Source organism: Mycolicibacterium iranicum (assembly GCF_014190915.1).
GTDB lineage: Bacteria > Actinomycetota > Actinomycetes > Mycobacteriales > Mycobacteriaceae > Mycobacterium > Mycobacterium iranicum_B.
On sequence record NZ_JACHVU010000002.1, the window covers coordinates 225,117 to 340,459 of the forward strand.

Below are 115,343 nucleotides of genomic sequence, written 5' to 3' on the forward strand. Positions count from 1 at the left end.
GCGCACGCGGGGTCGTCGTCGACTCGGCGGTTCAGTCCGCCTCCAAGGACAAGGTCGTGGTGCTGCTGTTCGTCGACCAGTCGGTGACCAACACCGCCGTCCCCGATCCCCGCATCGACCGCAGCCGCGTCAAGATGACCATGGAGGACATCGACGGTCGTTGGCGTGCAAGCAAAGTGGAACTGCCCTGACCATGCGGTCCTTGCGAGCGGGCGCGTTCACCGCAGCACTGACAGCCGTCGCGGCGATGGTGACTATCCCCGCGGCATCGGCGTCGGTGACGTCCTTCTGCGAAGGTCTCGGCGGGAGCTGGGACGGGCAGTACTGCCGCACCGCTGTCCGATCCGAGCGGAACGCGCTGCGCGACATTAAAGTTGCGTTGCCAAGCGAATTCGTCGACGACGCCGCGGCCGGACCCGTGGTGCGCGAGTATCTCAGCACGCTGGTGAACAACTGGAAGACCGCCGGAGTGACGATGGCCGCCGACAGCTTCGGCGAAGGCAACTACCAGATCTTCCGCCGTGGCTCGGTCGCCAGTCTCGTCTACCACGAGACCTACCACGCTGACGGACCCGACTTCAACAACGCCTACCGCACATTCACTTTCGACATGGCCAGCGGGAGAAGGCTGCATCTGGTAGACCTGCTCAAGCCGGGCGCCGACCTCGCCGCGATCCCGCCGCTGGCCCACCCGTTCATCGTCCGCGCACTCGATGCGGCGCCACCGCCCCACCAGCCGGGAAGCTACCCGTTCATCGCCGACCGGTGGACCCCCGACAAGGTCTATTCAGGTGGATACAAGGCGTGGGCACTGACCGCCGACGAACTCCTGATCTACATGCCGGACTATCCGGTGGGTAGGGACAGCCCCACCAACTTCACCCCCGGCATCATGCAGTGGTCGATGGACGGCGGCACGGTCCAGGCCCGCATCCCGCTGACGGCGCTGGCGTCGGTGCTACGCCCCGAATTCGGCGGCGCCTGACCATGTCCGGTCCGCGCAGGATGACGGCGACGCTACTGGCCGCCCTGGCGATGGTGGTCGCGCCGGCCGGTTGGGCCCAGCCCCCGACCCCGACACTGCCGGTGTTCACCCCCTATCCGTCGAACTGGGTGCCGAACTACACGGTGTTCCCGTACAACCTGTGGCAGAACAGGGTCACCCCTCAGCAGATCAGCGCGCAGCGCGACGCCTGCCAGTGGTTCACTGCGCAGTACGATCCGTTGATGACCCAGGTCTACGGATTTCAGCGCTACCTGGGCGATCAGCACGACAACTGGTCTGCACCGGGGGTGACCGAGGCGGGCGAGGTCGTGGCAGCCAATCTCGAGCAGTCCGCCGCGTTCCTCGAACCCCGCGCGCACACGCTGTTCATCGTCAACTACCCCGACCAGAGCGAGTATTCGCCGCTCTTCCACGGTGATTCGATCTATCGGCTCTGGTACCAGTTCACCCAGATCAACGACAAGATCGCGCGGAGGCTGCCCGCCGGCCAGATCAACGCGAACATCGCCACGGCCAACGTCTACGGCCGCGCGATCCGCGATTCGGGAGTCTGCCACGGCGCGTAGTCCATCCGGTGTCGATACCCCATTGACATGATGGAACAAATGGTTAGTCTTTGTGTCAACGACAACGTCGGAGGCGCCATGGTCGCGATCGCCGGGAACTCCCCGCACACCGTCAGTTCGAATGTCCGACCGAAGGTGATCGACGAGTTCCGCAGGCATTCGGGCAGCGTGCTCGGCGGCCTGTTCGGCGCCGCGGCCTTCGACGAGGTGGCGCTGGTACCCGTGGCCGCCGCGGTCGGCAAGACCGGGCGATTCGCCGCGAACTTCGCGGATCGCGGTGTACGCAGTGGCTTTTCCGCTCTGTTGGCCATCTGGGGCGATGCGGCGGACAAGGCCGCGGAGGGGGAGCGCCTCAAGACGATGCACCGCGACGTTCGCGGGCGGGGCACCGGTGACTTCGCCGATGTGCGCTACAGCGCGCTGGACCCGCGGCTGTGGAACTGGATCGCGGTCAGCGGACTGTTCGTCGTGCTGAACTCGTTCACACCGTGCACGGGCGTCACGCTGACCGACGACGAGCGGGAGGTGGCCTATCAGCAACTCCTGGAGAGCTTCGGGGCGCTCGAGCTTCCCGGCAAGAGCGCGAAACTGCCCGCCACCTACGCCGAGGCGGTGGCGTACTACGACGACATGGTGGCCTCCGAACTCGCGTCGAACCCGTTCCTGCGCACGGCGACTCGGAACCTGACGAAGCTCCCGCTCCCGACGCTGGTGCTGCCACCCTTACTCAGGACGGCCCTGACGCCCGGGTGGATCGCACTGCGCCCCCTGGCCGGACGCGTCCTGACGGTGTGCTCGTTCGGCATCCTGCATCCCGGTGTGCGTGAGCTGACCGGCTTCCGCTGGGAGCCACGGCACGACCGCGAGTTCGCGCTGTACTGCCGCCTGCTGCAGCTGGCATGGCGCACACTGCCCGACAAAGTTCTGTTGATCCCGTTGGCGCGCAATCGGATCGAGTATGAGAAGCTTGTCAGGATGCATCGGTCCGTCGCTCTCGACTCGTTCGCGCCCCCGGTGGGCCGCTGCCCCGCGGGCTGACCGTCATGCGACGCTCCCGCAACACCGACAGCCCTACCGAGCAGGAATCGGCGATTCTCAAGGCTGCCGCCGAGGAGGTCTCGCTGGTGGGTGTGGGCCGGTTGAGCATGGATGTCGTGGCACGTCAGGCCGGCGTCAGCCGCAGCACGCTGTACCGGCGGTTTCCGAGCCGCGATGCGTTGATCACCGAGCTGGGCCGCCAGACCTTCGAGTTCGCGATGGCACGCCTGCAGACAGTGGCCATCGATTCCGGTCCGAGACAGGCCGCCGTCGCCGCGTTCCGCGAGGGTGTCCGGCTGCTGACCGGCGAACCGGTGATGCGCCGGTTCCTGCAGCTCGACGGCGAGTTCGCGGCGACCACCGAGATGGTGAACGAGGCCCGGTTGTTCCTCGTCAGCGCCGCGACGGCGATGGCGAAGGCCCTGCGGGCGGCCGGCGCGACGATGCCGGACGACGAACTCCTGGCCGTCGCGGAACTGCACATCCGGCTGGCGGCCTCGCTCGTACAGGTCGATACCGACACTCTCGACGTCGATGACGACGATGCCGTCGCACGCTACGCAGAAACGTACCTCGCGCCTCTGGTCAAGTGATGAACCAGGGTTCACTTAGGACCGGAAAGGCGATGAATTGCCATGACCTAGTGTGAAACTGTGACTCACTTATCCGGGATTGGGCAATTCAGGTCAGCGACGAACGCCGACGTGGCACGCTTCTGACCATGGTTGATCTGCCCGAACCCCGATTCCTCGACGAGCGGCTCGCCCACTGGGCCGAGACCACCCCCGACGCCGAGGCGATGGACTACCTCGACCGATCCTGGACCTGGGCGCAATGGAATGACCGCGTGCGCCGGTTGGCCGGCGCGCTGAGCGAGCGCGGTGTGGCGCGCGGTGACGTCGTGGCGTTCCTCGACAAGAACCACCCCGCCTGCGTCGAGATGACGTTCGCCGCCGCATCCCTCGGCGCGGCCACCGCGATCATCAACTTCCGGCTGGCGGCCGACGAACTCGATTACGTGCTCAACGATTCCGGGGCGAAACTGCTCATCGTCGGCGACGAGTTCTCGGCGTCGATCGACAAGATCCGCGACAAGCTGACCGCCGTCGAGCATGTCGTCGTGGTCAAGCCCGAAGGTGACGACGAGTACGAGGCCATGCTGGAGGCCGCTTCGCCCGTCGGCCGCTCCGACGACGTCGAACCCGGGGACGTCTGCATCATCATGTACTCGTCGGGCACGACCGGGCGCCCCAAGGGTGTCGAACTGACCCAGACCAACATCATCGCCCACACCGTGAACGCCCACGAGGGCTTCGAGTTCGACGAGGGCGACAAGAACATGGTCTCGATGCCGCTGTTCCATGTCGGCGGATCGTCCTACGTGCAGTTCGGGATTCACGACGGGTTCCCGAGCGTCATGACCCGCGATGTCGACGGCATGACACTGGCCGGCGCGATCCTCAAGGGCGCGAACCGAACCTTCCTGGTGCCCGCGGTGCTGGCGAAGGTCCTCGACGCCGGCGAGGACGCGGTGAAGCTCTTCGGATCGCTCAAGACGTTCGCCTACGGCGCGTCGCCGATGCCGTTGCCGCTGCTGCGGTCGGCGTTGGAGGCCTGGCCGAACACCGATTTCATGCAGGCCTACGGCCTGACCGAACTGTGCGGCGTGATCAGCCACCTGCTGCCCGAGGCCCATCGCGACCCCGGCCGGGAGGAGCGGTTGTCCAGCGCCGGCACGCTCGTGCCCAACGCCGAGGTCCGCGTCGTCGACCCGGACACCCTCGAGGACGTACCGACCGGCGAGCAGGGCGAACTCTGGTTCCGCTCACCGCAATTGATGAAGGGCTACCACAACAAGCCGGACGCCACGGCCGAGGCGATCACCGAGGACGGGTGGTTCCGCACGGGCGACGTGGGCCGCGTCGACGACGGCGGCTACATCTTCGTCGAGGACCGGCTCAAGGACATGATCATCTCGGGAGGCGAGAACATCTACTCCATCGAGGTGGAGCGGGTGCTGGCCGAACACGATGCCGTCGTCGAGGTCGCGGTGATCGGCGTGCCCGACGACAAGTGGGGCGAGGTCGTCAAGGCCGTCGTCGTCATCGAGGGGGAGACCTCGGAATCCGAGCTCATCGCCTTCGCCCGGGAGCGGCTGGCGGCCTACAAGTGCCCCAAGTCCGTCGACATCACCGACGAACTGCCGCGTAACCCCACCGGCAAGGTTCTGAAGAAGGAACTGCGCAAACCGCACTGGGACGGTCGCGACCGGGCCACCGTCTAGCCCAAGTCCTAGCCCCGAATCCTGCAACGCACGCTCTCCGGTCGGAGGGCGTGCGTTGTGCTGTGCACTGGAGATCGCGGTCACTCTGCGTTTCCGGGACATGACCACTCTGAAACTCGTGTGTAACGTGGCTGGTACGGCCTCGATCCGGGGGGCGTGCGGACGAGGGAGCAGTACCCGCAGCGACAAGACTGACTCGTTGGAGGTTCTTGTGGCGTGGCTGGTTCTGGTCCTCAGCGGCTTCTTCGAGGCGGCGTGGGCGACCGCACTCGGTATGTCCGACAATTTCCGCCGTCGCGGGCCGACTTTGGTCTTCGCGCTGGCGATGCCTGCGAGTCTGGCCGGTCTGGCCTATGCGATGACCTCGCTGCCGACCGGTACCGCCTACGCGGTGTGGGTCGGCATCGGCGCCACCTTGACCGTGCTGTGGGCAATCCTGACCAAGAGGGAAACCGCGTCGACGGCACGCGTCCTGCTGCTGTGCGTGCTGGTCGGCAGCGTCGTCGGCCTGAAGGCGGTGAGCTGACCGTGCCGTGGTTCGTGTTGATCGCCAGTGCCGTGCTCGAGGCGGTGTGGGCCACCGCGCTGGGCCGCACCGAGGGATTCACCGCACTGGTGGCCACCGTGGTGTTCGCAGGCGCCCTGCTGGGCAGCCTTGCCGGCCTCGGCTGGGCCGCGCGTCACATCCCGATCGGATCCGCCTACGCGGTGTGGACCGGATTGGGTGCCGCGCTGACCGTCGGCTACGCGATGCTCACCGGAGACGAGGCGTCCTCGCCGGCCAAGGTGCTGTTCCTGACCGGCATCGTCGCTGCGGTCGTGGGTCTGAAGCTGCTTCCGCCCGATTCGGCCGGCCGACGGGACACCCACGAGGCGCGGCCGTCGTCCGTGGCGTCGTCGCGGTAGCCCGCGTGTCCGGCGCCGGCCCTGCTGGCGGACGATGGAGTCGTGGTCGAACTCGCCGACGTCTTGGAGCGACTGCATGTGGTGGCCCTGCCGATGCGCGTGCGGTTCCGCGGCATCACCCTTCGCGAAGTCGCAGTGATCGACGGCCCGCAGGGCTGGGGTGAGTTCGGCGCATTCGTCGAGTACGAACCCCCGGAGGCCGCGCACTGGCTCGCGTCGGCGATCGCGGCGGCTTACCGCCCGTGGCCGGCCGTCCAGCGTGACCGCATCCCGATCAACGCGACGGTGCCCGCCGTCCCGGCCGAGGCCGTCCCCGACGTCCTGGCCCGGTTCCCGGGCGCGCGCACTGCGAAGGTCAAGGTCGCCGAACCCGGTCAGACCCTCGCCGACGACGTCGCCCGCGTCGAAGCCGTCCGCGCATCGGTGCCCACGGTGCGCGTGGACGCCAACGGCGGGTGGACTGTCGACCAGGCTGTCGCCGCAGCGCAGGCCCTGACCGCCGGCGGCCCGCTCGAATATCTCGAACAACCCTGTCGCACCGTGCCGGAACTCGCCGAGGTGCGGCGCCGGGTCGAGGTGCCGGTCGCGGCCGACGAGAGCATCCGCAAGGCCGACGACCCGTTGCACGTCGTGCGCAGCGGAGCCGCGGACGTCGCGGTGCTCAAGGTGGCCCCGCTGGGCGGCGTGCAGGCGATGCTGGACATCGCCGCCCAGATCGACATCCCCGTCGTGGTGTCCAGCGCCCTCGACAGCGCCATCGGCATCGGAGCCGGGTTGGTCGCCGCGGGCTGCTTGCCGACCCTCTCGCACGCCTGCGGTCTCGGAACCGGCAGCCTGTTCGTCGAGGACGTGGCTGCGCCCGTGACACCCGTCGACGGGCACCTGCCCGCGCGGGCGGTGACCCCCGACCATGCCCGCCTCGCCGCGCTCGCCGCCCCGCCCGCCCGCAGACAGTGGTGGATCGACCGCATCCGGGCCTGCTGGCCCCTGCTGTCCTGATCTGTGGGGTGCATGGCCTGGACGCCATCGCGGTTCGTGACCAAGACTGAGCGCATGGTGCGCACCGTGCTCATCGTCGGCTTCCACGGCGTGCAGGCCCTCGACATGGTCGGGCCGTTCGAGGTGTTCACCGGTGCGTCGCTGTTCCTGGCCACCCGCGGCGAGGGCGGCTACGCGGTGCGGGTCGTCTCCGCCGACGGGGGAGCGGTGAGCACAGGCACCGGGCTCACCCTGGCCGCGGACCCGCTGCCCGATAGCGGCGACGGCATCGACACCGTCGTACTGCCCGGCGGGTTCGGGGCCGAGGCGGCGCGCAAGGACGACGCCCTCATCGACTGGATCCGCGCGGCCGCCCCGCGGGTTCGTCGCGTCGTGAGCGTGTGCAGCGGTGCGGTGCTGGCGGCACAGGCGGGATTGCTCGACGGCTGCGTGGCGACCACGCACTGGGCCTTCGCGCCACACATGGCCTCCGAATTCCCCTCGGTGACAGTCGATCCTGACCCGATCTTCGTGCGCAGCTCGGAAAAGGTGTGGACCGCAGCGGGTGTCACCGCAGGCATCGACCTCGCGCTGTCGCTCGTCGAGGACGACCACGGCACCGAGACCGCCCAGACGGTCGCCCGCTATCTCGTCATGTACCTGCGCCGCCCCGGTGGGCAGACGCAATTCGCCGCCCCGGTGTGGATGCCACGCGCCCGGCGCACCACGATCAGGGACGTCCAGGAGGCGATCGAAGCCGAACCCGGCGGGACGCACAGTGTTTCGGAGCTGGCGCGGCGCGCTGCGATGAGCCCGCGCCATTTCACCAGGGTCTTCACCGACGAGGTGGGTGAGGCGCCCGGCGCCTACGTCGAGCGGGTCCGCACCGAAGCCGCGCGTCGACAGCTCGAGGAGACCGACGACACCGTGACGGTGATCGCCGCGCGGTGTGGCTTCGGCTCGGCCGAGACGTTGCGTCGCAACTTCGTCCGCCGCCTCGGCGTCTCACCTGACCAGTACCGCAAGACATTCGCCTGAACAACAAGGAGATTCATCATGCAGATCGCCATCATGCTGTATCCGGGGTTCACTGCGCTGGACTTCATCGGCCCCTACGAGAGCTTGCGGTGGCTGCCCGACGCCGAGGTGCGCTTCGTCTGGCACGAGCCGGGACCCATCGCCGCGGACTCCCAGGTCCTGCTCATCGGCGCCACCCACAGCTTCGACGAAACGCCCTCGCCCGACATCATTCTCATCCCGGGTGGGTTCGCGACCATGGAGCATGCCCGCGACCAGAAGGTGCTCGAGTGGGTGCGGCGGGCTCACGAGACGTCGACGTGGACGACGTCGGTGTGCTCGGGTTCGGTGATCCTGGCCGCGGCCGGTGTGCTCGACGGTAAGCGCGCGACGTCGCACTGGGCGGCCCTGCCGGTGCTCAAGACCCTGGGCGCGCAACCGGTCGGTGACGAGCGCATCGTCGAGGCCGACGCCAAGACCGTCACCGCGGCCGGGGTGTCGGCAGGTATCGATCTGGGGCTCTGGCTGGCGGGCCGCATCGTCGGCGAGGCGAAGGCCAAGGCGATCCAGCTCTCGATCGAGTACGACCCGCAGCCGCCCTTCGACTCGGGACACATGTCGAAGGCCACACCGAGCACCAAAGCGCTGGCCACCGCGTTGATGGGCAGGGAGATGGCCAGACCCGCTGCGCTCGCCGCCTCGACTGGCCTGCTGTGGGATGCCGCCGTCAAGGCGGTGCGCTCCCGTCGCACCAGGCAGGCCACGTCGAGGGCGCGCTGAGGGCTGTGATCGGGGGGCCGGCGACGACCCTGAGCGCGCTCTCGGCGGCACCGCGCGATCCAGTAGCGTCTCCGGGGTGAATCTGGCATACGACGAACGCGGCCGCGGGGAGGCTGTGCTCTTCATCGCAGGTCGAGGCGGCGCCGGGCGCACCTGGCATCTGCATCAGGTGCCGGTCTTCGCCCGGGCCGGTTACCGATGTGTGACGTTCGACAACCGCGGCATCGGCGCCACCGAGAACGCCGAGGGTTTCACCACCGAGACGATGGTGGGTGACACGGCGGCGCTGATCGAGAAGCTGGACCTGGCGCCGGTCCGTCTGGTCGGTGTCTCGATGGGCTCCTACATCGCCCAGGAGCTGATGGTGGCGCGCCCCGAACTGGTGAAGTCGGCGGTGTTGATGGCGACCCGCGGGCGTCATGACCGCACCCGCGACTTCTTCTGGCAGGGCGAGCGGGCACTGGCCGACTCGGGCGTGCAACTCCCGGCCGAATTCGACGCCAAAGTGCGTCTGCTGGAGAGCTTTTCGCCGAAGACGCTCAACGACGACAACGCGGTGCGCGACTGGATCGACATGTTCACGATGTGGCCTCAGAAGCCGACCCCCGGCATCCGCACCCACCTGACGATCGCGCCCCAGGGCAGCAGGCTGGCGGCCTATCAGAACGTCGACATCCCGGCGCTGGTGATCGGGTTCGCCGACGACGTGGTGCTGCCGCCGCACCTCGGCCGTGAGGTCGCCAACGCGCTGCCCCGGGGGCGGTTCCTGGAGATCCCCGCGACCGGCCATCTGGGCTTCATCGAGCGGCCCGAGGTCGTCAACACCGCGATCCTCAACTTCTTCGCCGATACCCTGTAATGGTGAATCCCTCGACGGCGCAGGCCCGGGTGGTCGTCGACGAACTGATCCGCGGCGGCGTCCGCGACGTCGTGCTGTGCCCGGGGTCGCGCAACGCGCCGCTGGCGTTCGCGTTGCACGACGCCGACCGGGCCGGGCGGTTGCGGCTGCACGTCCGTATCGACGAGCGCACGGCGGGCTTCCTGGCGATCGGACTCGCCGTCGCCGAGGGCGCGCCGGTGTGTGTGGCGATGACGTCGGGCACCGCGGTGGCCAACCTCGGCCCGGCGGTCGTGGAGGCCAATTACGCCCGCGTGCCGCTGATCGTGCTCTCGGCCAACCGTCCCTACGAGCTGCTGGGCACGGGCGCCAACCAGACCTTCGAACAGCTCGGCTACTTCGGGACGCAGGTGCGGGCCAACATCAGCCTGGGCCTGGCCGAAGATGCCCCGAACATGGACGCCCTGAACGCGCAGTGGCGTTCGGCCACGTGCCGAGTTCTGGTGTCGGCGACGGGTTCTCGATCGGCCAACGCCGGACCGGTCCAGTTCGACATTCCGCTGCGGGAGCCGCTGGTCCCCGGCGTCGACAACGACCCGGCGCCGTACGCGCCCGAGGGCCGTCCCGGCGGCAAGCCGTGGACCTACACGCCTCCGGTGACGTTCGACCAGCCGCTGGACATCGACCTGACCCCGGACACCATCGTCATCGCCGGCCACGGCGCGGGCCTGCACCCCAATCTCGCCCACCTGCCCACGGTCGCCGAGCCGACGGCTCCGTACGCGCTGAATGTTCTGCATCCGTTGGCCCTGAATCTGATTCGGCCCAAACAGGTCATCATGCTGGGCCGTCCGACGCTGCACCGGCCGGTGTCGACGCTGCTCGCCGACCCTGCGGTGCCGGTGTTCGCGCTGACGACGGGTCCGCGGTGGCCCGACGTCTCGGGCAACTCGCAGGCCACGGGGACGAGGGCCATCGTCGCGGGGGAACCGTCGCAGGACTGGCTGCGGCGCTGCGCCGAGGCGAACCTGCACGCCGTGGATGCCGTCCGCGGACAGCTCGCCGCGCATCCGCTGACCACGGGCCTGCACGTGGCCGCGGCCGTCGCCGATGCGGTCAGGCCGGGCGATCAGCTTGTGCTCGGTGCGTCGAACCCCGTGCGCGACGTCGCGCTGGTCGGCTTCAACACCGAGGACGTCAAGGTGCGCTCCAATCGCGGGGTGGCGGGGATCGACGGGACGGTGTCGACGACGATCGGTGCGGCCCTGGCCCATGAACGCGCCACAGGCGGGCGCACGGTCGCGCTGATGGGCGACCTGACATTCGTCCACGACAGCTCCGGGCTCCTGGTCGGGCCGACGGAGCCGACGCCGCGCCGGCTGACCATCGTGGTCTCCAACGACAACGGCGGCGGCATCTTCGAGTTGCTGGAGCAGGGCGACCCGCGGTTCTCCGACGTGTCGTCGCGCATCTTCGGGACACCCCACGACGTCGACGTCGGCGCGCTGTGCCGGGCGTACCACGTGGAGAGCCGCCAGATCGAGACCGGTCAGCTCGCGGAGGCCCTCGACGAGGAGCACGACGGGATGCGGGTGCTGGAGGTGAAGGCGGACAGGTCGTCGTTGAGGGCGCTGCATGCGTCCATCAAGGCTGCCCTGTGAGCGGAGCGAACGACCTGCTCGGGCGGGTGAAAGCGCTGTGGCACAGGGTGAGTCCGCATGTGGTCCCGCACCTCTACGGCGAGCCGGGGGAGTCGCGCAGTGCGCGGGTCTTCCGGCGTATCCGGATCGGGATCGTCGCGGTGGCGTGTCTGGTCACCCTGCAGTCGGTGCTCCTGGTGGCGGGCGCGTGGCGCAACGACCGCCAGATCGAACGGAACCTGGGCGTCGCGGAGGCGACGGTGCTCGATGCCGGGCAGCGGCGCTCGACGATCGAGTTCGTCACCCCCGACCGGATCACCTACCGTCCGGAGCTCGGGGTGCTCTACCCGTCGGAGCTGGAGAACGGTATGCGGATCTACGTCGAGTACGACGTCAACAATCCGGATCTGGTGCGCGTGCAGCACCGTAATGCGGCGCTGGCGATCGTGCCGGCCGGCTCGATCGCGGTGGTCGGGTGGCTGGTCGCCGGCGCGGCGCTGGGCGCGACCGCGGTGCTGGAACGGCGGACGCAGCCGCGGGAGACCGTCGCAGCCTGACCGGTCAGGATTCGACGAGTTCGCTGAGCCAGTCGTCGTCGAAGATGTCGAGCTTCTCCTCGGCGTTGAGGTCGTAGACGGTCGGGGTGCCGGTGTCGACCCGGTCGATGTCGAACAGCAGACCGAAGTTCGCGTCCTCCATGCCGACGATGTCGACTCCCTCCCTGTCGTCGGCCAGGTGGTCGGCGACCAGGTCCGGCATGCCGGCCCCGGCGGCCATCTCGCGCAGCTCGTCGCCGGAGAACGGCTCGCCACCGGGGTCCTGATTCACCCAGACCTCCTCGACGAAACGCTGGAACTGGGCTCCGGTGGCCGCGGAGTTGTCCACGGCCTCGGTGGCGAGGAACATCGCGTTGGCCACCGTCGAGGAGTACCCGTCGTAGTCGTCGTCGAGGAACGTCAGGGGGCGGTAGGTGACCTGGAGCGCGCCGACGGTGATGTTGTAGGCGAGCTGGTCGCCGAAGTTCCTCTGCAGGTCTGCGCAGTGGGTGCACTGCGGTTCGGTGAAGATCTCGATCTTGGCGGGTGCGTCGTCGAAGCCGGCGACGATGCCGTAGCCGTCCTCGGTGACCGCCAGCGGCACCGCCGCGGACGCGGCACGCGGCGTGCCGGTGACCTGCGTGGTGCAGCCGGCGGCCGGTGCGAGCAGTCCGAGTGCCGCGACCAGGGCCAGCGGGCGGAGAAGGCGCATACATCCCATCCTGGCGGTGTCGGGGCCGGTGGGCAGGCCTTTGGCGCGCACTGGCTATTCGTGTGACATATCCCTGTGCGCAACCTTTCCGACAGGTGACGATGTCACTGTCGCGGTGTGCGCGTTGCAATCGTCGCAGAATCGTTCCTCCCGAATGTCAACGGTGTCACCAACTCGGTGCTTCGGGTGATCGAGCACCTTCGTCGCACCGGCCACGAGGTCCTCGTCATCGCCCCGGACACCCCGCGTGGTGAGCCGGCCGCCGACAAGGTGCACGACGGGGTCCGGATCCATCGGGTGCCGTCGGCCATGTTTCCCAAGGTGACGTCTCTGCCGTTGGGGATCCCCCGTCCCCGCATGGTGGGTGTGCTGCGCGGCTTCGATCCCGATGTCGTGCACCTGGCCTCGCCGGCGCTGCTGGGCTGGGGTGGCGTGCATGCGGCCCGTCACCTCGACATTCCGACGGTGGCCGTGTTCCAGACGGACGTCGCAGGGTTCGCCGAGAGCTATGGTGTGGGCGTGTTGTCCCGCGCCTCCTGGGCGTGGACGCGTCGCCTGCACAGCAAGGCCGACCGCACTCTGGCCCCGTCCACCTCGGCGATGGAAAACCTTGCAGCCCACCGCATTCCTCGGGTGCACAAATGGGCTCGCGGTGTCGACGTGACCGGTTTCGCGCCGTCGGCGCGAGACGAACAGCTGCGGCGGGCGTGGTCACCGCAGGGCAAGCCGATCGTCGGCTTCGTCGGCCGGTTGGCCCCGGAGAAGCACGTGGAACGCCTGGCTCCGCTGCACGCCCGCGATGACGTGCAGATCGTCATCGTCGGCGACGGGGTCGATCGGGCCAAACTCGAAACCGATTTCCCCCGAGCGGTGTTCACGGGCGCGCTGTACGGAGCCGATCTCGCTGCGGCGTACGCGAGCATGGACGTGTTCGTCCACGCCGGCGAGCACGAGACGTTCTGCCAGGCCGTGCAGGAGGCGATGGCGTCCGGGCTTCCGGTGGTCGCTCCCGACGCCGGCGGTCCGCGCGATCTGGTCGCTCCGTACCGCACCGGTCTTCTGCTCCCGGTTGCCGAGTTCGAAGACCGGCTCGTCGAGTCCGTCGGCCATCTGGTCGCCGAGCGACGCCGTTACTCACCGGCCGCCCGCAAGAGCGTGCTGGGTCGTACCTGGCCGATGATCTGTGACGAACTGATCGGCCATTACGAGGCCGTCATGGGCGCTCGGGCGTTGCGCGCGGCGTAACGGTCGTCGCGAAGGACATCACGAAACCGATTCCCGCCGCGACTGCGGCGATCGCGTAAATCGTGGCGGCCACCCACGTGACGGTGATCAGCGAGGCCGCCCAGCACGCCAGGAACGCGACGACCGAGAGCGCAGCCCCGGAGACAGGGACGCGTAGAGGGTGGTCGCCGCGCGCCACGGCGTCAGCCCTGCGCCTCGACGGCCACTGGTTGCCACTGCTCCCAGTTGGCCAGCCGCGATTCGTAGTCGGCCTTGGCCAACTGCAGCGGCAGCTCGCCGAAGAAGGCGCGCAGCGGCGGCTCGGGGGCGTCGACGATCGTCAGCAGTGCGCGCGCCGACGCCTGGGGGTCACCCGGTCGGGCGGTCCGCGACGCCCGCACCTGTTCGGTCTTGGCGTGGGCGTCGGCGTACGCCGGCAGTGCGGTCGCGTGCTTGGCCGACGGGCCGGACCAGTCGGTGGAGAAACCGCCCGGCTCGATGAGGGTGACGTGCACGCCGAAGTCGGCGACCTCCTGCGCCAGCGCCTGGGAGAAGCCCTCCAGGGCCCACTTGGACGCGTGATAGGCCCCGAGGTTGGCGAACGCGACGATGCCGCCGATCGACGACACCTGGATGATGTGGCCGCTGCCCTGTTCGCGCTGGTAGGGCAGCGCGGCCTGGGTGACCCAGAGGGCCCCGAACACGTTGGTCTCGATCTGCTCGCGGGCCTCCTGTTCGGAGAGCTCCTCGATCATGCCGAACTGGCCGTAACCGGCGTTGTTGACGACGATGTCGAGGCGGCCGAAGTGGTCGTGGGCCTGGGCGACCGCGGCGAAGTCGGCGGCGCGGTCGGTGACGTCGAGCTTCAGGGGAAGCAGTGCGTCGCCGAATTTGGCGGTGAGGTCGTCGAGCGTCGACAGATCGCGCGCGGTCGCCGCGACCTTGTCGCCCCGCTCGAGGGCGGCGATCGTCCACTCCCTGCCGAAGCCGCGGGAGGCACCAGTGATGAACCAGACTTTTTCGCTCATGACGGACTCAATGCCCGCGGGGCCGCTCTTGATTCCCTGGCGCAGCTCCTGCACAGGGAACCGGCAGGCGATCGACTGATACGTTCGGCTTCGTGAACCGCGCGTCGCTGGAGAAGAATCCCCATGAAGTGGCGTCGATGTTCGACGGCGTCGCCCGCCGCTACGACCTGACCAACACGGTGCTCTCTCTGGGGCAGGACCGGTTCTGGCGACGCGCCACCCGCGAGGCCCTGCGGCTGACCCCCAAGGACAAGGTGCTGGATCTGGCCGCGGGGACCGCGGTGTCGACGGTGGAGCTCGCGACGTCGGGGGCGTGGTGTGTGGCGGCGGACTTCTCCGTCGGCATGCTCGGGGCCGGGGCAGCGCGTGCGGTGCCGAAGGTGGCCGGCGACGCGACGAAGCTGCCGTTCGCCGACGAGTCGTTCGATGCGGTGACGATCAGCTTCGGCCTGCGCAACGTCGTGGACCACTCGGCGGGTCTGCGCGAGATGGCCCGGGTGACGCGCCCCGGCGGGCGGCTGGTGGTCTGCGAGTTCTCGACGCCGACGAACGGGCTGTTCGCGACGGTGTACAAGGAGTATTTGATGCAGGCGCTGCCGCGGATGGCGACTGCCGTGTCGTCGAATCCCGACGCCTACGTCTACCTGGCCGAGTCCATCAGGGCGTGGCCCGACCAGGCGGAACTCGCGCAGCGCATCGAGGCGGCGGGCTGGTCGAATGTCCGCTGGCGCAACCTGACCGGTGGCATCGTCGCACTCCACGCGGCCACCAAACCCTGACCCCTTCCCGCACCTGGCACCGCGCCCCTTGCACCGGCACCTTGCACCGCGAGCGCGCGTGTCTGCACGCCGACGCGCCGCCGCGGCTGTCCTTTCGCGCGCGCTCGCGCCGCGCGAAAGCGACGTTCGGCCCATCTCCCCGCGCTAGCGTCACCTCATGCTGCTCGGTCGATTCGCCGATCCCGACGCCACCCTGGGCACGGACCCGCGGGCTGATCCCCGAATGGTGGCCGCATTCGCCCGATTCGGTCTCGATGGCCGGCTCCCACCCGTGGGGTTGGCGGTCGACGCACCCATCGCCGAGCGGTACGCCTTCGCGCTCGCCGGTGAGCAGGGGATGGGCGCCGTCTTCGAGGCCCTTGCCTCGAGCACCCCGGCCCCGCCCGGGGTGTCCACGACGACGTCGGTTGTCGCGGGCCCGGACGGCAACGGCGTCCCGGTCTTCATCAGCCGCCCGACCCACGCCTCCGGTCCCCTGCCGGCGATCGTTCACCTGCACGGTGGCGGGATGGCGATCGGCAGCGCCACCGACAGTTGTTACATCCGGCTCCGGGAACATCTCGCGGCGACGGGGCTTGTCGTCGTCGGCGTGGAATTCCGCAACTCCGGCGGCAAATTGGGTCCGCACCCGTTTCCGGCCGGCCTCAACGACTGCGCGGCCGTGGCGCGTTGGGTCAGCGCCCACCGCGACGAACTCGGCGTCAGCCACATCGTCGTGTCCGGCGAGTCCGGCGGCGGAAACCTGACCTTGACTCTGGCGCACAAGGCCACCCGCGAAGGCTGGATCGGGGAGCTTTCGGGGTTCTACGCCCAGTGTCCGTATATCTCCAACCGATGGCTCGAGGAGTGCGAGGATCTGCCCTCGCTGCGTGAGAACGACGGCTACTTCGTCAGCTGCGAGCAGCTCGCGTTGCTCGGATCGCTGTACGACCCGGACGGCACGCACGTCGACGATGCCACCTGCTGGGCCGCGGCTGCCACCGACGAGGAGTTGAAAGGCCTGCCACCGCACGTCATCTCGGTGAACGAACTCGATCCGCTCCGCGATGAGGGACTGCAGTACTACCGGCGGCTGCTGAGGGCGGGGGTGCCCGCTGTCGGCCGTGTCGTCGCCGGGACGTGCCACGGGGGAGACCTTCTGTTCGGCAGCGTGATGCCCGACGTTTTCAGCGCCAGCCTCAACGATGTCAGCGGTTTCGCGAAGTCCCTGTCGTCGACTAGGTCAGGGCTTTGATGAGGTCGCCCACGGTATGGGCCGATTCCAGCGGGTGCCGCAGCCGGCCCTCCGGATTGACGGTGTAACTGTTGCGCCGGCCGATCTTCGACTTGGTCAGGTATCCGTCCGCGATCAGGTCGGCCAGGATGGCCTGCACCGACCTCTCCGTGATACCGATCCGCAGGCTCAGCTCCCGGGCGGTCAGCGATTCGCCCTGCGCCAGACACAGCAACGCGTGAGCGTGGTTGGTCAGGAACGTCCAGCCTTTGGGTGGGCCGCCGGCGACGTCGTCACGGGGGGCCGCCTTCTGCGGCGATGCCTTTTTCGGGCGTGAGCCGGTGCGCGCCGACTTCTTCGGCGCTTCCCTCCGCTGTGCCGCAACCATAGCGGCACTGATCATACTTTGTGATTCACGTGTTTCACTTCGGTGTTGGGTCGGGCTCCGTCCGAGTCTCGTCAGCGGCGGCCACCGGACGCGTGGCGACGATGGTGGCCAGGATGGACACGGCCAGCGTCGCGACGATCACCGAAAGGGTGAGTGGTATCGGCAGCTTGCCGACCGGGGTCTCGGACAGGATCAGCTTGGCCCCGGCGAACGCGAGCAGGAACGCCAATCCGTAGTGCAGGTAGACGAAGCGGCGCAGTAGCCCCGACAGGCAGAAGTACAGGCTGCGCAACCCCAGCACGGCGAACGCGTTGGCGGTCCACACGAGGAAGGTGCTCGTCGTGATCGCCAGCACGGCGGCGACGGAGTCGATCGCGAAGATGAGGTCGCCGGCCTCGACCGCGACCAGGACGACGAACAGAAGCGTCGCTACGCGCTTGCCGTTCTTGCGGACGAACAGGCGATCGCCGTGGTACTCGGTGTCGGTGGGCACGACCTTCCGGACGAGGCGCACCAGGAGATTGCGTTCAGGGTCCATTTCCTCGTCGTGCTTGAAGGCCATCTTGTAGGCGGTGTAGACGAGGAAGGCGCCGAACACGTAGGCGGTCCAGAAGAATGCTTTCAGCATCTCGGCGCCGACGAAGATGAAGACGAGCCGCATCAGCAGTGCTCCGACGACCCCCCAGAACAGCACCTTGTGCTGATACCGGTCCGGGACCGCGAAATACGTGAAGATGAGCGCGAAGACGAACACATTGTCGACCGACAGCGCCTTCTCGATCAGGTAGCCCGCGTAGTAGGTACCCGCGACCTCACCGCCGTACCAGAGCCACACCAGAACGCCGAAACCGAGGCCGGCGCCGATCCAGATGGCCGACCAGACCGCGGCCTCCCGGAATTCGATGACGTGGTTGTCGCGGTGCAGGAACAGATCCACCGCGAGCATCAGTGCGATGGCCGCCATCAGGGCGACCCACCCCCACACCGGAACAACGACGGCATCCGCCATCACGAACCTTCCTTCCTGAATCGAACCGTCCGTTCGTGCAACAGCAGAACCCGCGGCGGTTATGGCGACAAAAATATCACGAGTATTGACTCACGTAAATCAATACACGTAACGTCCTTCGTATGTTGAAGGACGCGACGCTCCTGCCCACCGTCGTAATGGCGCCCGCCTTGATCGCCTGCACCTCGCTGCTGGCGAGGGGCCGAGCGGTCAGACTGCTGGCGACTCTGGGAGCTCTGACCGCCGGCGCCGGCTTCGTGGCGGCAGGCACGCTGATCACCCGAAACGTCGTCGGGGCCGACATGGCTGTCGCCGGCGACCGCATCGTCGGCCTCGCCGCGGACAACCTCTCGTTGGTGTTGCTCCTGCTGGTGTTCGGAGTCAGCGCCGTGGTCCAGGCCTTCGCGATCAAGTACCTGGCCGGCGACCCGCGCGCGGGCCGCTTCACATCCGCGGCTGGTCTGCTCACCGCGGCATCGGCGGCCTTGGTCACTGCAGACACGCTGATCACACTCGCGATCAGCTGGACGGCGGCAGGTGCGGCCCTCTGTCTGCTGCTGGGCATGTACTGGCACCTGCCCTCAGCCCGCGACGGGGTGCGGCGGACCGCGACGGCCTTCGTCATCGGGGATGCCGCGTTGTGGCTCGCCGTCGCAATGGTCGCCGCACGAACGGGCGACGTCGGGATCGACGCGCTCCGCGAGATCGACGGGGCCTACGGGGCGGTCGTCGCGGTCCTGGTGATCATCGCCGCGCTGTCGCGGTCGGCGCAGATCCCGTTTCACCGGTGGCTACCGGCGACGCTGTCTGCTCCGACGCCGGTTTCTGCGCTGCTGCATGCCGGAGTGGTCAACGCCGGCGGCATCCTGCTGATCCGCCTGAGTGCGCTGACCGCCGCCGATGCCGCGGCCGTCCTCATCATCCTGGCCGGTGTGGCCTCGATGGTCTACGGCGGGCTCGTCTCGCTGGTGAAGCCCGATGTCAAGGGAGCCCTGGCGTTCTCGACGATGGCCCAGATGGGGTTCATGATGTTCACCGTCGGCATGGGATTGTGGGCCGCGGCGGTGATCCACCTTGTCGCGCACGGTTTCTACAAGGCCACCCTGTTCCTGTCCTCCGGTTCGGCACTAGCCCACCGGTTGCGCGAGGCTGCAGTACCGACTCCTCCGCCGCCGACGGGTGGCCGACAGGCCGCGCTCCTGGCGACGTCGGTGGCGCTCCCGCTGGGTGCCCTCGCCGGCGCGGTAGCGATGGTTCCCGGCGCGGGTGATCACGCCTCAGGACTGGCCCTGCTGCTGTTCGCCTGGGCCACGGGGGCCGCCGCGACTCGCGGATGGCTGCGCCGGCAGTGGAGTGCCGCCGGAATCGGCACTGCGGCAATGGCGTTGATCCTCGCCGCGCTCGGCTACCTGGCTGTGATCACCGGCCTCACCGACTTCCTGGCGCCTGCGCTTCCGCCGGAAGAGCTGTCCGCCCGCGTGGTCGCCACCGTCACGCTGACCGCGCTGACCATGCTGGCCGGTTTCAGTGCGCTGCGGTGGTCGCCGGCTCAGGCCGGGCTGTACTCCAGGGCGCTCGCTGCCGGCCACCTGGATCCGAGAGAAAAAGGAGTTCGCCCATGACCACTTCACAGTCGGAAGACCTCGAAACGATGCGTGCGCAGGTACGCAGTGAGATCGGAGTGGCCGCAAAGGTTCTGCCCACGCACTATCCGCTGGAGACGTTCATTGCGGTGAACCCGCTGGCCGGGCTCGAAGCCATGCCGTTCGAGCAGGCCGTACGCCGCGCCGGCGATCTCTACGGGATCCGGGCCACCCTCTCCGAGGATTACTTCCGCACGCTGCACGGAGACGGACGGATCACCGACGCCGACATCGACCGGGCACTCATCCGGCGCTACCCGAACCTTGCGCAGGAACCGCCCGTCACGCTCGCCGACCGTGCCCTGAGCCCCGTCGAACTTCTCCGGGCCGATCTGCTGCACGGCACGAGACCCCCTGCGCCGCTGCGTCGCAGCGCGACCCGCGCCGAACAGTGCGCGCCCGAGTTGGCGGAGGTCGTCGACTCCCAGACCGCCAAATGGTGCGCCGCGTTCTTCGGTGCGGCGGCATGGCCGATGCCCGGGCGCGACAAGGGTTTCTACTCTGCGTGGCGGGAGCTGGGACATCGTGACCGCGGCCTGCCCGGCGCTGTCCGGGCCGTGCTGCGCGACGTGCCGGCGCGAGCCGAGGACGCGGTGCTGACGGCGCTCGACAGCATCGGGGTCGGGCCCGGCGAGCGGGTGGCCTATCTGCAGGCCCACCTGACGTGCCTGCCCGGATGGGCGGCGCATGTGCTCTGGTGCACGGGCCGCCATCCCGGTATCGACCTGACCCAGTACGTCGCGGTGCGACTGAGCTATGAAGCAGCCCTGCTCGCCGGGCGCGGCGGCAACCCGGAAACTTCGGCGCCCGCCCCAGCGGTTTCGTCTGCACGCGAACGGGTCTCGCACCTCATCGGCCACTGGGGCCTGACCGGGGTGCACGACGCACAGGCGGCCACGGCCGCGCGCATCCTCGCGGTGCTGCCGGTGTCGTCACGGGAAGCACTGTGGCAGAACGCGTTCGAAGGGCATTACCGCGACGGCCTGCTCGCAACCCTCGAAACCCATCCGGCGCGGCCGGAGCCGGCCCCCGACATCCAGGTCGTCACCTGCATCGACACCAGGTCGGAAGGCCTGCGCCGCCACCTCGAGAGCCGAGACGGGTACCAGACCTTCGGCTTCGCAGGGTTCTTCGCGGTCGCCATCCGCTACCGCGGGCTCGCCGAAGGGCGGCCCGCCGATCTCTGCCCGGTGCTGATGTCCCCGTCGCACCAGGTCTGCGAACTTCCCGACCTGGGAGCTGAACACCTGGCGCAGCGCCACGTTGCAGGGCTGAACAGACTGGCGGGCGCTGAGACGGCGTTCCATGCGGCGAAGGATTCGGGGGCGGCACCGTTCACTCTGGCCGAGGCCGCGGGCTGGTTGGCTGCTCCGCTGGCGGCCGCGAAAACCCTCGGCCCGGCTGCCAGTGGGACCTGGCGCCGCCGGCTCGCGAAGTGGGTTGCGCCGGCCGCGCCGACTCGATTGAGCATCGACGCCATACCGCTGCAGGACCGAATCCTGCTGGCGCAGGCCGCCCTCACCACGATGGGGCTGACCCGGGAGTTCGGTCGGCTCGTCGTGTTGTGCGCCCACGGCAGCACCACCGAGAACAACGCCTACCAGGCCGCCTTGGACTGCGGCGCCTGCGGTGGGCAGGCCGGGGGGCCGAACGCCCGCACCGCGACGTTGATCCTGAACCAGCCGGAGGTGCGTGACGCGCTGCGCGAGTGCGGCATCGACATCCCTGACCGCACGATCTTCGTCGCCGCTCAACACGACACCGCCACCGACCGCGTCGCCCTTCTCGATCCGCACCTGATTCCACGGAGCCACCACGGCGACCTCGACCGTCTGCGACGCGATTTGGACGCCGCGGGATCTGCACTGGCCGCCGAGCGCTGCGCGGCACTGCCCGGCGCCGGGAAACGCCGCAACCCGAGGCGGGCGGCGCGGCACGTCGCTACCCGCTCGATGGACTGGGCCCAGGTGTACCCGGAATGGGGACTGGCGGGCAACGCCGCGTTCATCGTCGCACCGCGGGCGGCGACACGGGGAATCGATCTGCAGCGCAGGACTTTCCTGCACTCCTATGACGCCGACATCGACACCGACGGGGCTGCGCTGGAAACCATCCTCACCGCACCGCTGGTGGTGGCGCAGTGGATCAACTGCCAGTACTACTTCTCCACCGTCGCCCCCGAGACCTTCGGCGCGGGAACCAAGACCCTGCACAACATCGTCGGCACGGTCGGCGTGCTCTCCGGCCAGGTCGGCGATCTGCGGCTGGGCCTGCCCTGGCAGTCGGTCGCCGACGGTGCTCGGCCGGTGCACGAACCCCAGCGACTGCTCGCGGTGATCCAGGCACCGCTGGACCGGATCGACACCATCGTGGCGCGAAACCCGATCTTGCAGAGGTTGTTTGGGAACGACTGGATCGCGGTCGCGGCGCGAGAGGACGCGGGCTCGCCGTGGCAGCGCTGGACACACGGGGGTTGGCGCCCCTGGGCGGAGGCCGACCGGCCCGAGCAGATTACCGAGAAGGAGATGATGCGATGACACCCGCTCAGACCGCACTGACCAGGATGACCAAGGTCGAAGTCGTCGTCCCCGGGGATGACGCCCCTGCGGTACGCGACCTGATCCGCAGTGTCGGGGCGACCGGCTACACCAGCCTTTCGGGCGTCTCCGGGCTGGGCCACCACGGCTATCACCAGGGCCGGCTCCTGTTCAATCAACAGGCCGCACTGGAACTCATCATCACCGTGGTGCCCGACGCCCGCGTCGAGGCCCTGCTCGCCGGCCTGCGGCCGCTCCTGGACGCGACATCGGGCGTGATGTTCGTGACCGAGACCTACGTCAGTCGGCCGGAGTACTTCAGCACGGCACCCACCGCAAGAGAGGAAGTTCAGTGATGACCGAACCGATGGCCGCCTGGCGGCGCCTGCATGCCGGCAACGAAACCTCGTCCGGCGCGCCGCGCGCCGAGGACACATCGTCCTCCGGCGCGGTGACCGCGGCGATATTCCGTTGCGCCGATTCGGGATTGGCGAGCGAAACCGTCTTCGGGTGCAGGGAGGGTCTGCTCGACGTGAGCACGTGGGGACACGTGATCGACACCGGGGTGCTGGCGACGCTGGAGTACGCGGTACAGACCCTGCAGGTGCCACTGATTGTGGTGCTCGGCCATCACGATTGCGCGGCCGTAGAGACCGCGCTGCGGGCTTGGGAGCGGGCCGATCTGCCCGACGGCGCCGCGCGGGCGGCCGTCGAACACGTGATGTGGTCGATCGTGCGCCGTCACGCGCCCGCCGATTCGGTGGACGCCGTCGCCGCGGCGCACGCTGTCGAGACGGGACTCGGGCTGGTGCAGCGCTCACCCGTGATCGCCCGGCAGGTGGATGCGCAGAAGTGCGGAATCGTCTGCGCCACAATCGACCCCGTGACCGGCCGGCTACAGACCCACGCCACGATCGGGCCCGTCGGCGAAAGGCAGGAGAACCTCGCCGAGTGCGTGTGACGCTGCTCAGTCCTGTCCCCACAGCCGCGACGATTCCTCGCCGACCGTCGGATCGTGGATCTGCTGGAAGTTGCGGCCACCGCGTCCGAAGGTGGCGATCACCGCGGCAGGACAACGTGACTCGGTGACGGGGGCGTCCTGCCACCGGCACGGACGCACGTGGACGAGGTCGACGTCCCGGCCGTCCTCGTCGACGAAGTATGGACCCGCGACGCGGCCCAGCCAGTAGAGCCCGTCCGCGTCGCGGGTCCACACGAAGGAGCCGTCGGGAACCTCGGCGAAGCGCTCCACGCGGCGCTCCAGCTGATCGCCATGGCCTTCCGCCCCGAACCCGCACACCCCGATCGACAGCGCGCGGTCGACGGCCGCCTGCGGGTCGATGTCGTCGCGGCGGGAGCGTATCGGCGCCCGGTACACCGATGTCACGGTCGCCGGTCCGCGAGCGCGCGCTGAAGTACGCGACCGACGGCGCGTCGGTGTGCAGACACGCGCGCTCGCGGTGCGGGCCGGGAACCGAACCGGCCGGAGCCAGGCGTCACGAGAACGGGCGGCGCTCGTCGACTCGGCGTGACAGCGTGCCCGCCCCGCGCCACACCCGGGCCACCACGTCCGCGTCCTCGTCGGTGACGAAGTTGCCCATGACGCGGACCGCGATCTTCATCAGCACCGAGGAGCGCATCGCCAGCGGACCGGTGGCAGGCAGAAACCGGGGAATGGTCAGCAGCAGCGCCAGCCGGCGGGCGATCGAGAAGCCCTGCGCGTAGTGCGCGTGCAGCAGGGCCGGCCACGCCTCGGTGTACGGACCTTCACCCAGCATGGACACCGCCAGCCGGCCCGTCTCCAGGCCGTAGTCGATGCCCTCACCGTTGAGCGGGTTCACACACGCCGCGGCGTCGCCGATCAGCATCCAGTTGGTTCCGGCCACCCCGGACACCGCCCCGCCCATCGGCAGCAGCGCCGACAGCCCGGCCCGCGGGGCGCCCTCGAACGCCCACTCGTCGCGGCGCAGGTCGGTGTAGTAGTTCATCAGCGGCCGCAGCGCCGCGTCGGCCGGTCGCTTCGCGGTGGCCAGAGCACCGACGCCGATGTTCACCTCGCCGTTGCCGAGCGGGAAGATCCAGCCGTACCCCGGCAACACCTCACCGTCGGGGGAGCGCAGCTCGAGGTGCGAGGTGATCCACGGCTCGTTGCTGCGCGGCGTAGCGATGTACCCGCGGATCGCGACGCCGTACACCGTCTCCTTGTGCCATTCCCGTCCCAGCGCGCGCCCCAGCGTAGACCGGGCGCCGTCGGCGACGATCAGATCGGTACAACGCACCACGTCGCCCGAGTCGAGCACCACGCCCGTCACCCGGCCCGCCGAATCCTGTTCCACCGAAACGGCTTTCACGCCGAGCATCATCTTCGCGCCATCGTCGACCGCGACCGAACGGATGCGGTCGTCGAGCTCGGTGCGGGGCACGGCGCTACTGAACGGGGGGAACGACGGTCCGGGCCAGGCCACCTCGACATCCGAGCCGAACCCCGACATCCGCAGCCCGCGGTGCGCCACGCGGGTGTCCAGCCAGGGCCCGAGGCCGAGGCGGCGAAGTTCGGCGACCGCGCGCGGTGTGAGCCCGTCGCCGCAGGCCTTGTCGCGGGGGAACTGCGCGGAATCGATCACCAGGACGTCCCGGCCGGCCCGTGCGGCCCACGCCGCCGCCGACGAACCCGCCGGTCCGGCCCCGACGACGACCACGTCAGCCGCTGTCGAACCCCCGGTCGCTGCGCTCCTGCCCGCCGCTGAGGTCATGACTCACAGTATGTTGGCTGTGTGAGGACACCGGCGAACGTGGTGGCGGGAGTGGACTTCGGCGATGCCCAGTTCGCCCAAGATGTCCGCGATGGGGTCGCCCGCATCGAGGCCCTGATGTCCGAAGAGCTGGGCAAGGCCGACGTCCTGATGGCCGAAGCCGTCCAGCACCTCTTCCAGGCAGGTGGCAAGCGGTTCCGTCCGCTGTTCACGGTGCTCTCGGCGCAGCTGGGGCCCGAACCCGACGCCTGGCAGGTCACCGTAGCCGGCGCCGTGATCGAGCTGGTCCACCTGGCGACGCTGTACCACGACGACGTGATGGACGAAGCGCAGGTCCGCCGCGGTGCGCCCAGCGCCAACGCCCGCTGGGGCAACAACATCGCGATCCTCGCCGGCGACTACCTCTTCGCCACCGCGTCACGGCTGGTCAGCAGGCTCGGCCCGGAGGCCGTCCGCATCATCGCCGACACGTTCGCGCTGCTGGTCACCGGCCAGATGCGCGAGACGCGCGGCGCGGCCGACCAGGTCGACTCCGTCGACCACTACCTCAAGGTCGTCTACGAGAAGACCGCCTGCCTGATCTCGGCGTCGGGCCGCTTCGGCGCGACGTTCTCCGGATCCGACGACGCGCAGATCGAGCGCCTCGCGAAGATCGGCGGCATCGTCGGCACGGCGTTCCAGATCTCCGACGACATCATCGACATCGACAGCGATCCCGAGGAGTCGGGCAAGGTGCCGGGCACCGACCTGCGCGAGGGCGTGCACACGCTGCCCGTGCTCTACGCGCTGCGCGAAACCGGGCCGGACGCCGATCGCCTGCGCGACCTGCTGTCAGGGCCGGTCACCGACGACGACGACCTCGCCGAGGCGTTGCGGCTGCTGCGCGCGTCGCAGGGCATCCAGAAGGCCAAGGAGACGGTGTTCGCCTACGCCCGGGAAGCCGAACAGGAACTCGCCGCGCTGCCCGAGGGGCCCGGCCGTCAGGCGCTCGCCAGCCTCGTCGACTACACCATCAACCGCCACGGCTGAGTCGCCGGAACCCGTACGGGTCTGTCCGTCGTTGTGAGTGCGATGACGTACGCAGAGTTCTGGAGGAGGGACCCCCGATGACTTGGCATCCGCACGCCAACAGGGCCAAGACGTTCCTGTTGCTGGTGCTGTTCTCAGGTCTGATCGTCGCCCTCGGCGCCATGTTCGGGCGCAACATCATGTTCTTGGCGGTGCTGTTCGCCCTCGGCATGAACGCCTACGTCTACTTCAACAGCGACAAGCTCGCCCTGCGCGCCATGCATGCCCAGCCGGTCAACGAGATGCAGGCGCCGGTCATGTACAAGATCGTGCGCGAGCTCGCCACGACGGCCCGTCAGCCCATGCCGCGGCTCTACATCAGCGACACCGCCGCCCCCAACGCGTTCGCCACCGGCCGCAATCCGCGCAACGCCGCCGTGTGCTGCACGACCGGCATCCTGCAGCTCCTCAACGAGCGGGAGCTGCGTGCGGTGCTGGGCCACGAGCTGTCCCACGTGTACAACCGCGACATCCTCATCTCGTGCGTCGCCGGTGCCATGGCCTCGGTCATCACCGCGCTCGCCAACCTCGCGTTCTTCGCGAGCATCTTCAGCGGCAACCGGGACGGCGGAACGAATCCGCTTGCGATCCTTCTCGTTTCGCTGCTCGGCCCGATCGCCGCGACGGTCATCCGGCTGGCGGTGTCGCGCTCACGGGAGTACCAGGCCGACCAGTCCGGTGCCGAGCTGACCGGTGACCCGCTGGCGCTGGCGAGCGCGCTGCGCAAGATCAGCTACGGGGTCGAGCGCGCCCCGCTGCCGCCCGAGCCGCAGCTGGCCGACCAGGCGCACCTGATGATCGCCAACCCGTTCCGGGCCGGCGAGAAGGTCGGCAAGATGTTCGCGACGCACCCGCCGATGGCCGACCGCATCGCCCGCCTGGAGGCCATGGCCGGCCGCGGCCCGGGCCAGTACTGACACCGCCGTCAGACTTTCCGCCGGGCACTGCGCCCGCCGCGGGGCCCGTTTAGGGTGTGGTCCGTGTTGAGCAGAATCGCCCTCGCGCTGACCGGTGCCGCCGCCGCCCTCGTCGCTCCCGGCACCGCGGCCGCGCAGCCGAACGTCAACGCGCAGCCGAACGTCAACGCGATGGCGCCGGCCAACCCGAAGGACTACTCGGCCAACGACGGCTCCTGGTACGTCTTCAGCGCCCTCGACGGCGTGACGTGCGTGCTCGACCGCGGTTCGGGCAGCTATGGCTGCAGCGGCCCGCTCCCCGCGGCGCCCAACGGCGCGAACCTGGTCACCGGGAACGTCGGCGGTGGCGTCGGGTTCGCGAGCTCCGCGCAGCCCATGTACGGCTACGTCGAGAACGCGCCGGCGCTGCCGCCCAACAGCCGGCTCAGCTTCAAGACCGTGAGCTGCGGCAACGACGGCTTCGCGACGTCCTGCGTGAACACGCTGAACCAGTCCGGCTTCGTCATCAGCCCGACCGGCACGTTCGCATTCTGAAACGATGCCGACCTATCGGGCGACATCTAGGCTGTGATGGTGCTGAGCCGATCTGCTCTCGCTGCCGTGTGCGTTGCCGCGGCCGGCGTCCTGAATGCCTCGGGCCTCGCCGCGGCGCAACCGCCTGCCCCGCCACCACCGCCCCCGCCGCCGAACGTCAACGCCTACGCGCCGGCCAACCCGAAGGACTTCGCGGTGCACCAGGGCACCGCGTACGCGTTCACGACAGCCGGACTGACCTGCATGGTGCAGCGCTCCGGACCGTACGGGTGCAGCGGCGTCCTTCCCGGAGCACCTGGGGGTGCGAACCTCGTCAGCGGCCGTTCCGGGGTCGTGCCTGGTTTCGGGGTGGCGCCCGGACCGATCCTCACCGAACCCGTCAACGCGCTGCCCCCGAACACGCGGGTCAGCTTCGGCACGGTCAGCTGCGGTGGTGACGGGATCGTGACGGCGTGCGTCGACAGCGTCAACCAGTCCGGGTTCGTCGTCAGCCCCGAGGCGACGTGGGTCGTCAACCAGGTCAACCCGCTGGTGGCCCGGCCCGAGGGCACCAACCCGTACTTCAACTAGCCGGGTCTCAGAAGCCCGCCCCGTGCACCTCATGGCCGGGCTTCTCGGCGACCAGACCGCGGTAGGCCTGCTCGACGCTGGAGCCGTGGTTCACCACGCCGTCCACCTCGCGGGCGATCGGCATCGAGATGCCGTACTTGTCGGCGAACTCCATGATCACGCTCGCGGCCTTCACGCCCTCGGCGACCTGGTTCATCGCCGCGATGATCTCTTCGACTGTCTTGCCCTGGCCGAGTTGCTCCCCGACGTGCCGGTTGCGGCTGCGCTGCGAGGTGCACGTGACGATCAGGTCACCCATGCCCGCCAGCCCTGCGAAGGTGTCGCGGTTACCGCCCATCGCCACACCGAGCTTGGACATCTCGTTGACTGCGCGGGCCATCACCATCGCGCGGGTGTTCTCCCCGATGCCGAGCGCGAAGCCCATGCCGACCGCGATCGCGTAGACGTTCTTCAACGCGCCGGCCATCTCCACACCGACCACGTCGTCGGTGGTGTACGTGCGGAACCGCTTGGTGCGGAACAGGCTTGCGAGGTTGGCGGCCAGGTATTGATCGGGCATGGCCAGCACGGCCGCGGCGGCGTACCCGTCGGCGACCTCGCGGGCGATGTTCGGCCCGGCCAGGATTCCGGCCGGGTGCCCGGGCAGGATCTCGTCGACGATCTGGCTCATCCGGAAGTTGGTGCCCTGCTCGAGGCCTTTCACCAGGGACACGACGGGCACCCAGGGCCGCAGCTGGGTAGCGAGTTCGGTGAGCACGCCGCGGAATCCGTGCGACGGCACGCCCATCACGATGACGTCGGCGCACTCGGCTGCCTCGGAGAAGTCGGTCGTGGCGCGCAGGCTGTGGGCCAACTCGACCTCGTCGCCGAGGTACTTCGTGTTGCGGTGGTTCTCGTTGATGTCCTTGGCGGTCTCTTCCGAACGCACCCACTGCAAGGTCGGCCCGCGCCGCGCGCAGATGGAGGCGACGGTCGTTCCCCACGATCCGCCACCGAGAACAACAACCTTGGGGTCGCGTTGCGCCGGTGCCATGCGGATCACCCTAGGGCGGGGACGCCGCTCAGAAGACCGAAATGACGTTGCTGAGCGCTGCGTTGCGTAACGCCACGGCGGAAAACCGGCCTGGGAATCGCCGTGACGTCACGCAGCTATCGATAGTTGACGAACTGCAGCGCGACGTCGAGGTCGGCGCCCTTGAGCAGCGCGATGACGGCCTGCAGATCGTCGCGCTTCTTGGAGCTGACGCGAACCTCCTCGCCCTGGATCTGGGCCTTGACGCCCTTGGGGCCCTCGTCGCGGATGAGCTTGGTGATCTTCTTCGCGTCCTCGCTGGAGATGCCCTGCTTGAGGCTGCCCGTCACACGGTAGGTCTTGCCGCTGGCCTGCGGGTCGCCCGCGTCGAAGGCCTTCATCGAGATGTCGCGGCGCACCAGCTTCTCGGTGAAGACGTCGACGGCGGCCTTCACGCGCTCCTCGGTGGAGGAGACGATCTCGATGACCTCGTCGCCCTTCCACGCGATCGTGGTGTCGGTGCCGCGGAAGTCGAAGCGAGTCGACAGCTCCTTGGCGGCCTGGTTGAGTGCGTTGTCGACTTCCTGGCGATCGACCTTGCTGACGACGTCGAACGATGAATCCGCCATGGGACCGCTCCCTCCCTCGTGGTGTTCGTGCTCGGCTCCATCTTGGCCGCTCGCCGCTCGGTGGGGAACACCGCCCCCCACCCGCCGATTTGTGCTGGGGGAGTGTGGTCGTTGTATCCTTTCGTGCGCGCTTCAAGCGTGTGCAGCACCCCAGGCAGGTTGCCCGAGCGGCCAATGGGAGCGGACTGTAAATCCGTCGGCTAACGCCTACACAGGTTCGAATCCTGTACCTGCCACACCAGTGGAGAAGCCCTGAACCAGCCGGTTCGGGGCTTCTTTCGTCGGCGGGCCGGGAATACGCGCCGCATGCTCGGAGGTAGTAAGCGGAAGGATCCGACCGCGACCCGAGGGAGCAGCATGGACAAAGCAGCATTCGACGAGATGAACCGCAAGGTCATCGACGAGTTCCGCGCCACCGGCGGAAAGGCCGGCGGCGTGTTCGAAGGCAAACCGCTGGTACTCGTCCACCACTTCGGCGCGAAGTCCGGGACCGAGCGCATCGCACCGCTCGTCCCGCTCCTCGACGACGGCCGCGTGTACATCTTCGCCAGCAAGGGCGGCGCCGACACCAACCCCGACTGGTACCACAACCTCGTCGCCAAGCCGCAGATCACCGTCGAGCTCGGCAGCGAGACCTACCAAGCGACCGCCCGTGTCCTTGAGGGCGCCGAACGCGACGAGATCTACGCCAAGCAGGTCGAGGCTGAGCCGCAGTTCGGTGAGTATCAGCGCAACACCGAGCGTGTCATCCCCGTGGTCGAACTGGTCCGCGCCGGCTAGCGGTCAGACCTGGCGGGTCTCGTCGTCCGCCAGCTCGATGCGAATCAGCTGACCCGGCTGATAGGTCAGCTGGTACAGCGCGCCGTCGGGGCCCTCGGCCAGGACGACGGTGGCACCGGCGTCCGGGTCGAAGGTGTGCACGTCGCCGCACGCGGAGTAGTCCGGCGCGCACGTCAGCGTCTTGATCCACCCCTTGACGGTGTCGGCGATGAACACCTGCCCCTGGTGCACGGCGATCGACGTGATCGCCGCCCCGCCGTCGCGGGGGTAACTGAAGATCGGGTCGGTCTTGCCTGAGCAGCTGCTGGTGCACGGCCCCTCGGAGCTCGGCCAGCCGTAGTTGCCGCCCGCGGTGATCTTGTTGACCTCCTCGAACGCTGCGTTGCCGACGTCGGCGACCAGCAGCTCACCGGTGGGGGTGAATGTCAGGCGGAACGGGTTACGCAGGCCGTAGGCGTAGATCAGCGAGCGCGAGCCGTTGATCAACGGGTTGTCGTCGGGGACGGTGCCGTCGGTGTTCAGGCGCAGGATCTTGCCGTGAATGTTGCTCAGCGTCTGCGCATTCGAGCCGGTGGCGTTGTCGCCGACACCCCAGTACAGCTTGCCGTCCGGACCGAAATCGAGGGCGCCACCATGGTGATTCGGTGCCGCCGTCAGCGTCGACACCACCAAGACATCGTCGATGGTGGCCGTGTTGCCGTTGACGAGCAACCGCGACAACGTATTCCGTGTCGTCTCGGCGTCGATATAGGCCACATAGATCCGGCCGTTGGTCGCGAAGTCCGGGTCCACGGCGAGGCCGGCGATACCGCGCTCGACCTCCGTGCGCACGGCCAGGGTGATGAGCGGATCGTCGCGCACCACCCCGTTCTCCACGACCCGGATCGTTCCCGCCTTCTCCGCGACCAGGATTCGGCCGTCGGGCAGGAACCGGAAGTCGACCGGTGAGTTCAGGCCGGAGACGACGGTGGCCCGTTCGTACCCGATGAAGACGGTCTCGGTGGTGCGGTGACCGCTGTTGCCGAGCAGGCCGAACGTGAACAAGTTCAACAGCCCGGCGGCGCCGTGGACGTGGAAACCGCTGCGCGCGTCGCTGACGGTGACCTGGAACGAGTCCTGGCCGTTGTACGAAGCGCCGGGGGTGTAGAGGAACGTCCCGTCCGAGTCGATGGTGACGGTGCCGTGTTCCGGCCGGGTGGCCGTGTAGGTCAGCCGCGTCGAATCGGGATCGTCGGGATGCAGGTTGCCGACGACTTTGCCCTCGATGACGGCGTCCTCGGCCGGGTTGTGGTCGATCGTCGGCGTCTTGTTGGAGAAGAGGCGTTCAAAGAAGCTGGGTTCGTCGGGTTCCGCCGCGGCAGCGAGGCTCTGCGTCGAATCCGTCTCGTCGTCCGCGTCCTGCGACCTCGACGAGGTACCCCCGGTCTCTGCCTCGGCGGCGGCGTCGGCCTCGTCCTCGACGGCCTCCTCGAGGTCCGCGTCGACATCCTCGCCATCGCTGGAGTCCGTCCCAGCGTCTTCTGCCGCGTCGGTATCTGACGATTCCTCGGACTCCGAGGAGTCCTCGGAGTCGGCCGCCGGACCGCTGTTCGCCGCTGTCCCTGAGGACGCCGAAGCCGGTGACGACGTAGCCGACGACGCCGACGATGCCGAAGCCGACGATGCCGAAGCCGACGATGCCGAAGCCGACGACGACCCAGCGTCGGTCGTGTCGGCCGACGCGACCGCCGTCCCGGTCATGACCGCGGCGCCGACTCCGAGCGCGAAAGCCAAGCCGCCGACCCGGCCGACGTAGCGGGCGTATCCGCTCGACGTCCGGTCTTTGCCTGCGATGGCCGGTGATCCCCCCATGTCGCCTCCTTGCGAACAGGACACCGCGTCGCCCCACCGTGGGCGCCCGCTCGATGTCCGTGGCGGGGCAAACACTATTTGGGACGCTTACCCTTGCGCAACGTTTTCGCTGCCGCGGTCAGGATTACGTCATTGCGCAGGCGGCGCGGGGTGACCCGTCGCAGGCCCGGCGAGGTTCCGACCGGCAGCCCGAATTTGATATTGATCCGCGTCGTCGCGCTGAAGAGGACCGCGGCAGCCTGTCGCGACGGATTTCGCGGGCACGCCGTGCGATGGTGCCAAATGCCAGCGTGCAGACGGCGCGCGACGCTGGTCTGTCGTTTGCTTTGCATCTGTGACGGTTTTGCCGATACGGACTTTCAGCAAACAGTGTGGCCGTACACTCGGCTGACCGGAGAGCGGGGCGAAGAGGCCACGCAGGTCGAAGGGGGACTGACATGGGGATGCTTTCGCGCGGCAAGCATCGGGCGACACGTTCGGGGCGTCGGCGTACTGCCGCGATGTCGGCGACCGTGTCCGCGGGGGTCGCACTCGCCGGCGCCGCGGTGATCGGGGTGGCACCCACGCTCTCGGTCAGTCCTGCGCTGACGGCGTCGCTGCACTACCTGCGGGGGACGAACATCGGCGGGGTCACGACCGAGCAGCAGTATCAGGACTTCATCACCCAGATGGTCGCCGGAACCGGAGTCACACCGCCGGACTCTCCGTACGTCATCGTGCCCTACAACGCCGGGTTCCGGCCGTTCTCCCATGGTGGCTTCGGTGACCTCACGTACAACGACTCGGTCCAGCAGGGCGCCGACCTGCTCGACGAGCAGGGGCTCAGCGCCGGCGACATCATCTTCGGCTACTCGCAGGGGGCGGTGGCGGCGTCGGTGTACAAGGCGACCCACACCGGGAACACCTACATCCTGGTCGAGAACCCCAGTCGCCCCAACGGCGGTATCCTGCAACGGTTCAAGGGCCTCACCATTCCGTTCATCGATGTCACGTTCGGGGGAGCGACGCCGAACAACGGCGACCCCACCTATGACATCTCTCGCCAGTACGACGGCTGGTCGGACTTCCCTGCCTACCTGTGGAATCCGATAGCGGTGGCCAACGCGGTGATGGGGATCCTGTTGATCCACAGCTCGGCGCAGACCGAACTGACCGCCGAAGACCTCGAAGCGGCCGAAGCGTCGGGCGATCCCGACTACTACCAGTACGACGCCGACTCGAATACGCACTACTACGTCATCAAGACCTACCCGATTCCGCTGCTGATGCCCTTGGACTGGCTTCTGTCCGACCCCGTCATGGCCGCGTTGGATGCACCGCTGCGTCGGTTCATCGAAACTGCCTACGACAGAACTGATTACAGCGTTCCGACGACGGCGAAGTTCTTCAAGCCGTGGACGTCGACGACCGCCGTGGACACCGAGGTGCCCGACGTGCAACGAGCGGCCGCACCCAGCGCGGACGACGCCGAGGTCGACGGCTCACCGGTCGGCGACTCCGACGGGGCCGAGACGTCGGACGGGGGACCGGCCGACACCGAGTCGACCGACCCTGCCCAGACAGACGTCGGGGACTCGACAGCCGACCTGTCGGACGATGCGGCACCGGCGGATGACGCCGAGGCCGCTGACGATCTCGCGGGCGACGACGAGGTCGTCGATGACGCCGTCGACGGGGCCACCGATCAGGGCGACGAGCAGGAGGACGCCGGCGACACACCCGACCCGGCCGCCGACGAGGCTGGCGACGAGACGGGCGGCACCGAGGCGACCGGGGCCGCCGCCTAGACATCCGGCGCGACGCCGGCAAGACGATCGCGAAGCACTCTCGGACGCTTCAGCGTTGAACGGGCGGTGCACCCTGCATAGCGTCTTGAGCATGAAAACTGTGCTGATCACTGGTTGTTCGTCGGGCTATGGGCTTGCTACGGCTGAACGCTTCCTCGATGAGGGCTGGAATGTGGTGGCCACGATGCGGTCTCCGCGCGACGGAGTGCTGCCGGTGTCAGACCGGTTGCGGGTGCTGGCCCTGGATGTGACCAGACCGGAGAGCATTTCCGCAGCAGTGGATTCCGCCGGACCCATCGACGTGCTGGTCAACAACGCCGGTATCGGCGCGGTCGGGGCGTTCGAGGCCACGCCGATGGCGTTGACGCGAGAGCTGTTCGAGACCAACACGTTCGGAGTGATGGCGATGACGCAGGCGGTGATCCCGCAGATGAGAGAGCGCCGCTCCGGGGTCGTCGTCAACGTCACCTCGAGCGCCACCCTCGCGTCGATGCCTCTGGCCGCCGTCTACACCGCGAGCAAGGCTGCCATTGAGGGGTTCACCGGGTCGCTGGCCCTCGAGCTGGGATTCTTCGGCGTGCGCGCCACGTTGGTCGAGCCGGGTTACGGCCCGTCGACGCAATTCGCCAGCAACGGCAGCGGACGGATGGCGGGTCTGATCCCCCCGGAGTACGAGCCGTTCGCGGCGCCCGTCTTCGCGGGGTTCGGGACGCCCGGGGCGGTCACCACCCCGGGCGACGTCGCCGACGTCGTCTATCAGGCAGCCACCGACACGTCGGATCGGCTCCGATTCGCTGCCGGGGCCGACGCGGTCGCGTTGGTGCGCTGAGTCAGCGGTTCCAGTGGTGGTGGTGATGACGGTGGCGGTGGCTCCATGCGGTGACAGTCGGGTTGTGTGCGGTGGTGTCCGGGGTCGACACGATGGCGTGGCTGCCGTTGGTGGACGTCACGGTGGTCTTGGCCGACGCCGTGCCCGCCATGCCGAGTCCTGCGGACAGGATGGCGGCGGACATCAGGGGCAGCGCGAGGATGCGGGTGAAGGTCTTCATGGTGGATCTCCCTGTCTGTGAACGATTTTCGTTCTGTTTTCCGGTGTTCCGGCGATGACTCAAGAGTGCCCTGATTCGGGTCGGGAGTCTGTCCGTCGACCGGTGGATGCACCGGAGGATTGCGTTGTCCCCCGATCGGGGGAACAGGCGCTAGCGTCTGCGGTGTGGGCGAGCCGGATCCGATGGATGTACTGATGTCGCTCCTGCGCCCGGAGGCGGTGCTGTCGAAGGTCATCACCGGGGGTGGCCAGTGGAGTGTGCGCAAACCCCGCTACGGCGACCCGGCCTTCTGCCTGATGCTCGATGGCTCGTGTCTGCTCGACGCCGACGGGCTGGACGGCATCGAGTTGCGGCGCGGCGACTTCCTGCTTCTGCCGTCGATGCCCGGGTTCACGCTGAGCGGCAGCCGGGACGCCGCACCCGTGTTCACCCCGCTGGATCCCGACCGTCACACCCGCCACGGCTGCGCCTCGGCGCCCGTCACCATGCGGATGCTCGGCGGCTACTTCCGCTTCGACCCCGCCCACGCGTCTCTGCTGGTGGCACTGCTGCCCCCGGTCATCCACGTGCGCGCCGACGACAGCGGCGCCTCGCGGCTGAGCAGGCTCGTGGAACTGATCGTCGAGGAAGCCGATACCGACGGTCTGTGCCGTGACGTCATCCTCCAGAGGCTCGTCGAGGTGCTTCTGATCGAGGCGGTGCGGGTGCACGCGGGGGCGCTGAGGGACGGGCGCCATCAGCACGGATTGATCGCCGGCCTGGCCGATCCTGTGCTCGCGTCCGCGCTGCGCGAGTTGCACGCCGACGTCGCCCACGCCTGGACCGTGGAAGGCCTGGCCCGTGCCGCATCGGTGTCGAGGGCGGTGTTCGCCCAGCGATTCACGCGGATCGTCGGGCTGCCGCCGATGCAGTACCTGCTGGAATGGCGGGTGGCGCAGGCCAAGGACCTGCTGCGTGCAGGACAGCTCTCGATCGCGCAGATCGCCCAGCGGGTCGGGTATCACTCTTCGACCGCGTTCACCACGGCCTTCACCAGGGTGACCGGATGCCCGCCGACGGAGTTCGCCCGGTCCTACCGACAGGGCGCCGACGATCCCGCTGTCGTCGTCTCTGCGTAACCCCCGAGGTGTGGGATTCGTTACGCCGTGGAGCGATTTCTCAGGCAGAAACCCCAGCTCCGAAGCGGTGCGTCCCGGGTGGGGCGGTTGACCGGCTGTGCCGCGGCGGCCCCGCGCGGTAGGGTCGGCTGCTAGTCGCAGGGAGATTGGTAGCACGTCATGGACCTCGTACTCGGTTTGTCGATGACCTCGTCATCGGTGCGCTGGGTCCTCGTCGACGCCGCGGCGGGCGAGGAGAGCGTCACCGTCGACCGCGGCTCCCTGTATGTCGGTGACAGCGTGGACGCCGAGATGCTCCTCGACGAGCTTCTCGATCGGGCCGCCCCGCGCGCCGTCGATGCAATAGGCGTCACCTGGACCGCCGACTCCGAATTCACCGCCAACACCGTGTGGCAGGCTCTCACCGACCGCGGTATCGAGAACGTCATCGCGGTGTCCGATGTCGAGGCCGCCGAGGCGTTGGCCTGCGGGATCGCCGACATCGCCGGTTGTGAACGCCTGGTGGTCTGCGTCGCCGAGCCCGGCGCCTCGGTGGTCGCCGCCGTCACGCCCGACGGCATCACCGCGGACCGGGTCCACGCCTCCGCGCTGGCCGACGTCGATGGTCATCGGCCTGACGCGGTCTTCGTGCTCGGTTCGGGCGACGTCGCCACCGCGGTCGCGGCGCTGGAGCAGCGGCTCAAGGTCCCCGTGATCTCGGCCGACGAAGCGGACCTCGCGCTGGCCCGGGGCGCGGCGCTGGCGTCCGCGTCGGCGGTGACGCTGCTCGACGCCCAGGAGGAGTCCGGCCGGCGCAGGCTGAGCCCGACCGCAGCGGTGGCCGCGGTGCTGGCCGCGGCGGTCGTGACGTTCGTCGTGTCATTGTCCGTGGCCCTGGGTATGACGCTGACTCCCGAGGATCCGGCACCGGAGATGGCCCGCTCGGTGACCGAGCAGGCTCCGGAAGCCGCGCCGACACCCAGGCCCGTCAAGGCCGCCCCGCCCGAGCCCGAGCAGGCCCCGCCGCCGCCTCCGCCGGTAGCCGAACCGGTCGCGGTCGCGATCCCGGCACCCGAGGCCGTCGAGGTGCCGGCCCCGGAAGCGCCGGCTCCCGTCTACGACGAGCCGCTGGCCCCGGCGCCGGTCGCACCTCCTGCGCCCGCCTACGTCCCCCCGCCGCCGCCGGCGAACTACCTGCCGCCCGCGCCGGCCTACGTCCCGCCGGCCCCGCCGCCCGTCCAGGCGCCCCCGGTGCCCCCGACGCTCGGCACGGTGCAGCAACCCGTGCAGCAGCCTCGGTTGCGCGACCGGATCATCGAGCGCATCCCGATCATCAACAGGTTCCACGAACCCCCGTACTGACCTTTTCCGCGGAGGTCAGCGGGATACGACATTGCGCAGTGGTTCCCCGCGCGCGAGCCGCCCGATGTTGGCGGCGACATCATCGGCCCGACCGGCGAAGGTGTCCCGGGTGACCCCCGACGAGTGCGGTGTCATCAGAATGTTGGGCAGCGTCTCGAACGGCAATTCGCTCGGCGTACAACCTGTTCCGTCGACGGGGTATCGGTACCACACGTCGATCGCGGCGCCCTTGATGGTTCCGGCGGCCAGTGCGTCGTACAGCGCGCGCTCTTCCACCAGTCGGCCGCGGCCGACGTTGATCAGCACCCCGTCCGGGCCGAGAGCCTTCAGTTGCGCGCCGCCGATCATGCCTTCGGTGTGGCGGTTGAGCGGCGCGGACACCACGACCACGTCGCATTCGCGCATCAGGGTCTCGAGCCGGCTGGTGTCGCCCACCCACTGCAGTCCGTGCTGCTCGGCCACTTTGCCCGAACCGGTGACCGCGGCGGCCGTACATCCGAACGCCTGCAACAGCTTCCAGGAGTACTGGCCGATATGGCCGAACCCGACGAAGCCGATGTGCGCATCTCCCAGCGTCGGAATCTGCGGAATCGAGCTGTCGTAGACCGAGGTCGCCCAGACACCGTCGCGCAGCCGCGAGTCCTGGGTCAGGAACCCGCGGTGCAGCATGACCGCAGCGCCTACCACGTACTCGGCGATCGAGCGTTCGTGGTGGAAGGTGTTGGCCACCAACACGTCCTGAGGCAGCGCGGCGAAGTCGATCTTGTCGGTGCCTGCCGCGGCGGGGTGAACCAGCCGCAATGTGCGTGCGATACCGGCCATGTCGGCGGTGAACCGGGAACCGACGAAGACCTCGGCGTCGCGCAGCTCGTCGTCCGGCGCGCCGCCGACATGCCACCGCACCTCGGACCCGGGCGGCAGCCCCGCTTCGAGGCGATCGCGGTGGGGCGCCAGGTTCGGGTCGATCACAACGATTTTCAACGTCAGCCTCGGTTCAGGGCGGGGCGCTTGCTGTCGAAGGTCCAGCCGGGAATCAGGTACTGCATGGCGACCGAGTCGTCCCGGCTGCCGAGCCCTTCCTTCTGGTACAGCGCGTGAGCGGCGGCGACGGCCGACTCGTCGATCTGCACCCCGAGACCGGGGGCGTCCGGGACACTCAGGTAGCCGTCGACGATCTGGTACGGGTTCGTGGTGATCGCCTGACCGTCCTGCCAGATCCAGTGCGTGTCGATGGCGGTGATGTCTCCCGGCGCGGCGGCCGCGACGTGGGTGAACATCGCCAGGGACACGTCGAAGTGGTTGTTGGAGTGCGAGCCCCACGTCAGACCCCACGCGTCGCAGAGCTGGGCGACGCGCACCGAGCCGGCCATCGTCCAGAAGTGCGGATCGGCCAGCGGGATGTCGACGGCACCTGATCTGATGGCGTGGCCCATCTCCCGCCAGTCCGTGGCGATCATGTTGGTGGCGGTCGGTAACCCGGTGGCGCGCTTGAACTCGGCCATGACCTCCCGGCCGGAGAAGCCGCCTTCGGGACCGACCGGATCTTCGGCATAGGCCAGTACGTCGCGCAACTCGCGGCATGTCGTGATCGCGTCGGCGAGCAGCCAGCCACCGTTGGGGTCCAGAGTGATTCGCGCGTCCGGGAAGCGGTCGGCGAGGGCGATGACGGCCTTGGCCTCGTCGGGTGCGGGCAGCACCCCACCCTTGAGCTTGAAGTCGACGAAGCCGTAGCGCGCCCGCGCGGCCTCGGCGAGCCGCACCACTGCATCTGGGGTCAGCGCCTCCTCGTGGCGGACTTTGAACCAGTCGTCGGCATCGGGGGCCTCGTCGGCCGGCGACCGGTAGGCCAGGTCGGTCCTGGTGCGGTCCCCGACGAAGAACAGATAACCGAGGGCCTGCACCCGATCACGCTGCTGACCGTCGCCGAGCAGCGCGGCGACCGGCACCTCGAGATACTGGCCGAGCAGGTCGAGGAGCGCGGATTCGACTGCGGTGACGGCATGTACGGTGACGCGCAGGTCGAAGGTCTGCGCCCCGCGGCCGCCGGCGTCGCGGTCGGCGAATGCGCGGCGGATATCGCCCAGGACGGCGTGGTAGTCGCCGATGCCGCGGCCGACGATGAGAGAGCGGGCGTCCTCCAGCGTCGTGCGGATCGGTTCGCCGCCGGGCACCTCGCCGACCCCGGTGTTGCCCGCGGAGTCCTGCAGGATGACGAGATTGCGGGTGAAGAACGGGCCGTGCGCGCCGGACAGGTTCATCAGCATGCTGTCGTGGCCGGCGACGGGGACGACGGTCACGTCGGTGACTGTCGGTGTCGTGCGGGGTGTCTGCCTGCTCATGGGAGTTCCTTCCGATCTGGGATCATGACGCGAACCACCTGTCACCGTTCGCCAAGGGGCGCACCACACGGGACACTTTGTCCCCCATGGTGCGCAGCGCGTCGACGATGTCGCGTTCACGTTGTGGGTCGAGGCGGTCCAGCGGGACCGACGCACTGATCGCATCCTGCGCGGGCCTGCAGTAGCGCAGCGGCACCGCAAAGCACCGCAGGCCGAGGGTGTTCTCCTCGTCGTCGCAGGCGTATCCGCGTACGCGCACCTCGTCGAGGGCGTGGTCGAGGTCGGCACGGTCGGTGAGGGTGTGCGGCGTCAGCGGTGTCAGCGCGGCCGGAATGTGTTCGTCGCGTTGGGTTCCGAACCGCTCGGCGAGCAGGGCCTTGCCCAGCGATGTCGTGTAGGCGGGCAGGCGCCGGCCGACCCGGTTCGACGTCCGGGTGTACTGCGTCGATTCCCGGGTGGCCAGATAGACGATGTCGGTGCCGTCGAGTCGACCGAGGTGGAAAGTCTCGTCCAGATCGGCGCGCAGCTCCTCCAGGAACGGCGTGATCAGCGGCAGGTACGGGTCGTTGTCCAGGTAGCTCGTACCGACCAGCAGCGCCCGTATCCCGATGCCGTACAACGTTCCCGACGCATCGCTGCGCACCCAGCCCTGACAGACCAGCGTCCGCAGCAACGCGTGGGCGCTGCTGCGCGGCATGTCCAGTGCGTCGCTGATCTCGCGCAGGCGGGCGGGTTCGTCGTGCCGGGCGGCCAGGTACTCCAGCAGTTCCACGGTGCGCACCGCCGACTTCACCTTGCGCACAGAGAGGTCGGGGTCGGTCACCGTGCACTCCTCAGATCGACAGCAGTTCCCTGGCGATGAGGACGACCGCACCGGCCGCCGACACCCCGATCGCCAGCCAGCGCAGCCGGGCGGGGTTCAGATGCTTGTTCAGCACGTTCGACAACAGATAGCCCACGATGGCGGCCGGTGCCAGCACCGCGAACCCCCACCAGGTGTGCTGGTTCACCGCCCCGGTGATCCCGAGCACCACCAGCGACATCAGCGAACCGATCAGGAAGAAGCCCCCCATGGTGCCGCGCAGTTGCGCGCCGCTGCTGCGCTGCCAGATCAGTGCCATCGGCGGCCCACCGATGGCGGTCGCGGTGCCCAGTAGTCCCGATGCCGCACCTGCTGCCACGACGTTGCGCCGGCGCGGGGCCGGCACCCAGCCGCTGCTGGTCAGCAGCACCCCACCCAGCACCACGCCGGCCAGCAGCAGGGACAGTGCGCGGTGCGGAAGTGCCGCCAGCAGAAGCGCTCCCGCGATGGTGCCGGGCACGCGGCCCACCAGGGCCCAACCCGTCCCGTGCAGATCGATCGCCTCGCGCTCGCGCACCACCACGATCAGTGTCACCAGTGTGGCCACCATGATCAGCGTGCCGGGGATCAACTGCGGGTCGACCAGTGCCACGATCGGTGCCGCGAACATCCCGATGCCGAACCCGATCGAGGACTGCAGCGCCGAGGCCAGCAGCACAGCGACGGCGAGGATGCAGTACTCCGTGACGCTCATACCGCCACGGTTTCACGTCCACTCCCCTCCAGTAGAAGCGGATGGTGGCACAGCGCAGCGTGGTCGGCTGCTTCGGGATCCACGGCGACGGGCGGCGTCGTCGTGGCGCAGACGTCGGTGGCCTTCCAGCATCGGGTGCGGAACCGGCACCCAGACGGCGGGTTGATCGGCGAGGGCACCTCGCCCTTGAGCAGGATGCGCTGCCGGCGCTGCTCCCCGTCCAGGGTCGGGGCGGCCGACATGAGCGCCGCGGTGTAGGGATGGTTGGAGCGTTCGAAAACGCTTTCGGTGGGCCCGTTCTCGATGATGCGGCCCAGGTACATGACCGCGACGCGGTCGGCGACGTGGCGCACCACGGACAGATCGTGGGAGATGAAGATGTAGGAGATCTTCAGCTGCTCCTGCAGGTCGTTGAGCAGGTTGAGCACCTGCGCCTGCACCGACAGGTCGAGCGCCGACACTGGCTCGTCACAGATGATCACGTCGGGATTGAGCGCGAGTGCGCGGGCGATGCCGATGCGTTGACGCTGGCCACCGGAGAATTCCTGCGGATACTTGCCCGCGGCCTTGGCGCCGAGCCCCACGAGATCGAGCAGACCACGCACCCGCATGTCGCGGTCCTGGCGGTTCTGCACGATGCCTTTGTGGCTGAGCCACGGCTCGGCGATGATCTCGGCCGCCGACATCCGCGAGTTCAGCGACGCATACGGATCCTGGAACACCATCTGGACCCGGCGGCGGAACTTCAGCAGGTCCGCCCCCTTGAGGCCGAACGGGTCCACGCCGTCGAAGCGCACGCTGCCCTCGTCGGGGCGTTCCAGCATCATCAATGTGCGTGCCAGCGTCGATTTTCCGCACCCGGACTCTCCGACCAGGCCGAGAGTCTCGCCGCGCTTGAGATCGAGCGTGATGCCGTCGAGGGCGCACAGCTTGTTCTTGCCGGCGTGCGGAACGCGAAAACTCTTGCGGACGTCGCGGACCTCGAGCAGGGTGTCCTCCGCGTTCTTTTCCTCAAACATTGGTGACCTCTTCCGGGAAGTGGCAGGCAGCCTTGCGGACGCCGGCTGAGTCGGCACTCTGTCCGGAGCCGACATCGGCCAGGGCGGGCCGGGTGGTCCGGCACACGTCGGCGGCCAGCGGGCAGCGGGCCTGGTAGACACAGCCTTCGGGGATCGAGTGCAGGTCGGGCGGGGAGCCGCCGATCGACCGGAGTGCATCGCCGCGGCGTGCGTTGACGGGCACCGAGTTCAGCAGGCCCTTGGTGTACGGGTGTTTGGGGTTGGCGAAAACCTCGGCCACCGTTCCGGTTTCGATGATGTTGCCGGCGTACATGATGGCGACCCGGTCGGCCTCCTCGGCCACCAGTGCCAGATCATGGGTGATGAGGACGACGGCCATGTGGAACTCGGAGCGCAGATCCCGCAGCAGCGCCATGATCTGGGCCTGCACGGTGACGTCGAGCGCGGTGGTCGGTTCGTCGGCGATCAGCACACTCGGGTTCAGTGCGACGGCCATCGCGATGAGCAGACGTTGACGCATGCCGCCGGAGAACTGGTGCGGGTAGGAGTTCAGCCGTGACTCGGGCTGAGGGATGCCGACGCGGGTCATGAGGTCGATGGCCTTGCGCTTGGCGTCCTTGGCGCTCATCCCGTGATGGATCCGGAAAGGCTCTGCGAGTTGAGTTCCGACGGTATAGAGCGGGTTGAGCGCGGTCAGCGCGTCCTGGAAGACGATCGCCAGTTCGGTGCCCGCCATCTCGCGCCGGGTCTTGCGATCGACGTTGAGCAGATCGACCGAGTCCTTCTGGCCGGTGAGCCGCGCCGACCCCGCGACGATGTCGGCGACGGGCTCCAGCAGGCCGACCAGGGCGGTGGCCGTCATCGACTTGCCGCAGCCGGATTCGCCCAACAGCGCCAGTGTTTCGCCGCGGCGGGCCTGGAACGACACCCCGTTGACGGCGCGCAGGGTTCCGGTGATGGTGCGCACCTCGACGGTCAGGCCGTCGACGTCGAGCACCGGGGTGGCGTCCACCCCGTCCACGGGTACGTCGTGATCGGCGAGTGCAGTCATCCTTGATCCCTTCACGAGAGGCGCTTTCCGGTCTTGGTGAACTTCGACAGCCGTTTCTGCGGAACGGTCAGCCGCCACCGCTGCGCGGGGTCGGTCGCGATGCGTGCCCACGCGGCCAGGATGGTCGCGGACACCGTGGTGATGACGATGGCCAGGCCGGGGAAGAACGACAGCCACCAGGCGGTGTGCAGGTAGGTGCGGCCCTGGGAGACCATCAGACCCCAGCTGACGTCAGGCGGTTGGATGCCGATACCCAGGAAGCTCAGCGAGCTCTCGGCCAGCATCACGTAGCAGAAGTCGAGTGTCGCGACGGTCAGCAGCGTGGGGAGCACGATCGGCAGGACGTGACGCCAGATGATCGAGTTGGCGCTGGCCCCGAACGTGCGGGCCGCGTCGACGAACACCCGGCTCTGCAGCTCGGCCGACTCGGCGCGGGCGGTACGCAGATAGACGGGGATGCGCGTGATGGCCAGCACCAGAACGATGTTGGCGGCGCTGGGGGAGAAGACGTAGAGGACGACGACGGCCAGCAGCAGCGAAGGGAAGCTCATGATGACGTCGGCGATCCGCATCGCCACCGTCTCACGCCAGCCGCGGTAGTAACCGGCCCACATGCCGATCGCCGAGCCGACGACCGCCGAGATCACGACGGCCGGAATCGCGACTGACAGCGTGGTCTGGCACGCGACGATCAGCCGGGCCAGCATGCTGCGGCCGAGCGGGTCGGTGCCGAGCACGTTGGCCCAGCCGTGCGCGAACGTGAACGGCGCCTGGTTGGAGTTGTCGAGGTCGATCTTGGTGGCGAGGTCGCCGACGAGCATGGGTCCGAAGATCGCGGTGAGGAACACGAGCCCGAGCACGCAGGCGGCGGCTGCGGCGACGCGGTCGTTGACCAGCAGCCGGAACCACTTCGAGCTGGCGGACTTCCGCGTGCCCGCATCGTCTTCACCGACGATCGCGGTGGTGGGTTTGACCGGGACGAGGTCGATCTGAGTCATTGTGGGCCTCCTGAGGCGAACGGGAAGGGGTTCAGACCTTGGCGGGTTCCCGAACGCGTGCGTCGAGCAGCGCGTAGCAGGCGTCGATGATGATGTTGAGCAGGAAGATGCTGACCGCGGTGAGCAGCACCGCCGCCTGCAGCACGGCGAAGTCACGCTGCAGGATCGCGTCGATCATCAGCTTGCCGATGCCGGGCCAGCCGAAGATGGCCTCGACCACGACCGCGCCGTTGATGAGGCCGACCGCGAGGTCGCCGGCGACAGTCAGGGCGGGTGCTGCGGCGTTGCGCAGCGCGTGGTGGGTGACCACCCGGAAGTCGCCGGCACCCTTGCTGCGGGCCAGCCGCACGTACGGAGCCGAGAGCGCCGAGACCATCGCGCCGCGCACCACCTGCGTGAGCACTCCGAGCGGCCGGATCATCAGCGTGGCGATCGGCAGGATCCACGACAGCATGCCGGCGTCGGTCCCGGAGGTGGGCAGCCAGCCCAGTAGAACTGCGAACAGCCACACCCCGGTGATCGCGAACCAGAAGTCCGGGATGGAGGCCGCGGTCATCGACAGCAGACTGGAGAACCGGTCGGCCAGCGAATTGGGCCGGTAGGCGGCCCAGCAGCCGATCACGACGGCGGCGACGATGGCGAGCAGCATGGTGGTCAGGGCCAGCTGCAGCGTGGCGGGGAAGGCGCGCAGCGCCATCTCGGCGGCCGACTCGCCGGTGCGCAGGGATGTGCCGAAGTCGAGGTGGACGACGCCCTTGAAGTAGTCGATCAGCTGGGTGATCAGCGGATCGTTGAATCCGTTGGCGGCAGCGAATTCCGCGCGCTGCTCGGCGGTGGCCGACTCGGGCAGGTACAGGTTGGTGGGGTCGCCGGTGAGCCTGGCGAGCAGGAACACACCGAGCAGCACGATGATCAGAGGCAGTGCGCTGGAGTACATCCGGCGCCGGACGAAGGAGAACATGGGCGGGGCCTTCCTGCTTCTCAGGACTGGTCGGTGCGGTCGGTGCCGGCAGGCGTCATCGCGGACAGCAGCATCTCGTCACCGGTGGCCGGATTGGGCGTGTAGTCGACGCGGGGCGACTTGCCGAGAATGCCTTTCATGTGGGCGATGTAGGCCATCTGCATGATCTCCTGCGGCTCCTCGGCGAACAGCGTCGCGAACCCGTCCTGGCGGGCCTGGCCGGTGAGGGCCTCGGCGGCGCGGATCTTCGTGTCGAACTCCGGTGTGCCGTAAGCGGCCTGCGGCCCGTCGGAGAGCATGTACTGATCGAGGGTGAACGCAGCGTCACCGGCCTGGTTGCCGTGCATGATCATCAGCAGGTAGGGCCCGGTGTTCGGCGGGAACGGCCGCAGCTGGTATTCGAGTTGCGCTGCCGTGTCCATCATCTCGATCTTGACGTTCAGCCCGATCTCAGAGAATTCGCTCTGCAGGACCTCGATGGTCTCGGTGATCTTCGGGAACTGCGCGGTGCGGCCGATCAACCGGATCTGGATGTCGACCGGCACGCCGTCGGCCCTGGCCTCGTCGATCAGTGCCCGGGCCTTGTCGAGGTCGTGTGGCCACAGCTGCAACTCGTCGTTGTAGCCGACGACACCGGACGGGATCAGTTGGGCGGCGGGCTGCCCGAGGTCGCGGAACAGCGCCTTGACGATGCCGGTGCGGTTCACCGCGTAATTGATGGCCTGGCGCACCCTGATGTCGTTCAGCGGCGGTTCGGTGGCCTGCATGCGCAGCGCGGTGGTCTCGTTGTTCTGGAACGGGACGCCGAGATCGCCCGCGCCGTCCTCAGGTCCCAGGCCGACGGCGATGTCGGCCTCGTCGTTGGTGATCATCGCGGCACGCACGCTTCCCTCACTGCGCCACTGGTATTCGGCTGTGGCGAACGACGGGGCCTGGCCCCAGTAGGTGGCGTTGCGGGTCAGGACGAGCTTCTGGCCGTAGTCCCAGCGGGCGATCGCGTAGGGGCCGGTGCCGATGGGCTCCCGAACCTTCTCGGTGGTGCTGGTGGTGCGAGGAACGATTTCGACGAACGAGATGCGCAGCGGCAGAATAGGATCGGGCTCGGCGGTGCTGATGACGACGGTGTTGGCGTCGGGGGTCTGCAGGCCGAGTTCCTCGTCGCCGAAGACGTAGCCGTCGACGTTGCACTGCAGGTCGGAGTTCACCGCACGGTCGATCGAGAACGCGGCGTCCTCGGAGGTGAACGGCGTTCCGTCGGAGAAGGTCACGCCGTCGCGGAGTGTGAAGGTCCACTCGTTGGGTGTGGTCTGCTCCCATCCGGTGGCCAGCAGCGGCTGCAGATCGCCGGTGGTGGAATCACGCTCGAGCAGCGGTTCGGTGATGTTGGAGCGGACCACGATGCCGGTGGACGTCAGGCTGCTCTCGCACGGCTCGAGCGTCGGGGGCTCCTGCTGGAGGACGATGCGCAGTGTGTCGGGGTCGTACCCGCCGCCGCCGCTGTTGGCAACACTGCAGCCGCCGGCCGCAACGGTGACTCCCGCGAGAGCCAACGCGGTCAGTCGCCGTGTGGTGCTGGGGTTCATGGATCCTCCCGGGCTGGGGGTTCGTGATGTCCACGTATGTAGATGCAATCTGTGATGGCAACCACACCGTAGGAGCGGCCCGGAAACACCGTCAACCCCGGCCAAACGGCCGTTTCGTGGGTAGTAGGAGCGTCGGGACCGCGCATGCATGCCCGTTGAAATATCGCCTGAGCAGGCATTTCACCCGTCGGAGAGGGGTTGTGATGCGGCGATGCTCTCGGCGCCGCGCTCTCTATGCGCGTTCGGTATAAGTCCATGCTATTTCGGACGTGGACGGGTATCTGCAGCTCGCCGTACCGTGAGCATTGTGGGAAATCACTCTGTCTTGCAGGTCGGGCCGCTGAAACCGTCGTTGGCGCACACCCTCGCCGTCGACTATGCCGCCGCGGTGCTGCCCGATTCGGCCGCCGAGCGCGCGGACTTCCTGGCCCGGCGCGGCGCGGACTTCACCGCCGTCGTGACATCGGGCCGCACAGGGGTCGATGCCGCGCTGATGAGCTCGCTGCCGAACCTGGGCGCGGTGATCAACTTCGGCGTCGGCTATGACACGACCGACGTCGACGCCGCCGAAGCTCGGGGCGTCGGGGTGAGCAATACCCCCGACGTCCTGACAGACTGCGTGGCCGACACCGCGGTGGGTCTGATGATCGACACGCTGCGGCAGTTCTCGGCCTCAGACCGGTACGTCCGGGCCGGCCGCTGGCCGGTCGACGGCAGCTATCCCCTGACCCGGCAGGTCAGCAACACCCGCGTGGGCATCATCGGTCTCGGGCGCATCGGTAAGGCAATTGCCCGACGCCTCAGTGCCTTTGGATGCGACATCAGTTACCACAACCGCCACGAGATCGCCGACTCGCCCTACACGTATGCGGCGTCACCGGTGGAGCTGGCCTCGAACGTCGACGTCCTGATCGTCGCCGCGGCGGGTGGTGACGGCACCCGCGGCCTGGTGAGCCGGGAGGTCATCGAGGAGCTGGGTCCTCGTGGCTATCTGATCAACATCGCCCGCGGCAGCGTGGTCGACGAAGACGCGCTCGTGGAGGCATTGCTGAACGGCAAGCTGGCGGGTGCCGGCCTGGACGTGTTCGCCGACGAGCCGAAGGTGCCCGAAGAGCTGTTCGGGCTGAACAACGTCGTCCTGCTGCCCCACGTGGCCAGCGGCACCGAGCAGACGCGCGCCGCGATGGAGGCGCTGACGCTGCGCAACCTGGACAGCTTCCTCGCGACCGGCAACCTCGTCACCCCGGTCTAGCTGCGGGGCGGAAGCTCGACCGTCTCGCCCGCGACATCGATGGCCACCTTGCCGCGGAGTGCGTAGTCCCGTCTGTTCTCCAGCACGTCGTGAGCCTCGCCCACTCGCGCGAGTGGAAGAGTCGCGCCGATCACGGGCATGACGAGTCCGCGCTCGACCAGCGTGGTCAGTGCGTCCAGCTTTCCCCGGTTCTGTCGTGTGAACACGAAGTGATAGGCCGCGTTGCGGCCCCAAGCCTCGATGAGATTCTGCGGCTGCGCGATGTCGACGATGCTGACGACGCGTCCGGAGTCGGCAAGCGCCAGCGGACTTCGTGTCAGTGTGGCGCCACCGATCGTGTCGAGGACGACGTCGACACCCTTACCGTGCGTGATCTCGGCGACGGCGTCGACGTAGTCTGCGGATGCGTAGTCGATCGCCGCATCCGCTCCGAGGGAGCGCACGAACTCGTGTTCACTCGCTCTGGCGGTGGTCAACACCTGTGCGCCGATCGCTTTGGCGATCTGAATCGCGATCGTGCCGACGCCGCCCGCGCCGCCGTGGACGAGGATCGTCTCCCCCACGGTGAGCTGCGCTCGCGTGACGAGCGATTCCCAGACCGTTCCACCGACGAGGGTCAGGCTCGCTGCCTCCAGGTGACTGAGGTTCTTCGGCTTCCGGCCGACGAGTTCGACATCGGCGATGTGCTGCTCGGCGTACGAGCCGGGGCCACCGAAGATCCGGGGTGTGTAGTACACCTCGTCGCCGGCACGGAACTCGGTCACGTGCCCTCCGACTTCCTCGATCACGCCGGAGATGTCGTGGCCGATGATCGCCGGGAGCGGCACCTGGTCGGCGTAATCTCCGCGACGGATTTGTAGGTCGAGCGGGTTGACTGCTGTCGCATGGACACGGACCCGCACCTGGCGGGGTTCCACGAGCGGTACGGGGACATCGCGGAGCTCGAACGCATCGGGCCCTCCGAAACGTTGCAGCACTACGGCTCTCATGAGGTCAGTCATGTTGTGCGTCCTTGTCGTGGTTGCGTCGTATCCGGCTAGTGCGATCGCGGGTCGGTCATGATCTCGACCATGGCCGGCCCAGGGTGGTCGAGTGCCTCCCTGATGACGGACCCGAGGGCGGCCCGATCGCTGACACGCTTTCCATAGGCGCCACAGTCCTGGGCCAGCGCCGAAAAATCTGGATTGAGCAGGGATGTCTGCCAGACCGCGTATTCGGCGCCGCGCTGCTCCTCGCTGATCTTCGCGAGTTCGCCGTTGTTGAGCAGGATGTGGGTGATGTTCATGTCGTACTTCACGGCCGTGGTGATCTCGGCGAGATACTGTCCGAATCCGCCGTCGCCGGTGACGGCGACGATCGGACGGTCCGGGGCCGCGGCCCACGCTCCCAGGGCGGCGGGGAAGCCGAAGCCGATCGATCCGAGATAGCCCGACATCAGCACCGCCTGTGACGTGGGTTCGAAGTACCGCCCGAATGAATAGGCGTGGTTGCCGACATCGACCGTCATGACGGCGTTTTCGGGTGTCAATCCATTCAGCTCCTGGAATACGGTCGCTGCCGACACCCGTCCGTTGCCCGGTGCGGCAGCCGCTCGGCGCGCCTTCTCCGCGCGCCAGACCGCCCAGCGTTCGGCGACCTCCGGTCGCTGGTCGACGACCACCGGGTTGATGCGCAGCCCCTCCGCCAACGCCTGTGCGGTCACACCCACATCGCCGAGCACCGGTACGGTCACGGGCCGGAACCGGCCGAGCATCAGGGGATCGGTGTCCACCTGCACCGTCGGTGTGAACGGCGAGATTCCGCTGTGGTTCGAGAACGAGGCGCCGAACACCAGCAGAAGGTCGGCCTTGTTCATCATCCACGAGGCCACCGGTGTTCCGGACCGTCCCAGCACGCCGCAGGCCAGCGGATGCTTGTCGGAGATCTGTCCCTTGGCTTTGAACGTGGTCAGGATCGGGGCGTTCAGCCGTTCGGCGAGGGAAATGATTTGTGCCATGTCGGATTTGGCACCCGCGCCCACCACGATCACCGGGCGGGTGGCGGCAGCGATGCAGCCGAGAGCGTCGCCGAGTGCCTGAGCGGGCGGGCCCACGCGGAGGTCGGCCATCCGCCCGGTGGGGCCCGACGCGGGCTGCCGCGGCGCCGCGAGCACCTGGACCTCGTCGGGCAGCACAAGGTGTCCGACACCGCGCCCGAGGATGGCATGTTTGACGGCCATCGCCATCAGTTCGGTGTGGTCGGATCCCGAGCGAACCATGGCCGAATAGGTGGAGATGTCTGCGAACGCCGCGAGAAGGTCGATGTCCTGGAAGGCGCCCTTGCCGGCGACCGACGAGTCCACGCTCCCCGAGAGTGCCAGCACCGGCGCACGGTCTGCCTTGGCGTCGTACAGACCCGTCAGCAGGTTCGTAGATCCTGGCCCAGCAATGCCGAAGCATGCTGCAGGCTTGCCGGTCAGCTTGCCGTAGGCCGACGCCGCGAAGGCCGCTGCCCCCTCATGACGGATACCGAAATAGCGCAGCTTGCCGTCGTTCTCGGCACGGTGCATCGCCTCAGCCATACCCAGGTTCGAGTGCCCGACCATCCCGAAGACCGTGTCGACACCCCAGGCGGTCATTGTCTCGACCAGCACGTCGCTCACCGTACGAAGGTGGGGCCGGGGCGCCGGCGTGCCCACGTAGATCCCGTCCGCGCGAACCTCGACGGGGTAGGTCGGCACGTCGAAGTCGGCTCCGCCTGCAGCTTCGCCCGTGAACGGGTCGAAATCGAAGCCGTGCCAGGGACACCGGATCTTGTCGTTCTCCAGGGTGCCCTGGCCCAGCGGCCCGCCCTGATGGGGGCAACGGTTGTCGATGGCGCCGAACTTGCCGTGCAGTTTCGTGAGCGCGACGGACTTGAGGCCGACGGGGCAGACCGTGACCTCGCCCTCGTCGAGTGAGCCGGCATCGATCGCCCGGTGCCACTGCGTCTCTTGCGGGTCGGTACTCACAGCGGTATCACTCCTGCGTAGGGCACTCCGCTGAGGTGGGCGAAGTCGCGGTCGAAGGTGACGAGATCATCGAGGTCGAAATCGGCGAGGTGTCGGTGTCCGCATGCTCTGGCGAGGACCGTCATGAGTTCGACGGTGGCGTGCAGAAAGCGGTGCAGGCGCTGCGCGGCGAGTTCGACGGGCAGCCGATCGCGGAGATGCGGCTGCTGCGTGGCGATCCCCACCGGGCAGGCGTTGGTGTTGCACGCACGCATGCCGACGCATCCGATGGCCTGCAGCGCAGAGTTGGACAATCCGATGGCGTCCGCCCCCAGCGCCAGTGCCTTGACCATGTCGGCCGCGGTGCGGATTCCGCCGGTGACAGCCAGGGTGACGTCGTGCGCCGAGGACGCAGTCAGATGCCGCCGCGCTCTCGCAAGCGCCGGAATCGTCGGCACGGAGATGTTGTCGCGGAACAGGGTTGGCGCGGCCCCTGTGCCCCCGCCGCGGCCGTCGAGGATGAGGTAGTCGACGCCGATCTCCAGCGCCGCGTCGATATCGCGCTCGATCCGCTGGGCGCTCATCTTGTACCCCACGGGGATTCCCCCGGACATCTCTCGCACCTGCGCGGCGAAGTCGCGAAACTCATCGAGCGAGGTCCAGTCGGGAAACCGGGCGGGGGAGATTGCGGCGGAACCCTCCGGTAGACCCCGCACCGTGGCGATCTTCCCGGTCACCTTGCTTCCTGGCAGATGACCGCCGGTTCCGGTCTTGGCGGCCTGACCGCCTTTGAAGTGAAAGGCCTGCACTTTCTGCAGATGGTCCAAGCTCCACCCGAAGCGGGCCGAGGCGAGCTCGTAGAGGTAACGCGGATTATGTTGTTGCTCTTCCGGAAGCATGCCGCCCTCACCGGAACAGATCCCGGTGCCGGCCCTCTGCGCCCCCATGGACAAGGCCACCTTGGCCTCCTCCGAGAGCGCGCCGAAGCTCATGTCGCTGACGAACAGCGGAATATCCAGAATCAGGGGACGCTTGGCCGCCGGCCCGATGACGGTCTCGGTGGCGACCGGTTCATCCTCCAGCAGCGGCAGCCGCGCAAGCTGCCCGGTCACAAGCTGGATCGAGTCCCACTTCGGCAGCTGATCCCTGGGCACACCCATGGCCGCCATCGGTCCGTGGTGGCCGACCCTGTCCAGACCGTGCGCGGCCAGCTCGTGGATCTGCGTGACGAACGGTTCGTCGGGGGAGTCGGTCGGCGTGATCCAGCGGCCCTGGTAGCCGTCATCCTCGTGTGCCACCGGATGCGCGCGCGTGAACTCGGCCACCGACGACTTGTCGAGGTACACAACGCCGTCCGACACCCAGGCGGGAAACGTGGTGAGCGCCACCGCCGGGTTCACGGGCGACACGCCGGTGTCTGCGTCGTACCGCCAACCGTGTACGCCGCAGACGAGAAGATTGCCCTCGACGTGGCCGTCGCCCATCAGGGCCCCTCGGTGTGGGCACCGCCCGTGGAGCGCAGAGACGTCCTCGCCGCGCCGGATAAGGACGATGTCCACTCCACCGACCGAGACAGGATGCGGCCGGTCGGCGGGCAGGTCGTCGAGAGTTGCCGCTCGGATCCGATCGGTCATCGCGACGAGACTTTGTGCGTCCAGCGGCCTGGGTCGCTCTCAAGAGCCCCCCGGTCCCATGTCATCAAGTCGGCGGCAGCACCGTAGGTGAACTCGAGGAAGTCCATTACCGCCGCATCCGGGTCCTTCGCCTGGCGGGCAGCCTCGTACGGCAACAGGTACTGCCGCAGGCCGGTGTCGTAGAAGGCGCCGTCCGGAAGACCTGCGGCATCGGCATACCCGTCGGGCTCGGGATAGGCGTAGGAGTAGAACGCTCCCTCGGCCGCGCCGCCGGGCCAGAACCCGCAACTGCTCAGCTCGTGCGAGTATCCCTCCTCCATCACCCAGTCACCGCAGTTCGGCACGCCACCGGGATGCCGGGGTGCCCGGCGACCGGAGAACCGGGTGCACGCGAGATCGAAGGAACCCCAGAAGAAGTGCACGGGACTGACCTTGCCGATGAACCGGGCGCGGAATCGGCCGATCACCCGGTCAGCCTGAATCAGCTGCCGCCAGAATGCATTGGCCGCAGCGGGGTCATAGCCGGCGTGCGTGTCCTCGGCGAACGCAATGGCGGGGTGTACTTCATTGGGCCCAGCGGAGATTCGCGAACCCACACCCAGCTTCTCTAGCGTCCGCAGCAATTCGTGGTGGAACCCCGCCACGGAGGTATCCCGCAGAGCGATCCCGGCGGTGCCGCCGTCACTCACCCGCACGTTCAGTGCATGCTCGACGAAGTCGAACTCCATGTCGAACGAGTTGGTCCCCACGGGTATCGCCGACGTCGCCAGACCTCGCGGCGACACGTAGAGCGGCACCTGCCACCAATGATTGAGCAACGGTGCGTGAGCCATTCGCACCTTGCCAACGATCTGGCTCCACATGTGCAGCGACCGCCGCGTGGGCTCCCAGTCGGCGACGAGTAGTGCCGGCCAGCTCTCACCCGTGTGGGTGTCGGTCATTCGAACCTCCCTGTTGATGTTTCGGCGGCGTACCCGCGGTCGGCTGCGAGGGCAGCCAGTGGGACGCGCAGCCGGGACCGGCCGCGGTGAATTCGGGACATGACGGTTCCCATTGGCGCGCAGGTGATCGCGCTGATTTCCTTGTAGGTGAGACCCTCGACGTCGGCGTAGTACACCGCCATCCGAAAATCGACGGGCAACGCATCCAGTGCGTTCCTGACCTCTTCGTGAGGCAACAACTCCAACACCTCCACCTCCGCAGAGCGCAGCGCTCGGGGCGAGCTTTCGGCGCCCAGCGGCCAGTCGCTGTTCGTGGCCATGGGCACCTCGGCGGGGCGGCGCATCCGCTTTCGGAAACCGCTGATGTGGGCATTGGTCTGGATGCGAAAGAGCCACCCCTTGAGGTTCGTTCCTTCCTGGAAGGTGTGAAAGTTCGCGTACGCCAGGACCATGGTTTCCTGCACCAGGTCTTCGGCATCGGCGCGTTGCAGGGTCATCCGGACTGCTCCACCGAGGAGCGTGTCGAGAAGCGGGATCACGTCACGCTCGAACCGCGCTGTCATCTCGATATCAGTTTCGCCTGGGCAGATCATGGCTTTCCGCTGGCGGAGGCGCAGCGTTCCTGCAGTGCAACGACTGCCCGCATCGGCCGCAGATGGGTTGCCAGCGAGGCGATCTTCCCCTCGGCGTTGATGCCGATCAGGTCGATGCCGTCGAGCTCCGTAGTGCCGATCCTGATAGTGGTTGCGACTGCGAAACATCCGTCTCCCGGGAATATGCCGGTGACGGTGAAGTCGTCGACGACGTCGAGGACCCGCGACATCACCTTCGCGACCTGCTCTCGGCCGACGACAGGTACGGCATCGATCGGGTCCTCGAGGATCACATACTCGGCGAGCTGAGCTGCCGCGCGCGCGGCATCTCGTGCTTGCAGGGCCGTCAAGAGCGCCGATAGTTCCGCTGGAATCTCTTCCACAGCGTCAGGTTCGCAGCGTCGACCCGACCTTCGCGTCGGTGAAAATCCCTTACCTGGCCGCGAACCGTCAGCGCGCGCCCTGGAACACGATCTCGAGAACGCTGTCGATATACGCCGGGTCGAGTGGCATCGCATGAATCAGGCGGTACTCGACGACCCCGTACAGCAGGTCGCGCATCGTCTCCCAGTCAGCATCGGCACGCATCTCGCCGCGCTCCTGTGCCAGGGCGACCCGCGCGCCGAAGTCAACGATGTTGGGTTCGACGATCTGCTGGAACAGCGCGCGCAGAAGCTCGGCGTCGGACTGGCCGGCAGCGATCAGACACCGATACGCCGGTCCGAATCCTGTGCTCGTGATCAAGTCCACAATCGCTGTCAGCTGGGTCCGGATGTCGGCGACGATGTCTCCGGTGTCAGCGAGAGTTACTACGCCGCTCAGACTTTCGGTCGCGGCCTCAAGTATCACTGCGCCCTTGGAGGGCCACCAGCGGTAGATCGTCTGCTTGCTGACGCCTGCCCGCCTGGCGATGGCTTCGATCGAGATCTTGTCGTACCCGAGCTCGCCGATCATCGAGACCGACGCATCGAGGATGGCCCGGCGCGATTGCTCATTGCGGTTTGCAGGCATACCGCAACCGTAAGCGAGGCGGTGTGTCCATCGATTCAATACGGTCCGGTCCGTATTGACGTAAAGTGGACCGTCTCGTATCGTTTCGGTGACCGGCGCGGCGCTGCCGGCACCGCTGCGATCGCCCTGATCAGCGCGTATGGCGTCGCCTCGAAGGAGGGAGCCAGCCCGTGTCCGTCGAACTGGTCGACTTGAGAACCCCAGGCCGGGGGGTCCTGGGGTGACGATCGTGGAGCAGCCGCCAGTACGACCGGACACAGCGGGCCTTCTGGGCCGGGGCGTGGAACGCGAAGCCATCGACCGACTCCTGGCCGAGACGTCGGCGGGGCGCAGCGGGGTGCTCGTGGTGCGCGGCGAGGCGGGCATCGGAAAGTCTGCGCTGCTTCAGCACGCCCGTGACGCCGCGCTGCTCATGGGGATCCGGGTGGAATCCGTGGTCGGTGTGGAGGCTGAGACGCAGTTCGCGTTTGCCGGCTTGCATCAGCTGTGCGCGCCGTTGCTCGACCGCACCGAGACGCTGCCCGACCCGCAAAGGACCGCACTCGACGTCGCGCTGGGTCGTCGGGCCGGCGCCGCGCCGGATCGATTTCTCGTCGGGTTGGCTGTCCTCAACCTCCTCGCGGAGCAGGGGCCGATGCTGTGTCTCGTCGACGACGCGCAGTGGCTGGATCAGGCCTCCGCGCAGGTGCTTTCGTTCATCGCGCGGCGGGTGGGTGCCGAGCGGCTCGTGCTGATGTTCGCGGTGCGAGACCCCCGCGAAGGCAGCGCCGACCCGCTGGCCGGGTTGCCCGAGTTGCACCTCGAAGGGCTGGGGGAGGCCGATGCCCAAGCCTTGCTGGACGAGGCCGTGTGCGCACCACTCGATGACGGGGTTCGCGACCGCATCGTCGCCGAGGCGCGGGGAAACCCGTTGGCGCTGTTGGAGCTTCCTACCAGCGTGCAGCTGGCAGGCGGCTTCGGTCTACCCGACGCCGTGAGCGTGCCGCGCCGGATCGAGGACAACTTCCAGCGGCGCTCGGACACCCTTCCGGCGCAGACGCGGCAGCTGCTGTTGGTGGCCGCGTCCGAACCGACCGGCGACCCTGCGCTGCTGTGGCGCGCAGCCGCCCATCTGGGGATCGACCGCGAAGCAGCGGCGCCCGCGGAAAGCGCTGGGCTGCTGGAGATCGACACCCGAGTGCGATTTCGTCACCCGCTGGTGCGCTCGGCGGTCTACCGTGCCGCCACGGCGCCGGAGCATCGTCGGGCGCACTGTGTCCTGGCTGCCGCCACCGACCCGAACACCGATCCAGATCGCCGCGCATGGCATCGCGCCCAGTCGGTGCTGGGAACCGACGAAGACGCCGCTGCCGACCTGGAGCGATCGGCCGACCGGGCGTTGGCGCGCGGAGGATTCTGCGCCGCGGCTGCGTTTCTCCGGCGTGCTACCGATTTGACGCCGGACCCCTTCCGTCGGGCGAGACGCGCACTGGATGCTGCCAATGCCGAGCATTGTGCCGGTGCGCCCGAGGCCGCCCTGGCGCTGCTGGACAGCGTGGATGCCGAGCGACTGGACGCGCTGTACCGTGCCCGTCTGGAACTGCTCCGCGCACAGATCACCTTTCACCTCACGCAAGGCGCCGAGGTGCCGAGGATGCTGCTGGGCGCCGCGCGGATGTTGGCTCCGCTGGATCCCTCGCTCGCTCGGGAGACCTACCTGCAGGCCTTCGATGCGGCGACCATCACCGGGGGTTCGGGTGTCGAACCGGGGCTGTCGGAAATCGCCGAAGCGATCGGTGTCGCACCGGCGCCGACGGGTGCACCAGGCCCGAGAGATCTCTTGCTCGCCGGGTTGGTGGCGGTACACACCGAAGGATTCGAGTCCGGCGCGCCCATCCTGAGGCAGGCATTGCGGGCGTTCCGTGATGATGTTCTCCCGACCGAGAGGCTCCGAACCGGCGACGCGGGCAACTGGTTGTCACTGGCCGCACGGACCTCGATAGCACTGTTCGAGGACGATCTGACGATCGAGCTGGCCGACTGCAACGTACGGCAGGCGCGCGAAGCCGGTGCTCTCGCCACGCTGCCCACCGCGCTGATCGTCTCGGCCTTCGCGCGGATCTACACCGGCGAGCTTTCCCGCGCCGCCGAGCTTGCGGACGAGGCTGCGGCGATATCGCAGCTGTCGGGCGCCAAGCCACTCCATTACGCCCACACATACCTGAACGCCTGGCGGGGAATCGATTCGGACCCCCCGGTGACAACGCATTCGCGGGGAATCGAGACGACTGTGTCCCTGTGCGCGATGGCCGTGCTGCACAACGGACGCGGCAACTATCCCCGGGCGCAGGAGGCAGCCGCCCGCGCAGCGGAGTCCTACGAACCGGGAATCAGGGGTCTGGCGCTTCAGGAGCTCGTCGAGGCGGCAGCCCGTGCCGGTGATCTGGAAACCGCCTCTCGCGCAAGTAAAGAGCTCGGCATCAGAGCCCACGCCAGCGGCACCGAATGGGCGCTCGGCGTCGCTGCGCGTTCACAAGCGCTGACCAGTACCGGAGCCACCGCAGAACAGCTCTACCGCGAGGCGATCGAGCGTCTTCAGAAGTGCCGCATGGAGGTGTTCCTCGCCCGCACGCACCTCGTCTTCGGCGAGTGGTTACGCCGCGAAGGCCGCCGCAGCGATGCACGCGAACAGCTCCGCATTGCTCACATGCGCCTGTCCGACATGGGCGCAGAGCCGTTCGCGGTCCGCGCCGCCCGTGAGCTGCGCGCCACCGGCGAGCATGCCCGCAAGCGGACGTCCCAACCCAGCGCTGCGCTCACCGCCCAGGAGCAGACCATCGCCCGACTCGTCGCGACCGGGGCGACCTCCCGTGAGGTGGGCGAACAGCTGTTTCTCAGCCCGCGCACGATCGAAGCGCACCTGCGCAACATCTTCCGGAAGCTGGGCATCACCTCCCGCCGGCAACTCAGGGAGCTCCGCCTGCCCTAGCTGCCCACGGCGCCGACACTGCATCTGTGCAGAGAAAAGTCGAGTACGTGGCTGCGTAGATGCAGTCTCGGCGCGCAGTGTCGGGGTCGTCGACCACGATGCCGTCATGGGGGAGATCTTCGTGGGCACCGAGGCCGTCGCGGCAGGCGCCGTCACGCGCCATGAACTGAGCCGCTGGTATCGGTCCGTCTATCCGAACGTCTACGTGCCCAAGGCTCAGCGGGTCACATTGCCCGCCCGGGCCCACGGTGCCTGGCTGTGGTCGGGCCGATCGAGCGTGATCACAGGGCTTGCTGCCGCTCGACTTCACGGTTCCGCATGGATCGATGACGACGTCGCCGTGGAACTCGTCTACCAGAACACGCGTCCTCCGCGCGGGATCATCGCGCGCAACGAGCGCATCGCGGAGGACGAATGGGACATGACAGCCGGCTTGAGGGTGGCCACTGCGGCGCGGACGGCCTTCGACCTCGGCCGGTTCCGTCGCCACGTCGACGCCGTGGTGCGGCTGGACGCCCTGATGCGGGCGCGGCCTTTCGCCCCGGAGGACGTGACGCGGCTCGCCGAACGTTACCGCGGGACACGCGGCGTGGCCCGGCTGAAGGCGGCCCTACCGCTCGTCGACGGGGGCGCACAGTCACCGATGGAGACCTATTGGCGGTTGCTGGTCAGGCACACCGGCTTTCCGCCACCGGCGACGCAGATCCCGGTGTTTGACACCGACGGCTATCCGGTGCGGATCCTCGACTTCGGCTGGGAGGACGTCAAGGTGGCCGTCGAGTACGACGGTGACCAGCATCAGACGAGTCGTCGACAATATCTCGCAGACAGAGACGTCATGCGAGTGCTGGAGCGCCTCGGGTGGGCGGTGATCTGCGTGGTCAAGGAGGATCGCCGCGACGACGTGATCGCCCGGTTGTATCGGACGATGGCCTCGCGGGGGTGGGTGGGCGAGGTCGCCTTCACCGAGGCGGTCACCCGCTCGCGCGAGACTGCATTCACGCGGCGAAAGTTCGAGTAGGGGGCTGCAGGAATGCAGCCTCGGCGAAAGCACGCAGAGCGCGACTCAGTCGACGCCTTCCACCAGATCGTCGGTCGTCCACTCCTGTTGCGGCAGGACGTCTTTAAGCACCCGCAGCAGCGCCGGGTTCGTCGAATCGCCACGCCATACCGCGTCGAGCTCGACGGGACGCTCGCGGAACGCGCCGATCGACCGGAACGTCACGCCCTCGGGGTGCAGGGTCGCCGCCGACGCGGGTACCAGCGCGAGGCCGATGCCGGACCGGACGAGCACCAGCATCGTGTGCACCTGCGTCACGTACTGCACGTACTTCGGCGTGGCCCCCGCGATGGTGAACGTCGAGATCAGCAGCTCGTTGAAGTAGCGGGCCTGCACCGGTGAGTACATGATCACGTCCTGACCGTCGAGATCGGTCAGCGTCAGTTGCCGGGACATGTCGGCCAGCGGATGCCCGGTCGGCAGCGCGACGACCAACTGCTCATGGAGCAGTGGACGGGAGACCAGCCCGGGCCGCTTCAACGGGGGACGCGCCATCCCCAGGTCCAGCTCCCCGGTCATCAGCCCCTCGATCTGGGCCGCGGTCACCATCTCGCGCAGGTCGAGCTTCACGTCGGGCAACCGGTCGCGCATGCGCTCCAGCAGACGCGGCAGCACCGCGTGCGCCGAAGCCGCCGTGAAGCCGACGACGACGGTCCCCAGGTCGCCGGCGGGGATGCGCTTGACCGTCTGCGCGGCGCCCTCGGCGAGCTGCAGGATGCGCCGGGCGTCGGGCAGGAACGCCGCCCCGGCCGGCGTCAGCGTCACGGTCCGGGTGGTGCGGTCGATGAGCTGCACCCCGAGTTCGTTCTCCAGCTGCTGGACCTGACGCGACAGCGGCGGCTGGGTCATGTGGAGGCGTTCGGCGGCGCGGCCGAAATGCAGTTCTTCGGCGACGGCGACGAAGCAGGTGAGCCTGGCGAGGGAGAACATCAGACCTTCGACGTCAGCTTGATCGCTGCGATCTTCAGCTGGTCGACTGCCTCCTCCCACTCCGCCACGGACGGGAGCCTGCCCTCACGGAACGTCATGCCCATCTGACGCTGCGCCTTCTTCGGTCCGTACGACGTCGCCACCCGCTCACAGATCGCGGCGACGGCCGACCGATCGGTGATGAGCTCGCCGTGCATCGTGCGGGTCTTCCCGCGATAGGCCACCTGCGCATCGGCGCCGCCGCGGAAGTTGTGTTTCCATTGGGCCTCCAGCACGACATAGAGGTCGCCGTCGAGTCGGTGGGCGCTCACCGGAGTGGAATAGCGCTTCCCGGATTTGCGGCCGGTGAAGGTGACCAGCATGAAGTCGCCGATGGCCCCGCCCAGCGGCGTCTTCAGGACGAACCGCAAGGTCGGGTTGATGACCCGCAGCACCCCCTCCGGAGGATGGGCGGCGTCGACGGTCGGCTGATCGCTCATGCCCCCACCGTAGGTCGCCGTCGCGGGCCCCGGGGGAGATTTACCAGCGTGGGCTGAGCAGCTCGAAAGACGGGTCGACGGTACGCATGTAGCCGGTGTCGTCGCGGTCGCGGATCCCGCAGCGCACCCACTGCTCGTGCAGCGCGTCGAGCGCGTCATCGTCGATCTCGACGCCGAGGCCGGGGGCGGTCGGCACCGGCACCGCACCCTCGACGAACCTCAAGGCGCCGTCCTTGACGACATCCTCGGTCTTCCAGGGCCAGTGGGTGTCGCACGCATAGGTGAGGTTCGGTGTCGCGCCGGCCAGGTGCACCATCGCGGCCAGGCTGATGCCCAGATGCGAGTTCGAGTGCATGGAGACACCGAGGCCGAAGGTGTCGCAGATGCCGGCCAGCAGCCGGGAGCGCTGCAGCCCGCCCCAGTAGTGATGATCGGAAAGGACCACCCGCACAGAGCCTTTGGCCACCGCCGGGGCGAGCTGGTCGAAGGCGACGACGCACATGTTGGTGGCCAGGGGCATCGGCGCCTGCTGGGCGACCTCCGCCATGCCGTCCAGGCCGGGGGTCGGGTCTTCGAGGTACTCCAGGATGCCGGCCAGCCCCGAGGCGACCTTCACCGAGGTCTGCGGGGTCCAGGCGGCATTCGGATCGAGCCGCAGAGGCATTCCCGGGAACGCCGCGGCCAGCGCCTCGATGGCCGCCATCTCCTCGTCGGGCGGAAACACCCCACCCTTGAGTTTGATTGCGGTGAAGCCGTATTCGTCGATGATGCGGTGCGCCTGGGCGACCAGCCCGTCGGGGTCGAGCGCCTCACCGAACCCATCGGGGTCCTGCCCGGGGTGCGCGGCCCACTTGTAGAACAGATACGCGCTGAACGGGACCTCGTCGCGGACCTTCCCCCCCAGGAGATCCGCGACGGGCCGTCCGAGGGCGTGGCCCTGAACGTCCAGGCATGCCACCTCGAAAGGCGAGAGCACCTGGTCGACGGCCGACGCCGTGGTGATCATGCCGGCCGTGCCGACCGCCGCGGTGTCACCCTGCAGCCGGGCCGCGATCGCAGCACGAATCTGATTGAGCGCGAACACGTCCAGCCCGGTGATGGCTTCGGCGGCGGCAGTCAGCCTGGCCAGGTGGCGGGTGTCGGCATACGTTTCGCCCAGGCCCACGAGACCCGCATCGGTGTCCAGCTGAATGATCGCCCGCAGTGCGTAGGGCTGGTGCACCCCGACGGTGTTCAGCAGCGGCGGATCGACGAACGCGACAGGCGTGATGCGTGCGCCGGTGATGCGGATCGGGGCCATGGGTCAGACCGCCCGGGTCAGCGCGTCGGACAGGACGGCGCGACCCGCGGCGATGATCGACTTGAGCTCGGCGACGTCGTCGGAGCTGGGCATCACCAGCGGAGGTCGCACGGGTCCGGCGGGGACGCCTTCCATCGTGACGCCGGCCTTGACCAGCGAGACCGCGTAGCCGGGCACCGTGTCACGCAGCCGCACCAGCGGGATGAAGAACGCGTTGAGCAGACCGTTGGCCAATTCGTCGTTGCCGGACTCCAGCGCGTTGTAGAACGCCAGCGCGAGGTCGGGCGCGAACGCGAACGTCGCCGACGAGTACAGCGGTACGCCGATGGCGCGGTAGGCGAGCTGCGTGGTCTCGGCGGTGGGCAGACCGTTGAAGAACAGGAAGTCGGGATCGACGGAGGTCTTCACGGCCTGCACGATGCGGGCGACCTGATCGAAATTGCCCGTGCCGTCCTTGAATCCGATGACGTTCGGGATCTTCGCCACGGCGATGGCGGACGCCTCGGTGAACTTGGCGTTGTTGCGGTTGTAGACGATCACGGGCAGTGCCGTGGCCGCCGCGACCGCGGCCACGTAGTCGACCAGGCCGGGCTGCGGGACCTCCACGAGGTAGGGCGGCAGCAGCAGGATGCCGTCGGCGCCGGCTTCCTGGGCCGCGGCGGCGAAGCGCTTGGCCTGCGCCACCGAGCCGCCTGCCCCCGCGTAGACCGGCACGCGTCCGGCGACCACCTCGACGGCGGTGCGGACGACGGCGCTGAACTCGCTGTCCTCCATGGCGTGGAATTCACCGGTGCCGCAGGCGATGAACACGCCACCGGGGCCGGCGTCCACACCCTTGGCGAGGTGTCGGGCCAGCGCGTCGAGGTCGACGTCGCCCGTCTCGGTCATCGGGGTCACGGGGAAGAACAGCACGCCGTTGAAGTTCGGACGCATGGCGAAGCTCCTAGTAGGTGGTGGGTGAGAGGTGAGGGTCAGTCCTGCGAGAGCGCGCCGTCGATACGCCGCCACAGATGGTCGGGGTTGCCGTCGGCGACGGCGCTGGGCAGCAACGACTTCGGAACGTCCTGGTAGCAGACGGGACGCAGGTAGCGCTCGATGGCCAGCGAGCCGACGCTCGTGGTGCGCGAGTCCGAGGTGGCGGGGAACGGTCCGCCGTGCACCATCGCGTGGCAGACCTCGACACCGGTGGGCCAACCGCCGAACAGGATTCGGCCGGCCTTCAGTTCGAGCAGCGGAAGCAGCTTGCCCGCCTCCTCGAGGTCGCTGTCGTCGGCGTGCACGGTGGCGGTCAGCTGTCCCTCGATGCCCTGGGCGACGGCGCGCAGTTCGTCGGCGTCGGCGCAGCGCACGATCAGGCTCGACGAGCCGAACACCTCGGCCTGCAGGTCCTCGGACGCCAGGAAGCTCTGCGCATCCGTGGTGAACAACGCTGCGTGACAGGAGGTCTCGCTGGTGCCGGGTTCGCCGCGGCTGATCAGTTCGGCGGCCTTGGTCAGCGATTCGACTCCGGAGGCGTAGCTGCGCGCGATGTTCGGGGTCAGCATCGGCGTGGCGGGCGACTTCGTGAGCGCCTGGCTGGCCGCCGCGACGAAGTTCGTGAGGCCGGGGCTGTCGACCGCGATCACGAGGCCGGGGTTGGTGCAGAACTGGCCCGACCCCATGGTGAGCGAGGCGACGAACGCCGTGCCGAGCTCGGCGCCGCGCGTGTCGAGGGCGCCGTCGAGCAGGAAGACGGGGTTGATCGAGCTCATCTCGGCGTAGACCGGGATCGGCTCGGGGCGGGCGGCCGCCGCGGCGACGAGTGCGGTGCCGCCGGACCGGGAGCCGGTGAACCCGACGGCCTTGATGCGCGGATCGGTCACCAGCGCGATGCCGAGGTCGGGCCCTGAACCGAAGAGCAGCGAGAAGGTCCCGGCCGGCAGTCCGCAGGACACGACGGCGTCGGCGATGGCACGCGCGACGAGCTCGGAGGTGCCCGGGTGGGCGTCGTGGCCTTTCACGACGACGGGACAACCTGCGGCCAGCGCCGAGGCGGTGTCGCCACCGGCCACGGAGAACGCCAGTGGGAAATTCGAGGCGCTGAACACGGCTACGGGGCCGAGGGGGATGAAGCGCTGCCGCAGATCGGGGCGGGGCAGCGGGGTCCGGTCGGGCTGCGCGGTGTCGATGCGGGCGCCGTTCCAGCTGCCCTCACGCAGCACGGACGCGAACAGGCGCAGCTGTCCGGTGGTGCGGCCGACCTCACCGGTGATGCGGGCCTGCGGCAGCCCGGACTCGGCGACGGTGCGCGCGATCAGGGTCTCGCTGATCGCCTCGATGTTGGCGGCGATGGTCTCCAGGAACTGCGCGCGCTGCTCCGACGTGCTGGCACGGTAGGTCGCGAACGCGTCGGCGGCCGCGGCGCACGCCGCGTCCACATGGCTGGAGTCGCCGTGCTGGTAGACCGGCTCCAGCGGGCGGCCGGCGGCCGGGTCGAATGCGCGGACCTCCTGGCCGTTGCCTCGCACCGCCGTGCCGGCGATCAGCATCTCTCCGGTCAGAGTGGTTCCTGGAATCGTCGCAGTCATGGCTTCCACGGTAGGAGCCATATCCATGCCTGTCCAAGACCGTTTCGCACACTTTTAATTCAGGCTCGGTATCAATCGAGGGCCTTGCCCGAGGTGGTCCACCGATCGGGGGACATCGAATTCCCCCGGCCGCTCCACCGGCCGGCCGACAGACGCCGCGCCGCTGCTGCGGCATTCTTATCTCATCGCCGGAACACACCGGACGCACAACCGAAAAACACACTCAGACAAAGGAAGTCATCATGAACGCCCTCACCCGCATCATCGCCTTGCCCCTGCTGTCGGCCGGCATCCTCGGCGGAGCGCTCGGCATCGCCGGCACGGCAGCCGCTGCAACCCCGCCGGCACCCACGGGCCACTCCGTCATCAGCAAGCAGGACAAGCCCCAGCCGAACAACCCGACCACCCACACCTGGCGCGAGCGTCACCGGGACAACCACAACCACTTCTGGCGCCACTGAGCGCAGGCGGCGGCCCTCCCCACGGGGAGGGCCGCTTCGTCGTGTCAGCCCAGAGGCGGGAGGCACCGGCAGCGCGAAGGGGCTTCTGCCCGAACGTATGGCGGTGGAGGCTCAGCGGGCGAGCCGCTTCTCGATCACACCCACCAGGGTCGCGGCCGCCTTCTCGTCCCCGGAGATCGACAACCGGCCGTCGTCCAGAGCCGTATCGACGGCGAGCTTGCGGCCGACGATCGCGGCGACGGTCGAGGCCGACGAGCGCACCGTGACATCGCCCGGCGTGGCGGGCGGACCGGGCGTCACCGTCACGTGGCCCTCGCGCAGCCGAAGGCACGCGGTGCTGTCGTCGATGTGGAACTCGTAGACGGCCTCGAGGTCATGCGGCCCGTCCCGGCGTACGTCGGCGGCCAGGAAGCTCAACAGCCATTCCGCGCGGAACGCCTCGCTGCCTGCGTCGGCGTCGGTCATCTGGTGCCGGGCGCCCCACATCGCCAGGGGTACCACGGCGGCAGCGAGTTCCCTTCCGGCGTCGGACAATTCGTAGACCACCGCGGAACCGGGCTTGTCGAGCGCGAGCCGACGCTGCACCACGCCGTCGGCTTCGAGCTGCCGGACCCGGGCTGCCAGAAGCGAGGTTCCGATGCCGGACAGCGCATCGGCCAGTTCGGTGTAGCGCTTGGGCCCGGAAGCCAGTTCGCGCACGATCAGCAGCGTCCAGCGTTCACCGACCACGTCGAGCGCATGCGCAAGACCGCAGAACTGGCCATAGGTCCGTCGCGACACGTCGGCAAGCTTACTCATCACACTCCCATATCCGAATCCAACTTAACTATCTATTTGTTACTTCTAAATCTTATGTTACGTTGCGAAAGGAGAAGCGCAAAGCGCTGACCTGCACACGAAGGAGTCAGTCATGGCATCGATTGCCGGGTTCCGCCCCTGGGCACGTTGGACACTGGCCGGTCTCATCCCGAAGAGGCGCGCAGCCGCCGCTGTCGCCGTCGAGGTGGACGTTCCGCTACCCGCACTGCGGACACGACGCTCCTACGCCCCGCCCCGCGACGCGTTCCTGGAGACGTCTGCGATGAGACGCGAGATGTACCGGCTCTGAGGCGGTGCCCGGCTTCTAGGGGTGATTTTCCTGGTCAAGCCCACGCGGTAGCCGTTCTCCTGCCGCTCGGCGCCCAGGTGGGCATCAAAACCACGCATTCGGCCATCCGCGAGAATGCTCCCGTGTCGCGTCGTCGTGGTAAGAATGCTGCACCCCAGCAGCACGCGATGGCGTCGTCCTGCACCGGAACGTCCAAACCAGGCAACCGGTCGTCAGGCGACTGACATGCGTCCGGGCAGCCCCGGCAAACATGACGTAGCTTCAATCGACTATCCGATTGGCCGCAGCCGAGGAGAACACCGGTGAATGCGACACCATTCGGGCACTATCAGCTCCAGAAGCTGATCGGCCAAGGTGGAATGGGTGAGGTCTACCAGGCCTACGACACCAAGACCGATCGCGTCGTCGCACTCAAGGTGCTGCCGCATCACATGGCGCAGGACGAGATCTTCCAGGCCCGGTTCCGTCGCGAATCGCAGGCGGCCGCGGGCATCAACGACCCCCACGTCGTCCCGATCCACGGATACGGGGAGATCGACGGCCGCCTCTACCTCGACATGCGCCTCATCGAGGGCCGCAATCTCGGCACCATGCTGCAGGAGACCGAGAAGCCGCTCGGCGCGGCGTTCGCCGTCACCGTGGTCGAGCAGGTGGCCAATGGGCTCGACGCGGCGCACAAGCTCGACCTGATCCACCGCGACATCAAGCCGTCGAACATCCTCGTCACCGGGCGCGACTTCGTGTATCTGATCGATTTCGGGCTGGCGCGCAGCGCGGGGGAGAAGGGCCTGACCACAGCGGGCAGCACGCTGGGCACGCTGGCCTACATGGCGCCCGAGCGTTTCGAGGGCGGCGAGGTGGACGCGTGCTCAGACATCTACGCGCTGACGTGTGTGCTCTACGAATGCCTTACCGGCGCAAGGCCTTATCCCGCCGACAGCCTTGAGCAGCAGATCGCCGGGCACATGGTCTCACCGATACCCCGGCCCTCCGACGTCGATCCGCGGCTGGCCGCCTTCGACGAGGTGATCGCCAAGGGCATGGCCAAGAAACCGGCCAAGCGCTACCAGTCGGCCGGTGAGCTCGCCGAGGCGGCCAAGCGCGCGCTGAACTCACCGGTGCGCAGGCCCGGCACCGCCTCCCGGCATGCGGCCGGGCGCCGGGAACGCCGGCGCCCGCGCAAGGCGCTGCTGGCCGCCGGGGTCGCCGCAGTCGTGATCGCGGCAGCCGGCGTCGGACTCTGGACGTGGGCCCCGTGGGCCGACGACGGTGAGGACGCCGCGCTGCCGGCGGGCGCCGTCCCCGAGATCGCGGCGACGGTTCCGGCGGACATCCGTGAGACGGGCCGCCTGGTGATCGGCGTCAACGTGCCGTATGCGCCGATGGAGTTCAAGAACACCGACGGTCAGCTGGTCGGCTTCGACGTGGAGTTGATGAACGCGGTGTCCCGGGTGCTGGGTCTGGTCCCGGACTATCGGGATACCGCGTTCGACACGATCCTGCCCGCCGTCGTGGACGGCAGCTTCGACCTCGGGATGTCCTCGGTCACCGACACCAGGGAACGCGAGGAACTCGTCGACTTCGTCACCTACTTCCAGGCCGGAACGCAGTGGGCTCGCAGGCCAGGGACCTCGCTGGGCCCGGCCGCGGCCTGCGGTCTCAAGATCGGCGTCGCCGAGGGCACCCTGCAGCAGACCGAGGAGCTGCCGGCTAAGAGCGACCAGTGCGTGGCGGCCGGAATGCCCCCCGTCGAGATGGTGGTCTTCAAGAGTCAGGACGAGGTCACCGCAGCGTTGACCCGGGGTGAGGTGGAGGCCATGTCGGCGGACTCGCCGGTCACCGGTTTCGCGATCAAGCTCAGCCGCGGTGAGCTCGTGCCCGCCGGTGATGTGTTCGATTCCGCACCCTACGGCTGGCCGGTCGCGAAGGAGTCGGGGCTGTCCGAGCCGCTGCGCCGTGCGCTCGAGCATCTGATGGAAAGCGGCGAGTACCGCGCCATCGCCACGATGTGGGGCGTTGAACGCGGGATGATCGACAAACCAACGGTCAACGCCGCCACCCGCTGATTCGTCACACCGCTGTGTAAAGCGGCCTCTGGGGGGTATTTCGGCAACTCCACGCCAATCCCAGAAGGAGCGAAATGTCCCAGGACGACAAGGCTGCCGAGACGCGCAAGAGTGTGCTCGACTCAGTCAAGGGCAAAGCCAAGGAGCTGGCGGGCGCGGTCACAGGCAACGACTCGTTGACCGCCGAGGGCCAGCTCGACCAGGCCGAGGCCAAGGAACGCCGCGCTGCCAGCACCGCCGAGGCCGAGGCCGACGCCGAAGCCGCCGAGGCCCGGCAACGCGCCCGTGAGGCCGAGCTCGAAGGGGCCCAGGAGAGGGCCGAGGCCGAGGTCCGTGCGGCCGGTGCCGAGAGCGAGGTGCGCGCCGACCAGGCCGCGCAGCGTCAGATGGCCGAGGAGGCCGGGCGCCGCGACGCCGCGCGCGCGCAGACCCAGTTCGAGGCCGAGGTCGCCCAGGAGGCGGCCCGCGCCGACGCCGAGAAGCGCGATCAGATCGCCGACGCCGTCGAGGAGTACGACGAGGCCGTCGACGACTACCGCCAGACCACCAACGAAGCCGAGCAGGACCGCGCCCAGGCCGAGCGTCTGAGGCGCCGCGCTGAAGGCAACGAGACCCCCTGACCAGCCCACCCCAACCCCTGAAGGAGAGACCGATGGCAATCACCGATCTTCCGTTCGCACTTCTGCGAATCCAGTACCGCATCGCCCGCACGCCGCTGCAGCTCTTGGAGCACAGTGTCATTGCGCGCATGAACACCGAGGCGCCCGCGCGGTTGCTGTTCCAGCGCGCGTTCGGCTCGCTCGACGCGACGGCGGGCAACCTGCTGCGTGACGGCAATCTCGAAGAGTCGGGCATTGCGCGGATCGCGCAGGCCGCCGCGCTCGGCGAGGCGATGCGCCTCGACGAGGAGGCCGAGCAGAAGCAGCAGCAGGCTTCCGACGAGCTCCAGCAGAAGCGGGAGCAGGCCGCCTCGGCCCCGCAGCAGGCGCGCCAGGAGGCCACCGAGCGTGTGAAGAACGCCCGCGAGACCGCCGATCAGCGCAAAGCCGAGGCCGCGCAGAACGCCGCACAGCGCACTGCGCAGACCAAGCAGCGCATCGACGAGTCGGCCAATCAGAAGGTGCAGGCTGCGGAGAAGGCCAAGCAGAGCGCTCAGAACCGCAGCAAGGCCGCTCAGAACGCCGAAGAGGCTGTCGCCGAGGCGCAACTCGACGACGCGGCCGACAAGCGCAAGGCAGCGACCGGGGCCCGGGCGCACGCCGAACGGCTGGACGACTTCAGCGACGCCGAGAAGCAGAAGCGCCAAGCCGCGCGGAACAGCGACTCGTGACCGCTCTTCCCCCGGATCCCGACCCGATGGACACCCCCGGCGTGGAACGCGCCGGGGGTGTTCTTCCCGGGGACACGCCTCCAGATTCGGCCCAGACCAAGGCCACAGCCAACAAGGATCCCGCAGCCGGTCGCAATCTGACGCCCCGAGCCGTCGTGACTTTCATCGTGGTGGCGCTCTTCGTCGCATTGTTCGCCGCGACGGCCGTGTACCTCGTGGTGCGGATGTTCAGCTAGGAGCAGGTCAACCGGACGTTTCTCAGTGGGACGCCGCGGTGCGGTAGTCCAGACATACCGTTGTCCCGTCGAGCCGGCCGTTGATCGTGCAATGGTCGGCCATGGCGTGCATCAACACCACGCCGCGACCGCGACGATCGTTCTTGCGATGGGGACCGGGCTGACGCCAGGTGCCGTGGTCGGTGACGCAGACGCTCAGGCAACCGTCGGACGGTTCGAAGTCCGCCTGGACGGCCATGGTGCCGACCGCGTGGTGGTCGGAGTAGGCGTGGTCGACACAGTTGGCCAGCGCTTCGTTCACCGCCAGCAGGATCTCGTTGGTCTGCAGGGCAGGGACTCCGCGCTCGCGCAGCCAGGTGCCGAATTGATCACGAAGATGCGCGGCACTAGCGGCGGTCGCCACCCCCCTCACTGTCAACTGCTCTGAGGTGGGTGACACCACCGCTGTAGTACTCATGCCTGTTGCTTACCCACGTGTGCGCGCAAATAGACCCGTCATATCGAAGATGTGACCGGGTTGCGATGCGCGGATTCCAGTGCGGTGCCTTCGATGTCAAGATCGGGCACATACTTGTCGAACCACTTCGACCGTGCCCACATCTTGTCGCCGAGCATGGCCATGACGGCGGGGATGAGCGTGAGCCGCACGACGAACGCGTCGAGGAACACACCGACGGCCAGCGTCAGGCCGACCGATTTGATGATCGGGTCGCCCGCGGCGAGGAAGGCGATGAAGACGCCGAACATGATCAGGGCTGCCGCGGTGACCACGCGGGCCGACAGCCCGACACCGTTGCGCACCGATTCCAGCGCGTCGGTGGTATGGCTCAGCTCCTCCTTGATACGCGAGACCACGAACACCTCGTAATCGCTGGAGAGGCCGAAGATGATGGCCAGCGCGATGATCGGCAGGAAGCTGATCGTCTCGCCCGGGGTGACACCGAGAAGGCTTGCTCCCCAGCCCCATTGGAAGATAGCGACCTGCACACCCATCGCGGCGAAGACCGACAGCAGGAAGCCGACGATCGAGGTGATCGGGACGAGCGCCGCGCGGAACGCGATGGTCAGCAGGATGAAGGCCAGACCCACGACCACGATCAGGAAGATCGGCAGCGCGGTGGCGAGCTTGTCTGAGGTGTCGATGTTGGACGCGGTGTTGCCGCCGACGAGGAACGTCGCCCCGGTGTCGGCCTGGATCGCGTCGCGGTCGGCGCGGATGCGTTCGACCAGATCGGCGGTCGCCGTGTCGTTGGGCCCGGTTTCGGGGATGACCTGGATGACGGCGGTGCGCTGGTCACCGCCCGCGGGTGCGGCGGCGACGACGCCCTGCTCGCGAGCGATGTTCGACGCGATGGTCTGCGCCGCGTTCGGGTCGGTGGCCCTGGTCAGGTCCGCCACGATGAGGAGTGGGCCGTTGAAGCCGGCGCCGAGATGTTCGGCGGTCAAGTCGTAGGCCTGGCGGGAGGTGTTGGACTCGGGCTGCGAGGAACCGCTGGGCAGGCCGAGGTTCATTCCGAGCGCGGGCAACCCGATGACGATCAGGGCGGCCGAACCGCCGACGAGCAGGGGCTTGCGGAACCGGACGACGAAGCGGGCCCACGCGGCGCCCATGGTGCGCTGCGGGGTGTAGGCGGCCACCTGCGCGACCTCCTTCGGCCGGCCGGGCTGCAGGGGCGGTTCGATGAACTTCGCGACCTTGCCGCCGGCGAACCCGAACAGCGCGGGCAGCAAGGTCAGTGCGATCAACATCGCGATCAGCACGGACACCGCCGCGGCGACACCCATGTAGGTCAGGAACGGGATGCCGACGACGGCCAGGCCGCACAGCGCGATGATCACCGTCAGTGCCGCGAAAACCACGGCGCCACCGGCTGTTCCGACGGCGAGGCCGGCCGCCTCCTGACGCGGCATCAACAGCAGCAGGTTGTTGCGGTACCGGTTGAGGATGAACAGCGCGTAGTCGATGCCGCAGGACAGTCCGAGCATGAGCGCCAGGGACAGCGATGCGGTGGGCATGTCGACGAAGGCGGCGACGACGAAGATGCCGAGCGCCCCGATACCGACGCCGATGGCCGCGGTCAGAATCGGCAGGCCGGCCGCTACGACCGCGCCGAAGGTGATGAGCAGGATCAGGAACGCCACGCCGATGCCGATGATCTCGGGCAGGTGCGGGACCGCGACCTTGTAGCCGGGGAAGACGGCGCCGGCGTACTCGACCTGGACGCCGGCGGCCTGTGCGGGTTTCATGACGTTCTCGAGCTCGGTGAGGGCCGCGTCGCTGACCTCACCGATCGGCGCGGTCCACTGCACCGTGCCCAGCGCGATCCGTCCGTCCGGCGCGATCTGTCTGGTCTGGTCGGGGCCGGCGGCCACGGCGACGTCGGGGAGTGCGTTCAGCTTCGCGACGGCCTCGTCGATCGGTGCGGCGAAGCGGGGATCTGTGATCGCGAGGTTCTCCGGCGCAGCGAAGGTGATCTGGGTCTGTGCCCCGCTGAAGTCGGGCAGATTCTGCTGCAACTGCTCGACGGCGCGCTGGGACTCCGTGCCCGGGATCGTGAAGTTGTCACTGGGTTCTCCGCGGAACCCGACGAAGGCGACGGCCACCGCGGCGAGGACAGCGAGCCAGGCGCCGAGAACCAACCAGCGCCGCCGGAAGCTGGCAGCGCCGAGAGTGAACAGAAATCGCGACATGTGCACTTCTATGCCCGCTGGCCTCCGGAATACTCCGGAAGACCGCTGTGATCTGCATGACCGCTCGTAGGCTGGGCGGATGACGACCACGTCGTTGCCGCCGGGCCCGCGCCTGCCGAGGGCCGTGCAGGCCGGGCTGATGCTGCGATGCGGTCCGCATTTCATCGGCGCGTGCCGACGCCGGTACGGGTCCACGTTCACGCTGCGCGTCGCCGGGATGGGCACCGTCGTCTACGTGACCGACCCGGCCGACATCAAGACGGTGTTCGCCGGCGATCCCGCGGTCTTCCATGCCGGCGAGGCCAATTCGATGCTGAAGGGGCTCCTCGGCGACACCTCGGTGCTCGTCGTCGACGACGACGTGCACCGTGACCTCCGCCGGCTCATGCTGGCTCCGTTCTCCCGCGAGGCCGTCGCCGGTCAGGCTGCGGTGATGGCGCAGATCGCCGCGGACAACGTCGCCGGCTGGCCCGTCGGAGAGACATTCGCCTGCGCGCCGAAGATGGCCGAGATCACGCTGGAGATCATCCTGCGCACCGTGATCGGCACCAGCGATCCCGACCGGTTGGCCGCTCTGCGTGAGGTGATGCCCCGTGTCCTCAGCGTCGGGATGTGGGAGACGCTGGGACTGGCCTACCAGGAGCTGCTGCGCCGCGGTCCGTGGCGTGGCGTGCGCGACGTCCTCGCGGAGGCCGACGAGCTGCTGTACGCCGAGATCGCCGACCGCCGCGTCGACCCCGACCTGGCGGTACGCACGGATGCGCTGTCCATGCTGGTACGCGCCGGTGGGATGACAGACCGGGAGCTGCGCGATCAGCTCATGACCCTGTTGGTCGCCGGCCACGACACCACCGCGACAGGGTTGTCGTGGGCGCTCGAGCGCCTCACCCGTCACCCGGCGTTGCTGGCCAGAGCGGTGCGCGCCGCCCGTGACGGCGACGACGAGTATCTGGACGCGGTGGCCAAGGAGACGCTGCGCATCAGGCCGGTGGTCTTCGACGTCGGCCGGGTCCTCACGACGCCGGTGGAGCTGGCCGGGTACCGCCTGCCCGCGGGGGTCGTGGTGATTCCCGGCATGGTCCTGGTGCACGCCGACTCGCAGATCTATCCGCATGCCGACCGTTTCGATCCCGACCGCATGCTCGGTGCGACGCTGAGCCCGTCGTCGTACCTGCCGTTCGGCGGCGGCAACCGGCGCTGCCTCGGCGCGACGTTCGCCGGTGTGGAGTTCCGCGTCGTGCTCCGCGAGATCCTGCGGCGCGTGGACTTGCAGACGACGTCGGCGCGCGGCGAGCGCAGACGACTCAAGCACGTCATCTTCGTTCCGCACCGGGGTGCGCGGATCACGGTGCGGGCCCGGAATGCGGTCGCGGATTCCGTCGGGCAGACCGCAGTGTCGTGCCCGGTCAGTGGTTCAACCACCCGGTGACCGCGCGCGGATCCGTGGCGAATACGCGAATCGACCACTGATTCCGTCTGACCGCCTGTGCGCTATCTGACTCATCAGTAAGAAATGCCGAAAGGTCTTCCGCCGCGCCGTTTAGGCAGGGTAAGTATTTAGCTCATGGGTGCGGGGTTGTACGTCGGTCGGGTCGGTGGTTTGGCAGTTGCGCTGGGAATCGGCGCGGCGGTGTTCACGGGGGCGGGCGTCGCCTACGCCGACGACTCCGACGCCAAGGACGCAGCGCCGTCCTCGGAATCCGCCGAGGTGGCCAAGGCCGAGACGGCCGACGCCCCGTCCGCCGAGCCGGATACCGACGCTGCCGAGGAACCGGTTGCGCAGGAGCCTGCTGACGAGGACCCGGCCACCGAAGAGCCCGCGGCCGAAGAGCCTGCGGCCGAGGACGTTGCCGCTGACGAGCCCGCGGACGAACCTGCGGACGTGGCCGTCGACAAGGACCGCGCCGCCGGGGAATCCGAGGAACCCGCCGAGCCGGTCACCGAGGACGAGGCCACGGACGAGCAGGCCGAAGAGCTGCCGTTGGCGGACGAACCGACGTCTGTGGTCGAGGTGCCGACCGAAGGGGCAGTGGCTGAGGGCGCGGCGGCCGAGGAGACGGGGGCCGAGGAGACGGCGGCCCCGGCACATCCGGACGCCGTGGAGGAAGAGCCGGCCGCGCACGACGAGGTGCAACCGGCCGAGACGGTCACCACCGAGCTGTCCGACCCGAGCCTCGACCAGCCGGTGGACGGGTCCGACGGTCCGGTGCTTCCGACGCTGGCCACGCTGTTCTCGTCGATCCTGTCGGCCGGGCGCGAGGCGACCAACGAGTCTCCGACGTCGGTCGGCGACCAGGTGACCACCAGCCTTGCGGAGCCCACCGCGACGCAGTACCCGATCCCGGTCGGTGTCACGGTGGAGGAGTGGACACCTCCGCTGGAGTGGCTGCAGGAGATCCCGATCCTGGGTCCGCTGCTGATCACGCCCCTGGTCGGATTCGCCCACGTGATCCCTTTCCTGGGCGACGTCATCCATCCGGTGATCGGCTTCCCGATCGACCACTCGGCCCCCGAGGGCACACCGCGGGCGCGCAGCTTCCGCGTGACGTCGTTCGACGGAACCCGCATCTTCGTGAATTTCATGCCGGCCAAGGGACTCAAGGCGGGGGAGAAGGCGCCGACCATCCTCAACGGGCCCGGACTCGGCCTGCCCGGCTCGACGACCCTGGAACTGGACGTGGACAGCTTCCTGCCCAACGATGTCGTCGGCATCGGCACGTTGCGCAGCAACGGCTACAACGTCGTCACCTGGGACCCGCGCGGCGAATGGCGCTCGGAGGGCGTCATGCACCTGAACTCGCCGGACCTCGAAGGCCGGGACATGTCGCACATCATCAGCTACCTGGCGACACTGCCCGAGGTGCAGTTGGACGCCCTCAACGATCCCAGGATCGGGATGACCGGCGCCTCCTACGGCGGCGGAATCCAATTGGCTACGGCCGCAATCGATCACCGTGTGGACGCGCTCGTCCCGACGATCGCGTGGAACAACCTGGTCGACGTCCTGTTCCCGCGCGACGCGGTGAACAGTGCCTGGGGCACGCTGCTGCCTGCGGTGCTGGCACTGACCTTCGCCCGTGAGCACCCGCGGATCTTCCCGGTGGCGATCCAGGGTGTGCTGTTCGGCATCGCCGACCCGGACGACATTGCGCTGGTGAACAGGCTGAGCTTTGGTGACCAGATTAAGGACATCACCGCGCCCACCCTGCTGATCCAGGGCACGGTCGACACCCTGTTCACGCTCGACCAGGCACACCGCAACGCGCTGGATCTGATCGAGGCGGGCACCACGACGAAGGTGATCTGGTACTGCGGCGGCCACGGCACGTGCCTGAGTGACTACAACGACGGCGAGTTCGTCGTCTCGCGCACCCTCAACTGGCTGGACCGCTACGTCAAGGGCAACGAAAGCGTCGACACCGGAGCGCAATTCGAGTGGGTCGACCAGAACGGCGAGTGGCACAGCGACGAGCAGTACCCGGCGACCGCGTCGACGCCGATCGTGGCCACCCGCGAGGAGGACAGCCGGGTCATGCCGATCATCCCGGCGCTGTTCGGATCCGGACCCAATCCGCTGATCATCACGCGCGGCCTCATCGCCGCCCTGCTGGGTCTGCCGTCGGCGGCTGCGGCGTACAACTCGGTGAACCTGCAGATCCCCGAGGTGACCGAACTGACGCACATCGTCGGGGCCCCGGAGGTCACGATGACCTACACGGGCGACGGGTCGGCCAAGCATGTCTACGCCCAAATCGTGGACGACGAAACAGGTTTGGTGCTCGGCAACCATGCCACGCCCATCCCGGTCACCCTGGACGGCGAATCGCACACTGCGACGTTCTCGCTGGAGCAGGTGGCGCACACGCTCAAGCCGGGGCAGTCGGTGACGGTCCAGATCGTGACGTCGACGGCGAAGTACCTCAACTTCTACTCGTGGGGTGCGATCAAGGTCGAGGAACTCACCATCGAGCTGCCGACCCGGGCCGACGCGGTGGCATCGCAGGAGCCGGTCGTCGCGGCCTGATCGACCCCGCGGTGTACTGTCAGAGGTAGGCCGTTCACGTCCGCAGTCCCTTTTTTCTCGGACTCCCCGCGTGATGTCTCTCAGCCCGCGACGCGAAGCACTTCGCTCGGACCGCTGTACGGGATTGCTCCGTACCTCTCAAGGACACCGATTTATGGAATCGACTGACCTGTTCTCCCACACTCAGGCACCGCAGACCGCACACCACGGCAACAGCAGCAACGAGCCGGTGCAGGCGCCCGTCTTCTCGGACGCGCCGCACGGCAAGACACCTCCCCGCGATTCGCCGGCGATGTGAACGGCATGGGGGCCTCGCGCCGCGCGTCGAGCCCCATCAGGCTGACGCTCGCCGAAGAGCTCGGTGGAGCCATCGACGGCGCATGGTGGCCCCACACCTCACTGATCGCCGCGGAACTGCCCGATCTCGTCGGAGCGCTGCACAAGCCGCTCGGTGAGATCGTCGACATTCGCATCAACTGGAAAGCGACCGACGGCCAGCTCGTCCTCGAGGGCATTTCCGGCTCCGGCTCGAAGAGTGCCGACGTCGGTTTCCGGCGCCCCCGCCTCATGGTGGTGGCCGGCGCCCATGCCTGCGCCAAGCTGCTCGTCGTGCCCTGTATGACGTCGCAGGCGCTCGGCGCCATCGTGGTCCGCGCCGCGGCGGGCCTGCCGACCTGGGGCGGCAACGGCGATCACCAGCTGTACGAGACGGCGCAGACGGTGCTGGGCATCGCGAAGGCCGAAAGCGCGAAGTGGTGCGACACCGCCGTGAGCTAGCACGAAATCTGCTGCACACGAACGTATTCGAGAAACAATGCAGGTGTATGGCCGACTTCGTGATACCGTTACTTCGAATGTCTGTCGGCATTCGTTGAAAATGAGAGAAGTTGGCAAGTATGGCACAGGGAACTGTGAAGTGGTTCAACGGCGATAAAGGCTTCGGCTTCATCGCCCCCGATGGCGGCTCGGATGACGTGTTCGTTCATTACTCGGAGATCAGCGGGAACGGTTACCGGTCCCTCGAGGAAAATCAGCGCGTGGAGTTCGAGGTAGAGCAGGGCAACAAGGGCCCTCAGGCCGTTCGGGTGTCGGCGATCTAGCAAGAATTCAGACGATTCGTGGGCTGGCGGAGATTCTCCGACCAGCCCACGTCTCGTTTGGAGGTCTGAATCCGCTGTCCGGCAGCGTTTTTGGACAAGAGGTCTCACAACAAGGTCTCACCCGGCGCGAATGCGCCCTGGCTCAATGCTGTTGGTCGTAACCGGCTTTCGTTGCGGCGGCCTTGGCGCTCTTGTCCGCCCGCTTCTCTTTGACGGATTTCGCGGACTTCTTCGACATGCTCTGTCGCGGAGATTTGTCTGACAACGTCGGCCCCTTGCATATGGGGGCCTGGACGGTCCCGATACCGCGACTGTACGCGTGAAACGCCTTGGCGGGCGGTTCTGCCGGAATTCGTCGCTAACCACTGACGGGCCCAGGGGTGTAACCTGGAGGCATTGGGAGCCCAGGCCAGTCCGGGATGTCAGCGGCTTCTGCTGATCTCGCCGAGCAACCGCTCACGCCGCACGCGCCGGAACCAATCGTCCGTCTGGATCGTCTTGAACGCAGTACCCACCTTCGAGTCCATGCTGGCACCCTCGGCACGGCAAATGTATTCGGGCACCATCCGATTCGGTGTGCTGAGCACCTATGCGCCGACGCTGTGCGGCCTCGCCAGGTTCAGTGCCGGCCTGTCGGGAGCATTGAGCACCGCCGGCCACGACGTCGGAGTCGTCCGGATCTCGGACGGGCTGTCGTCGGCGAACGACCGCGTCGTCGGTGAACTTCTCGACGGTTCGGAATCGTCGGTGGCCGCCTGCGCCGCACAGCTCAACGAGTGCGATGTCGCAGTGATCCAGCACCACGACAACATCTACGGCGGGGTGCACGGCGACGGCCTGCTCGAGGTCATCGCAGCGCTGCGGGTCCCGTCGGTGGTCATCGTGCATTCTGTCCCGAAAAGCCCTGCGCCGCATCAGCGATGGGTCCTTGAGCAGATCGCGTCGGCCGTCGACCGGGTGGTCGTGCTCTCGCAGGTGGCGCGGGAGCGACTTTCCGCGGACTACGCAGTCGAGCGCCGCAAGGTGGTCGCGATACCGCATGCCGGAACCGCGCCGACGCGGCCTCGGGCCAAACGTGCCAGCCGGCCGACCATTCTGACGTGGGGTCTGCTCGGTGCGGGCAAGGGCATCGAACGCGTCATCGACGTGATGGACTCGCTGCGCGACGTGCCGGGGAGGCCGCGGTACCTGGTAGTGGGACGCACCCATCCGAAGGACCTCGACCGGGATGGCGAGGCCTACCGCGAGTCGCTGGTCGAGCGAGTACGTCTCAAGGGGCTGCAGGACTCGGTGGTCTTCGACCCGCGCTACTACGACGACGTATCGCTGACCGAGCTCATTCAGTCGTCGTCCGCCGTGGTCCTGCCCTATGACTCCACGGATCAGGTCACCTCCGGGGTCCTGGTGGATGCGCTCGTTCGGGGGAGGCCGGTCGTGGCCACCGCGTTCCCGCACGCCGAGGAACTCCTCTCCGGTGGCGCCGGCACTGTCGTCAGTCACGACGACCCCGATATGCTGGCCGCGGCGCTGCGCCGCGTGCTGACCCAGCCGAGGCTGGCCGGGGCGATGGCCGCCGAAGCCCGCCGCATCGCACCGGCGATGGCGTGGCCGGTGGCCGCGAACGCCTACATCGCGCTCGCGCGACAGGTGCTGGCGGACCGTAAGGTGATGGGCTGACGAACTAGCAGGACACGAACCACCAGGACACGAACTAGCAGGACACGAACGACCAGGACGCTATTTACCAGGACACTGTTGCATCGACGCACCGACGCTGCCTGACACGAGCGCTGAGACGACACGACGGGACTCTGCCTTGGCCATTGCCGACATTGCCGCCTACGCACACCTGAGCGACGAGGACATCGCTGCGCTCGGACGTGAGCTCGACGCGATCCGTGACGACGTCGAGCGATCTCTCGGGGAGCGCGACGCGGCCTACATCAGGCGGACCATCCGGTTCCAGCGCACCCTCGAAGTGGTCTCTCGCGTGCTGATCATGGTCAGCCCGTCGCGCGCGGGCAGGGTGGCGGGGACCGCGGCTCTCGCCGTCGCGAAGTCCGTCGAGAACATGGAGCTCGGTCACAACATCGGCCACGGCCAGTGGGACTGGATGAACGATCCCGAGATCCACTCCACGACGTGGGAGTGGGACATGATGGCGGTGTCGTCGCACTGGCGGTATTCGCACAACTACCGCCACCATGTGATGACCAACATCGTCGGTGTCGACGACGATCTGGGCTTCGGCGTCATCCGCATGACCCGCGACGAGCCCTGGCAGCGGGTGCATCTGCTGCAGCCCCTGCGAAATATGTTGTTGGCGGCGGTGTTCGAGCTGGGGATCGCCCTGCACGGCATCCATTCCGAACGGGACCGGCTCGTCCCGGACACCGAGAAGCTGGCCGAGGAGCGAACAGCGCTGTCGCGCAAGATCACTCGGCAGGCGGTGAAGGACTACGTGCTGTATCCGGCGTTGAGCCTGCGCCGGTGGCGCAAGACGCTGATCGCCAACGCGGCGGCGAACCTGCTGCGCAACCTCTGGGCCTACGTCGTCATCTTCTGCGGCCACTTTCCCGATGGTGCCGAGAAATTCACCCCGGACGTGCTGGCCGCCGAGACGCGGGGCGAATGGTACCTGCGGCAGATCCTCGGGAGCGCGAACTTCCGGGCGGGCAGAGTGCTGGCGTTCGCCAGCGGCAACCTCTGCTACCAGATCGAGCACCATCTGTTCCCGGACCTGCCGAGCAACCGCTACCGGCAGATCGCCGGCAGGGTGCGGGAGGTCTGCGACAAGTACGGTCTGCCCTACACCACCGGTTCGCTGCCGCGCCAGTACCTGCTGACGCTGCGTACCATCCACAAGCTCGCCCTCCCCGACCGCTTCCTCACGGCGACCTCCGACGACGCGCCGGAAACCGCATCGGAGAAGAAGTTCCGCACCCGGGAACCCGCTTTGCAGGCAGCTCAGGGCTAGAAGGCGGTCAGCGCTGCTGCGCCGAAAGGCCTCAGTCCACCAGGGACAAGGCGTGTGCGCGACGCAGTTTCCCGGAGGGTGTCTTGGGGATTGTGCCCGGCTGCAGAACCACGACGTTGCGGGGTCGCACGTCCACTTCGGTGAAGACCTCGTGGGCGACCTGACGTTCCACCCGGCGGACCTCGTCCTGGTCGTGGAAGTCCTTGCATTCGACGGCGACGGCGAAGGCTTCGCGGGTGCGGCCCGCATCCAGTCGCACCGCCACCGCGCATCCGGGTCGAACGCCGGTGACGCGCCCTGCGGCGCGCTCGATGTCGGTCGGGTAGATGTTGCGGCCGGCCATGATGATGACGTCCTTGAGGCGTCCGCAGACGACCACGTCGCCGCTCTCGGTCAGATAGCCGATGTCGCCGGTGTCGTACCAGCCGCGGTCATCCTGGGCGGGGAGGAAACCGGCGACGGTGATGTAGCCCTTGGTCACGGGTTCGCCGCGGACCTCGATGACACCGACCCCCCGCGGGGGCAGTTCGGCGCCGTCTTCGTCGACCACCCGCAGTTCCAGTCCGTCCAGCGGCGGGCCCAGCGTGACGAGTCGGCGGGTGTTTCCGCGCGTGGCAGGTATTGCCCGGCGCAGGACGGCGAGGAGGTCGGCGTCCACCTCGTCGACGACCATGCCTCCGCCGCACTCGGAGAACGACACCGCGACCGTCGTCTCGGCCATGCCGTAGGCGGGGATGACCGCTTCGGGTCTGAGGCCGAAGGGGGCGCCCGCGTCGCAGAGATCTTCGACGTCGGCCGGATCGACCTGCTCGGCTCCCGACAACGCCCAGCGCAGCGAGGACAGGTCGAAATCCCCGGGTGAGGCCTGCCGCCGCAACCGGCGGGCGAGCAGGTTGTACGCGAAGTTGGGTGCAGCCGTCATCGTGCCCCGGTACTTGTCGATCAGCCTGGGCCACAGCAGGATGTCGCCCAGAAAATCCATCGGGGTGACCTTGACCAGCTCAGCACCGAAATACATCGGCACAGTCAGGTAACCGGTCATGCCCATGTCGTGGAAGCACGGCAGCCAGCTGACGATCACGTCGGTGTCGACGTCGAAGTGGCAGCCTGCAGTCATCGCCTCGGCGTTGGCGACGATGTTGGCGTGGGTGATCTGAACCGCCTTGGGAGAGCCGGTCGAGCCACTGGTCAACTGCATGAGAGCGACGTCGTCCTCGCCGGTGTCGACAGGATCGATGGGATCGCCGGTGAGGAGCTCGGCGAACGTCAGAACGGTTATCCCCATCTCGGACAGCACCGGCGCGGCAGCCATGAACGGGTCGGAGATGACCACGGCCGTGGCGTCGATCATGTCGATGACGGCGGTGGTTTCGGCGGCCCACCGGACCAGGTCGGTTCGCGGAGTGGGCTGGTGCAGCATGGTCACACTCGCGCCGCGCATCCAGACGCCCTGGGCGGCCGGGGCGATCTCGACGGGGGCGCCGGCGAGCATCGCGACGGCGTCGCCAGGGCCGACGCCCGCCGCCGCCAGGCCGCCCGCCACCCGGCGGGCGCGCTCGTGGACGTCTCGCCAGGAATGGCGCACCGGTGCGTGAGGCTCACCGGTGTTGAAGCCCTTGCTGCTCAGGTGGGCATTGGCGTACATGGTTTCGGTGAAGCGGCTCAAGGACAGCCCCTTAAGGCAGTGGTGCGCAGGCACGGATGGTCTGAGAAAGTGGCCCGCACCTGCAGTGCGGTGCCGTCGGAGCGATGCGAGAGTCGCCGAGGTTCGGCTGCGGTCGCAGGATTACGTGGACTCCTCGGGTCCACCCCAGATGGGCTTCGGTCCGGGCGCAGCGAGGGATGCGCGCTGTCAGACAACTCGACTGTACGGGGTGTGGCATCGGTCACCGCGCACCCGCGCCCGTTTGCAGGGGATCGGAATGTCGGGACACGCGGGCTCCCCATTCGTGGTCGCACGGCGTCAAGGCGATTGACGTCGAGCTTCTCGGCGTCAATCACACTCACCACCGTGAGGTTTGCCAGAGGGCTTGGTATCAACCTGTCGCCACCGTAGTGCGGCCACCGGCCGTCACCGTGGATTGGCGCGGTTCGTGTCGACAGCGGTCGTCCTGCCGCGTGTACGCTGGAGTCATCCCGTCCGACGCCATGCGAGATGACATCCGCCCCCGTCGACCGGATCCCACACATTTCGGTTTCAGGGTCAATACCCGCGCCCTCGGCTGGATCGACTCTGAGGACCACACCATGGCTGTTGCCGACATCGCCCGCTATACCCATCTGAGCCCCGAGGACATCGAAAGCCTCGGTCGTGAGCTCGACACGATCCGTACCGACATCGAAGAATCGCTCGGTACCCGCGACGCGCAATACATCCGGCGCACCATCCTGTTTCAACGCACGCTGGACCTCGCGGCGCGCCTGATGATCGCCACCACCCGCTCGAGGGCGGCGTGGCTGCTGGGCACAACGGCGCTGGGCTTCGCCAAGAGCGTGGAGAACATGGAGATCGGTCACAACGTGTCCCACGGGCAATGGGACTGGATGAACGACCCGGAGATCCACTCGAGTACGTGGGAATGGGACATGGTCGCCGTGTCCTCACAATGGAAGTCGTCGCACAACTACCGACACCACGTGTTCACCAATGTGATCGGCGAGGACGACGATCTCGGCTTCGGCACGATGCGCGTCACGCCGGATCAGCCGTGGCGCCCACGTCATCTGCTCCAGCCGTTACAGAATGTGTTCTTGGCGCTGACCTTCGAATGGGGTATCGGCCTGCACGGTATGGAGCTGAGCAGCCCGCGTGCCGAGAGGATCGCCCAGCTGAAGCTCGTGGGGGGCAAGATCGCCCGCCAGGGGTTCAAGGACTACGCGTTCTGGCCCGCGCTGAGCTTGAGGCGGTGGCGCAGGACGCTGCAGGCCAACGCGGTGGCCAACCTGCTGCGCAACCTGTGGGCGTACGTCGTGATCTTCTGCGGTCACTTTCCCGACGCCACACAGAAATTCGATCCCGAGGTGTTGAAGAGCGAAACCCGGGCGGAGTGGTACCTGCGGCAGATGCTCGGCACCGCCAACTTCAAGGCGGGCCGTTTCCTCGGGTTCGCCAGCGGAAACCTGTGCTATCAGATCGAGCACCACCTGTTCCCGGACCTGCCGAGCAACAGGCTGGCCGAGATCTCCCGGCGGGTGCGCCCGCTGTGCGAGAAGTACGGGCTGCCGTATCTGACGGGCTCCCTGGCCCGCCAGTACGGCTCGACGTCGCGGGTCATCCACCGCCTCGCCCTGCCGAACCGGCCGGCGGCCGCACGTCCGAACGCGGCCTGATCGACCGGGGCCGCGCGAGGGCGGCGCTCAGCGAACGACCCAGCTCCACACCGACATGTCGCCGCGCGGGTAGTTCATGCAGACGTCGGTCGCGTGGGCGACGACCCCTTTGTTGTTGAAGAACAGCTTCGCCCAGTTGCCCCACCGGGTCGCGACCTGCTCGTAGTACACGTTGGTCGCGGTGTTCTCCGAGTACTGGCGACGTCCGACGGAATCGAGCGAGAAGAACCAGTGGATGCGGTCGAAGGCGGCCTGCTGCACGTCGAGGGGCCGGTTGCTGCGGTCGATCATGTACCGCTCGAAATAGACCGGGCTCGTGTCGCGTGCTGCTGCCATGTACTGCTCGACATCACAGGTGGTGTGGATGATGCGGCGCGGGATCGGATAGTCCTCCGTGGAGTCGGCGAAGGCCCGCGGTGATCCCAGCATCGCCGCCGCGGTGGCCGCGATGACGCTCGTCAGCAGTGCCCGCGTCGTCCATCGGAGGTTGCGCGCGCTCACGACGGCAGCACCCCGAGGCGGTCCGGGCAGTACATCCGCAGCGCGGTGCCCAGGAACTGCCACGCCTGCTCGGTGGTGGTCGGCTTCGCGAGGTTCGCGGTCAGGAAGGCCACCGATTCGGATGCCTCGGCGTCCACGCCGGTCGCCAGCCGCTTGCAGGTGATCTTCGCCAGCCACGCGTGGTAGTCCTTCTGGCCGTAGATCCCGACCGTCTGCAGGGTGGAGTTGAAGTCGGTGTCCAGGTCGGCCGACGCGGTGGGCGCCAGGGCGAGGGGTACGACCAGTGCGGTCAGCCCGGCGACTATCCGTAGTCTCACGCGCTCACCTCCTGGGCGGCCCGCGGCCACGGCTGGGGCTTCGGCCGTGGACGCACGTGCGTCGGCCACCAGAACCACCGGCCCATCAGCGCGGCGATCGACGGGGTCATCAGCGACCGCACGATCAGGGTGTCGAAGAGCAGGCCGAGACCGATGGTCGTCCCCACCTGCCCGATGGTGATCATGTCGCTGACGATCATGCCGATCATCGTGAACGCGAACACGAAACCCGCTGCGGTGACCACGGATCCGGTGCCGGCCATCGACCGGATGATCCCGGTGTTGATCCCGGCGTGGACTTCCTCCTTCATGCGGGACACCAGCAGCAGGTTGTAGTCCGCGCCGACGGCGAGCAGCACGATGACCGACATCGGCAGCACCATCCAGCTCAGCGGAATGCCGATGATGTGCTGCCACACCAGAACCGACAGTCCGAACGAGGTGCCCAGACTCAGCACGACGGTGCCGACGATGACGGCTGCCGCGGCGACGGCCCGGGTCAGGATCACCATGATCAGGAAGATCAGGATCAGTGAGGCCACGGCGGCGATGAGCAGGTCGTAGTCGGCGCCCTGCTGCATGTCCTTGTACATCGCCGCGCTGCCGCCGACGTAGATCGTCGAGCCCTCCAGCGGGGTGCCCTTGATGGCGTCCGCGGCGGCGGTGCGCATCGGCTCGATGCGCTCGGTGCCGTCCTCGGTCAACGGGTCACCCTGGTGGAAGACGGTGAACCGCACTGCCTTTCCGTCGGGCGACATCATGAGCTTCATGCCGCGCTGGAAGTCGGCGGTCTCGAAGGCCTCCGGCGGCAGGTAGAAGGTGTCGTCGTTGCGGGCGGCGTCGTACGCCTCGCCCATCGCCGTGTTGTCCTCCTGCATGGCGATGTTCTGATCCTGCTGCATCTTCTGTGCCTGGTACTGGTTCAGCATGATCTGCTTCTGGTTCTTCATCGTCTGGATCATCGCCGGCATGAGTGCTGCCATCTGCGGCGTCAGCTGAGCCATCCGCTCGATGTCGGGGACCAGTTCGGTGAAGTCGTCGGACATCGTGCTGATGCCGTCGAGGCTGTCGAAGATCGACCGCAGCGCCCAGCACATCGGGATGTTGAAGCAGTGCGGTTCCCAGTAGAAGTAGTTCCGAATGGGGCGGAACTGGTCGTCGAAATCGGCGAGGTGGTCCCGCACTTCGACGAGATTGGCGGAGGTGTCCTGCATCTTGTCGGCCATCCGGCGGGTGACGTCGGCCAGCTCGAGGGTGATGCTCTGCATCTTCTCCATCGAGTCGATGGTCACCTGCATTTCGTTGGCCTGCTGCAGGGTGTTGTCCAGCACCGTCTGCTGGAAATCGTTGTTCATCAGCTGACCCGTGCCGCTCTGGCTCACCGTGTACGCCAGCGACGCATGCTTGATGGGCTTTCCATCGGGCCGGGTGATCGTGGTGACGGAGGCGATGCCATGCACGCGGACAAGCGCTTTGGCGATCTTCTCGATCACCAGGAAGTCGGCGGGGTTGCGCATGTCGTGATCGGATTCGACCATCAGCAGGTCGGGGTTCATCTTGGCGTCGGAGAAGTGGCGGTCGGCTGCGGCGTAGCCCACGTTCGCGGGGACGTCGTCGGGCAGATAGATCCGGTCGTTGTACGTGGTGTGGTAGCCGGGCAGCGCCAGCAGACCCACCATGCACAGCACGGTCGCCATGATCAGGATTGCGCCGGGCCAGCGGACGGTGGCCGAGCCGAGCCGGCGCCAGCCGCGGGCACGCCCATTGCCTTTGGGCTCCAAAATCTTTCCGAACCGGCTGACGATGGAGATCAGGGCCGGGCCCAGCGTGAGCGCAGCCGCCACCACGATCGTCATACCGACCGCCAGCGGGATCCCCATGCTCTGGAAGTAGGGCAGCCGGGTGAAGTGCAGGCACAGCGTCGCACCGGCGATCGTCATGCCCGAGGCGAGCACCACGTGGGCGGTGCCGTGGAACATGTCGTAGTACGCCGACTCCCGGTCCATGCCCGACCGCCGGGCTTCCTGGTAGCGGCCGATGAGGAAGATCGCGTAGTCGGTGGCCGCCGCAATGGCCAGCGTCACCACCATGCTGGTCGCGAAGGTCGTGAGGCCAAAGACCTCGTAGAACCCGAGGAAGGACACGATGCCGCGCGCCGAGAGCAACCCGATGAACACCATCGACATCACCACGAGCATCGTGGTGAACGACCGGTAGACGATCAGCAGCATCACGATGATGATCGCGATCGTCACGCCCTCAATGGTTTTCATGCTGGCGTCGCCGACGATGTTCTGGTCGGTGGTCAGCGCCGCGGGTCCGGTGACGTAGGCCTTGACCCCAGGCGGCGCCTGATTGCCGTCGACGATGTCGCGGACGGCCTGCACCGACTCGTTGGCCAGCGCCTCGCCCTGATCGCCGGCGATGTAGACCTGCACGTAGGCGGCCTTGCCGTCGATGCTCTGGGCGCCGGCTGCGGTCAGCGTGTCGCCCCAGAAGTCCTGGACGTGCTGCACATGGGTGACGTCGCGGTTGAGCTCGCGCACGATGGTGTCGTAGTAGGTGTGGGCGTCGGGGCCGAGCGGATCGTCGCCCTCGACGACGATCATCACCGAGCTGCTGGTGTCGTATTCCTCGAACTTCTCGCCGACGTGCTTGGTCGCGATGAGCGACGGGGCGTCGTTGGGGCTCATCGAGACCGCGCGCAGCTTGCCGACCTCTTCGAGCTGCGGGACCACGGTGTTGAGCAGGGCCACGATCGCCACCCAGATCAGCACGATCGGCACGGCGAACATCCGGAGGAAGCGGGGGAGCTTGGGGCGCCTGGGGGCCGCGTGCCGCGCCGGCGGCATCGGATTCGTCGGCGCGTCGGTGAACGTGGTCATGCGGCCTTCACCAGGCAGTAGGTGGCGGCGTTCATACCCTGCGCCGTCCTTTCGTCTTTGACCTCGTCATCGACGGTGACGCGGCAGCTGAGGGATTGGCCGTCACCCTGGGCCATGATGTTCGGCATCACGGACGGCAGCGTGGTCTCCAGGGTCAGTGACCAGGGCAGACTCACCTCGCCGGTGCGTTGCGGCTTGCCGTCGAGGTCGGCGTAGTTGATGGTCGCGGTCGAGCCGGTGCCGAAGACCTCATAGGTGACGACCTTGGGGTTGAAGTTCTCGGCGGTGTCGGCGTCGATGGGCGTCACGATGGCTTTCTCCGAGCCGAACACCGAGCGCAGGTTCGCGACCGTCAGGCCGCCGATGGCGATCGCGGCGACGACGAGGACGGGGAGCCAGACCTTCTTGACGACGGTGATCACCGGGGGCGCCGATCGTGACCGACATTGCCCTGCAACGGTTTCACCGCCGGACATGCGCACGCGACAAAGACAGGCATGGTCGTGCCTTTCGGAGAGGGACGCCGCGAGCCACCGGTCGGCGTGTGATCTTGTAGGAATCTAAGCCCGCAAGTGGATAGAGTCAATCCGGTTATTGCGTTTTGGTAAGGCACGTCACTAAATTGAGTCTGTGGTTGACATACCCTGCCGCGGCCTGCGCAAGGACGCCGAACGCAATCGGCAGCGCGTGCTCCTCGCCGCGCGTGAGCTGTTCGCGGTCAAGGGCATGGAGGCTACGCTCAACGATGTGGCCCGCAATGCCGGCGTCGGGGTGGGGACGGTCTACCGCCGGTTCGCCACCAAGGAGGAGCTGGTCGAGGCGATCTTCGAAAGCGGCATCGACGAAGTGGTGTGCCTGGCGGAAACAGCTCTGCGGCAGGAGAACTCGTGGGACGGGTTCGTGTGGTTCATCGAGCGGCACTGTGAGCTGGCGGCCACCGATCGTGGACTGCGCGAGATGGTCTACAGCAAGGCCTACGGCGGCAACCGAGTCGAGTGTGCCCGCGAGCGTCTCACCCCGCTGGTCTCGGAGCTGGTGGCCCGGGCCCGCCGCGACGGGTATCTGCGGCCGGACGTCGAAGCCACCGATGCGCCGGTCATCGGGCTGCTCGCCGGCACCGTCGGGGAATGGGCCGGGCGGGTCGATCCGGAGCTGTGGCGACGCTATGTCGGGCTGCTGCTGGAGGGCATGCGCCGCCGCGAGCATCTGCGACCGCTGCCCGTCGGCGCCCTCGACGAGGACCAGATGCACTCGGCGATGCACGGATGGGACCCGGCGGGCTGACCCGCTGAGTGCCGAGGCGCCGATCCGTAGACTCGGCGTCATGAGTGCTGGGGATCCGCAGGCGACGAGCCTGCGCAAGGATGCCGAGCGCAACCGGCGCCGCATCATCGAAGCTGCCCGTGAGCTGTGCGCCACGCGCGGGCTGGAGGCCACCCTCAACGAGGTGGCTCACCACGCCAACCTCGGCGTCGGCACGGTGTACCGGCGGTTCGCTACCAAGGAGGCGCTGTTCGAGGCCATCTTCCAGGACGGTATCGACCAGCTCATCGCGCTCGCCGACACCGCGCTGGAGGCGCAGGACTCCTGGGAGGGGTTCGCCTGGTTCGTCTGGAGCCTGACCGAGCTCACCGCCACGGATCGTGGATTGCGGGAGGTCGTGTTCAGCAAGGCCTACTGCGGTGGCCGGGTGGACGCCGGGCGCACCGAACTGGAACCGCGGATCTCGAAGCTGGTGAACCGGGCCAAGCGCGACGGCTATCTCCGGCCCGAGGTGTCGTCGACGGACATGCCGCTGCTGGGCCTGATGGCCGGCGAGGTCAGCGAGTACGCCGGTGAGGTTTCGGCAGACCTGTGGCGTCGCTATGTCGCAATACTGTTGCAGGGCATGCGGTGTCAGCCAGGGCTGGACCGCCTACCGGTTGCCGCCCTGAGCGAGGACGGGCTGCAGGCGGCGATGAATCAGTGGCAACCGGGCGGGGAGTCGTCCTAGCGGTCGGTCGACGGCGTTCTGCCGTTGGGACACCGAGAAATTCGGCTCGGCGATGCGCGGGCGCTTCATGCCGTAGTGTCAGTGTCATCGGCGGAATCGTGTACGCGACTATCTGAATTGCGCGTCGCCGCCGATGTCTATCCGGGCCGTCTGTCGGCCCAGTCGGGATGCCGCATGGCAGATCACGCGCACGATCGAGGCACCGGTCACGGTCAGCCGCACAACGGACCGGAGAACACCCCGCGCCTGCGGCTCAAACGCAGGGCGCCCAGAACGGGATACGTGGACGGCGCGTGGTGGCCCGCCAGCGACGACCTGTCGGCGGAACTGCCGGACCTCATGGCCGTACTCTCCGTACGGCTCGGCGGAGTCTCACGGGTGACCTACAAGAACTCCGAATGGGCAGCGGCCCCACGCAAGATCCGGGTCGACAACCAGTGGATCCGGCTCGACGGCTACGACCGGCAGCCCCTCAACACGCTCGGGGTCGTCGACTCTCGCGGCGGCAGTACCGTTCTGCTCGTCATTCCTGTGGACAGCAGTGAAGAGGACGCGCACTCGGCGATGATGGCCGCCGCGGCGGTCGACGACGCGTCCTCGGTCGACACGCTGTTGCGCGCGGGTTCGGCCTAGGTTTACCGCGCTGCGCGGAAAAGCCTGCAGCGCTACCTGTTTGAATCATCGATCACTCACGGAGGATTTTCATGACCACCCCCACGCTCAGCACTCCCTACGAGAAGCGCGTCGCCCTCGTCGCGGACGTCATCCGGGACAACTCGAAGGTCGGCGGCAAGGCCGCCGATGAACTGGCCGTCCACGTCCTGCACGCCCTGGATTCGATACCCGAGAAGATGCGCTGACGCGTCTCGCAGGGCCCGTGGCATCCTGCCCGCTCAGGTCGAATGTGACGGACAGTAGGTCATGTAGGCGATGACCACGTAGTCGGCCGCGCTCTCGCGGTCGGTCAGCGCGGGGCTTTCCGTGAAGACGTTGTCCACGACGCTGTCGACGGACATCCCGAGATCGAGTGCCCTGCACACCTTATGGGCGTACAGGACGATCCCGTAGGCGTTCTCGTACGTGATGCCCGACGCGGTGAGTCGCTGGAGGAAGACGGCGTCCTGGGGCGCGGCACTCGCCGGTGCTGCCACCCCGAGCAGCGCCGCGGCCGCGAGGACGACTGCGCAACCAGGCCCTCGCGCTGCGGGCAGGCGCTGATGACGGCAGCAAACACTGTGTGGTCGACCTCGTCGTCGAGGAACCAATGTCCGTCGGGCGGCGTCGCGCCGGTGTTGGAGATCGTCGGCGTGGGCCGCCCGCGGTCCGGTCGGCGCCGCACCCGCACGGGTGAAGGGCATGAGACGCAACCTCATCACGGCGGTTCGGCTCCCTTCTCGGCACCGCGTCTGCGTCGCCGGCCGTACCTGGGGACCGCGCGGCGTCGAGGTGCCGCGGCGATCTTCGGGGCAGTTCAGGCGGTGGTTTTCCCGTAGCGATCTTCTCTTCATGATGCGCGGACAACCGCCCCCAGGGAATCGGGGATTCCCCTTGCTCACGTCGGGATTCTGCTACTGGTGTGGCGGATGGTGCGAGACGGGCTGATGATCCCTGCGTCTGCAAATATCAAGGGGGATCCCCCATTCCCTCGGGCTCGTCCTCCGCGCACGATGGACTGTATGAACGCCATAGGCCCCCGCGTCGTCGGGCGGTGGGCAAACAGCTCGGAACGGGCTGGCCGGTGCCCGGCGGAGCGCGCAGTCGACGACTTCCGTCGGGGCGACGGCGGGCGCTCGGCGATTGTCCGGCCGCATGCGGGGGTCTGCGATGGACACTGATCCGACGGTGCTGTGTCCGCACGGCCATCCGAACGCTTGGCACTACCGGTTCTGTGGCCAGTGCGGTGCGCCGATCGGCGCGACGGCCTGGCCCGAGGACGCCCCCGAAGAGGGGGCGACGACGCGCCGCGTGCTGGGCACCGCTGCGGTGGCGCTGACGCTCGTCGTGATCGCGGCAGTCGCGGTCGTCGGCTTCATGGTGTTGCGCCCCTCCTCGGGGGACGGCGTGCCGAACGGTCGTCCCGGTGGCTTTTCGACGGGTACCGCCAGTCCTGCGGCGGTGTCGGTGCCGTGCGGCGAGCCACCCGCGGTGGAGGCCGAGTCCGTGGACATGACGCCGGCCGGGCTGACTGTTGCGGCTGCGTTCCTGTCGCGCTGCTCCGGTGGCAGCACCGAACACGGCTCGGGGGTGCGTATCACGGTCGCCGCGGGCGATCGCGACATCGCCGCAGGGCTTTTCGACTTCTCCGGTGCGTCGCTGGCGTTGGAGCCGGGTGTGGTCGAGCGTCGCACGCTGGTGTTCCCGCACGGCATGTACTGGCGTACCCCGGAGATGTTCTCCGGTGCCCCGGAGCTCGTCTTCCATCCGGGAGAGGAACGTGAGGCGTCGGCGGCCGGCTCGAGCGGCGAGACGCTGACCGCGCTCGCCGTGGCCGAACCCGAGCACGGCAGTATCGACGGTGTGGCGGATGCGGTGCTGGCAGAACTGCGCGACAACGACTATTCCTATGTAGCGGGGAGCGTGGCGAACCGGTGGGTGTCGCAGATCAGTTCCAAGCGGCCGGGTTTGGAGGTCGACGGCAGGACACTGTCGAGTGCCGACGTGCTGCGGGACCACCTCGACCTGCGGCGGAAATACAACGGGGCGCGCCTGGTGTACTCGGGCCAGTGGTCGACGTTCAATTCGCCGGACTGGTGGGTGACGGTGGCCGGGCCGCCGCGCCTCACCGCGACGGAGGCCAACGCGTGGTGTGACACAGCGGGTTTCGGAGTGGACGACTGCTTCGCGAAGTTCGTGAGTTCGGTGTTCGGTGTTGAAGGCACCACGGTGTACCGGAAGTGAAGGTCCTGAGATGACGTTCTGTGTTTTCTGCGGCGCACCGTTGACAGACGGGTCGCACTGCGACGCCTGCGGCGCGGTCAAGGTGGGCGACTCGTGGCACGACCAGGCCTACGCGGTGGGTCCTGCCGGGGATTCCCCTACGGGCTGGCGACCGGACCCGACCGGTCGTCACGAGGGCAGGTACTTCGTTGGGGGACAGCCGACGGATCTGATCCGCGACGGTGGTGTCGAGGCCCTGGACCCGTTCGGCAAGCACGCGCTGGGGACCTCAACGACAGAACACTCGGCAGCGTCGGCCCGGGGCTCGCGTCGGGGGCTCTGGGTCGGGGCCCTGTCGGTCCTCGCGGTGCTCGCACTCGCGGGGGCCGGCATCGGGGCGTACGTCTATGTCAACAGAGACACGACGACGGTCGACGACAACTATCTCGAAGCCATTCGGGAACAGGGATTTTCGAGCGAGTTCAATTCGGACGCCAACGCCGTGGCCTACGGCAGGCAGGTGTGCCGCCGGCTCGACGAGGGCAGCGCCCAGCAGGGCCTGCCGCAGGACGAGGTCGCCGTGCAGTACTTCTGCCCGCAGTTCGCCGAGGGCTTCCACGTCCTGGAGACCGCGACCATCACCGGTAGCTTCACGATCAACGACGACAACCCGAACTCATACTCGCCGGCCATCGAGGTCGACGGGTCGTCGTGCACCGGGGCGGGCGGCTACTCCGACGTCGACGAGGGCACACCGGTGAAGGTGCGCAACGACAAAGGGGAGCTGCTGACCGAGACCGTGCTGGAGGAGGGCCGAGGCGGCCGGTTCATGTGCACGTTCTCGATGACGTTCGAGGTCACCGAAGGCGAAGAGCGGTATGTCGTCGAGGTCGGCAAGCGCGGCGAGCTGAGTTACTCCTTCGACGAACTGAAGTCGAATGGCGTGTCGCTGGTCCTCGGCTGACGTCTGCTGGCGCTAACCGACGGCCGGGTAGGTCCTGACGACGGCGCCGTCCTCACCGCTGTGGCGCAGCTGGATGTAGCGGTGCTCGGCAGGCACCTTCGTGGCGTGCTCTTCAAAGTCGGCTTCCGCCTCGGCGAGCGACGCACCACGCACCAACACCGTGTTGACGGTATTGCCTTGATCGTCGACGTCACCGACGACGATGTCGTAGGTCTCTTCGTCTGGCTGCGTCATCGCCCCATGCTGTCACGCGGTCGCGCACCCGTCGACGGGCCGAGGGGGACGGCGGGGGTCTCGCGACTTCTGCGTGGTGGTCGTAGATGGGCTCTGCGGACGACCCTCATGCAGAACTCGACGCCACACCCCCGCGGCGGGGTTGCGACGGGCTCGCGACTTCTGCGTGTTGGTCGTAGATGGGCTTTGCGGACGACTCTTGTGCAGAACTCGGCGCCACGCCCCCGCGGCGGGCTTGCGACGGGCTCGCGACTTCTGCACAAGGGTCGTGAACGAGCCTCGCGGACGACCCTCATGCAGAAATCGAGGCCACGACCACGCCGAATGCCCGTTTGAGAGCGCGGTCACAGCGGGTACGTCCGCGAAGTGGAACGTCTGAGTGGCCTCGATGCGGGTCTTCTGTACAGCGAATCATCGACAGTGCCGCTGCAGGTGTGTTCGGTCTCCGAACTCGACACCTCGACGGTGCCCGGCGGCTACACATTCGAGAAGTTCCGCGACGACCTCGCCCGGCGGATCCCGGCGATCCCCGAATTCCGGACCAAGCTCGCCGACAGCCAGTTCAACGCCGACCATCCGGTGTGGGTGGAGGACAAGACGTTCGACCTGTCCCGTCACCTGAACCGTATCGCCCTGCCGGCGCCCGGCGGCCGCGAGGAACTGGGGGCGGTCTGCAGCCACATTGCTTCCATCCCGCTGGACCGCAGCAAACCGCTGTGGGAGATGTGGGTGATCGAGGGCATCTCCGGTGCCAACCCCGAGGACGGCGGTCCGCTGGCGGTCATGCTCAAGGTGCACCACGCTGCGGTCGACGGGGTGGCGGCGGCCGACCTGCTGGAGAAGCTTCTCGACACTGAGCCCGACGCCGCCCCGCCGGATCCCGTCGACGCCCCCTCTGACGCTCCGGCGTGGGCCATCGCCGCGGACGGGCTGTGGCGGCTCGTCACCCGGCCGTGGCAGCTGACCAGGGTGGTTCCGGTGACGGCGGCCATGGTCACCCAGACCGTCAACCGCGCCGTCAACGGCACCGCGATGGCTGCGCCGTTCTCCGCGCCGACCACCCGCTTCAACAACCAGATCACCTCCGAGCGCACCATCGCGCTGGCCCAGCTGAACCTCGACGACGTCAAGAAGGTGAAGAACACCGCCGACGTCAAGGTCAACGACGTGGTGATGGCGCTGTGCGCGGGGGCGCTGCGCGGCTACCTCCAGGACAAGGACGAGCTGCCCCGCAAACCGCTGATCGCGGTGGTGCCGTCGTCGGTGCACGGGCAGACCGACCGGCCGGGCCGCAACCAGCTCTCCGGGATGTTCTGCAATCTGCACACCGACATCGGCGACCCGTGGGAGCGGTTGCACACGATCGCGACGTCGAACGTGCGGGCCAAGGAGCACAGCGGATCGCTGGGACCGACTCTGCTCGTGGATCTCGCGCAGAGCATCTCGCGCACCATGTACGGCTGGCTCCTGGGGCTGATGGCCCGCGCCCCGATCAGCCGGGCGGCCATCCACAATGTGATCATCTCCAACGTCGCCGGCCCGCCGGTCACGCTGTACAGCGGCGGCGCGAAGGTCAACGCGCTCTATCCGCTGGGCCCGATCTTCCACAGCTCCGGCCTGAACATCACCGTGATGTCGCTGGCCGACAAGCTCAACGTCGGCATCATCTCGTGTCCGCAGCTCATCGACGACCTGTGGGACCTGGGCGACCGGTTCGAGCTCGAACTGAAGGAGCTGCTCAGCCACTGCTGAGGTCTGCGTCCGGTTAAGCCGCCGACCGACTGGGAAGACTAGGGGGCGCTGCCGGACGACGACGGAAGGACTTCATGTGAGCACCCCGGAGGGAGGCTCTCGGTTGGGGACCCGCTTCGGCCCTTACGAGCTGCACTCGGTCATCGGGGTCGGGGGAATGGGCGAGGTCTATCGGGCCTACGACACCGCGCGCGAGCGGATGGTGGCGATCAAGTTGCTGCGGCCCGAGATGGCTGCCGACCGCAGTTTCCAGGAACGGTTCCGCCGGGAGTCGCGGGTCGCCGCGCGCCTGCAGGAACCGCATGTGATCCCGGTGCACAACTTCGGCGAGATCGACGGCGTCCTGTATATCGATATGCGTCTCGTGGACGGCGCGAGCCTGAAGGAGGTGCTGCGCAACGAGGGCCCGCTGCAGCCGGCCCGCGCGGCTTCGATCATCGGGCAGGTCGCCGCTGCCCTAGACGAGGCACATGCCAATGGCTTAGTCCACCGCGACATCAAGCCCGAGAACGTGCTGTTGACCGCCAACGACTTCGCGTACTTGGTTGACTTCGGCATTGCGCACGGCGGCGGCGAGGCATCGGTGACGTCGACGGGCCTGGTGGTCGGTTCGAGTGCGTACATGGCTCCGGAGCGGTTCAGCGGCGAGCGCGGCGGCCCCGCGTCGGATGTGTACTCGCTGGGGTGCCTGCTCTACGAGACGTTGACGGGCCGGGCGCCGTTCGAGGCGGCCGATGTGCGGCAGGTGTGGAGCGCGCACATGTTCTCCGCGCCGCCGCGGCCGAGCATCATGCGCCGGGGCATCAGCCGGTCCTTCGACGATGTGGTCGCGCGGGGCATGGCCAAGCAACCGCACGACAGGTATGCGACGGCAGGCGAGTTGGCGCATGCCGCCGCGATGGCCGCCGAGGGTGCGCCGGTTGCGGAGCCCGTCGCCCCGGTGGCGCCCCCGCCGTCGACGCGGCAGTTCTCCTCGGCCTACCCAACCCCGCCACCGGCGCCGCCCCCTCCCGCCGCGCCGTCGCGCCGGTTCGGCCGGGGGCAGGTGGGATTGATCGTCGCCACGATCGTATTATTCACGGCCGCACTGGTTCTGGCGGCGGTGCTCGTGTTCACCGGTGGCGACACAGGCCCGACCCAGCCACGGATCTCCGCACCGTCCACCTCGGAGTCGCCGACGACGAGCGCGCCCACCCGGTCGGCTGTGGAAGGCGTGTCAGGGACGGATTCACAAGGCTTCGTGGGACATACGGCGCGTTGCGACTCAGGGGACACACCCGCGTCGCTGATCCGGACGTCGTTGTCGCTGGCGGTCATCTGTGAGACCGACGACGGCGACTTCTATTATCGCGGCGAGCGGCTGCGCGACGGCGCCAACCGCGAGATCCAGGGTGCGACGCGGTCTGGCGACGGCTTCACCGTGACGGGGTCTGACGGCGCCCGCTACGACATCCAGCCGGATCAGTTGACGATTTCCAGTGGTGGCAGTGTGGATTCGGCCGAACCGGCGTTGGAGTACGGTTCGTCACGTTGATCTAGGGGAGGACGACGATGACCGCGAGTACCGCAGCGCCAGCGCCGAGGTCCAGTGCCGCCGAGACCCGGCGCGCGATCTGGAACACGCTGCGCGGATCGTCGGGCAACCTCGTCGAGTGGTACGACGTGTACGTCTACACGGTGTTCGCCACGTACTTCGAGGGCCAGTTCTTCGACGAGGCGGACAAGAACTCGACGGTGTACGTGTACGGGATCTTCGCGATCACGTTCGTGATGCGGCCGGTCGGGTCGTGGTTCTTCGGACGGTTCGCCGATCGGCGGGGCAGGCGGGCGGCGCTGACGTTCAGTGTGTCGCTGATGGCGTTGTGCTCGGCGGTGATCGCGCTGGTGCCGTCGCAGGCCTCGATCGGGCTCGCGGCGCCGATAATCCTGATCCTGGCGCGGCTGGTGCAGGGGTTCGCGACGGGCGGGGAGTACGGGACGTCGGCGACGTACATGTCGGAGGCGGCGACGCGGGAGCGGCGCGGCTTCTTCTCGTCGTTCCAGTACGTGACGCTGGTGGGCGGGCACGTGCTGGCGCAGTTGACGCTGCTGATCCTGCAATCGGTGCTCAACGACGACCAGCTGCGCGAATTCGGTTGGCGCATCGCGTTTGCCATCGGCGGCGTGGCGGCGGTCGTGGTGTTCTGGCTGCGGCGCACGATGGATGAGTCGCTGTCGGAAGAGGTCATCGAGGCGGCGAGGTCGGGCCAGGATCAGGGTGCGGGCTCGATGCGGGAACTGGTGACGCGGTACTGGCGGCCGCTGCTGCTGTGCTTCCTCATCACGATGGGCGGCACGGTCGCGTTCTACACCTACAGCGTGAACGCGCCGGCGATCGTGAAGACTGCGTACGACGGGGCGATGACGGCGACGTGGCTGAACCTGTTCGGGTTGATCTTCCTGATGCTGCTCCAGCCCGTCGGGGGTCTGATCAGTGACAAGGTTGGGCGTAAGCCGCTGCTGGTGTTCTTCGGCGTCGGGGGGCTGGTGTGGACGTACGTGCTGATCACGTTCCTTCCCGTAACCACTTCGCCGGTGCTGTCTTTCGCGTTGGTGGCGGTCGGGTACATCATCCTGACGGGCTACACGTCGATCAATGCGCTGGTGAAGTCGGAGCTGTTCCCGGCGCACGTGCGGGCGTTGGGCGTCGGGATCGGGTACGCGATGGCGAATTCGATCTTCGGTGGGACGGCCCCGCTGATCTACCAGGCGGCCAAGGAGCAGGGCCACGTGCCGCTGTTCATCGGGTACGTGACGGTGTGCATTGCGGTGTCGCTCGTGGTCTACGTGGTCTTCCTAAAGAACAAGTCCGAAACGTTTCTGGATCGTGAGCGGGGATCGGCGTTCCGGGTGTAGCCGGGGGGTACACCCACGCCACTATGACGTTCAAGGGCGCGGTGAACCGGGCCACCGGCAGCCGCACAGTGGAGTGGATCGCGCGCGCCGGCTATCCGGTGAGCGGGCTACTGCATCTGCTTATCGCGTACATCATCGTGCGGATCGCGTTCGGGTTCCGAGGCGAGGCCGACCAGACGGGCGCGCTGGCGATCCTGGCGGAGCAGCGGGCAGGGCAGGTGTCGCTGTGGGTGGTCGCGTTCGGGCTTTTCGCGCTGGCGCTGTGGCGGCTGGCGGAGACGGTGCTGGGGCTGCACCCGGGGGAATCCACTTACGCGCACCTGCGCGAGGGGCCATTGGTGAACCGGCTCAAGGCACTTGGGTTGGCGGTGGTGTATCTGGCACTGGCGTTCGCGGCGGTGCAGTTCGCGCTGGGGGTGGGGCGGCAGGGGAGTGACCGAGCGGAAGGCCTGAGTGCGCGTCTGATGCAGACGGGCGGGGGCAAGGCCGTGCTGGTGCTGACCGGTGTGGCGATCGCGGCGTTCGGCGGCTATTTCGTCTACAAGGGCGCGTCGCGGAAATTTCTCGGCGACCTGACGGTGCCGGGTGGGCGGCTGATCACGGTGCTGGGGGTGTGCGGGCATGTCGCCGAGGGCATCGTTCTGTTTGCGGCGGGGGCGTCGGTGAGCGGGGCGTCATTCCTGCGCGACCCGTCGCGAGCGACGGGTTTGGATGCGGCGGTGAGGGCGCTGGGGGAGACGCGGTTCGGGACTGTGTCTCTGCTTGTCGCGGCGGTGGGGTTTGGGGCGTATGGGCTGTATAGCTTTGCTTTGACGCGGTATTCGCGGATGTGAGAGCGCGCGCTACAGATGTTGTTCGACGATGCCGCTGCGCCAGGTGTCCGGAATGTCCTCGACACGGGGCTCCACAAGGCGGCGTGCGTCGTAGGGCTCGACTCCGGACAGGATGAGATCGTCGTAGCCGGTGTCGGCGTGATGCAGACATAGAGGAACTCGATGTGCACTGTCGGCCGCAGCGGTAGACATGCGGTACTGGAGTGTCGCGTGGCGCCCACCGGATGCAGAAGGCCGGATCGTCGCTGAAGCTCGTCCGATGTAATCGGTTTCGAAGGGTTGCAGGCCGTGCTCGCGAGCCCAGGCGCCCAACATGGCGAGGTGTCGCGGGCCTCAGCGCTGGTGACGAGAAGGCAGCGGTTCAGCGTGGTCACGAATCCTGCCCGCAATAGTCGAACGTCGCCTGTAGGCCCCCAGCCCAGGCCGAGGATGACGTCGATGGCTGATACGAATTGCTGATCGGCCAATGCATCGTCGGCGATCTAGGTGACGTGAGGATCGATCCCAGACGTCACATGCGCAAGGTACGGCCACCCACCGGGAGGCGCGGTGGTCAATCTATTGACGGCGGTGGGGATCACCTCGTCAGATGCAGAGGATCTAGACGACGCCGCACTGCCAAATTATGGAGCATCCGTTACGCGCTTGAGCAGCAGCTCGCCACGGCCAGGCACCTGAACAGTGAGCGCAAAGATCATTCCTCCACATGAAATGCGGAGGTCACTAATCGTTCTTTCGGGCCCGAGGATGTCTACGAGATTGAATGCGCGACATGCCCGCGACTGCCCTACCCGTTTGGGCGTTGACTGAAAAAAGCCGCAACCGAGACGACCACCAAGATGACGGTTAGACCGGTTGCTGCCCAGAGCCCGAAGCCAGCTGCAAAATCGATAGTCACGAACCTTGCAGGGTCCCCAAAAGCGTCCCGCACATCCGCCAGGTAGTTCGCACAGAATGCAAAAGCAACGATGCCGCACAATGCACTAGCGGCAGTGAACTCGCGCCTTCTCGTGGTGTGATAGGCAGCGCCGAGGGCAATCGCTACTACGCCGAGGACGATTGCGACCCAGCCAGGGTTGGTGGTGTCGATTACCTCATTCGGCGACAAGACGACAGTCCCGTCTCTGTCGGATAACGACCCTCGCTGAGTCGGATCGCCAACTCCTGGGTAGGTGACGGACCACGACGCATCCATGCCGACAAATGTCCCGGCAGCGCGTGCCTTTCCCCACGTTAGAAATGCGCTGATCACTAACCCGACTCCGCAGAAAGCAATTAACGGTCCTACGACGCCGATGAAGCTTGCATCGAACCCATTGGGAGCACCGTTTGTCGATTCGCGCCGCTGCGCTGAAGGCGTTGGCGGGGCTGCGTCGAAGCCGTATGCGGGATACTGGGCCGACTGATCGGGATACGGCAGGGAGGATGAAGCGTCAGCGTGCTGAGGTGGGGCTACCGGATAGTACGTCGGAGGTGGCGAAGCGCTCTCTCGAGGAATAGGCGGAGCTTGCTTGCGCCGCCTGTTTGGTGACCAATTTTGACCGTCCCAGTATCGTTCAGCTTTGGCGTCGTCAGGGTCGTCGTACCAACCTGGACCGAATGACATCGATGACTCTCCCCTTTTCGTCGCCATCACCTACTGGCAAAGGCAGACTATCTCGGGCGCACTCGTGATGAGGGCGATCTAGTGCTCACTCATCCTGCACCCGATCACCAAAGGCAACAGCAAGGCAAATGGCCAGGCGATCGGAGGAACACCTTAGAAACATCCAAGATCAGGTGCTAACGTGCCGCGAAAAGGTCCGCACGCATGAGTCGTGCACGGACACTGCTTGGAGCGTGGGGGCACCTCGAATGGAACCGCAGGGCAAGATTCTCCTCATCTACTTCGTCGCAGACGAATCTGGGTCGATGGGCAACAATATTGCAGAGCTCAACGACGGCCTGATAGCACTGCACGATGCGTTGCAGCGCGAATCGTTCGCCGCCGCGAAAGTCCGTCTTTCGGTGATCGGCTTCTCCAACGACGCGTTCACCTACCTGGACGCTGCAGACCTACGCCTGACGCCCTCCATGCCGGTGCTGTCCGCCCAGGGACTGACGTCTTACAGTTCGGCGTTCGACGAACTTTGCCTCCGTATCTCCGTAGACGTCCCCGATTTGAAGGCACAGGGATTCAGCGTCCTACGCCCCGCCGTCTTTTTCCTGACTGACGGTATTCCTAATGAAAGAGAGGACTGGCGCGCAGCGCAGCACCGTCTGCTTTCCCACCCCACTGCACCGAACATCCTCGCATTCGGCATCGGCGATGCTGATCCGGCGATCGTCAGCGAGCTCGCGACCCGCCCCGAGTTCGCGTTAGTGGCTGCCCGCGGCCGCGACACTGCCGCAGCCGTCTCAGACTTCATCATTTCGCTGACGCAGTCCGTAATCAGCTCGGGGCGCAACGTAGCGGCTGGGACAGCTCAACTCCAGTTTGAGAGACCGGCCGGATTCTCCCTCGCGGTGGACATGATCTGAGTCTGATCAGTGTCTTGGCTTAAGCGTGTGCGACGCGATGACGACCTTGTTTCTAAAAGTGCTCCGCCACCGCCAGCGTCTGCGCCACATGAAGAGGGCAGCGATCAACGGGGCGTGGACCGCAACTCCCCAGAAATAGATATCGCCTGGCGGCCTGCGTATGAGGAGCGCGCACATGCTGAGGTCATCGGACAAACGACAATACGGCCCATAGCGGTAGGTACCCCGTCTCCGCCGACCGAGCCTGTTCCAATACATAATTCGTACCGGCCCTTGCCTTTCCGACCCGATACTGTCGTTGACGGATGGACCCAGGGTGGAGTCTCTGTCCGAGGAGCTTCGCTTCGCGGACACTTGCATCGCTTTAATGGTGCACCCCGCGAAGACGACTTCGCGATCCATCGGCTGGCCGACGGGCGGGTAGTTTTATTGGTCGCGGACGGCGTGTCTGAAGCGCAGCAGTCCCACCTAGGTTCGGCAATCGCTGTTCGGAGCGCTGCGGAATGGCTTCACAAGTCTCTTGCCCGCGAAACAGCTGCCACCGACTGGCAACTCTGTTTTGCGAGTGTGGCGTGGGCCCTGAACGAACACGCTCAGAGACTGTTGAACTTATCCGATCCCGATCCTGTTGCCACCGAGCAGCACTTCGCTACGACCCTGGTATGCGCGGTCGTCGAAGAAATTGCCCTCGATGCCCTCCGCGTTCATGTAGCAGCCGTTGGTGATTCAACAGCCTGGCTGTTGTCGGATGGAATCTTTCATGATCTGCTTGCTGACGGTAACTCACCACTTTCGCCGCTCACGTCATCCGAAGTCACCGCCCTTCCGCGCGTCCCGTCGAACATCTTCGCAACCGTAGTTGATGTGTATCCCGGCGACGTACTTTTAGTCGGGACTGACGGGTTCGGGGATCCGCTTGGAGGCGGAGAAGGTGGGGTGGGCAACCTCTTTCGCGATGTCCTCAATGGCCGCACGGTACCGTCGCTGGTTGAGTTTGCCCACGCACTCGATTTCAGTAGAGAGGCATTCGACGACGACCGCACCTTGGTCGCGGCGTGGCCTGCCGACAAACGAGGCGCCATCGGAGGTAATCGGTGACAGACCGAATCGCAATACAGCGAGCCAAACTCGGATCGTTGACGAAGATCGGCCAAGGTGGCCAAGGCGTCGTCTACAGCGCACCCGGTTTCAGAACTAAGTTTACCGATACGATGGTGTTCAAGGAGTATAGGCCAGAAGCTCTGCAGGACATGAACTTTGACGCGCTCGCGGCAATGCCTACGCTGGTCGAGGAGTCAATGTCCTATGAAGATGCCGAACGACTCATCTCGATCGCCGCTTGGCCGTGCGCCCTTGTGGAAGACAACGGCTCACCAATTGGCCAAGTGATGCCGGCGATTCCCGATCGATTCACGATTCCGTTGACCACCGCGAAGGGGACTGCGCCGGCTAACGCAGAGCTTCAGCATTTGCTGAACCATAAATCGATACTTGCCGCTCGCGGTATTGCATTGGCTGAGGAGACGCGATATGCGCTGCTCCGAGAGATCGCGAGTGATCTCGCTTTCCTGCACCAGAATTCGATATGCGTCGGCGACATATCGCCCAAGAATTTGTTATTCAGCCTCGAACCTGTACAAGCCTATTTCATCGATTGCGACACCATGAGAGTGGGAGGGATTTCGGCTTTACCCCAGGTCGAGACTCCAGGATGGGAGGTGCCGCAGAACGAGGAACTAGCGACAATTTATTCCGACTCCTACAAGCTGGCATTGTTGGCTCTCCGCCTACTTGTCGGCGACCAGGATGTTCGCGACCCGCAGCGCTTGCCGTCAATGACGCCGAGACTTCTGACCAAACTGATCGTCGATACCTTAAGCAGTACACCAAGTAGACGGCCGCTTCCGATGGCGTGGACGTACATTCTCGGCCACGCTATCGAGGAAGCTCAGCAGCGACGGTTCGACGCGAGCGCCACGGAACAATCTGACGAAGCCCCAGCCCCAGCAATTCCAGTCGTGCGTTCACGACCTAAGCCTCAATCTGCCAGGAAAGCCGCTGGAACGACTTCTGCAACTCCTCCGCCACGTCGGATAGCACCTCCGCCCACAAACTCACCAATGTCGCTCACTTCAGGTTCAACGTCTGTACGCCAGGATGCGGTTGTCGGCGTGGCGATCGCTGTCGTCGCCATCTTGATGGTAATAGGCGTCGTCGTAGCAATCGCTTCGTGGTCTGACGACAGTTCCGATAACCGAACCGCCAGACCTTCAAGCGCCTATGAGGAGCCGACATCGAGCAGGCCGCGACAGGCGCCAACAAATGACTCGACTCAGGATCCTGAGGAGCATTCAGATGGTCTGAATCCAACTCGGGCGCCCCAAACCGCTACGCCCGCCATTCGAACCGGTCCGCCGCCGCGCGCCGATCTCTATAGCGGCCCAGATCCAACTGGCCGTAACTGCGGCTCAATCGATCTCGGCCGATACAACCTCAGCGCAGCACGTGGGTCCGAGGCGACCAGCTGCTACTTTGCGGAGAGTGTGGGAAACGCGTACGTCGCCAGAAACCCTGACCCGAGGACGACAACCAACATCGCTGCCGCTGGAGCGGTTGATTGCAGAGATGTCCCGACAAACCCTCCGTGCAGCGGATCTAACTTCGTCATGCGATGCGTCATGCAGGGCACGCAAGAGTGGATCACGTGTAGGGGTGGAAACCGTGCTGTGGTCTACATCTACTGACCGATGAATCACGACCCAAGAAATTCGAGGCGTGAGCCACAGGGCGGTCGCGCTCCGCGGACTCTTGATCGCATACGCGGCGTTCTGCTGGCTATGCTTGTAGGTTGTGTCGTTGCTGCAGGAGGCGCACTTTATTTCCTGGTCCTACCGGAATCAGCACAATCATCAACCCAACCAGATGCGGATCCCGTGACTGCAGCGGGTTCCGAGCAGCCACCCCCAGGACCTTTCGAACCTATTGCGCCACCTCTAACTCTTAGCACCACAGTTCCGGAAGTCACGTCCTTGGCGGATTCGTTCGGAGCGCTTTCGCCGTTGGTCGACGGTGAAGTCGGAGTTGCTATCGCGCCCATCGGCAAAGGTTCCGCTGAACTGTTTGGTGATGTGGGCACGGGGCCCGCGTGGTCTACCTCGAAGGTGCCGGTAGTCATGGCAGCCGAGCGCGAACACGGCTCCCTCACCGCATCTATGGCAGCGGCGATCACTCGGTCCGACAACGCTGCGGCAGAGGAAGTGTGGACGTCCCTCGGCGTCCCTGAAACCGCAGCGGCCAAAGTCGAAGCAGTCCTCCGCGAGGCCGGCGTATCGACTGTCGTTCAGTCTGAACGTATCCGACCTGGTTACACTGCATTTGGACAAACCATCTGGTCACTGCAAGACCAAGCGACATTCGTCGCCAACGCGGCATGTGACCCACGATCTGCATCAGTCCTCAATCTGATGGGCCAGATTGAACCGGGCCAGTCCTGGGGGCTTGGTCGGATCCCCGGATCCAAATTCAAGGGCGGATGGGGCCCGTCTGAATCCGGGGCGTACTTGGTTCGCCAATTCGGATTAGTACCAACTACAGATGGAGAGGTCGCGATAGCCATCGCTGTCCGGCCGGCATCGGGGTCCTTTGAGGCTGGAACTCAGGCTCTGGACATCGTTGCCGATTGGATCGCCGACCACTTGTCTCAGATGCCTTTGGGCCGTTGCGCCTAGCGGCTCGCCACAGGATGACTTCTTTTGGCATGAATGTCGTGGTGGTCGTGCTCAAACAATGACCGGCGCGCGAGTCCAAACACGGCGTTCATAGCTATGAACGGAAACGCCTCGGTCTCGGCCGTCAGCCGGCCGCGTCCCCGGTCCATCGCCTCCGATGGCGGCGCAGGTCCAGCGTCGAGCGACCTGTTCTGGAAGGTCTTGAAAAATCCGGACTGTCAGTTCGTAGGGGATCATTAGTGCGGCCCCGGTCGCCTGCGAAGTCGACCAAATCACCACGAGGGTCCGAGTTCTTATTCGGCTGCACCCTTTGGCGGGGTCTCACGTGATGTTTGGTGGTTATGGGACGGCGCTTCGCGTCACATTAGGACCGGAGACTGAACGCCGCGACGCTCTCTGTAGCGTGTTCACGATCAATCTACTGCCGATGTCAGCCGCTGTTCCAAGTACCGAGTCACCGACGGATTGGCAATGATCTGCTTCTCTCCGTCAGCCCCGTGAAGTCCCCAGTGTGACTTCGACTGCTCGACCACAACGGTGTGTAATGAATCCGTTCCAATCAGCATGCCCCGAGTAAACATAAGCCGCCCGTGCTGTCGCGCCTCCTTCCGCGTAGGCGGCCTTGTCGATGCGCACGCGTGGCAGAAGTATGTGCCGGCCGACGGCTCACGAACGCAGCGCTTGCAGATCGGTGAAGTGCAGCAGTCACACGTAACTATGCCGTCGACACACGCGGCACAGCAGAGTTGCTCGCAATAGCCGCAGCGCTCGTGCCTCGACCCGAAGTGTCCTTGGCGGTCGATTTCTCCCACGTCGAGTAGTTGTCTCGTGTTTTGATCAGGGCGACGGGCATCGGTTTGGCCGGGCGCCAGGGAAACCTCGTACCGCCATTGTTGATCTCCGATGGCTACGATCTGCTCGACGGTCGTACCGATCTCCAGGCGGCTTCGCGGCGTCTGATGGGTGTTCTTCCGCAGCAGAAGACGGAGCTCGTTCGGGAGTACCGCGAGCGGCGGTGTCGTGACGCGCTCACCAGGCAGCCAGCACGACAACGCATCCAGGGTGGAGTCGTCTTGAGTACGCGGTCCGGTCCTCACTCGCCCGTGCGGGACCACGCTGACCTCGGCTGCGGTGGCATTCGAGACGCCGGAAAGTTTGATTGCTTTGCGATCGGTGAAGACACCGACCTCGTCGCTATCTCCAAGTCCCATGTGGCGGGACAGAAGCGTGGCGGCAGGGGCATGTTCGGACGCGGAAATCGCAAACCACGCGAGCTCGTCACCGGTTCGTACCCCGAGTGCTGCGAGGCCGGCCATACCTACGATCGCAGCTTCGGTGTTCCTGAGACGGGCGATTTTGTGAATCGTGGGTGATGGGTGCCAAGCGTCTATCACCCACGAAAGGGCCTGCTCAGCGTCCTGCCATTCGGCGATCGTTTCCTGCTCGTTCGCGTTGTCGATAGTGATATCGCTGATTCCGGCGGGGACGATCGCGACGTCGAATCCGCTGCGCTCCCAGCGCATCGACAGAGGTTGCGCTGACGGTTGACCCATTTCGTGAAGGAGGGCCTGAAGCCGAGCAGAAGCCCGCGAGACGGGTTCGGGCAATGCGGCCATCGGTGGAAATTGCGCTACCACCGCGGTTGCGAGATCGCCGTCGGCTGTCGGCTGTCCGTGCGGACTCCGACCTGAGGCGGCGATCGCAGGTACAGACCACGCGGCATGGAAGGAACGCCTCGAATTGACCACAACTCGTGGTTCGGTTCGGGGAATCTCCGTCGGAAGCGGCTCTGTCGTCGGGTACACCTGAGTGTGGAGTGCACGACTCGCCGCGAGTCGCAAGCGGTACTGTTCGTCGATCAGCGACCTGTCGAAAGCGACCCATCGATGGAGAGCGCGGTCACGCACGATCGCCTGCTCATAGGTGCTGCCGCGGTTGATGATCACCACGAGGGCATCGGCGTCCGACCCTCCATAAACACTCGCGCCCTCTGCGGCGAGCTCCTTAGGAAGGCGCGACCGTAGGTCCTCGGTCAGTGGAGCGAGCTCAGTACACGCGGGACAGAGATCGTCGACGCGGCAGGACCCACACATTGTCCGGTCACACATGGCACACGGTGTGACCGTCGGGTCTCGCCCGCAGTCCGCACATGCGTGGTCATCACACAAGAGACAGCGCACATCGCAGACTTTGTGCGAAGTCGTGAGGCACCGTCGACACACACCATGGGTACATCCCGGGCAGACGATTGATGCCAGGTGCTCCAACTCGTCGCATGCACGGCACGCCCACGTTTCGCATGCGGCACAGAGTGCTGCGGTGCTTGCGGCGTAAAAGTGTCCGTCGCGGCATACACCGAAATCCGACTTTCTGATGCCGACGTCGTCAACACGGGGGGCGAGTGGGGTGCCGTCGAATGTCTGGTAGACGTGCGTGCCGGTTCCGTGTCCTTGCCAGGTCTCGCGGACTTCCAGTCCATTGCACAGCGCCGCTGTGAAGGGCCGTTCAGCTTGGGACGCCAAGGCTGTGGCGAGTTCGCCGGCAATCACGGTCAGCTGTTGGGCCACAGCGGGGTCAGGCTGGATTCCGAACGCCGATAGCGACGCGCTGTCCGCTGGAACGATCTCGGCATCTGCTGCAAGTTCCACAAGGTCTGCGATCGGTCGGATACTGCGTTCTGCGATGGCGCATTCCGTCGGCGAGGGGAAGTCGCCGGTGATCGTCAGGACCTCGTCGGTCCGCTTGCCCAGTCTGCCACCCGGCGTGCCGAGGACGCGTAGGTGCTCATAGCAGCCGAGCTGTTCGGCGGCTGAGAATTCATCGGGACAGATGATCCATTCCCCGACGTTCTCGCCTGTGCGCTCCGCGGTGACCAACACCGCTTCGTTCCTGCGGTGCAAACGAACTCGAAGACCGTCGATCTCGGCGGACCCGATCAACGTGTCATCCAAAGTGGGCTGGCACCAATCGATGTCGACGGCGTGCACATCGGTTATCTCTAGGGCGCCGTCGTCTGTGACGAAGCAGGACTCGCGAACGAGACGGCCGTCCTCGATATAGGTATCGACGAAGTGCGATCGGTGTGTGACGAGAACGGAGGGGCGCATCGGTGGCGGCGCGCTGTGCCGAAGCTTCGTCAGAAGGGAACCCAGGGCGAAATCAGTTTCGGCGACTACAGATACCTCTGGCGCAACTGGGATGTCGTCGATGGCATCTAAGACCAGGGATGAGTCGGCCGACGGGATGGTCGACAGTTCAACGGTGACTTCCCGAGTGCTGTGCAGAAGTGTGCGTGAGGGGGACCTCGGGTTGTCTCGGTTGGTGAGGTCGCGCTTCGTCAGGCCGCAGTCGAGTGGGAGACCGTTGAGCTGGGCGTAGGCGCGCAGTCTTGCGCGCCGCGGATCTTGTAAGTCGGCAGTGTCGACCACAATGGTGGGCGCTCCCGAAGCCCGCCGTGTAAGAGTGCACACCCGTTCCCCGACATGTAATACACTGTCACGGTTCATCTTCCAGGCGATGGCGTACTCGTCATCCAGCTCGGGAACCCTGTCGGGCGATGCACAGGGGAGGCAGAGACCTTCGCTCTGACGTCGGCATCGGCCACACGTCTGTACGTCACATACTGGGCATGCCTCGAAAACCGCATCGTCTCCGCAGGCTCCGCACAACCAGCGGTCGCACGAGGAGCAGTGCGTCGTTTCGGAGTCATCAATCCAGTGCATCTCGGAGCACAGGGCCAGCACGCCGATGGCACACCCGGTGACAGCGCTGTCCACAGCGGGGGGCTCAGCGATTCCCCATTGGTAGGTCAGGGTTTTCTCGTCGCCGCTGGGGCCGACCCATGCTTCTTCCACCAGCCAGTCGTCTTCGTCCAGGGTGACGGCGAGTACCTTCGCACGGGCTCGGACGTCGGGTGCCCGCGTGAGCCGACGTTCTTCTGACCGTAGAGCCCTGTGGAGGCGTGCTCGATCTTCACCGGTTGCTTCGGCGATCTGTGCTTTGTATCCGCCGGTCACCCGAGCGAGTTCCTGGTTTTGCTCCTTCTCCACGCTTCTCGCGCGTTCGCGGCGCAGCTTTTCGAGTTGAGAGGATGCGGCGCGCTCGAACTTCGCGATCACGGTCGGCGCCGTTCCGAACGAAGCAGGCAGGGATTCTCCGTCCTGAAGCGGCCGTCGAGGCAGTTGCTGTTGCTGGTGCCCGTTGAGGTCAGCTGTGATGAGATGCTCGGTGGTCGCGGCCTCGCCGACCGTAGCGCGAAACGTCGCTTGACCGCTCCACGAGCCAGTGGGCACGAGGCGTCGACGCACCAGGCTGATACTCGGCCCATGCCGATAGGGGCTGGGACCGATGTCGTCGGGGATCACCGGGACGGTGGCGTGCATGTCGCCGCGAACACGCAGGAGCCCGAGCAGTTCGTCGAAGACGGGTGAGCCGACGGCGCACAGCTCGGCGTCGGGGTGATGTTCGAGTCCGAATCGGTCAAAGGCCAGATGCATCGTGGTCCGCCCACCGAGCTCCTGCTCGAACTCCTCGTCGAACGATGCCGTCAGGAAGGCCCCGTCCCCTTCGCCGGTGTCATGCACTATTCGGACGTCGAGCGCCCTCAGAACGTTCCGTACCCACGTCTGTACACGCCGCTGTCGCATCCGCGCTCGTTCGCTGACCTCGGGGGCAAGGTCTGTACTGCCCGCTTTCGTGAGCCCCTTGCGATGCTCAAAGGCCGACGTCATCCACTGGCTCATGCCGCTGTCGGCGGCGATCAGCTCGGATGCCTTTTCGCGGGCGTGGATCAGCTCGGTACCCAGTTGATTGAGCAGCGTGTTCATCTTGGAGTCGTTGTCGGCGAAGAGCGCCTCCATCACGCGTGTTTCGAAGCTCGCCGCCTTGGAGTCATCGAGTTCGCCGAGAATGGTCGTCACCTGGCCGAACAAGAGCTCGAACATGCGGAGCTTTTCGGCGAGAAGCCGAAATACGCTCTCGTCAATGGTTTTCTGAGCGTAGAGGTTGGCGACGAACACCTCGTCTTTCGGCTGGGTCAGCCGGTCCACACGCCCGATCCGCTGCTCGATGCGCATCGGATTCCATGGAAGGTCATAGTTCAACACGCAGTTGCAGAACTGCAGGTTCTGGCCCTCCGCGCCCGCGTCGGTGGAGATCATGATCGGGACGTTGCCCGACCGAAACGCGGCGATGGTATTGGCGCGTTCGGTCGCTGACATTGATCCGTGGAAAGCCCGTGCGGTCAATCCCTCGGCGTCGATCCGACGGAGGAGTCCGGTGACAGTGTCGGTGTGCTGGGTGAAGATGAGGACTCGGCCATGTTCGCCCAACCATTTCCGGGTGATCTGGAGCGCGCGGTCTTCACGCGCTGAACCTTTGATGTCCATGGCAAGATGACCGATCTCATGCAGCACCTCGCGTACCCGTGCATCGGGATGCCGTTCGGCCATCCGTAGCGCCGTGGTTCCCATCGAGAACGGACTTGCGGTCAACCGCAACGCCAAACTGCGCCGCCGCATCGCATCGCCACGATCCCGCATCACATTGCGCAGCAGGTCGGTCGCCAGGGCGTAGAGCTCATGCTCGCGGGCGCCGAGAGTGATCGGGACGTCGACTGCTTTGCGCACCACGCGATCGACACCGGCCTGCGCGCGCGTGGTGCGGATCATTACGCTGCTGATCAGGCGGCGGAGCGCGGCGGGGTCTTTGGGTGTCCGTGGGTCGTAGCCCGTCATGAACTGGCGCTTGAAATCGGAAACCGACGTGAAGGTGCCAGGTCGGAGTAGCTCCACCAGCCGGTACAACTCGAGCAGATCGTTCTGCACGGGTGTGGCGGTGAGGAACAAGGCGTAGCGACAGCTGGTGGTCAGCGCGGTGATGAGGTCTCTGGTTTTACGGGCTCCTGACCCCGCAGCACGGTGCGCCTCGTCGAGAATGACGATGTCCCAGGGCTTCTTCGTCAGGACGTCAGCGTTGTTTCGGGCGAGTTGCATGCTCAAGATCAGCTTATCCTGCAGTCCGACTTCCGGACCGCGGGCGGCAACCTCGAAGGCGAGATCGAACTTGGTGCTCATCTCCTCGCGCCATTGATCTCGGAGCGGCGCAGGGCACAGAATGAGCACCCGCTTGGCGAGACCACGGAGTGTGAGTTCCTGGACCGCAAGACCGGCTTCGATGGTCTTGCCGAGACCGACCTCGTCAGCGAGAATTGCGCGTCCGCGCAGGCGAGACAACGCATGTCGTGCGACGGCTTCCTGGTGCGGCATCCGGTCGACATTGGACACGTCGACCGCCAGCAGCTCGTCGAAATCGTCCAACGTCGCCAACTCTTCACCCTGGAGGCGTAGCTCGACCAGTTCGAGCGGGTCGAATCCGGCCGCCTTGAGCTGCTCGGCGAGTAACTCGCGCGCCGAGCGGAGGAATCCGATCGCCTTCTCCGCGGAGTTACCCCAGTCGTACTCAGTGTCAGCTTGGAACTGACGGTCCACGGTGGCCCGACGCCGCTTCGCTTTGGCTGCGGTGGATTTGACGACCGGAGTCGGGGGGGACACCACCACGGTGATCTCGCTGCGCGTACCAGGGGGCAGAAGTTGGAGGCGGTACACCTGACCGACAAGCCGCAGTCGGAGCAGTCCGCCGTCCTGGCCATAGTCTTGGAGGCGCTCGGTCAGAAGGTCGCCGGTAAGCTGGCGGCTACGCCCATTCCACTGTGCGAGGAAGGGTTCGCTTTCGAGCTCCAGCTGGATGCTCGAACTGTGCTCTGGCAGAAGGAGCGCGGCGCACTCACGCTCGGTCAGCCCGAGTTCACCGGTTTCGAGCAGCTGGTGGGTAATTCGCTTCTCGATCATTGCGGCTCCGCGATGCCAAGGGTTTGCGCACCGGCTGGGGTGAGCGCAAGGGACTGATAGGGGACCTGGGAGCCCTCGCGAACGATGGCGCGGCGCTCGACGAGTCCCTGGTTAATGAGCTTGTTCACGGCGTCATCCCAACGCTTTTCGCTACCACGGACGTGACGCAACGCTCCGAACTGCGGGCAGCTCAGTACGCCTGCGCCGAGGGGCCGTCCTTCACCGAGCGACTCTCGGCCGAGGACCGCAGCTTTCAGACTCGCTTCACCGTAGGCTCCACGCCGGAACGCGGAGGCCCACCCGATGGCCTGCAGTGAGGTGAGCTCGGCGTTGACCAGGAGCTCAGGATCGGCCACCATGTGGTCCGGCAGCGTGGCCCAGGCAGCGATGTCTCCACTACACGCATCGCAGGGCTCGACGTCTCGGCTCTTGCAGTCAGGGACGTCGTCTCCGAAGTGGCTGCCCACCACTGTCCGGCGACAGTCCGAATCCTGTGTGGCGTAATCGATCATCGCCTGAAGGCGGCGCTTCTGCCACCATTTCCACCGAGCCGACTCTCGTTCCAATTCATGCTGCGGAGCGACTTTGGTCAGCAGGCGGACACGACGCAGGCGTCGTGAGCTGGAAAATGTGACCAGGCGGTCCAGCGACCAGTTGATCAGTTGTTGCTCCAGCTCGTCGGGGTCGTAACCGCGTTCGTCACTCAGTTGTTGGAAATCGAGCTGAATGCGGACATTGGGGCGAGCTCGATGAGCTCTGTAGAAGAGTTCGCGGAAGAACCTGCGTTCGGTCTCGTCCTCCGGTTCGCGGTGCCCTACGTCGACCGTGGCACGCGCAGAGCAGTCCAAGCCCTGCTCGATGGCATGGACTCGTTCGAGCTGAGCAAGGTGGACGTTGATCTCGTCGTCGTCGATGCCGAGCGCGTCCGCGATGTCGTCGATGTCGAAAACTCGCGAGTCGCCGCGCTCGGGACATCGCCAAAGCTCCGTCAAGAGTCGTTGGGTGATGGCGGCGTCAGCTTTCGTACCGTGCGCTTCGATCAATCGTCGACGCCGCGCGATGTCGGCATTCGTGTACAGCAGAACGCAGTCACCGGAGACGTCCCGGGCACGGGCGGCTCGTCCCGCTTCTTGGGCATAGCCGTCGAGGGAGTCGGGAAGGTCGTAGTGGGCGACCCACCCGATGTTGGGCTTATTGATGCCCATGCCGAAGGCCTTGGTGGCGACGATGATTCGTGTGGTGTCAGAATCGAAGTCCTCTTGCACCGCATCGCGCTGCTCGGGAACCATGCCGGCGTGGTACGGGCGGGCTGCGTATCCGGCTCGCCGAAGAAGCGCGGCGATCTCTTCGGCGAGGGCGCGCTTGGTGACGTAGATGATTCCGGGCCGGTCCCGGGCCCATGTCACGAATCGCAGGAGTTCCCGGGCGCGATCACGCTCGTCTGCGCACTTGATCACCCGGAAGCGGAGATTGGGGCGGTCGCTGGGCTCTCGAATGGCAACCGGGTCGTGCATGTCCATCGCGGAGGTGATGTCAGCTTCCACCTCCGAGGTGGCGGTAGCGGTCAGACCGGCCCTTGGTGGCCGGGTGCCGAACGCTGCGACGGAGGCGGGGACTTGTCGGAACTCCGGACGAAAATCATGGCCCCACACGGAAACGCAGTGCGCCTCGTCGACGACGACGTTGTTGAGTTGCTGGCGGCCGAGGGCGCCGCGGAGCACCGGATCGCGGGCCAACCGTTCTGGCGATACGTACAACAATCGGACCAACCCATTGGCGGTGTCGCGCAGTATCTCGTTCCGCAATGGGCCGGAGGTTGTCCCGGTGATGCCCTGCACGGGCCGAATGCCCCGCCGCCCACGCAAGTCGTTGACCTGGTCCTTGATGAGTGCCACCAGCGGCGACACGACGACGGTGGCACGTGCCTGCGGGGCGAGCAGTGCCGGCAATTGAAAGCACAGCGATTTGCCGAACCCCGTCGGTAAGACCGCCATGACATCTCTGCCCTCGGCGATCGCACGCATGACGTCGAGCTGCTTGGGATGCAGTTCTTTGATACCGAACAGTCTTTCGGCGGCCTCGACGAGCTTGGCCGTCGGATCTTCGCCTTCGACGAGGCGCAACTCCTCCAACAACTTGGTCACATCGTCTCGGCCGAAGGAGATCGCATCGGTGAGGTCAGGACGGGTGCCGGTGACGAATTCGATTGCGCGAGTCCAAGCATCATCGCGGTCCAAGGCTTCATGGATCGCCGGTGCGGGTAGCGATCCCAGGATCACTCGTTGAGCTTGTGTGGGCGAATGTAACCGGCGGTCACAGACGAACGCGGCACCCCTGTCGGTTTCGGACCGGATGAGACGGCCGAAGCCCTGGGTGAACAGCATGGCGGTCATCGGCAGGACATAGTCGAGAAAGGGGTCTCCGCCGCGCTCAGCAATGGCGCGTTGTCGAGCCGACACCAACGGGTCGTCCGGGTGCGGGTACGGCGGCTTCTCCAAGAACAGATAGGACAGCGTCTCGCCGGGTGCGTCGAAGCCTTCCCAGTACGACTTCAGGCCGTAGAGGACTGTGCCAGGTTCGGTCCGGAATCTGTGTGCGATCTGCGAGCGGCCCAACTCGTCCTGGACCAACAGTTCGACTCCGCGGTCGGCGAGCTCTTCGGCTTTGGCCCGAACTCCGTGTGCGACAATTTCCATCCGTTTACGGGCAGCGAACAGCGTCAACGTCTTTCCGCCGGACAGGGACAGGAAACCGGCTTGATCTGCTGCCATCTCTTCGCAGAACTCGCGCTCGTTGACAGGTACGGGAACCGGCAGGTGATTGGTGAGGACCACGATCGACTGGTTCTGGTAATCGAACGGGGAGGACAGTCGTAAGGCGCGGAATGCGTCATCGTCTGGGTCCGGGTCGATGCGGATGCCCAAGCGAGAGG

106 protein-coding genes, 1 tRNA gene and 1 riboswitch (2 of these 108 cut by a window edge) are annotated in these 115,343 nt (G+C 67.0%); of the genes, 61 read left to right on the forward strand and 46 right to left on the reverse strand.

The annotated features are described in order from the left end of the window. The 14 genes from FHR72_RS04955 to FHR72_RS05020 form a co-directional block, all read left to right on the forward strand. Window positions 1-191: the end of an Rv1363c family protein gene (locus tag FHR72_RS04955; RefSeq protein WP_183466826.1), read on the forward strand. It extends 490 nt beyond the left edge of the window; 191 of the gene's 681 nt are visible here — the last part of the coding sequence; its start codon lies off the left edge, out of view; it ends in the stop codon at window positions 189-191. 2 nt (window positions 192-193) lie between these two features. Further along, a complete protein-coding gene (locus tag FHR72_RS04960; RefSeq protein WP_183466827.1) occupies window positions 194-985 on the forward strand; it encodes a DUF3298 domain-containing protein in 792 nt (263 codons plus the stop codon). Between the two features lie 20 nt (window positions 986-1,005). Then, window positions 1,006-1,572, forward strand: a complete 567-nt coding sequence (locus tag FHR72_RS04965; RefSeq protein ID WP_183466828.1) for a hypothetical protein — start codon at window positions 1,006-1,008, stop codon at window positions 1,570-1,572. A gap of 78 nt (window positions 1,573-1,650) precedes the next feature. Then, window positions 1,651-2,610 (forward strand): oxygenase MpaB family protein, encoded by a 960-nt coding sequence (locus tag FHR72_RS04970; RefSeq protein ID WP_183467232.1) that lies wholly within the window; start codon window positions 1,651-1,653, stop codon window positions 2,608-2,610. Between the two features lie 5 nt (window positions 2,611-2,615). Next, window positions 2,616-3,203: a TetR/AcrR family transcriptional regulator gene (locus tag FHR72_RS04975; RefSeq protein ID WP_183466829.1), complete on the forward strand. Its 588-nt coding sequence runs from the start codon at window positions 2,616-2,618 to the stop codon at window positions 3,201-3,203. Window positions 3,204-3,331: 128 nt separating this feature from the next. Next, window positions 3,332-4,894 (forward strand): long-chain-fatty-acid--CoA ligase, encoded by a 1,563-nt coding sequence (locus FHR72_RS04980; RefSeq protein WP_183466830.1) that lies wholly within the window; start codon window positions 3,332-3,334, stop codon window positions 4,892-4,894. Window positions 4,895-5,028: 134 nt separating this feature from the next. After that, window positions 5,029-5,095, forward strand: a riboswitch (guanidine-III (ykkC-III) riboswitch). A 10-nt stretch (window positions 5,096-5,105) separates the two neighbouring features. Beyond that, complete coding sequence (locus FHR72_RS04985) at window positions 5,106-5,420, forward strand: DMT family transporter (protein WP_183467233.1); 315 nt, start codon at window positions 5,106-5,108, stop codon at window positions 5,418-5,420. Window positions 5,421-5,422: 2 nt separating this feature from the next. Beyond that, entirely contained in the window at window positions 5,423-5,800 is a 378-nt protein-coding gene (locus tag FHR72_RS04990; protein ID WP_183466831.1) for a DMT family transporter, read from the forward strand. Between the two features lie 42 nt (window positions 5,801-5,842). Further along, window positions 5,843-6,799, forward strand: a complete 957-nt coding sequence (locus tag FHR72_RS04995; RefSeq protein WP_183466832.1) for an o-succinylbenzoate synthase — start codon at window positions 5,843-5,845, stop codon at window positions 6,797-6,799. 54 nt (window positions 6,800-6,853) lie between these two features. Then, entirely contained in the window at window positions 6,854-7,816 is a 963-nt protein-coding gene (locus tag FHR72_RS05000) for a GlxA family transcriptional regulator (protein ID WP_183467234.1), read from the forward strand. Between the two features lie 18 nt (window positions 7,817-7,834). Next, window positions 7,835-8,575 (forward strand): DJ-1/PfpI family protein, encoded by a 741-nt coding sequence (locus FHR72_RS05005; RefSeq protein WP_183466833.1) that lies wholly within the window; start codon window positions 7,835-7,837, stop codon window positions 8,573-8,575. Window positions 8,576-8,651: 76 nt separating this feature from the next. After that, complete coding sequence (locus tag FHR72_RS05010) at window positions 8,652-9,434, forward strand: alpha/beta fold hydrolase (RefSeq protein ID WP_183466834.1); 783 nt, start codon at window positions 8,652-8,654, stop codon at window positions 9,432-9,434. 2 nt (window positions 9,435-9,436) lie between these two features. Continuing rightward, window positions 9,437-11,074: a 2-succinyl-5-enolpyruvyl-6-hydroxy-3-cyclohexene-1-carboxylic-acid synthase gene (gene menD, locus FHR72_RS05015; RefSeq protein WP_183466835.1), complete on the forward strand. Its 1,638-nt coding sequence runs from the start codon at window positions 9,437-9,439 to the stop codon at window positions 11,072-11,074. Continuing rightward, the gene (locus FHR72_RS05020) at window positions 11,071-11,610 is read left to right on the forward strand and encodes a DUF3592 domain-containing protein (protein ID WP_396888395.1); all 540 of its coding nucleotides are present in this window, start codon (window positions 11,071-11,073) and stop codon (window positions 11,608-11,610) included. The genes menD and FHR72_RS05020 overlap by 4 nt, the downstream gene beginning before the upstream one ends. A 4-nt stretch (window positions 11,611-11,614) precedes the next feature. On the opposite strand, the gene FHR72_RS05025 is transcribed toward FHR72_RS05020, so the two are convergent. After that, window positions 11,615-12,301 (reverse strand): DsbA family protein, encoded by a 687-nt coding sequence (locus tag FHR72_RS05025; RefSeq protein ID WP_183466836.1) that lies wholly within the window; start codon window positions 12,299-12,301, stop codon window positions 11,615-11,617. Between the two features lie 117 nt (window positions 12,302-12,418). On the opposite strand from FHR72_RS05025, the gene FHR72_RS05030 reads away from it, so the two are divergent. After that, window positions 12,419-13,546, forward strand: coding sequence for a glycosyltransferase family 4 protein (locus tag FHR72_RS05030; protein WP_183466837.1), 1,128 nt, complete (start codon window positions 12,419-12,421; stop codon window positions 13,544-13,546). Here the strand turns inward: FHR72_RS05030 and FHR72_RS05035 are convergent. Beyond that, entirely contained in the window at window positions 13,515-13,724 is a 210-nt protein-coding gene (locus FHR72_RS05035) for a hypothetical protein (protein WP_183466838.1), read from the reverse strand. The two genes, FHR72_RS05030 and FHR72_RS05035, sit on opposite strands and share 32 nt — an antisense overlap. A 4-nt stretch (window positions 13,725-13,728) precedes the next feature. Continuing rightward, complete coding sequence (locus FHR72_RS05040) at window positions 13,729-14,553, reverse strand: SDR family oxidoreductase (RefSeq protein ID WP_183466839.1); 825 nt, start codon at window positions 14,551-14,553, stop codon at window positions 13,729-13,731. 92 nt (window positions 14,554-14,645) lie between these two features. Here FHR72_RS05040 and FHR72_RS05045 point away from each other — a divergent pair, with 92 nt between their 5' ends. Further along, window positions 14,646-15,332: a demethylmenaquinone methyltransferase gene (locus FHR72_RS05045; RefSeq protein ID WP_183466840.1), complete on the forward strand. Its 687-nt coding sequence runs from the start codon at window positions 14,646-14,648 to the stop codon at window positions 15,330-15,332. 157 nt (window positions 15,333-15,489) lie between these two features. Next, entirely contained in the window at window positions 15,490-16,566 is a 1,077-nt protein-coding gene (locus FHR72_RS05050) for an alpha/beta hydrolase (protein WP_183466841.1), read from the forward strand. On the opposite strand, the gene FHR72_RS05055 is transcribed toward FHR72_RS05050, so the two are convergent. After that, window positions 16,550-16,933 carry a helix-turn-helix transcriptional regulator gene (locus FHR72_RS05055; protein WP_183466842.1) on the reverse strand — a complete coding sequence of 128 codons (384 nt, stop codon included), beginning with the start codon at window positions 16,931-16,933 and terminating at the stop codon, window positions 16,550-16,552. The two genes, FHR72_RS05050 and FHR72_RS05055, sit on opposite strands and share 17 nt — an antisense overlap. Window positions 16,934-16,967: 34 nt before the next feature. After that, the gene (locus tag FHR72_RS05060) at window positions 16,968-17,942 is read right to left on the reverse strand and encodes a TerC family protein (protein WP_183466843.1); all 975 of its coding nucleotides are present in this window, start codon (window positions 17,940-17,942) and stop codon (window positions 16,968-16,970) included. 122 nt (window positions 17,943-18,064) lie between these two features. On the opposite strand from FHR72_RS05060, the gene FHR72_RS05065 reads away from it, so the two are divergent. Genes FHR72_RS05065 through FHR72_RS05080 form a run of 4 tightly spaced genes read left to right on the forward strand, consistent with a single transcriptional unit; the run spans window position 18,065 to window position 23,083 of the window. Then, the gene (locus tag FHR72_RS05065; protein ID WP_183466844.1) at window positions 18,065-19,564 is read left to right on the forward strand and encodes a proton-conducting transporter transmembrane domain-containing protein; all 1,500 of its coding nucleotides are present in this window, start codon (window positions 18,065-18,067) and stop codon (window positions 19,562-19,564) included. Next, a complete protein-coding gene (locus FHR72_RS05070) occupies window positions 19,561-22,122 on the forward strand; it encodes a DUF2309 domain-containing protein (RefSeq protein WP_183466845.1) in 2,562 nt (853 codons plus the stop codon). The genes FHR72_RS05065 and FHR72_RS05070 overlap by 4 nt, the downstream gene beginning before the upstream one ends. After that, a complete protein-coding gene (locus tag FHR72_RS05075) occupies window positions 22,119-22,478 on the forward strand; it encodes a P-II family nitrogen regulator (protein WP_183466846.1) in 360 nt (119 codons plus the stop codon). The genes FHR72_RS05070 and FHR72_RS05075 overlap by 4 nt, the downstream gene beginning before the upstream one ends. Then, window positions 22,478-23,083 (forward strand): carbonic anhydrase, encoded by a 606-nt coding sequence (locus FHR72_RS05080; RefSeq protein WP_183466847.1) that lies wholly within the window; start codon window positions 22,478-22,480, stop codon window positions 23,081-23,083. The genes FHR72_RS05075 and FHR72_RS05080 overlap by 1 nt, the downstream gene beginning before the upstream one ends. Window positions 23,084-23,089: 6 nt before the next feature. Here the strand turns inward: FHR72_RS05080 and FHR72_RS05085 are convergent, their stop codons facing one another. Continuing rightward, on the reverse strand, window positions 23,090-23,509 hold the full coding sequence (locus tag FHR72_RS05085; protein ID WP_183466848.1) for a GAF domain-containing protein: 420 nt from the start codon (window positions 23,507-23,509) through the stop codon (window positions 23,090-23,092). A gap of 109 nt (window positions 23,510-23,618) precedes the next feature. Continuing rightward, window positions 23,619-24,875 carry a menaquinone reductase MenJ gene (menJ, locus tag FHR72_RS05090; RefSeq protein WP_183466849.1) on the reverse strand — a complete coding sequence of 419 codons (1,257 nt, stop codon included), beginning with the start codon at window positions 24,873-24,875 and terminating at the stop codon, window positions 23,619-23,621. Window positions 24,876-24,896: 21 nt separating this feature from the next. Between menJ and grcC1 the strand changes: the two genes are divergently transcribed. The 4 genes from grcC1 to FHR72_RS05110 all read left to right on the forward strand — a co-directional run bounded on the left by grcC1 (window position 24,897) and on the right by FHR72_RS05110 (window position 27,964). Next, on the forward strand, window positions 24,897-25,904 hold the full coding sequence (grcC1, locus tag FHR72_RS05095; protein WP_183466850.1) for a nonaprenyl/(2E,6E)-farnesyl/geranylgeranyl diphosphat synthase: 1,008 nt from the start codon (window positions 24,897-24,899) through the stop codon (window positions 25,902-25,904). A 77-nt stretch (window positions 25,905-25,981) separates the two neighbouring features. Beyond that, a complete protein-coding gene (gene htpX / locus FHR72_RS05100; RefSeq protein WP_183466851.1) occupies window positions 25,982-26,860 on the forward strand; it encodes a zinc metalloprotease HtpX in 879 nt (292 codons plus the stop codon). A gap of 63 nt (window positions 26,861-26,923) precedes the next feature. After that, window positions 26,924-27,394: a hypothetical protein gene (locus FHR72_RS05105; RefSeq protein ID WP_183466852.1), complete on the forward strand. Its 471-nt coding sequence runs from the start codon at window positions 26,924-26,926 to the stop codon at window positions 27,392-27,394. 36 nt (window positions 27,395-27,430) lie between these two features. Then, window positions 27,431-27,964 (forward strand): hypothetical protein, encoded by a 534-nt coding sequence (locus tag FHR72_RS05110; RefSeq protein ID WP_183466853.1) that lies wholly within the window; start codon window positions 27,431-27,433, stop codon window positions 27,962-27,964. Window positions 27,965-27,971: 7 nt separating this feature from the next. Here the strand turns inward: FHR72_RS05110 and FHR72_RS05115 are convergent, their stop codons facing one another. Further along, window positions 27,972-28,997 carry an NAD(P)H-dependent glycerol-3-phosphate dehydrogenase gene (locus tag FHR72_RS05115; protein WP_183466854.1) on the reverse strand — a complete coding sequence of 342 codons (1,026 nt, stop codon included), beginning with the start codon at window positions 28,995-28,997 and terminating at the stop codon, window positions 27,972-27,974. A gap of 116 nt (window positions 28,998-29,113) precedes the next feature. Further along, window positions 29,114-29,605, reverse strand: coding sequence for a YajQ family cyclic di-GMP-binding protein (locus FHR72_RS05120; protein WP_183466855.1), 492 nt, complete (start codon window positions 29,603-29,605; stop codon window positions 29,114-29,116). Between the two features lie 153 nt (window positions 29,606-29,758). On the opposite strand from FHR72_RS05120, the gene FHR72_RS05125 reads away from it, so the two are divergent. Together FHR72_RS05125 and FHR72_RS05130 are read left to right on the forward strand one after the other, a co-directional pair. After that, window positions 29,759-29,841, forward strand: a tRNA-Tyr gene (locus tag FHR72_RS05125). Between the two features lie 121 nt (window positions 29,842-29,962). Then, a complete protein-coding gene (locus tag FHR72_RS05130; RefSeq protein ID WP_183466856.1) occupies window positions 29,963-30,385 on the forward strand; it encodes a nitroreductase/quinone reductase family protein in 423 nt (140 codons plus the stop codon). Window positions 30,386-30,388: 3 nt separating this feature from the next. Here the strand turns inward: FHR72_RS05130 and FHR72_RS05135 are convergent, their stop codons facing one another. Then, window positions 30,389-32,236: a PQQ-dependent sugar dehydrogenase gene (locus tag FHR72_RS05135; RefSeq protein WP_183466857.1), complete on the reverse strand. Its 1,848-nt coding sequence runs from the start codon at window positions 32,234-32,236 to the stop codon at window positions 30,389-30,391. 500 nt (window positions 32,237-32,736) lie between these two features. On the opposite strand from FHR72_RS05135, the gene FHR72_RS05140 reads away from it, so the two are divergent. Next, window positions 32,737-34,023, forward strand: coding sequence for a PE-PPE domain-containing protein (locus tag FHR72_RS05140; protein WP_260155823.1), 1,287 nt, complete (start codon window positions 32,737-32,739; stop codon window positions 34,021-34,023). A 91-nt stretch (window positions 34,024-34,114) separates the two neighbouring features. Beyond that, on the forward strand, window positions 34,115-34,852 hold the full coding sequence (locus tag FHR72_RS05145; protein WP_183466859.1) for an SDR family oxidoreductase: 738 nt from the start codon (window positions 34,115-34,117) through the stop codon (window positions 34,850-34,852). 1 nt (window position 34,853) lies between these two features. On the opposite strand, the gene FHR72_RS05150 is transcribed toward FHR72_RS05145, so the two are convergent. Further along, window positions 34,854-35,072 (reverse strand): hypothetical protein, encoded by a 219-nt coding sequence (locus tag FHR72_RS05150; protein ID WP_183466860.1) that lies wholly within the window; start codon window positions 35,070-35,072, stop codon window positions 34,854-34,856. A gap of 164 nt (window positions 35,073-35,236) precedes the next feature. Here FHR72_RS05150 and FHR72_RS05155 point away from each other — a divergent pair, with 164 nt between their 5' ends. Further along, window positions 35,237-36,190, forward strand: coding sequence for an AraC family transcriptional regulator (locus tag FHR72_RS05155; protein WP_472670595.1), 954 nt, complete (start codon window positions 35,237-35,239; stop codon window positions 36,188-36,190). 159 nt (window positions 36,191-36,349) lie between these two features. After that, complete coding sequence (locus FHR72_RS05160) at window positions 36,350-37,531, forward strand: DUF7159 family protein (RefSeq protein ID WP_183466861.1); 1,182 nt, start codon at window positions 36,350-36,352, stop codon at window positions 37,529-37,531. A gap of 15 nt (window positions 37,532-37,546) precedes the next feature. On the opposite strand, the gene FHR72_RS05165 is transcribed toward FHR72_RS05160, so the two are convergent. From FHR72_RS05165 to FHR72_RS05205, 9 genes are read right to left on the reverse strand one after another with little or no spacing between them, the layout of a single operon-like run. Further along, window positions 37,547-38,512 carry a 2-hydroxyacid dehydrogenase gene (locus FHR72_RS05165; protein ID WP_183466862.1) on the reverse strand — a complete coding sequence of 322 codons (966 nt, stop codon included), beginning with the start codon at window positions 38,510-38,512 and terminating at the stop codon, window positions 37,547-37,549. 2 nt (window positions 38,513-38,514) lie between these two features. Further along, window positions 38,515-39,870 carry an enolase C-terminal domain-like protein gene (locus FHR72_RS05170; RefSeq protein WP_183466863.1) on the reverse strand — a complete coding sequence of 452 codons (1,356 nt, stop codon included), beginning with the start codon at window positions 39,868-39,870 and terminating at the stop codon, window positions 38,515-38,517. A 22-nt stretch (window positions 39,871-39,892) separates the two neighbouring features. After that, window positions 39,893-40,693, reverse strand: a complete 801-nt coding sequence (locus FHR72_RS05175; protein ID WP_183466864.1) for an IclR family transcriptional regulator — start codon at window positions 40,691-40,693, stop codon at window positions 39,893-39,895. Between the two features lie 10 nt (window positions 40,694-40,703). After that, window positions 40,704-41,426: a sulfite exporter TauE/SafE family protein gene (locus FHR72_RS05180; protein WP_183466865.1), complete on the reverse strand. Its 723-nt coding sequence runs from the start codon at window positions 41,424-41,426 to the stop codon at window positions 40,704-40,706. Beyond that, window positions 41,423-42,445, reverse strand: a complete 1,023-nt coding sequence (locus tag FHR72_RS05185; RefSeq protein WP_183466866.1) for an ABC transporter ATP-binding protein — start codon at window positions 42,443-42,445, stop codon at window positions 41,423-41,425. The genes FHR72_RS05180 and FHR72_RS05185 overlap by 4 nt, the downstream gene beginning before the upstream one ends. After that, the gene (locus FHR72_RS05190; RefSeq protein WP_183466867.1) at window positions 42,438-43,496 is read right to left on the reverse strand and encodes an ABC transporter ATP-binding protein; all 1,059 of its coding nucleotides are present in this window, start codon (window positions 43,494-43,496) and stop codon (window positions 42,438-42,440) included. The genes FHR72_RS05185 and FHR72_RS05190 overlap by 8 nt, the downstream gene beginning before the upstream one ends. A gap of 11 nt (window positions 43,497-43,507) precedes the next feature. After that, complete coding sequence (locus FHR72_RS05195; RefSeq protein WP_183466868.1) at window positions 43,508-44,494, reverse strand: ABC transporter permease; 987 nt, start codon at window positions 44,492-44,494, stop codon at window positions 43,508-43,510. Between the two features lie 31 nt (window positions 44,495-44,525). Then, window positions 44,526-45,455: an ABC transporter permease gene (locus tag FHR72_RS05200; protein ID WP_183466869.1), complete on the reverse strand. Its 930-nt coding sequence runs from the start codon at window positions 45,453-45,455 to the stop codon at window positions 44,526-44,528. A gap of 20 nt (window positions 45,456-45,475) precedes the next feature. Further along, window positions 45,476-47,038: an ABC transporter substrate-binding protein gene (locus FHR72_RS05205; RefSeq protein ID WP_183466870.1), complete on the reverse strand. Its 1,563-nt coding sequence runs from the start codon at window positions 47,036-47,038 to the stop codon at window positions 45,476-45,478. A 307-nt stretch (window positions 47,039-47,345) separates the two neighbouring features. Between FHR72_RS05205 and FHR72_RS05210 the strand changes: the two genes are divergently transcribed. After that, on the forward strand, window positions 47,346-48,290 hold the full coding sequence (locus FHR72_RS05210; protein WP_311736057.1) for a 2-hydroxyacid dehydrogenase: 945 nt from the start codon (window positions 47,346-47,348) through the stop codon (window positions 48,288-48,290). Here FHR72_RS05210 and FHR72_RS05215 read toward each other — a convergent pair. The 7 genes from FHR72_RS05215 to FHR72_RS05245 form a co-directional block, all read right to left on the reverse strand. Next, the gene (locus FHR72_RS05215; protein WP_183466872.1) at window positions 48,287-49,291 is read right to left on the reverse strand and encodes a zinc-dependent alcohol dehydrogenase family protein; all 1,005 of its coding nucleotides are present in this window, start codon (window positions 49,289-49,291) and stop codon (window positions 48,287-48,289) included. The two genes, FHR72_RS05210 and FHR72_RS05215, sit on opposite strands and share 4 nt — an antisense overlap. 35 nt (window positions 49,292-49,326) lie before the next feature. Continuing rightward, the gene (locus tag FHR72_RS26710; RefSeq protein WP_183466873.1) at window positions 49,327-51,279 is read right to left on the reverse strand and encodes a thiamine pyrophosphate-dependent enzyme; all 1,953 of its coding nucleotides are present in this window, start codon (window positions 51,277-51,279) and stop codon (window positions 49,327-49,329) included. Beyond that, window positions 51,276-52,892: a glutamate synthase-related protein gene (locus FHR72_RS05225; RefSeq protein ID WP_183466874.1), complete on the reverse strand. Its 1,617-nt coding sequence runs from the start codon at window positions 52,890-52,892 to the stop codon at window positions 51,276-51,278. Before FHR72_RS05225 ends, FHR72_RS26710 begins: the two co-directional genes overlap by 4 nt. After that, the gene (locus FHR72_RS05230; RefSeq protein ID WP_183466875.1) at window positions 52,889-53,833 is read right to left on the reverse strand and encodes a DUF5996 family protein; all 945 of its coding nucleotides are present in this window, start codon (window positions 53,831-53,833) and stop codon (window positions 52,889-52,891) included. Before FHR72_RS05230 ends, FHR72_RS05225 begins: the two co-directional genes overlap by 4 nt. Beyond that, complete coding sequence (locus FHR72_RS05235) at window positions 53,830-54,426, reverse strand: sigma-70 family RNA polymerase sigma factor (RefSeq protein ID WP_183466876.1); 597 nt, start codon at window positions 54,424-54,426, stop codon at window positions 53,830-53,832. Before FHR72_RS05235 ends, FHR72_RS05230 begins: the two co-directional genes overlap by 4 nt. Further along, on the reverse strand, window positions 54,423-54,776 hold the full coding sequence (locus FHR72_RS05240; RefSeq protein WP_183466877.1) for a nuclear transport factor 2 family protein: 354 nt from the start codon (window positions 54,774-54,776) through the stop codon (window positions 54,423-54,425). Before FHR72_RS05240 ends, FHR72_RS05235 begins: the two co-directional genes overlap by 4 nt. 100 nt (window positions 54,777-54,876) lie before the next feature. Further along, window positions 54,877-55,437: a TetR/AcrR family transcriptional regulator gene (locus FHR72_RS05245; protein ID WP_183466878.1), complete on the reverse strand. Its 561-nt coding sequence runs from the start codon at window positions 55,435-55,437 to the stop codon at window positions 54,877-54,879. A 229-nt stretch (window positions 55,438-55,666) separates the two neighbouring features. On the opposite strand from FHR72_RS05245, the gene FHR72_RS05250 reads away from it, so the two are divergent. Together FHR72_RS05250 and FHR72_RS05255 are read left to right on the forward strand one after the other, a co-directional pair. Continuing rightward, window positions 55,667-58,405 (forward strand): ATP-binding protein, encoded by a 2,739-nt coding sequence (locus FHR72_RS05250; protein ID WP_311736058.1) that lies wholly within the window; start codon window positions 55,667-55,669, stop codon window positions 58,403-58,405. Between the two features lie 106 nt (window positions 58,406-58,511). Then, window positions 58,512-59,426, forward strand: coding sequence for a type IV toxin-antitoxin system AbiEi family antitoxin (locus FHR72_RS05255; protein WP_183466880.1), 915 nt, complete (start codon window positions 58,512-58,514; stop codon window positions 59,424-59,426). 45 nt (window positions 59,427-59,471) lie between these two features. Here FHR72_RS05255 and FHR72_RS05260 read toward each other — a convergent pair whose 3' ends face one another. From FHR72_RS05260 to FHR72_RS05280, 5 genes are read right to left on the reverse strand one after another with little or no spacing between them, the layout of a single operon-like run. Further along, complete coding sequence (locus tag FHR72_RS05260) at window positions 59,472-60,395, reverse strand: LysR substrate-binding domain-containing protein (protein ID WP_183466881.1); 924 nt, start codon at window positions 60,393-60,395, stop codon at window positions 59,472-59,474. Continuing rightward, window positions 60,395-60,874, reverse strand: coding sequence for a nitroreductase/quinone reductase family protein (locus FHR72_RS05265; protein ID WP_183466882.1), 480 nt, complete (start codon window positions 60,872-60,874; stop codon window positions 60,395-60,397). The genes FHR72_RS05260 and FHR72_RS05265 overlap by 1 nt, the downstream gene beginning before the upstream one ends. Window positions 60,875-60,914: 40 nt before the next feature. Further along, window positions 60,915-62,174: a glucarate dehydratase family protein gene (locus FHR72_RS05270; protein WP_183466883.1), complete on the reverse strand. Its 1,260-nt coding sequence runs from the start codon at window positions 62,172-62,174 to the stop codon at window positions 60,915-60,917. 3 nt (window positions 62,175-62,177) lie between these two features. Continuing rightward, complete coding sequence (locus FHR72_RS05275; RefSeq protein WP_183466884.1) at window positions 62,178-63,107, reverse strand: 5-dehydro-4-deoxyglucarate dehydratase; 930 nt, start codon at window positions 63,105-63,107, stop codon at window positions 62,178-62,180. A 38-nt stretch (window positions 63,108-63,145) separates the two neighbouring features. After that, window positions 63,146-64,741: an aldehyde dehydrogenase (NADP(+)) gene (locus tag FHR72_RS05280; protein WP_183466885.1), complete on the reverse strand. Its 1,596-nt coding sequence runs from the start codon at window positions 64,739-64,741 to the stop codon at window positions 63,146-63,148. Window positions 64,742-64,983: 242 nt separating this feature from the next. On the opposite strand from FHR72_RS05280, the gene FHR72_RS05285 reads away from it, so the two are divergent. Continuing rightward, window positions 64,984-65,202, forward strand: a complete 219-nt coding sequence (locus FHR72_RS05285) for a hypothetical protein (protein ID WP_183466886.1) — start codon at window positions 64,984-64,986, stop codon at window positions 65,200-65,202. A 111-nt stretch (window positions 65,203-65,313) separates the two neighbouring features. Here the strand turns inward: FHR72_RS05285 and FHR72_RS05290 are convergent, their stop codons facing one another. Next, complete coding sequence (locus FHR72_RS05290) at window positions 65,314-66,000, reverse strand: winged helix-turn-helix transcriptional regulator (protein ID WP_183466887.1); 687 nt, start codon at window positions 65,998-66,000, stop codon at window positions 65,314-65,316. Window positions 66,001-66,112: 112 nt separating this feature from the next. Here FHR72_RS05290 and FHR72_RS05295 point away from each other — a divergent pair, with 112 nt between their 5' ends. The 5 genes from FHR72_RS05295 (at window position 66,113) to FHR72_RS05315 (ending at window position 69,942) form a co-directional block, all read left to right on the forward strand. Further along, a complete protein-coding gene (locus FHR72_RS05295; RefSeq protein ID WP_183466888.1) occupies window positions 66,113-66,310 on the forward strand; it encodes a hypothetical protein in 198 nt (65 codons plus the stop codon). 302 nt (window positions 66,311-66,612) lie between these two features. Then, window positions 66,613-68,376, forward strand: a complete 1,764-nt coding sequence (gene stpK7 / locus FHR72_RS05300) for a serine/threonine protein kinase StpK7 (RefSeq protein ID WP_183466889.1) — start codon at window positions 66,613-66,615, stop codon at window positions 68,374-68,376. Between the two features lie 74 nt (window positions 68,377-68,450). After that, the gene (locus tag FHR72_RS05305; RefSeq protein WP_183466890.1) at window positions 68,451-68,996 is read left to right on the forward strand and encodes a CsbD family protein; all 546 of its coding nucleotides are present in this window, start codon (window positions 68,451-68,453) and stop codon (window positions 68,994-68,996) included. Between the two features lie 32 nt (window positions 68,997-69,028). Then, on the forward strand, window positions 69,029-69,706 hold the full coding sequence (locus FHR72_RS05310) for an IF2 family translation initiation factor (RefSeq protein ID WP_183466891.1): 678 nt from the start codon (window positions 69,029-69,031) through the stop codon (window positions 69,704-69,706). Next, on the forward strand, window positions 69,703-69,942 hold the full coding sequence (locus FHR72_RS05315) for a DUF6480 family protein (RefSeq protein ID WP_183466892.1): 240 nt from the start codon (window positions 69,703-69,705) through the stop codon (window positions 69,940-69,942). The genes FHR72_RS05310 and FHR72_RS05315 overlap by 4 nt, the downstream gene beginning before the upstream one ends. A 22-nt stretch (window positions 69,943-69,964) precedes the next feature. Here the strand turns inward: FHR72_RS05315 and FHR72_RS05320 are convergent, their stop codons facing one another. Both FHR72_RS05320 and FHR72_RS05325 read right to left on the reverse strand, forming a co-directional pair. Beyond that, complete coding sequence (locus tag FHR72_RS05320; RefSeq protein WP_311736059.1) at window positions 69,965-70,345, reverse strand: ATP-binding protein; 381 nt, start codon at window positions 70,343-70,345, stop codon at window positions 69,965-69,967. A 92-nt stretch (window positions 70,346-70,437) separates the two neighbouring features. Then, complete coding sequence (locus tag FHR72_RS05325; RefSeq protein WP_183466894.1) at window positions 70,438-72,633, reverse strand: MMPL family transporter; 2,196 nt, start codon at window positions 72,631-72,633, stop codon at window positions 70,438-70,440. A gap of 79 nt (window positions 72,634-72,712) precedes the next feature. Between FHR72_RS05325 and FHR72_RS05330 the strand changes: the two genes are divergently transcribed. From FHR72_RS05330 to FHR72_RS05360, 7 genes are all read left to right on the forward strand, one after another. After that, a complete protein-coding gene (locus FHR72_RS05330; RefSeq protein WP_183466895.1) occupies window positions 72,713-74,062 on the forward strand; it encodes a cytochrome P450 in 1,350 nt (449 codons plus the stop codon). 135 nt (window positions 74,063-74,197) lie between these two features. Then, window positions 74,198-76,657 carry a S15 peptidase family protein gene (locus FHR72_RS05335; protein WP_183466896.1) on the forward strand — a complete coding sequence of 820 codons (2,460 nt, stop codon included), beginning with the start codon at window positions 74,198-74,200 and terminating at the stop codon, window positions 76,655-76,657. Window positions 76,658-76,811: 154 nt separating this feature from the next. Beyond that, a complete protein-coding gene (locus FHR72_RS05340; protein ID WP_183466897.1) occupies window positions 76,812-76,955 on the forward strand; it encodes a hypothetical protein in 144 nt (47 codons plus the stop codon). Between the two features lie 5 nt (window positions 76,956-76,960). Further along, window positions 76,961-77,434 (forward strand): DUF5994 family protein, encoded by a 474-nt coding sequence (locus FHR72_RS05345; protein WP_183466898.1) that lies wholly within the window; start codon window positions 76,961-76,963, stop codon window positions 77,432-77,434. A 119-nt stretch (window positions 77,435-77,553) separates the two neighbouring features. Continuing rightward, on the forward strand, window positions 77,554-77,757 hold the full coding sequence (locus FHR72_RS05350) for a cold-shock protein (RefSeq protein WP_183466899.1): 204 nt from the start codon (window positions 77,554-77,556) through the stop codon (window positions 77,755-77,757). A 525-nt stretch (window positions 77,758-78,282) separates the two neighbouring features. After that, entirely contained in the window at window positions 78,283-79,434 is a 1,152-nt protein-coding gene (locus FHR72_RS05355; RefSeq protein ID WP_183466900.1) for a glycosyltransferase, read from the forward strand. Between the two features lie 139 nt (window positions 79,435-79,573). Next, window positions 79,574-80,734 carry a fatty acid desaturase family protein gene (locus FHR72_RS05360; protein WP_183466901.1) on the forward strand — a complete coding sequence of 387 codons (1,161 nt, stop codon included), beginning with the start codon at window positions 79,574-79,576 and terminating at the stop codon, window positions 80,732-80,734. 31 nt (window positions 80,735-80,765) lie between these two features. Here the strand turns inward: FHR72_RS05360 and FHR72_RS05365 are convergent, their stop codons facing one another. Further along, a complete protein-coding gene (locus tag FHR72_RS05365) occupies window positions 80,766-82,400 on the reverse strand; it encodes a fatty acyl-AMP ligase (RefSeq protein ID WP_183466902.1) in 1,635 nt (544 codons plus the stop codon). 581 nt (window positions 82,401-82,981) lie between these two features. On the opposite strand from FHR72_RS05365, the gene FHR72_RS05370 reads away from it, so the two are divergent. Then, entirely contained in the window at window positions 82,982-84,064 is a 1,083-nt protein-coding gene (locus tag FHR72_RS05370; RefSeq protein ID WP_183466903.1) for a fatty acid desaturase family protein, read from the forward strand. A gap of 27 nt (window positions 84,065-84,091) precedes the next feature. Here FHR72_RS05370 and FHR72_RS05375 read toward each other — a convergent pair whose 3' ends face one another. The 4 genes from FHR72_RS05375 to FHR72_RS05390 all read right to left on the reverse strand — a co-directional run bounded on the left by FHR72_RS05375 (window position 84,092) and on the right by FHR72_RS05390 (window position 88,189). Continuing rightward, window positions 84,092-84,493: a DUF5078 domain-containing protein gene (locus FHR72_RS05375; protein ID WP_260155876.1), complete on the reverse strand. Its 402-nt coding sequence runs from the start codon at window positions 84,491-84,493 to the stop codon at window positions 84,092-84,094. Between the two features lie 68 nt (window positions 84,494-84,561). Continuing rightward, window positions 84,562-84,882 (reverse strand): DUF732 domain-containing protein, encoded by a 321-nt coding sequence (locus FHR72_RS05380; RefSeq protein WP_311736060.1) that lies wholly within the window; start codon window positions 84,880-84,882, stop codon window positions 84,562-84,564. After that, the gene (locus tag FHR72_RS05385; protein ID WP_183466905.1) at window positions 84,879-87,767 is read right to left on the reverse strand and encodes an MMPL/RND family transporter; all 2,889 of its coding nucleotides are present in this window, start codon (window positions 87,765-87,767) and stop codon (window positions 84,879-84,881) included. Before FHR72_RS05385 ends, FHR72_RS05380 begins: the two co-directional genes overlap by 4 nt. Next, a complete protein-coding gene (locus FHR72_RS05390; protein WP_183466906.1) occupies window positions 87,764-88,189 on the reverse strand; it encodes an MmpS family transport accessory protein in 426 nt (141 codons plus the stop codon). Before FHR72_RS05390 ends, FHR72_RS05385 begins: the two co-directional genes overlap by 4 nt. 208 nt (window positions 88,190-88,397) lie before the next feature. On the opposite strand from FHR72_RS05390, the gene FHR72_RS05395 reads away from it, so the two are divergent. The 4 genes from FHR72_RS05395 (at window position 88,398) to FHR72_RS05410 (ending at window position 90,620) form a co-directional block, all read left to right on the forward strand. Next, window positions 88,398-89,051, forward strand: coding sequence for a TetR/AcrR family transcriptional regulator (locus FHR72_RS05395; protein ID WP_183466907.1), 654 nt, complete (start codon window positions 88,398-88,400; stop codon window positions 89,049-89,051). 40 nt (window positions 89,052-89,091) lie between these two features. Beyond that, entirely contained in the window at window positions 89,092-89,760 is a 669-nt protein-coding gene (locus tag FHR72_RS05400) for a TetR/AcrR family transcriptional regulator (protein ID WP_183466908.1), read from the forward strand. 174 nt (window positions 89,761-89,934) lie between these two features. Continuing rightward, window positions 89,935-90,393: a DUF5994 family protein gene (locus tag FHR72_RS05405; protein WP_183466909.1), complete on the forward strand. Its 459-nt coding sequence runs from the start codon at window positions 89,935-89,937 to the stop codon at window positions 90,391-90,393. A 71-nt stretch (window positions 90,394-90,464) separates the two neighbouring features. Further along, window positions 90,465-90,620, forward strand: a complete 156-nt coding sequence (locus FHR72_RS05410) for a DUF6307 family protein (protein ID WP_183466910.1) — start codon at window positions 90,465-90,467, stop codon at window positions 90,618-90,620. Window positions 90,621-90,653: 33 nt separating this feature from the next. Here FHR72_RS05410 and FHR72_RS26440 read toward each other — a convergent pair whose 3' ends face one another. Continuing rightward, window positions 90,654-90,911, reverse strand: coding sequence for a DUF732 domain-containing protein (locus FHR72_RS26440; RefSeq protein ID WP_311736061.1), 258 nt, complete (start codon window positions 90,909-90,911; stop codon window positions 90,654-90,656). A gap of 673 nt (window positions 90,912-91,584) precedes the next feature. Between FHR72_RS26440 and FHR72_RS05420 the strand changes: the two genes are divergently transcribed. Next, window positions 91,585-92,658, forward strand: a complete 1,074-nt coding sequence (locus FHR72_RS05420; RefSeq protein WP_183466912.1) for a zinc ribbon domain-containing protein — start codon at window positions 91,585-91,587, stop codon at window positions 92,656-92,658. 10 nt (window positions 92,659-92,668) lie between these two features. Then, on the forward strand, window positions 92,669-93,601 hold the full coding sequence (locus FHR72_RS05425; RefSeq protein WP_183466913.1) for a DUF732 domain-containing protein: 933 nt from the start codon (window positions 92,669-92,671) through the stop codon (window positions 93,599-93,601). 12 nt (window positions 93,602-93,613) lie between these two features. On the opposite strand, the gene FHR72_RS05430 is transcribed toward FHR72_RS05425, so the two are convergent. Further along, window positions 93,614-93,835, reverse strand: a complete 222-nt coding sequence (locus tag FHR72_RS05430) for a hypothetical protein (protein ID WP_183466914.1) — start codon at window positions 93,833-93,835, stop codon at window positions 93,614-93,616. 366 nt (window positions 93,836-94,201) lie between these two features. On the opposite strand from FHR72_RS05430, the gene FHR72_RS05435 reads away from it, so the two are divergent. From FHR72_RS05435 to FHR72_RS05450, 4 genes are all read left to right on the forward strand, one after another. Further along, entirely contained in the window at window positions 94,202-95,587 is a 1,386-nt protein-coding gene (locus tag FHR72_RS05435; protein ID WP_183466915.1) for a WS/DGAT/MGAT family O-acyltransferase, read from the forward strand. Between the two features lie 76 nt (window positions 95,588-95,663). Next, on the forward strand, window positions 95,664-97,121 hold the full coding sequence (locus FHR72_RS05440; RefSeq protein WP_183466916.1) for a serine/threonine-protein kinase: 1,458 nt from the start codon (window positions 95,664-95,666) through the stop codon (window positions 97,119-97,121). A gap of 17 nt (window positions 97,122-97,138) precedes the next feature. After that, on the forward strand, window positions 97,139-98,482 hold the full coding sequence (locus tag FHR72_RS05445; RefSeq protein WP_183466917.1) for an MFS transporter: 1,344 nt from the start codon (window positions 97,139-97,141) through the stop codon (window positions 98,480-98,482). 23 nt (window positions 98,483-98,505) lie between these two features. Then, window positions 98,506-99,315 (forward strand): DUF1206 domain-containing protein, encoded by an 810-nt coding sequence (locus tag FHR72_RS05450; protein WP_183466918.1) that lies wholly within the window; start codon window positions 98,506-98,508, stop codon window positions 99,313-99,315. Between the two features lie 9 nt (window positions 99,316-99,324). Here FHR72_RS05450 and FHR72_RS26445 read toward each other — a convergent pair whose 3' ends face one another. Next, complete coding sequence (locus FHR72_RS26445) at window positions 99,325-99,630, reverse strand: DUF2293 domain-containing protein (RefSeq protein WP_260155826.1); 306 nt, start codon at window positions 99,628-99,630, stop codon at window positions 99,325-99,327. A gap of 472 nt (window positions 99,631-100,102) precedes the next feature. Further along, complete coding sequence (locus FHR72_RS26820; protein ID WP_396888406.1) at window positions 100,103-100,948, reverse strand: DUF2510 domain-containing protein; 846 nt, start codon at window positions 100,946-100,948, stop codon at window positions 100,103-100,105. A gap of 221 nt (window positions 100,949-101,169) precedes the next feature. Between FHR72_RS26820 and FHR72_RS05465 the strand changes: the two genes are divergently transcribed. The 3 genes from FHR72_RS05465 to FHR72_RS05475 all read left to right on the forward strand — a co-directional run bounded on the left by FHR72_RS05465 (window position 101,170) and on the right by FHR72_RS05475 (window position 104,579). Beyond that, the gene (locus FHR72_RS05465; RefSeq protein ID WP_183466921.1) at window positions 101,170-101,835 is read left to right on the forward strand and encodes a vWA domain-containing protein; all 666 of its coding nucleotides are present in this window, start codon (window positions 101,170-101,172) and stop codon (window positions 101,833-101,835) included. A gap of 114 nt (window positions 101,836-101,949) precedes the next feature. Next, window positions 101,950-102,933, forward strand: coding sequence for a protein phosphatase 2C domain-containing protein (locus tag FHR72_RS05470; protein ID WP_311736062.1), 984 nt, complete (start codon window positions 101,950-101,952; stop codon window positions 102,931-102,933). 38 nt (window positions 102,934-102,971) lie between these two features. Next, window positions 102,972-104,579, forward strand: coding sequence for a hypothetical protein (locus tag FHR72_RS05475; RefSeq protein WP_183466923.1), 1,608 nt, complete (start codon window positions 102,972-102,974; stop codon window positions 104,577-104,579). Between the two features lie 1,397 nt (window positions 104,580-105,976). Here FHR72_RS05475 and FHR72_RS05480 read toward each other — a convergent pair. Beyond that, window positions 105,977-112,411, reverse strand: a complete 6,435-nt coding sequence (locus FHR72_RS05480) for a DEAD/DEAH box helicase (RefSeq protein WP_183466924.1) — start codon at window positions 112,409-112,411, stop codon at window positions 105,977-105,979. Continuing rightward, window positions 112,408-115,343 carry the 3' portion of a RecQ family ATP-dependent DNA helicase gene (locus tag FHR72_RS05485; RefSeq protein ID WP_183466925.1) on the reverse strand. It continues 2,296 nt past the right edge of the window, so 2,936 of the gene's 5,232 nt are visible here — the last part of the coding sequence; its start codon lies off the right edge, out of view; its stop codon occupies window positions 112,408-112,410. The genes FHR72_RS05480 and FHR72_RS05485 overlap by 4 nt, the downstream gene beginning before the upstream one ends.

Bases quoted from the DNA above. Each gene is read 5' to 3' on its own strand.
- FHR72_RS04960 (WP_183466827.1), top strand. From the start codon at position 194: ATGCGGTCCTTGCGAGCGGGCGCGTTCACCGCAGCACTGACAGCCGTC.
- FHR72_RS04965 (WP_183466828.1), top strand. From the start codon at position 1,006: ATGACGGCGACGCTACTGGCCGCCCTGGCGATGGTGGTCGCGCCGGCC.
- FHR72_RS04970 (WP_183467232.1), top strand. From the start codon at position 1,651: ATGGTCGCGATCGCCGGGAACTCCCCGCACACCGTCAGTTCGAATGTC.
- FHR72_RS04975 (WP_183466829.1), top strand. From the start codon at position 2,616: ATGCGACGCTCCCGCAACACCGACAGCCCTACCGAGCAGGAATCGGCG.
- FHR72_RS04980 (WP_183466830.1), top strand. From the start codon at position 3,332: ATGGTTGATCTGCCCGAACCCCGATTCCTCGACGAGCGGCTCGCCCAC.
- FHR72_RS05000 (WP_183467234.1), top strand. From the start codon at position 6,854: ATGGTGCGCACCGTGCTCATCGTCGGCTTCCACGGCGTGCAGGCCCTC.
- FHR72_RS05005 (WP_183466833.1), top strand. From the start codon at position 7,835: ATGCAGATCGCCATCATGCTGTATCCGGGGTTCACTGCGCTGGACTTC.
- FHR72_RS05025 (WP_183466836.1), bottom strand. From the start codon at position 12,301: ATGCGCCTTCTCCGCCCGCTGGCCCTGGTCGCGGCACTCGGACTGCTC.
- FHR72_RS05040 (WP_183466839.1), bottom strand. From the start codon at position 14,553: ATGAGCGAAAAAGTCTGGTTCATCACTGGTGCCTCCCGCGGCTTCGGC.
- FHR72_RS05050 (WP_183466841.1), top strand. From the start codon at position 15,490: ATGCTGCTCGGTCGATTCGCCGATCCCGACGCCACCCTGGGCACGGAC.
- FHR72_RS05055 (WP_183466842.1), bottom strand. From the start codon at position 16,933: ATGGTTGCGGCACAGCGGAGGGAAGCGCCGAAGAAGTCGGCGCGCACC.
- FHR72_RS05060 (WP_183466843.1), bottom strand. From the start codon at position 17,942: ATGGCGGATGCCGTCGTTGTTCCGGTGTGGGGGTGGGTCGCCCTGATG.
- FHR72_RS05065 (WP_183466844.1), top strand. From the start codon at position 18,065: ATGTTGAAGGACGCGACGCTCCTGCCCACCGTCGTAATGGCGCCCGCC.
- FHR72_RS05070 (WP_183466845.1), top strand. From the start codon at position 19,561: ATGACCACTTCACAGTCGGAAGACCTCGAAACGATGCGTGCGCAGGTA.
- FHR72_RS05075 (WP_183466846.1), top strand. From the start codon at position 22,119: ATGACACCCGCTCAGACCGCACTGACCAGGATGACCAAGGTCGAAGTC.
- FHR72_RS05080 (WP_183466847.1), top strand. From the start codon at position 22,478: ATGACCGAACCGATGGCCGCCTGGCGGCGCCTGCATGCCGGCAACGAA.
- menJ (WP_183466849.1), bottom strand. From the start codon at position 24,875: ATGACCTCAGCGGCGGGCAGGAGCGCAGCGACCGGGGGTTCGACAGCG.
- htpX (WP_183466851.1), top strand. From the start codon at position 25,982: ATGACTTGGCATCCGCACGCCAACAGGGCCAAGACGTTCCTGTTGCTG.
- FHR72_RS05110 (WP_183466853.1), top strand. From the start codon at position 27,431: ATGGTGCTGAGCCGATCTGCTCTCGCTGCCGTGTGCGTTGCCGCGGCC.
- FHR72_RS05115 (WP_183466854.1), bottom strand. From the start codon at position 28,997: ATGGCACCGGCGCAACGCGACCCCAAGGTTGTTGTTCTCGGTGGCGGA.
- FHR72_RS05120 (WP_183466855.1), bottom strand. From the start codon at position 29,605: ATGGCGGATTCATCGTTCGACGTCGTCAGCAAGGTCGATCGCCAGGAA.
- FHR72_RS05130 (WP_183466856.1), top strand. From the start codon at position 29,963: ATGGACAAAGCAGCATTCGACGAGATGAACCGCAAGGTCATCGACGAG.
- FHR72_RS05135 (WP_183466857.1), bottom strand. From the start codon at position 32,236: ATGGGGGGATCACCGGCCATCGCAGGCAAAGACCGGACGTCGAGCGGA.
- FHR72_RS05140 (WP_260155823.1), top strand. From the start codon at position 32,737: ATGTCGGCGACCGTGTCCGCGGGGGTCGCACTCGCCGGCGCCGCGGTG.
- FHR72_RS05145 (WP_183466859.1), top strand. From the start codon at position 34,115: ATGAAAACTGTGCTGATCACTGGTTGTTCGTCGGGCTATGGGCTTGCT.
- FHR72_RS05150 (WP_183466860.1), bottom strand. From the start codon at position 35,072: ATGAAGACCTTCACCCGCATCCTCGCGCTGCCCCTGATGTCCGCCGCC.
- FHR72_RS05160 (WP_183466861.1), top strand. From the start codon at position 36,350: ATGGACCTCGTACTCGGTTTGTCGATGACCTCGTCATCGGTGCGCTGG.
- FHR72_RS05170 (WP_183466863.1), bottom strand. From the start codon at position 39,870: ATGAGCAGGCAGACACCCCGCACGACACCGACAGTCACCGACGTGACC.
- FHR72_RS05180 (WP_183466865.1), bottom strand. From the start codon at position 41,426: ATGAGCGTCACGGAGTACTGCATCCTCGCCGTCGCTGTGCTGCTGGCC.
- FHR72_RS05185 (WP_183466866.1), bottom strand. From the start codon at position 42,445: ATGTTTGAGGAAAAGAACGCGGAGGACACCCTGCTCGAGGTCCGCGAC.
- FHR72_RS05190 (WP_183466867.1), bottom strand. From the start codon at position 43,496: ATGACTGCACTCGCCGATCACGACGTACCCGTGGACGGGGTGGACGCC.
- FHR72_RS05195 (WP_183466868.1), bottom strand. From the start codon at position 44,494: ATGACTCAGATCGACCTCGTCCCGGTCAAACCCACCACCGCGATCGTC.
- FHR72_RS05200 (WP_183466869.1), bottom strand. From the start codon at position 45,455: ATGTTCTCCTTCGTCCGGCGCCGGATGTACTCCAGCGCACTGCCTCTG.
- FHR72_RS05205 (WP_183466870.1), bottom strand. From the start codon at position 47,038: ATGAACCCCAGCACCACACGGCGACTGACCGCGTTGGCTCTCGCGGGA.
- FHR72_RS05215 (WP_183466872.1), bottom strand. From the start codon at position 49,291: ATGACTGACCTCATGAGAGCCGTAGTGCTGCAACGTTTCGGAGGGCCC.
- FHR72_RS05225 (WP_183466874.1), bottom strand. From the start codon at position 52,892: ATGACCGATCGGATCCGAGCGGCAACTCTCGACGACCTGCCCGCCGAC.
- FHR72_RS05230 (WP_183466875.1), bottom strand. From the start codon at position 53,833: ATGACCGACACCCACACGGGTGAGAGCTGGCCGGCACTACTCGTCGCC.
- FHR72_RS05235 (WP_183466876.1), bottom strand. From the start codon at position 54,426: ATGATCTGCCCAGGCGAAACTGATATCGAGATGACAGCGCGGTTCGAG.
- FHR72_RS05245 (WP_183466878.1), bottom strand. From the start codon at position 55,437: ATGCCTGCAAACCGCAATGAGCAATCGCGCCGGGCCATCCTCGATGCG.
- FHR72_RS05255 (WP_183466880.1), top strand. From the start codon at position 58,512: ATGGGGGAGATCTTCGTGGGCACCGAGGCCGTCGCGGCAGGCGCCGTC.
- FHR72_RS05260 (WP_183466881.1), bottom strand. From the start codon at position 60,395: ATGTTCTCCCTCGCCAGGCTCACCTGCTTCGTCGCCGTCGCCGAAGAA.
- FHR72_RS05265 (WP_183466882.1), bottom strand. From the start codon at position 60,874: ATGAGCGATCAGCCGACCGTCGACGCCGCCCATCCTCCGGAGGGGGTG.
- FHR72_RS05270 (WP_183466883.1), bottom strand. From the start codon at position 62,174: ATGGCCCCGATCCGCATCACCGGCGCACGCATCACGCCTGTCGCGTTC.
- FHR72_RS05275 (WP_183466884.1), bottom strand. From the start codon at position 63,107: ATGCGTCCGAACTTCAACGGCGTGCTGTTCTTCCCCGTGACCCCGATG.
- FHR72_RS05280 (WP_183466885.1), bottom strand. From the start codon at position 64,741: ATGACTGCGACGATTCCAGGAACCACTCTGACCGGAGAGATGCTGATC.
- FHR72_RS05285 (WP_183466886.1), top strand. From the start codon at position 64,984: ATGAACGCCCTCACCCGCATCATCGCCTTGCCCCTGCTGTCGGCCGGC.
- FHR72_RS05290 (WP_183466887.1), bottom strand. From the start codon at position 66,000: ATGAGTAAGCTTGCCGACGTGTCGCGACGGACCTATGGCCAGTTCTGC.
- FHR72_RS05295 (WP_183466888.1), top strand. From the start codon at position 66,113: ATGGCATCGATTGCCGGGTTCCGCCCCTGGGCACGTTGGACACTGGCC.
- FHR72_RS05305 (WP_183466890.1), top strand. From the start codon at position 68,451: ATGTCCCAGGACGACAAGGCTGCCGAGACGCGCAAGAGTGTGCTCGAC.
- FHR72_RS05310 (WP_183466891.1), top strand. From the start codon at position 69,029: ATGGCAATCACCGATCTTCCGTTCGCACTTCTGCGAATCCAGTACCGC.
- FHR72_RS05325 (WP_183466894.1), bottom strand. From the start codon at position 72,633: ATGTCGCGATTTCTGTTCACTCTCGGCGCTGCCAGCTTCCGGCGGCGC.
- FHR72_RS05330 (WP_183466895.1), top strand. From the start codon at position 72,713: ATGACGACCACGTCGTTGCCGCCGGGCCCGCGCCTGCCGAGGGCCGTG.
- FHR72_RS05335 (WP_183466896.1), top strand. From the start codon at position 74,198: ATGGGTGCGGGGTTGTACGTCGGTCGGGTCGGTGGTTTGGCAGTTGCG.
- FHR72_RS05340 (WP_183466897.1), top strand. From the start codon at position 76,812: ATGGAATCGACTGACCTGTTCTCCCACACTCAGGCACCGCAGACCGCA.
- FHR72_RS05345 (WP_183466898.1), top strand. From the start codon at position 76,961: ATGGGGGCCTCGCGCCGCGCGTCGAGCCCCATCAGGCTGACGCTCGCC.
- FHR72_RS05350 (WP_183466899.1), top strand. From the start codon at position 77,554: ATGGCACAGGGAACTGTGAAGTGGTTCAACGGCGATAAAGGCTTCGGC.
- FHR72_RS05355 (WP_183466900.1), top strand. From the start codon at position 78,283: ATGCTGGCACCCTCGGCACGGCAAATGTATTCGGGCACCATCCGATTC.
- FHR72_RS05370 (WP_183466903.1), top strand. From the start codon at position 82,982: ATGGCTGTTGCCGACATCGCCCGCTATACCCATCTGAGCCCCGAGGAC.
- FHR72_RS05375 (WP_260155876.1), bottom strand. From the start codon at position 84,493: ATGCTGGGATCACCGCGGGCCTTCGCCGACTCCACGGAGGACTATCCG.
- FHR72_RS05385 (WP_183466905.1), bottom strand. From the start codon at position 87,767: ATGACCACGTTCACCGACGCGCCGACGAATCCGATGCCGCCGGCGCGG.
- FHR72_RS05400 (WP_183466908.1), top strand. From the start codon at position 89,092: ATGAGTGCTGGGGATCCGCAGGCGACGAGCCTGCGCAAGGATGCCGAG.
- FHR72_RS05405 (WP_183466909.1), top strand. From the start codon at position 89,935: ATGGCAGATCACGCGCACGATCGAGGCACCGGTCACGGTCAGCCGCAC.
- FHR72_RS05410 (WP_183466910.1), top strand. From the start codon at position 90,465: ATGACCACCCCCACGCTCAGCACTCCCTACGAGAAGCGCGTCGCCCTC.
- FHR72_RS05420 (WP_183466912.1), top strand. From the start codon at position 91,585: ATGGACACTGATCCGACGGTGCTGTGTCCGCACGGCCATCCGAACGCT.
- FHR72_RS05425 (WP_183466913.1), top strand. From the start codon at position 92,669: ATGACGTTCTGTGTTTTCTGCGGCGCACCGTTGACAGACGGGTCGCAC.
- FHR72_RS05430 (WP_183466914.1), bottom strand. From the start codon at position 93,835: ATGACGCAGCCAGACGAAGAGACCTACGACATCGTCGTCGGTGACGTC.
- FHR72_RS05445 (WP_183466917.1), top strand. From the start codon at position 97,139: ATGACCGCGAGTACCGCAGCGCCAGCGCCGAGGTCCAGTGCCGCCGAG.
- FHR72_RS05450 (WP_183466918.1), top strand. From the start codon at position 98,506: ATGACGTTCAAGGGCGCGGTGAACCGGGCCACCGGCAGCCGCACAGTG.
- FHR72_RS26445 (WP_260155826.1), bottom strand. From the start codon at position 99,630: ATGTTGGGCGCCTGGGCTCGCGAGCACGGCCTGCAACCCTTCGAAACC.
- FHR72_RS26820 (WP_396888406.1), bottom strand. From the start codon at position 100,948: ATGGCGACGAAAAGGGGAGAGTCATCGATGTCATTCGGTCCAGGTTGG.
- FHR72_RS05465 (WP_183466921.1), top strand. From the start codon at position 101,170: ATGGAACCGCAGGGCAAGATTCTCCTCATCTACTTCGTCGCAGACGAA.
- FHR72_RS05480 (WP_183466924.1), bottom strand. From the start codon at position 112,411: ATGATCGAGAAGCGAATTACCCACCAGCTGCTCGAAACCGGTGAACTC.